The following is a 115,343-nucleotide window of genomic DNA, read 5'->3' as shown; positions in this document are numbered from 1 at the left end:
TTTCCCCAAACGCCCATCATTATTGGCAATCAGCGTGTTAGCCGCCTTCAGGATATTACTGGTGGAACGGTAATTTTGCTCCAGGCGCACGGTTTCCGCTGCCGGGAAATCTTTCAGGAAACGCTGAATATTTTCCACTTGCGCACCACGCCAGCCGTAGATTGATTGATCGTCATCGCCCACAATCATCACATTCGCTTTATCGCCTGCCAATAGACGGATCCAGGCATACTGAATACGGTTGGTATCCTGAAATTCGTCGACCAGAATATTGGTGAAGCGCTCGCGATAATGATTGAGAATATGTGGCTTGTTCAGCCAAAGCTCATGGGCGCGCAGCAATAACTCAGCAAAATCGACCAATCCCGCCCGGTCGCAGGCTTCCTGATAGGCCTGATAAATCCGCAACCAGGTGGCTTCTACCGGGTTGCCATAGCTTTCAATGTGCTGTGGCCGCAGGCCATCATCTTTCTTGCCGTTGATGTACCACATCGCTTGGCGGGGTGGCCATTGCTTTTCATCAATGTTCAGTGCTCGGACGATACGCTTGAGCAAACGCAGTTGATCTTCACTGTCGAGGATCTGGAAATCCTGCGGCAGGTTGGCATCCATATGGTGAGCACGAAGCAGGCGGTGCGCCAACCCGTGAAAGGTGCCGATCCACATTCCGCCCTGGCTGGTGCCAATCAGGTGCTCAATACGATGGCGCATTTCCGCTGCCGCTTTGTTGGTGAAAGTGACTGCCATGATTGAATAGGGCGAGCAGTTTTCTACCGCCAATAGCCAGGCAATACGATGCACCAGCACCCGGGTCTTTCCACTGCCTGCACCAGCCAGCACCAACAGGTTGCTGCGTGGCGCGGCCACGGCTTCACGTTGTTTATCATTCATGCTGTCGAGCAGATCGGAAACGTCCATAAGCACCATTAATTGGTAAAGGGAAAACCCGTCTTAAACGCGCTCTCCACTGTGAATTTATACAGATTTCTGGTGGGATTATAACAATGCTGTTAGCGATGCCAACTGCGAAATCTCAATATGTGGCAGCAAACGGCTATCGTCTGCCTGCATCAGACTACGTTGGCGATCATTGATCCAGCAGGCTTGCAGACCTGAACGCAATGCGCCGGCAACGTCGGTGGTCAGGTCATCTCCCACATGCAAGATATTTTCGGGCGCAACACCCAGCCGCTCCGCGGCCAACTGATACATATCACGATACGGCTTGGCACGGCCATCTGGCCCTGATCGCAGCACAAACTGAAAGTATTCTCCCAGGCCGCACTGGGCCGGATCAACATTACCATTAGTGATCGCGACCAGCGGGTAACGTTGCCTTAGCGCTTGCAATGTCTGATGGGTGGACTGGGGGATATTAATACGGCTGCGCCATAAGGCGAAGTTTTGCATTGCCGCATCAGCACCTGCAGAAGCCTCTGCATCACGTAATCCCTGGCGGCTTAACGCCAGATGAATCGCTCGCCAGCGCCATTGTGTAACATCGTGATAAATCTCGGGCTCCTGTTCACGCAGTTCCTGGCGCAAACGGTGAAAATCCGTTGATTGAAAGTGGCTCAACCCTGGATGATAGTTCTGCAAAAAAGCTACAGACTGCTGTTCAGTCTGTTTGATCACTGGACGATTGTCATACAACGTGTCGTCCAGATCGAAAGTCATCGCAGCCAAAGGGCGCAACGGACGATAAAAATGCATCAGGATTTCCCTCGTTTGGCACGCGGATGCGCAGCATCATACACGTTCGCCAGATGTTGAAAGTCGAGGTGGGTATAAATTTGCGTCGTTGTCAGGTTGGCATGGCCCAATAATTCCTGCACCGCCCGCAGATCGCCACTTGATTCCAACATATGTGTGGCAAAGGAATGGCGTAACTTGTGTGGGTGAATATGGCTGTTGACGCCCTGTTTGACCCCCCATTCGGCAAAACGTTTTTGCACATTGCGGGCCGAAATCCGCTTACCCTGATTGGAAAGAAACATCGCATCATCTGTTGGTGCAAACAACTCTCGCAATGCTAACCAATGCCCTAACCAGGTTACCGCCGTGCGCCCTACCGGTAGTTTACGTTCCTTACTGCCTTTACCCATTACCCAAATTTCACCGGCTGCCAGATCGACATGGCGACAATTCAAACCAACCAGTTCAGAAAGACGCAGCCCAGAACCGTACATCACCTCCAACATAGCGCGATCGCGTACGGCTAAAGGATCGTTGAGGTCGATATCCAGCAATTGGTTCATTTCATCAACGTCGATATTCTTGGGTAAATGGCGGCCACTACGTGGCGTACGAATACCTTTGGCAGGGTTTGCGCTCAGCACACCCTGGCTGACCAGCCAATTAAGAAAACTGCGTAGCGCTGAAAGACGCTGTGCCAAACTGGAGGCGTTCAGACCGGCACGTTTGCTGCGAGCCGCCAGCTGCCGCACTCTGGCCGCATCGAGTATCGACCATTCGCGAATGCCCAAATCGGTCGCCATGGCGATCAACGCCTGCAATTGACGCGAATAACTGATTTGAGTCAGCGGGCTGAGTTGACGTTCAACCTTCAAATAGCGCAAGAATGCGTCCACCGGCTGCTGCAGGTTGGCCGCGGAAGTCATCATACACGTTCTATCCAACGCTCAAGCAATTCAGGCAGTGAGCGCGTGAGTTGATCGAGCATTGCCGTGCCCATTCCCTGTTGGTAGCGTTGCGCGTCACGGCTGCTAAAAATCACCAGGCCAAGATCGCCCTGCTCTCCAAGCAATGACAGTGCTACGGACCCCACCTGCTTGGCCTCGGGTAACAACAACAGCAACTCCGAGCCGTTAAGACCACCGAGATAATGGTGCCGACTGCCCAGACGTTGAATGCGCAACGACTCAAATGACGATCGGGTCAGGCCAAGATGGGTAAAATCTGACGGCGCACCGATATTCCAACGATCGGTAAACAGGCGGATATTAGCTCCAGCCAGGCCTAATCCGCGTGCCCACTGTTGTAAACGACTCAGCATATCCTGCAAGCTGCTGGCAGTGGCAAGATCGGTCTGCAAATGCAACAGGCTGGAAAACAGCTTTTCATTCGCGCTGGCCTGTTCCATCAGAAGAGTGATCTCTTCTTCAAGCCGGCTAATATGGCTACGCTGACGTGCCAAATGCCATTCAACCAGCGATACCGATCCGCGAACCGGATGGGGAACACGCATCTGTTCAACCAAGCGCGCATTACGAATAAAAAAATCCGGATTCTGCTGCAGATAATCCACTATTGTAGGGTCATCAAGCTCAATATCTGCGGTTATTTGCTCTTCAAAACGCTTCATAGATGAATAAATCCGTCATAAACATGGGTTGCTGAGCCAGTCATAAACAACGGCTCCCCTGGCCCTTTCCAGCGTATATGTAGACTGCCACCAGGCAGCTCGACATGAACTTTTTCTGCCAGCAACTCTTGCTGGATCCCTACCGCCACGGCAGCGCAGGCACCGCTACCACAAGCCCGCGTCTCTCCAGCTCCACGCTCATAAACACGTAGTTTTATATGCTCACGGCTCACCACTTGCATAAAGCCGATGTTGGCACGTTCAGGGAAACGTTCATGCCCTTCGAGTACAGGCCCCAACAGTTCTACTTTGGCAGTTTTCACATCATCAACCTGTAAAACACAGTGCGGATTGCCCATGGAAACTACACCACACAACACGGTATGTTCCGCAGCACGCAAAATATAGGTTTTTTCCGCTTTGGTGGCACGGAACGGCACAATCTGTGGTTCGAAATTGGGTTCACCCATATTGACGCAAACCAGATCATCATCGGTAACGCTTAACACCATACGGCCAGTTTGGGTGCTGACCTTGATATCACGTTTGTTAGTCAGCCCTTTCAGCCGTACAAAGTTGGCAAAACAGCGGGCACCATTACCACATTGTGCCACTTCGCTGCCGTCAGCATTAAAAATGCGGTAATGGAAATCGAGCTCGGGGTCATAAGGGGGCTCTACCACCAACATCTGGTCAAAACCAACGCCCAAGTGACGATCGGCCAAACGACGGATCAGCTCAGGTGAAAAATAGACATTCTGTGTTACGGCATCGACCACCATAAAGTCATTACCCAGACCGTGCATTTTAGAGAACTGCATATCATACTCCGCTATCTGGACGCGCTATCCGTCTGACACCCTCGGTGACGCTGGCCACCAAAATCGGGCCGTTACTGGTTGCTCATCGACGTTTTTTGCTGGGAGCCAGTGGACTCTTGTTGGTTTTTACCTACATTGTCTGCATTTACCGTAGGTTGTTTTGCCGGTTTGTCATTCGGCGGGAAGTACAATGGGCCTTTCATGCCACAGCCCAAAAGCCCGGCAAGCGAAATAGCCATCAGCGCATAGCGTAGTTGTTTTTTCATTTGCATTAATGCCTGTCATTCATGCGTCCAAGGTCACTATAATCGCAGGTGGATCATGAAAAGCAATAGGAATCGAAATGAACGATAGCGAGTTTCACCAGTTGGCTGACCAACTCATGCTTAATATTGAAGCAACACTGGACAATTTCGAGGGTGATGCGGATATCGATTACGAAACCAATGGAGGGGTGATGACCCTCAGCTTCGAAAACGGGACCAAAATTGTTATCAACCGCCAAGAACCGTTGCATCAAGTATGGTTAGCCACTAAAGCAGGGGGTTATCACTTTAATTATCGTGAAAATACCTGGTGTTGCGATCGCAGCGGCCGTGCATTCTACGAAGTGCTGAGCGACGCAGTGAGTGAACAAGCTGGAGAAACCGTCAGTTTTAACTGACGTCTTACACAGCTGAGTCCCTTAATTGCACAAAAGCACCACCGGCAATCAAGGGACTCAGCCTAGACTTACTGCAGTTGAAATTGTTTATTTAGCGGCTGTACAACATTGCTTTCAGCCACGGTGACATAGATATTGGATAACGCATTGCTGCGGAACGGGATCACCTGGGTACAACCATCAAGCGGAACAATCTGGTAGAACTGCGGTAGGTTGAAGTTGATAAAGCTGGAACCGTACGTGAAACGATCATGCGATGAAGAGTAGAAACGGCTCACATCGCGCACTAACTCTTCTTTACTGCCTTCACAGTGGTGATAAACCTCAATCCGGTTAGATTCATCCAGAATGTAAATATTAAAGCCTTTCTCATCTTTGGTATCTTCGAAGAAGAACTGAATAATCCCCTCGCTGGCAAACCCATCAATGACCGGTGGCAAATGTACCTGATCGGCTTCAACTTTTACCGACAGACCGTGCAATTTATTGTGGGAAATCGCACCGTAGAACTCCACCGCATTTTCCAGCTTCTGCACCGATACGCTCAATCGTTCAAAAAATAGCCCCCAGGTCTGCCCGGCAACACGCACTGCTTTAAAACGCCCCGGTTCAAGACGCGTACTGGAAAGGCGCAATTCAATACACTCGGAAACCAACTGCTGAATACGGGTACGGATCAGGCCACGCAGGTGCTGGCTATAACAAAATACTTCTACTGACTCTGGTGGTGAAGCATCCTGATGCATTTTGCCCAGAATAGTTTTCAGTGCTTCAAGCACAGCCTGTTCACCATTAAAGTGTAGGGTGCGTACCTCGTTCCAAGAATTGCGGTAGAGCAGGTCGATACTGCCAACCAAGCATTGTTGCTGTTGGCCAAAACTGAAGACATCAAGCTTGCGAAAATCAAAGTGCACCACCTGATTGCGAAAAGCCGCGGTCGGATCGTTCTCTAAATTGACAATAATCGCCAAATGGCGAATTTCACACGGACTATAGAGTGCCTTAGGCGTCGGCGCAGCCGGGCGCAAGGGGAAATGATGCGATACATCATTCACCAACTCCTGCAATTTGGCGGTATCGCAAATATTACCGCTCTTGATATGCAGGCGAGTCTGCGGCGTCAGCAAACCATTAAAGTACGCCCAGGCCACCAGCTTGTTAAGATAGCGGTTATATTCCAGGGGTTGGTGGCTGACGATAGCACTCATTTCTGGCGCCTGATTGTACAGATACCAGCCCGTACGGTTGGCTCGACCAACCGGCACATGAATAAAAGTTAAGTCGTTTTCGGATAGGTCAGGCGAAATCTGCGGATTAACCAGTGTCACTTTACCCGGCAGCGCTTCAAATGCAGCGTAAAGCTTACGAGTCAGTACCCCAATATCCTGCGGACTGGCACTGACGCTGAGATTGTTGCGGCGAGCGAAGCGGATCAGGTTACGATAGCTTTGCATCATTGCGTCTAACAGTTCGTTATGTGCTTCGCGCACACGCGCTATTTTCCAGTTAGCCCGGTTATCCAACATCGCCAACCGTTCCTCGTTCCACCCCCAGTCGCTGACCAGTTGGCTGAGGATTTCACGGCGCCAAACGATACTGGCACTGTTGGACAGAGAGAGTTTTTCACAGACTTTCAGGTAGAAACAACGGCGCACAAGATCAAGACGAGCGGTATCATTGATTTCGATCAGATAGTGGGTAACTCGTTCCAACATCATGCAATAAGCATCAAGCCCAAAACTGACTATCTCACCCTGGTGCAGACGATGTTTGATATCCATCGCCAACAGCTGAGTATTGGGATATTCCCACGAATAGGCTTCAAGCAGCAGTGTTTTCAGCACCGCTTTGTAAGGCGAGTCAATACTCTTGTACAACTGCCACAGGCTGGCACCGAAATACTCTTCCGCAGAAAGCGTGCTCAACCCGCCGAGATCCAACCATTCATTGGGGGTTAACACACCTTGCGCGTATAGAGAAAGCACATATTCATCGTAATGAGCTTCTTCCTCGCCCGGTACCATATTCCACAATATGCGTTTACCTGCCAGACGTACAGCCGTGCGGTAGAACTCATCAAGTAGCAGGATGTGTTGGGTGGTACCGCAGTTCTCTCCGCCCAAACTACCGCTTTCGTTATGGCGGAAACGGTTCTCGTCGATCAGGAAGAAACTGACTTCTACTCCCATCGATGCCGCCCATTTCTCCAGCAGGGTACACTTTTGCTGCAGGCGGTTTTTTTCTTCGTTATCGAGCCAAGCTTGGTGGCATACCCAAATATCCAAATCCGAGGTACAGCTCTGGCCGATCGATGACGTGCTGCCCATGGAGTACAGACCGGTAATCGGCAATTCTCCGCTGGCCATCTCTTCGAGCGGACTACCCCATTTATCTTCTAAATCATTGAGATAGTCTTTTTGCGTTTCATCCGGCGTATAAAGGCAGATGCCATGGGGAACGTTACCGTTGAGGTAGCCCGGCATCAGTGGATGATGGTGGTGCAGTAAGGTAGGCAGCAGACTATAGACCCGTTGGAACGCGGGCTTCATAGCCGCCAAGGCACGATCGACACGTAGTTGATTGATCGCATCCAGCCTTTGTTTCAGTGTCTCGATATAGAGGTACAAGACGCCTCGCCTGATTATCCCGATGCTTGAAAAAAACCGTATTCCACAAGCGTCTTATGTTTATACTCACCAACCTTCAAGATACAGGGGGTATACTGCATTATACTCAGCCCATCAGGAGCCTGCTCCTGAAAAGCCGCTGTAAGCAGCATTCAAATCCGCTCGAGGCAAATCTGACATTCCCCCCAAATACTCACCGATGAAAGCCTGTCGGAATTAATAGTCTCATTGATGAGGCTCACCCGACGGGTCAATTGCCGGCATCTCGAAAAGACTTGGGTATAAAAAATTATTTGACGACTTATTGCTGGAAACGTGATCAATCTAACACCTTGCGCATTGACCGTAAAGCAGGTAAAGCGACACACTTAGCGTGCCATTTTTCTAAAAAATTTATCTGCGCTGTTTACTGCCACAAAATCCCCTCGAGCCCCATTGATTCTATTATCCTTTCTCCCCCGATATCTTCTTGCACTGACAGTTTTGGTACTCAGTGGTAGGATAGGCGGCGAATTATAAAACGGTAACAGACATGCTAGACAAAATCATTCGGATTGCCACACGTCAGAGCCCACTGGCCCTCTGGCAAGCACATTATGTGCAACAGTGCCTGATTACAAATCACCCGGGCCTGCAAGTAGAACTTGTGCCAATGGTAACGCGCGGTGACATTATCCTGGACACCCCACTCGCCAAGGTTGGTGGTAAAGGCCTGTTCGTGAAAGAACTGGAGCTGGCTCTGTTGGAAGACCGGGCAGATATCGCCGTGCACTCAATGAAAGACGTGCCTGTCGCTTTCCCCGAAGGCTTGGGGTTAGTGACCATCTGCGAGCGTGAAGATCCACGTGATGCTTTTGTTTCTAACCGTTTTAACTCCCTAGACCATTTACCACCAGGCAGCGTCGTCGGTACCTCAAGCCTACGTCGTCAATGCCAGTTACGAGAACGACGCCCAGACCTGCTCGTGCGCGATCTGCGTGGTAACGTCGGGACCCGATTAACCAAACTGGATAATGGCGATTACGACGCCATCATTCTGGCCGTAGCCGGTTTAAAGCGTTTGGGTCTCGAGCAGCGTATCCGTTGCCCACTGAGCGCTGAAGAGTCCTTACCGGCAGTCGGTCAAGGTGCCGTCGGTATCGAATGCCGCCTTGATGACAACGTCACACGCGCCTTACTGGCACCGCTCAACCATAGTGCTACAGAGTTCAGGGTTCGCGCCGAACGGGCAATGAACACCCGGCTTGAAGGAGGATGCCAGGTGCCAATCGGTAGCTATGCCGAGTTGGTAGGCGGCGAACTTTGGTTACGTGCGCTGGTTGGCGCTCCCGACGGTAAGCAAATGGTTCGCGGTGAACGCCGTGGGCCAGTTGCCATGGCGGAACAGATGGGCATAGAACTGGCTGATGAATTACTGGATGCGGGCGCTCGTGAAATCCTGCACGCTGTCTACCAGGGAAATACTCAGTTATGACTATTCTGGTCACCCGGCCCTCTCCCGCAGGAGAACAACTGGTGAGCCGCCTGCGCGCACTTGGCCGTGTCGCCTTTCATGCACCACTTATCGATTTTACCCCTGGTGCCGATCTACACCGGTTACCTCAGGCGTTAGCGCAGCTCAATGATGGTGACCTGGTGTTTGTGCTATCACAGCACGCAGTAAGCTATGCCAATTCCGTGATTAATCGTGCCGGGCTTCAGTGGCCAAGTCACCCGTCCTACTATGCCATAGGTCGCACTACCGCACTGGCGATGCACCGTATCTGCAGCCAACCCGTAGAATACCCGCGTGGGCGTGAAATCAGCGAAACACTGTTACTGATGCCTGCGCTACAACAACTTGCCGGTAGGCAGGCTTTAATCATGCGCGGCAATGGTGGCCGTGAACTGCTCGGTGATACCTTGGCTGAGCGGGGGGCAACAGTGAGCTATTATGAATGCTATCGGCGCAGTCCGGTGCATTATGATGGCGATGAGCAAAGTGCCTACTGGCAACGTGCCGGTGTTAATACTCTGGTGGTCACCAGCGGCGAAATGTTACAACAACTCTATACTTTGGTTCCTGATTACTATCGTTCTTCCTGGCTGCTGCGTTGCCGTCTGATAGTAGTGAGTGAACGCCTGGCTACCCTGGCCCTGGAGTTAGGCTGGGATAAAATTCGGGTAGCTGGTAATGCCGATAACGACGCGCTGATGCGCGCGCTACAATAACCTGACTATGGGATGTGTCACTATGACGGAACAAAACACTCCATCCGCCCCGGTTGAAGAGCCAACCCCAGCGGTCGAGAAAAGTGCCCAACAGCTAGACGTTGACAACCGGAAGGGTAAAAATTCCGGCCCGGTACTGGGTATGATTGCTATCGTGCTGGTTATCGCGCTGAGTGCTGGCGGTTATTATCACACGCATAGACAAGCGCAGGCGTTAATTGCCGCTAACCAGGCTTTACAGGTGCAGCTTGCGGATGTGAAGCAAAGCCAACAGCAGGAAAAACGTAAGCTGGAAGAGTTGTTGCAGCAACAGGGTAAAACGCTGGATGACACCGATCGCGAACAAGCCACTCTGGCCAAGCGACTGAATGAATTGCAGGACAAGATATCAACCATTTCCGGTAACGATGCCAAAACCTGGTTGTTGGCTCAAGCCGATTTCCTGGTGAAAATGGCTGGCCGCAAGTTGTGGAGCGATCAGGATGTCACCACCGCCGCTGCACTGTTGAAAAGTGCCGACGCAAGCCTGGCAGAAATGAACGATCCGAGTTTGATCGAGCTGCGCCGCACCATTACCGAAGATATCAGCTCACTTTCAGCGGTGGCTCAAGTGGATTTTGATGGCATCATTCTGAAGGTAAACCAACTTTCAAATCAAGTGGATAACCTACGTCTGGCAGATAACAACAATGATGGAACACCCATGGATCAGGATGACGGTGAGTTGTCTGCTTCCTTGAGTGAATGGCGCCAAAATCTGACTAAGAGCTGGCACAATTTTATGGCGGACTTCATCACTATCCGTCGCCGCGATACCGCTGCCGAACCTTTGTTAGCACCGAATCAGGATATCTATCTGCGCGAAAATATTCGGTCACGTTTGCTGATCGCCGCACAGGCTATTCCTCGCCACCAGAATGAAGTCTATAAACAATCACTGGAAACCGTTTCAACCTGGATACGCGCATACTTTGATACTACCGATCCTGTCACCAAGGCTTTCTTAGAAGAATTGGACAGTCTGAGTCAGCAACCGATCTCTATGGACGTACCGGCTCAATTGAAAAGCCAACCATTGCTGGAAAAGCTGATGCAAACCCGGGTACGTAATCTGTTAGCGCAGTCTCCAGCCACTCACCAGGAGGGGTAAAGCCATGTTACGCATGTTTTTGCTGTTTTTGGTGTTGATTGCCAGCGTGGTGGTAGGGCCAATGCTAGCCGGTCACCAAGGCTATGTGCTGATTCAGACAGACAGCTATAATATAGAAACCAGCGTCACCGGGCTGGTAATTATGGGTATTCTGCTGTTTCTATTGCTGCTTATTATTGAATGGATCCTACGCCGGATATCCCGCACCGGCGCTCGAACCCGTGGTTGGTTCGTTGGCCGCAAACGCAGCCGTGCACACAAACAGACCAAGGCGGCGTTGCTCAAACTCGCGGAAGGTGATTACAAGCAAGTCGAAAAACTGCTGACACGAAACGCCGAGCATGCCGAGCAACCGGTCGTGAACTATCTGCTTGCGGCAGAAGCCGCGCAACAGCGCGGTGATGATTTCCGTACCAAACAGTATCTGGAACGCGCAGCCGAAGCGGCTGATACCGATCAATTACCGGTCGACATTACCCGCGTGCGTATCCAACTGGCACAAGGCGAAGCACATGCTGCACGACATGGTGTTGATCTCCTGCTCAACCAAGCACCACGTCATCCTGAAGTATTGCGCCTGGCTGAACAGGCTTATCTGCAAACCGGTGCTTACAGTTCACTGCTGGAAATTTTGCCCTCAATGAGCAAAATCAGCCTGCATAGCGAAGAGGAAATTCAGTCTCTGCAACAACAAGCCTACATTGGTCTGATGAATCAGGCCATGGCAGATGAAGGCAGTGAAGGTCTGAAAGACTGGTGGAAAAATCAGAGCCGTAAAACGCGCCATGAAGTGCCACTACAGGTAGCGATGGTGGAGCATCTTATTGAATGTGATGACCATCAACTGGCGCAAGACATCGTGTTGAGCAGTCTAAAACGCCAGTACGATGAACGTTTGATCCTCTTGATCCCTCGTATCAAGTCTGGTGCCGCTGAACAGTTGGAAAAAGCATTACGCCAACAGATCAAACAACACGGTACAACACCGTTATTAAAAAGTACGCTGGGTCAGTTGCTGATGAAGCATGGTGAATGGCAGCAGGCAAGTGATGCATTCCGCGAAGCGTTACAACAACGTCCTGATGCGTATGATTACGCTTGGTTAGCGGACGCATTGGAAAAACTGCACCGTTTGGATGAAGCGGCCCAAATGCGTAGAGAAGGACTGATGATGACACTTAAACAAAACGGTGATTAATCACCCGCATCCGCGATTTTATCAGGGCGCTCGCCATCGGTAGCGCCCTTTTTTGATCTATTTTTAATGCACTACCCGAATCACCAACGGCGTGATAGTAGGCAAACGCTAAGTCGTCGTTTCAGATAACAATGGGCAAAAAAAAAAGCACTTACCACAAAGTAAGTGCATAAAAGAAGCAATCAGGTCTAGAACAACTGGGGTGGTGCCTCACTCAACGTTATGCCCGAAGTTTGATGAAGCAGTTGCAAGCAACCCTTTCATCGTTCTGGTGGACAATAGGCACCTTAAAATCGGCTCTGCATCATTCCCGGGTTTATGAGGCCTAAGGCGAACATAAGAAATGGAATGAGCATCTACAATAGAGATATTGCACTTCGCGTGCCAACATTGACTTGCTAAACAGAAAATCGATAAAAAATTTATATTTATTTGAATATAAAGGAATTTTAATTTTTTTGTATTCCTCGCTCAACGCCACCAATTGACTTGATACCTTTCAGTACCAAAACTGTTGTGTCGTCTTAAAACGACGAGATAGTAAGAGTTATTTTTTTATTAATATTATCATTGAGTTAAATGTCTCAAGCTAACGACAGTATTCTGTATCAATGTCGCTAAAAACGCCTTTATAGGCGAGTGATGCTCTAAGATCACGTAGTAGGTAGAAATAGGCAGAATAACGGTACCTTTGAGGAGACCGTAAAGCTATTTTCCGCATTATGCCTCCTGCGCTACCTCCTTACGAACCCAACGCTAACTGCTCGCCCTTAGGGTTGTAGCTAAATCAGCGAAAGGGAAGAATTGGCCGGCTGGCGGCAGCAAACATGCCCGCTATCAAGTCATTAGAGTGAAAGCAAAACACTAGGATCAAAGCGATAAACCGCAAACTGAAAGATTAGGCGAATTTTTATCAAATTTTTGATTTTAAGAACATAGTATTCAGTGAGTTAATCCGTAAATACCGTTCTAGTATCGAGCGCTTGATGCGCTAATGGCTCAAAGTTCCTAAATTAACTCAATGTCCATTGATTTCCCCACGCGCCAGCTTATCGACGTTGTTGCCGTTGGCATCAGTAGCGTACATATCGGCTCCTTTGGCCTTGAGTTCAGCCAATAGAGCATGCCGCTGGAATAACGAGGCATACATCGCTGCGGTTTGCCCGGCATTGTTGCGCGAATCCGGATTGCATTGGGTGGCAATCAACCGACGGGCGATTTTCACCTCTCCTTTGAAAATTGCTCCCATTAGCGCGGTATTGCCGCGCTTATCACGCAGGCAAGGGTCAGCGCCACCTTTTAGCAGGATTTCCACAACAGTATGATGGCCGTGGTAAGCTGCAAGGATCACCGCCGTATAGCCGTGCTCATCCTGCACGTTAAGATTGTATTGGGCGTTGATAAAACTGTTAATCACGCCGCTGTTGCCCACCCGTGCCGCATCCCACAGATAGGTGTTCAATTGTTGTTTGACCTGTTGCTCATCGACAACGTTAGGCTCCTGAGCGCCAAATACTGAGGTGGCCAACAGACAAAACAGTAGATAGAACGATTTCATCGCATTTCCTTATCAACATGCCAGAAAACCCGCACAGCTGTGCGGGTCCGTTCCGTTAAACTCAGTCGGAAAGCTGATCCGCCAATTTTTTTACCGTTGCCAAATCGCCTTTGGCGACACCGGTCAGGCGAGTGCCGTAGTCCTTATCTGCCTTGTAGAAATAGGAGAGCATAATGTTCTTACTTTCCGTATCGGTGCCAGCCAGCGAGGTACCCAAGCTGTTTACTAAATCGTCCTGCTCTTTCTTGCTATAAGCTCGGTACAGTTCGCCGGTCTGTTTAAAGTTCTGTTCGCGCTGGATTTTGGTTTGCTGCGTGGTGCCTTCCAACGACGTGTGACTATAACGGGCGGAAGCCATCTCTTCACGTGGGTAGATACGGCTCGGCTGGTAATTCACCCCCTTATCCTGCGAGTGGCCGCTATTAAGGTTACCGTCCTGGTTACCATTGTTAACCTGAGTATGTGGCCGGTTAATCGGTAGACTCAGTCCATTGGCCCCGATTCGATAGAGTTGCGTATCGGCATAGGCGAACAGACGCCCCTGTAGCAGTTTGTCTTCCGAAGGCTCAATCCCTGGCACGAGATTGGAAGGCGCCATCGCCACCTGTTCAGTTTCCTGGAACACGTTGTCTGGATTTTTATTCAACACCATCTGACCGATTTTGCGCTCTGGTACGTTTGGCCAAATCTTGGTAGCGTCCAGAGGATCAAAATCAAACTTCTTCAGTTCTTCCGGCTTCAGCACCTGAATATAGAGATCCCATTTAGGGTAATCACTACGGTTAATTGCCGCGACCAAATCGTAAGTCATGTGGCTATAGTCTTTGCCTTGTATCTGCTCAACTTGTTGTGGATCTAGGTTTTTTATCCCTTGCAGCGTCTTCCAACGAAATTTCACGTAATGTACTTCGCCCTTGGCGTTCACCAGTTTATAGGCATGGACGCTGTTGCCATCCATATTACGATATGACGCTGGAGTCCCTTCATTGGAGTAGAGCAGGGTTAGGGTTCGGATCGACTCCGGCACGTGTGAAAAAAAGTCGAAGCGACGAGCATCGTCATCTAGGTTGGTGCGAGGATCCGGTTTGAACGCATGCACCATGTCAGGAAACTTGATGGCATCGCGGATAAAGAAGGTGGGGAAGTTATTGCCGACCAAATCCCAATTGCCTTCGGTGGTGTAAAACTTGGTAGCAAACCCACGCGGATCGCGCAACGTTTCCGGCGAGTGGTTACCGTGCACCACGCTAGAGAAACGGACAAATACGGGGGTCTTGCTGCCAACGGTAAATACTTTCGCCATAGTAAGATCTGAAATATCCTCCGTGGCAGTAAACTCGCCGTGCGCCCCGGTACCACGTGCATGCACAACGCGCTCAGGGATACGCTCGCGATCAAAACGCTGTAATTTTTGCAGCAGTTGCACATCCTGCAACAGTACCGGACCGCCGGCACCGGCAGTTTGCGAATTCTGGTTATCGCCTACCGGGGCACCATTATCGCGGGTTAAGGTCTCTGCCGACGTCATTGGGCTGATGGCCAGCGAGGTTAATACCATCATCAGCATTTTCCGGGTGGTTAAGCCACCACTGGTACGGTTATCGTTCATAAAGCACCTCATCGGTTATAGGAGTAAAATAGATTCTCTAACGCCAGCAGTTTTTTTTTACAGCGCAAAAACCGTTAATACAGAAAACCGTGCATATCCCGTTTATTCAAGCTGCAGCGGAACGGTCTCAGCCACTGACTTGAGCAAACTCCTGGAGCCTCGTTCATCTGCCGCCTACCTCAGCTTGAGAAAACTTGGATATATAGGCACACGTGATTCGCTCTTTATCGGCTCAGTCTGCAAAAAATGCTAAAAGCCACCCTTGCACAGCAGTGACGTGGAATAGCTGCACAGATATTCGGAAATATTATTTCTTTATGTTGACGGTCTTATCGCTCGTTTCTCTTATTCGCCGCCTAGCCTTTTCTTGGGTGAGTATTACTGGCTATTTGCATATAATTAAGAACAATCTACACGGTATTATATTTATTGGTTAGCCATCATCCCCTATCGAATTAATAGCTTGAATGGGTAATGGCGCCAATGAAGTACTTTTCGATGAAGGCTACGATGGCTTTTACATGTAACTCGCTCTCCGTTTGGGAGAAGGTTAAGTCGATATGTGTGATGCGGGAACTGTATGTTAGCAACTCTTTCGATTAGAGGTGCCTTACTGTCCTAATCATTATCCCATTTCCATCCTGCTCTCCGAACCGGACGTAAACTCTTCAGCGGATCCGCTCTTCGTTTAAACGCTGAAGAATTCCAGTCACTTCATTTTCGAATTGGTCGTCAAGAAGGTCTCTTACATCTTCGATGTTCGCCCTTCGGGCCGTTGCGAAAGCAACGTTGTCTCGCTACGCTCGGCTCAAACCTCCTTCGGAGGTTATTTCGCGCATCCTGCGCTCCACCTTTAGGGCCAACGCTAACGCATTGTTCAAAACTGTTCCCGACAGTTTTGTCTCATCCTCTTTGAACCCCAGACGTAAAAAAACCTGCTTAAAAGCAGGTTTTTTTAAATTGGTCGGCGAGAGAGGATGACTCGCATCTTCGATGCTCGCCCTTCGGGCCGTTGCGAAAGCAACGTTGTCTCGCTACGCTCGGCTCAAACCTCCTTCGGAGGTTATTTCGCGCATCCTGCGCTCCACCTTTAGGGCCAACGCTAACGCGTTGTTCAAAACTGTTCCCGACAGCTTTGTCTCATCCTCTTTGAACTCCAGACGTAAAAAAACCTGCTTAAAAGCAGGTTTTTCTAAATTGGTCGGCGAGAGAGGATTCGAACCTCCGACCCACTGGTCCCAAACCAGTTGCGCTACCAAGCTGCGCTACTCGCCGATTTATTGTTACTGATGCTACTTAATTTTATAGCTTACGTCTATGTAAATATCAGACATTTTGTGTGGTGCGAAGAGAGGGACTTGAACCCTCACGTCCGTAAGAACACTAACACCTGAAGCTAGCGCGTCTACCAATTCCGCCACCTTCGCACGGTCACAAAACAGCTTTCAAATTTTTACTTTGCCCTGAGCAAAGTGGGGTGGCTAATGGGACTCGAACCCACGACAACTGGAATCACAATCCAGGGCTCTACCAACTGAGCTATAGCCACCATTACTTCAAACTACTTCACGCGGTAATCATACCACCGCAGCTCCTGCGCACAAAATTAATGGCGCGCCCGACAGGATTCGAACCTGAGACCTCTGCCTCCGGAGGGCAGCGCTCTATCCAGCTGAGCTACGGGCGCGTAGCGCCGTTGCGGGTGGGGATACTACGGTTTTAAACCCATCCTGTCTAGTGCTTTTTCACAGAAATGTTGTGTTTGATTACGCTTTGCTCACTCTTACACTATAAAGGCCAATTAAGGGCCATTTCTCTAATACCAGAGATAACTTTCCGTCCAATTTTCAGATTGATGTTCTTGGTTTATACAAAACGCAAAACACAACACACTCATTCCTATGCTGCATCACATTCTGCCGGTGTAGTAATAGCCAACGAATTTAAGCAACTTGAGCTGGCGCCGAATGCGGCTTGGCTGGCTGAGTAAGCGATACAACCACTCCAGGCCAAGATTCTGCCAGACCTTAGGGGCACGTTTCACATGGCCGGTAAAGACGTCGTAAGTACCGCCTACGCCCATATAAAGAGCCTGTGGATGTACTTTGCGGCAGTCACGCATCAGGATCTCCTGTTTTGGCGATCCCATTGCTACCGTTACAATGGCTGCACCACTGGCGCGGATCTGTTCAAACAGCGCTTCGCGCTGTTCCGTTGAAAAATATCCATCCTGGCTTCCCACGAGGTTCACATTCCACTGACTACGTAGTTTCTGCTCGGTTTCTGCTAATACTGCAGGTTTACCCCCCACTAGAAATACGGGGGTTCCTTCCTGCCCAGCACGCTGCATCAGCGCTTCCCACAGGTCGGCACCCGCAACGCGAGAAACATCAGCACCAGGATACTTTCGGCGAATCGAACGCACCATGCTGATGCCATCGGCGTACTTATACTCTGCCTCGACCAGAAGCGTATGCAAAGCGGGATCGGTTTCTGCGTTGAGGATTTTCTCTGCGTTCATCGCTACCAATGTACCCTGTTTTACCTGGCCTGCATCAAACAGAAAGTCCATGCACTGTGCCATGTCACGAAATCCCCACAGGCTGAAACCACGTAGTTCATATTGGGGAACTGAAATCTTTGCTTTCATTTATTGTGCTTACCTTTGCAGAGGGGTCTTGAGAGTAGGAACCTGAGCACACCGCACGTTGCGTACTTTGATCAGCCCGGCAACATCAAACATCCAGTACAATAATTTTGCCAAAATCAAACAGAGACCAAAAATGAGGCAGAAGAACACCACCCGTGAGACAAAAGAGTCCACACCTTCTCGTGCCAGCACGATGATATTGAACACAGCTCCGAAGCAGAATCCCTGTAAAATAGCTGCCTTATAGCGGTTCTGTTCACTTTTCCCCATTTCATACAGCCAGTCGAACCATTTGATAGTCAACCCAACTACGATAGCTCCCAACGGAATAAACAGCACTCCCCCCATGACGACCAGCGAGCCAATAAGTGTCGGTGAAATCGCCAGCCCAGAGTGGTTGTCGAGCACATCCCAGGTAAAGTAGTTCGCGGTATTGAGCACCAAATCCGGCCGCCCCGGCCATAGCCAGGTAGGTATAAACACGTAGAAATCGCGCGCAATCGGCGCGAGCCCTTGGAAATCGATCTTGTCGTAATTTTGCAGCAACAATGCCAGGTTTTCCCACGGCGAAAAGGTATCGCGTGTCAGATACAGGAAAGTGTAAAACGCTTCTGGGCCACTAACATCCAAGCTATAGCGTTTCAGAGCCAGCCAGAACATCCCTACGATACCAAACACGCCTGCGGCTACCAGCATCCACAAAGAAATCCAGCCACGTACAATCCCGATGAACAGGAACAACGAAAAAGCAATGATGATGTTGGCACGCGTGCCGCCCACAATCACATAAGTCAGAATGCCGAAAGTTACCGTCGCAGCCAAGAAGAACAACCAGCCGCGCACATCCTGTCGAAGAAAGTAAACCACTAGCATTGCCGGGATAAAAAAGTAGAAGAAACGTTTAAGCGCCACACCCGACACATCACTAGAGAAAATCTGGCTGTAGGAATTCAACTTGAACAGCAGGAAACCGTTTTGCATGAAGAAGATGCCCACGGTACCGATCGCCACCAATGCCAACAGCATCCAGGTCAAATGCGTTTCCACCCTATTCATGGTGAAAATCGCCTTATGGATTTGGTTGTGCCGTTTACGTAACCGTGTTTTGTAGCTGACATAGTAAATCGCGTAAAAACTGGTGGCAGAGAGAATGGCATACAACAGAAACTCTACGGGAACGACCTGTACATCGAACCGGAACACCAGCAGACAGGTCAGTGGGAAACCAAAATAAAATGTCAGCAGATACAGCAGAGAGAAGAAAACGTTAAAGTTAAAACGTACGCGACGAAACTCCTGATAGGTAAAGGTAAGTACAAACACCACACCAATCAGATAAACAACGAATAAACCGCCAAACTGTGCCAACGTCATGGATTTTCTCCCGCTGCCAGTGCCAACGCCTGCTCCCAACCAGCGACATAATTCGGGTTGAAAAAGGCAATTGACCGTTTATCCAGCGTAGCAAGTTGGCGTTGTGATTCACGGACCACAGCTTCATCCAAAGAGTCGCCATAGAACAATACCGGCAGATGCTGCTCAGCCAGATCTTGCCAGAATGGGTTCTTACGGCTGAGAACGAACGGCACGCCAAACTGGATTAACAAACAAAGCGTACCGACACCCTGCTGACGATCAAAAATAAAATAGCCGAGATCGCATTCACGCAGGATATTCAGATAGTCATCAAATGCCATCTGTTGGGTCAGCAATTGCAGCCGTTGCTCACCAAACAGTTTCAATCCCGCTTCGCGAACCTGTTCAATATAGGTTTCGTTATTGGCCGGGTAGCCCATGGGAATGATCACTCGCACATCGGGACCAAACTGCTGATGAATCGACTGCAGCGCTTCTATATGGCGGTTTGTCTTATCTCCAGAGTTCCCCAACAGGATCGTCATCGGCCCAGCCAGGTGCTTTTCTACCTCGAGGCCGGTTAATGCCGGATCCATCCGCGTCGGGAAATAGAGCAATGATGCCGGCACGCGAGCATGCCGCTGATTGTAATGGATCAAATCGCCACGCGTCGCAAACACGCGCCCTACCCGCCCTTGAGCAATGCGCCGCAGAATATAGAACAGACGGAACTTCCAACTGGTAGCATTTTCATACAGGTCGGCTCCCCAAATATGCCAGCTCACCTGTCGTGCTTTGATTTTACCACTCAGCAAGGCAAGCCACAGTACTGCGTTAAACTGGCCATGCAGGAAAAATCGGCTATCGCGGTTGGCCTGAGCACGGGCAATCACTGCCTCGGCCAAGCGTTTTTTGCCTGAAAAAGTCTCGATAGTCAGTTTGGGAAACTCGCCTAACGCCGCGACATCCTTGGATGCCACCATAAAGTGACACACTTGTTCAGAAGGCAGACGTTCTGCCAGCACATCATTAAAAAAGCGCAGCACCGTCTGATTATGATGCGGGATATCAGATCCCAGTACGTGGATCAGTATGTTCATACTCGTCTACGATAAAGAATGAATACGCAGCAACAAAGCGCGAAATACACGATGTAGGTTGCCATATAGGCCTGGGCAGCCCCCAATGCACCATGCAGCGGGATAAGCCAGTGCGAAAAGAGCGTCAGCAAAGTGAATTGGCTGACCTCTGTCAGAATATAAAAGCGCAGCGATGCTTTAGCGATCACCAGATAACCGAATACGTAAGCGCCAACCTTCAGCACATCCCCCACCAGCTGCCAGGCAAACAGATCACGCATAGCGACAAATTTTTCTGAGAATAACAGCCAAATGGCGAAATCACGCAGCAGCCAAACGGTAAAACTGGCCGCCGCCACTGCGGGCAGCACAAACTTCAGTGAGCGCACGATTTCCTGCGAAATAGCGCTTTTATCCTTCAGGCGCGACAGCGTTGGCAGCAGATAAACCGTGAAAGAAGCGGTAATAAATTGCAGATAGGCGTCGGAGATACTGCTCACGCCTTGCCAAATCCCCACCTCATCCCAACTGTAATGGGTCGCCAGCAGATTACGCATCATGATATAGGCGACTGGCAAGGTCACAGAGGTGATCAATGCCATAACTGTAAACTTGCCGAGATGGCTGGCCAAGGCTTTATCCCAAGCCAGTGCCAAGTAATTTAGTGGTAACACTTTTCGGCGCCACAGTAAGAAACCTGCCGGTAGCACCACCAATGCTGGGACCAATGCTAACCCGGCCAGTGAGCCTTCATAGCCGCCCAAGGTAAAGCACAGCGTGAAAGCGAGCACACCGATCAGGCTACCAAGGATCACTGCCAAGGCATTACCCATGGCGTCGCGGTAACCTTTGAGGATCGCCAGGAAGAGGTTGGCGTAGGCGATCCCCATTTGGATGAAAGCCACCGCGCGTACCACATTCACATATTCAGCATGACCAAACAGGCCGCGGCTGATTGGCTCTGCGGCAAACAAAAATACCAACGCAAGCAGGGTTGAAAACCCCAGGACAATAGTGGAGGACGTGCCCACGGCCATGCGTAAGCGCTGTGGATCCTGATGGTACTCAGCGACATACTTGGTAATGCCATTAAAAATCCCGGCCCCTGACAACACGCCCAGCACGGTAATCAGTTGGCGGAAGTTACCCGCCTGCCCAACACCGCTAGGGCCGAAAGCCACCGCCAACATTTTAACCACCAATAGCCCCACACCAATCTTAATCAGCGTGGAGCCTGCGGTCCAAATCGATGCTTTTGCCAGAGACATATCAGGCAAAGAAGCTCAAGATGGTATTGATCACCGAACGTTGATTGACATCAGACATGTTATAAAACAGCGGCAGACGAGCCAGACGTTCGCTTTCCTTGGTGGTGAAACGATCCTCACCGACAAAGCGGCCAAACCTCTCACCCGCAGGACAGGCATGCAGAGGAATGTAATGGAAGACCGACATGATCTCAGCGTCTTTCAGGTAGGTAATAAACTCGGTACGTTCCTGTATATCCTTCAGTTTTACGTAGAACATATGAGCGTTATGCACACAATCCGCCGGGATCATCGGCAAAGTGACTTGACCAGCATCAGACAACGGTTTAAATGCGTCATAATAGTTCTGCCACAACTCTAGACGGCGCTGGTTAATCTGTTCGGCTGCCTCTAATTGCGCCCACAGATAAGCGGCTTGCAGGTCTGACATCAAATAGCTGGAGCCGATATCACGCCAGGTGTATTTATCCACCTGACCACGGAAGAACTGGCTGCGGTTGGTGCCTTTCTCACGAATCACTTCAGCGCGGTCAATGAGTAACGGATCGTTAATCAACGTTGCACCACCTTCACCACCGGCAGTGTAGTTTTTAGTTTCGTGGAAACTGTAGCAACCTATGTGGCCAATCGTCCCCAGGGCTTTACCTTTGTAAGTCGACATCACGCCCTGTGCCGCATCTTCTACCACAAACAGGTTGTACTTCTTCGCCAACGCCATGATGGTGTCCATTTCGCAGGCAACGCCTGCGTAATGGACAGGCACAATCGCACGGGTTTTATCAGTGATGGCCGCTTCGATTTTGGTTTCGTCGATGTTCATGGTGTCTGGACGCACATCGACAAACACCACTACAGCACCACGCAGTACAAAAGCGTTAGCGGTAGACACGAAAGTGAAACTCGGCATGATGACTTCATCACCCGGCTGTATATCCAGTAGGATAGCGGCCATTTCCAGTGAGGCTGTACAGGACGGCGTCAGCAACACTTTCGGGCTACCAAAATGTTGCTCCATCCATTGCTGACAGCGATGGGTAAAACCACCATCACCGCACAACTTACCGCTGCCCATTGCAGCCTTCATATAATCGAGTTCTGTGCCAACAACCGGTGGTGCATTAAATGGAATCATGTAAACCTCTATAGAACCAATAAGCGGTGCTTTCTATGCTGGCACCATGTCGTTGATAGAGCCGTAACGCGGCAAGATTGCTTATCTGCGTCGCGATGCGCAGGCGCTGCAGCTGACGCTGCTGGCACCAGCTAATCGCAGCCGCCATCAACCGTGACCCCGTCCCTTTCCCTGGTGTTCCAGGGAGTGCCGCCAGCAGACCGATACGGGCCTCTTGTTGGTCAATATCGCGCAGGCTGACAAACCCTTCGGGCTTCCCGTCGCTTCCCAGTACCAACAGGCACTGATGATCAAAAGTACCCAACACCGCTTTTTCAATCCAGGTCGCGTAAAAGCGCCCACTGTCTTCCAAGCCATACCATGGCGCACGGAATCGGCTAACAGCAAAGACGCTGGCTGCAGCCGTGCGCAATAGCGGAATATCTTCAGATTGTGCGATGCGAACTACCGGCGATAATGAAGCACTTTCTGTGCCAATTACCAAGGCGAAATCAACTTCACCCTCTACCAGCCTAAATTGTAATCTCGCCAGTGCGTCGGCCAAGTCAACGCGGTGCGCTGGAATTTTTGCCTGAACCAGCGCAAAAGTATCCAGTTCCGTATCACTGACTAAGGGTGCCGCATAGTCAAACTGCAGTTTGGCGCTCTTAATATGAAAAAATTCACTTTCCCAGCCCAAAGGCTCAATATTGGCGTGGACGAACATGCAAGAGATCCAGTAAGTATTTGCCATAGCCGGTTTTAGCTAATGCCAGAGCAGCACGTTTCACACCATCATCATCCAGCCAACCGTTACGCCAGGCTATTTCCTCCAGACAGGCGACCTTAAAACCTTGCCGTTTTTCAACCGTTTGTACAAAAGTACTGGCTTCGATCAGGCTATCGTGAGTACCGGTATCGAGCCAGGCAAAGCCACGGCCCAGCAACTCAACCTTCAATTCGCCACGCTCAAGGTACATCTGATTGATGCTGGTAATTTCCAGTTCACCACGCGGAGAAGGTTTCACCTGTTTAGCAAAATCAACAACCTGATTGTCATAGAAGTAAAGACCAGTCACCGCCCAGTTAGACTTTGGTTTGGCCGGTTTTTCCTCTATCGAAAGCGCACGGAAATTATCGTCAAACTCCACCACACCAAATCGCTCTGGATCCATAACTTGGTAACCAAATACCGTTGCCCCTTGCGGACTTTCAACCACACTTTTCAATTTCGGGCTAAAGCCCTGGCCGAAGTAAATGTTATCACCGAGTACCAAGCAGCACGGCTCATTACCGATGAACTCTTCACCAATCAGGAACGCCTGCGCCAAACCATCCGGGCTAGGCTGTTCGGCATAACTGAGATTAATACCGAACTCTTGGCCACTACCGAGTAAACGGCGGAATGAAGGTAGGTCTTCGGGCGTAGAGATAATCAGAATGTCCTTGATCCCGGCCAACATCAGCACCGAGAGCGGATAATAAATCATCGGTTTATCATAGATAGGCAGCAACTGCTTGGAAACGCCACGAGTAATTGGGTGCAAACGCGTCCCAGAACCACCGGCAAGAACAATACCTTTCATTTTCACTCCTGGCTCACTTTAAATTACGCGAAAGTTTTTTCTGTCATAAGACAAAACAACCCTATCTACTGGGATCAAGCTACAGACAGGTGGCGAATACATAACCCCCTACAACTTGCCCATATAAGTCGTTGGGGGTTAACACAAATCTGTCGGGAACAGATTTAAACGTTGTGGACAGCAGACCCTGTACGGCAACCAACAGATGAAGGTTATTACTGACTAAGCCCCAAACGCTCGCCCGCATAAGACCCATCTTGCACACGGCGCCACCAGGTTTCATTGCTTAGATACCATGAAACTGTTTTGCGGATACCGCTTTCAAAGGTTTCCTGCGGACGCCAGCCAAGTTCACGCTCGATCTTGCCTGCATCAATGGCATAGCGCATGTCGTGACCAGGGCGATCCTTGACATAAGTGATCAGATCGCGATATTTCGCCACACCCTGCGGTTTATTCGGTGCCAGTTCTTCCAGCAGATCGCAGATGGTGTGAACAACTTCAATATTTTTGCGCTCATTATGACCACCAATGTTGTAGGTTTCACCCACCACACCTTCCGTCACTACCTGATATAACGCACGTGCATGATCTTCTACATACAACCAGTCGCGGACCTGTGCGCCATTGCCGTAGACCGGCAGCGGTTTACCGGCAATCGCGTTCAGGATCACCAAAGGGATCAGCTTCTCTGGAAAGTGATAAGGGCCATAGTTGTTGGAACAGTTTGTCACCAGGGCAGGGAAACCGTAGGTGCGCAGCCAGGCGCGGACCAGATGGTCGCTCGATGCCTTAGATGCGGAATATGGGCTGCTCGGCGCGTAAGGAGTGGTTTCTGTAAACAGATCGTCAGTACCGTGCAGGTCACCATACACTTCGTCGGTAGAGATGTGATGGAAACGAAAAGCCTGCCTCCTCTCTTCTGCCAGTGCCTGCCAGTAGTGACGGGCAGCTTCCAACATGGTGTAAGTGCCCACTATATTGGTTTCAATAAAGGCTGCCGGGCCGTCGATAGAGCGATCAACGTGGCTTTCTGCTGCCAGATGCATGACGAAATCCGGTTGATACTGAGCAAACACACGGTCCAGCTCGTTACGATTGCAAATATCTACCTGCTCGAAAGCATAACGCTCGCTACCAACGACACCATTCAGTGACTCAAGATTACCAGCGTAAGTCAGCTTGTCGACCACCACTACGCTGTCGGAAGTCGCGCTGATGATATGCCTTACCACGGCAGAGCCGATAAAACCAGCACCACCGGTAACCAGAATACGTTTCAACGCCAGACTCCTTTGGTGTCAACGATCCAAGGCTGCTTAATCTCTTGTGAGTTGATCGCTTTAAATTCTTTATGATCGACCAACATCACGATCACATCAGCCTGTTGCACTGCTTCAGCAATAGTTTTCAACGTGACTTTCCCCATCAATGACTTAGGCAAATGATCCACATTAGGCTCCACCGCTAAAGTCTCGCCAATGTGCCAGTCAGCAATAAGATGAACCACTTCAACCGCAGGGCTTTCACGCAAATCATCGATATTTGGTTTGAATGCCAGGCCGAAACAGGCAATTTTCACGTCGGCAGCACGTTTGTTAGTTGCCGCAAGGCAGTCCGCCACGGCGGCTTTAACACGATCGACCACCCATAGTGGTTTGCCGTCGTTAACCAGGCGTGCGGTATGGATCAGGCGAGCCTGCTGTGGATTTTGTGCCACGATGAACCAGGGATCAACGGCAATGCAGTGTCCACCCACGCCAGGACCAGGCTGCAGAATATTGACGCGCGGATGGCGGTTAGCCAAACGGATCAATTCCCATACGTTGATATTTTGCTCAGCACAGATCAGAGACAGTTCGTTAGCGAACGCGATGTTAACGTCTCGGAAGCTGTTTTCCGTCAGTTTGCACATTTCAGCGGTACGGGAGTTGGTAACAACGCACTCACCTTCCAGGAAAATTTTGTACAGCGAGCTCGCGCGCTCGGAGCATTTCGGCGTCATACCACCGATAACACGGTCATTACGGATCAGTTCGACCATCACTTGCCCTGGCAATACCCGCTCAGGACAATAAGCAATATTGACGTCAGCCTGTTCACCAGCATCCTGCGGAAAGCTCAGATCGCTGCGCGCCTGTGCCAGCCATTGAGCCATCTGCTCGGTTGCCCCCACCGGAGAGGTGGACTCAAGGATCACCAGATCGCCCTTTTTCAGCACCGGTGCCAATGACTTGGCTGCCGCTTCAACATAGGCCAAATCAGGTTCATGATCCCCTTTGAATGGCGTTGGTACAGCAATCAGAAAAGCGTCTGCCGCAATCGGTTTAGTCACCGCCTGCAGATATCCACCATCAACAGCTTCTTTCACCACCCTATCCAAGTCGGGTTCAACGATATGAATGGCACCACGATTGATGGTATCTACCGCATGCTGGTTAACATCTACGCCAACCACTTTCTTCTGGCGGGAAGCAAATGCCGCAGCCGTTGGCAAACCGATATAACCCAGACCAATAACTGAAATAGTGTTAAAACTCATGCTGTCACCTGATGATTCTTTAAAGCTTCAAGGATACGTTGGCAGGCATGCCCGTCACCGTAAGGGTTATGTGCCCGGCTCATGGCGTGATATTCGTTCTGGTCTGTCAGCAACCGGGTAACCGCGTCAACAATTTTAGCCACATCCGTTCCGACTAAGCGCACCGTACCGGCGTCTACCGCTTCCGGCCGTTCTGTCGTATCACGCATAACCAGAACCGGTTTGCCCAATGACGGTGCCTCTTCCTGAATACCGCCAGAATCGGTCAGGATCAGATAAGCATGTGCCATCAGATAAACAAAGGGCAGATAATCTTGTGGGTCGATCAGGATAATGTTATCAATTCCTTTCAGAATTCGGTTGACCGGTTCACTGACGTTAGGATTGAGGTGTACTGGATATACCACCTGGACTTCAGGGTGCTGAAGGGCAATCTCTGCCAACGCACTGCAGATACGTTCAAACCCTCCACCAAAGCTTTCCCGACGGTGACCGGTGACCAGGATCAATTTCTTACTGGCATCCAGGAAGGGATAACGCTGGTCAAGGCTGACACGCAGTGCCTCATCATTCATCACGCGATCGCGCACCCACAACAATGCATCAATGACAGTATTACCTGTGACGAAAATATGATCATCACGCAACGACTCCCGCAGCAGATTTTGACGCGAGTTCTCGGTCGGCGCAAAATGGTACATTGCCAAATGCCCCGTCAACTTACGGTTGGCCTCTTCCGGCCAGGGAGAATAAAGATTACCTGTGCGTAGGCCTGCTTCCACATGCCCCACAGGTATACGCTGATAAAACGCTGCCAGACTAGTTGCCATCGTCGTCGTTGTATCGCCGTGAACCAAAACGACATCAGGTTTGAAATCTTCCAAAACACGCTTCAACCCTTCCAGAATGCGGCAAGTGATCTCATTCAGCCCCTGACCGGGCTTCATGATATTCAGGTCGTAATCCGGCACAATTTCAAACAAAAGCAATACCTGATCCAACATCTCCCGATGCTGTGCCGTAACACAAACTCTTGACTCAAAAGCATCATCCTGAGCCAAAGCATGTACCAAAGGAGCCATTTTGATGGCCTCCGGTCTGGTACCAAAAACAGTCAACACTTTCACAGCGAATCTCTTTTGGTCGGTGAACCGCAGGCGAACCTGCAAAGTCGGGTACTCAGGTACCCATCAGCAAAATTATTACATTGTTAACTGTGAGGCCGACGCGTTAAGGCAACTCCAGCACCTACAAGCGCACCAATCGACCCCCACATGATTAGCCAGAACACCCGGCGTGGGCTATCTCGTTTTACCGGTTCTTCAGGGGTACGCAAATAACGATAAGCTTGGAATTTAGCGTCAAGCACCGGGCCAGTATTCAATGTTGACAGCATTGCTCGATTCTGGTCATAGCTCAGATCATAGGTTGGACCAGATGCATGTAACCCTTCCAACCGAGCCTGTAGCATCGGTTTGCCTAACAAGAACAAATCGGAGTCAGGCAACTGCTCAGCCGGTGTATCGGTCTGAGTACGGCTAATCCCCTGCTGCTCGGCAATTTTCAATGCATGTTGGACAGTGCGAAGCTCACGCTGGTAAATCGCATCTGCTACCGCCTCCTGCCGCTTTACCTGTGCTTTCATTGAGGTGGTACGTGCAGCCCAAGCACCTTGGATCTCCTCGTTCAAATGTTGTGCAGCACGATGGCTTGCAAAGGCAACATATTGACGCAGCAGACGATTGGAATCCGATGCGGTCTCTGCGGTGAGTCTGACACTGTCGTTAAGCACTTTTTTATCATCGCGCGGCGTGAACTGAATATTGTTAATCAATTCATCAAGCAACACCGCATCGACACGCGCATCACCTTCCTGACGCTGCTTGTAGTAATCGCTTTGCAGCCAGAAATCACGCCGCGTGTCATAAGCAGCCAACTGCATAATGAATTCATTATAGGCTTCATCGGCAATCCCTGGTTGTTCAGCGGAGACTGCAGGCATCGTACGTACATCAAGGTTACGTAGAAATTGCTGCTGAGAGTAATATCCACCCAATGAATTCACTGTTGGCCTGTCAGTAATCGCCGTCGCACTCCATTCCTGTTTCACCAGGTAGGAAACGACCAATGCGACAGCAGCAAACAGCACCGCAAAACCAATAATCCATTTTTTGCCACGCCAAAGCGTGCTGCACAAACCACGGATATCGAGTTCGGTATCGATCACCGGAGTATTCTTTTCAGACGTTGTTTCAGGAATCATCACTGCCCTAAAGCCTCAAGTTAAGGTACTTGCTTATTGTTCGTTGAATGCCGTATACGACGCTTGATACGTTTAATATAACGTGCAACGCGCCACGCACGTTTAATGCAATAGTCATAGAAAAAGAATGCAAGCAAAAATAATGCCAACATTAGCCATTCAGGGATAAAGTCCAACATTTCGCCAAGAACCCCTATTGCTGCCAAAATCGCAGCTGCCAATGTAATCAGCACAAACGCCTGGCGGGGTGTGAAACCTGCACGCATGATCAGATGGTGAATATGCTGGCGATCTGGAGAGAATGGACTCATCCCCTTACGCAATCGGCGATACATGATGGCGATCATATCCATCAGTGGAATAGCGATAATCCACAATGCAGTGACTGGCTTGAGAGGATGACTTGGCCCCTGAGAACTTTGCAGCAATAGCCAGATTGCAGTAAAACCAATCAACGTACTACCCGCATCCCCCATAAAGACTTTATAACGACGGCCCAGGATACCGAGGTTAAGCAGAATGTAGGGAACAATGGCCGCCAACATGGCAAAACACCAAAAGGAGAGATCGGGATGACCGCTTTGATATAACAGGATACCCATTGCGCCAAAAGAGACGCAGGAAAGTCCCCCAAGCAACCCATCAATGCCATCGACCATATTGAAAGCATTGATCGCAGCCCAAACGGCAAATAGCGTAACCAGATAACCAAATGGGCCTAACAGCATCTCCCAGTTACCAAATACATGGCCAAAACTGCGCAAATACAACCCAGCAAAGAGCATCATGGCAATCCCTACCAAGGCCTGAATTGTGGCACGTATCTTAACGCTGATATCGAAGCGATCGTCAAGAGCCCCAACGAGTACCAAGACGCCTGCGCAGGCTAGGTAGAGTTTGCCATGCTCAATTGTTTGGGCTGAGATCAAAAAAGCGAAGCAAATCCCTGCATAAACAGAAATTCCCCCCACCAGAGGGATCAACCCCTGATGGCGTTTACGATAATTCGGCTTATCAACCAAACCGATCTTTTTTGCTACCTTGCGCGCAACAAACAAAAAAGCCAGAGAAAACAGAAAAACAAAAAGAATTTCAGTACTCATAGTGAGTAAGTTCACGGTTAACAAATCTCTGAAGAAGATGAGGCAGCTTTACATAAGTAAAAACTGCACCATGTGGTGGCCAAAACGGCCTTCCAGTCATTTCCTTTGACAACAGACATTCACATTTATCTATGTCTATACTCGTCGTCCCTCAAGCTGCTTTAGTGTTAGCTGTGTTACCCGGCTCGTGCATAGACATAGCCATCAGAGCGCGTGACCGATCTGTTATAAATTAAAAGCATGTAATTTCTCATAGCAGATTTTTCACTCGCCCAAAAACTTGGTTTACCAAGCGCTTGCGAATAAACCTCATCCTACCGGCAACGTAAGCACTGCTCAAATCGATCCTTGACCGATTTGCCGCTCAGTTGCCATCCACCTGCAACCTCAAGTAACTTGGGTATAAGCCATTTTCTACTTCAACGTATCAACGCTAAAAACAGACGTAAGTGAGATAAACTCTCAATAAGCCATAAAAATAAACGGCTTTTCCTATACTGCTACTTATCGTATCTGCCAAAAGCAAAAAACGCCACGACTAGGCGTGGCGTTCTGAGAAATTTTTACCTGATTATGATCGTTTCATCATGTCAAAGAATTCATCGTTGGTTTTGGTCATGGCCAGCTTATTAATGAGGAACTCCATAGCATCGATCTCACCCATTGGGTGAATAATTTTGCGCAGGATCCACATTTTCTGCAATTCTTCAGATGTAGTGAGCAATTCTTCTTTACGCGTACCGGAACGGTTGTAGTCAATAGCAGGGAATACACGTTTCTCGGCGATTTTGCGCGCCAAGTGCAATTCCATGTTACCTGTACCTTTAAATTCTTCGTAAATGACTTCGTCCATTTTAGAACCGGTATCAACCAATGCGGTAGCGATGATAGTCAGACTACCCCCTTCCTCAACATTACGTGCCGCACCGAAGAAGCGCTTCGGACGATGCAGGGCGTTGGCATCCACACCACCGGTCAGTACTTTGCCTGAAGCAGGTACGACTGTGTTATAAGCACGAGCAAGACGGGTAATGGAGTCCAGAAGAATGATAACGTCCTTCTTGTGCTCAACCAGACGTTTGGCTTTCTCGATCACCATTTCTGCAACCTGTACGTGGCGCGAAGCTGGCTCATCAAAGGTAGAAGCAATCACTTCGCCTTTTACCAGACGCTGCATCTCGGTTACTTCTTCAGGACGTTCGTCGATCAGCAATACCATCAGTACGCAGTCAGGATGGTTGTAGGCGATGCTTTGGGCAATATTTTGCAGCAGCATGGTCTTACCGGCTTTTGGCGGTGCCACAATTAAGCCACGTTGGCCACGGCCGATAGGAGCGGCTAAATCCAGAACGCGAGCCGTCAGATCTTCAGTAGAGCCGTTACCACGCTCCATCCGCAAACGAGAGTTAGCATGCAACGGCGTCAAGTTTTCAAACAGGATTTTATTGCGGGCGTTTTCTGGCTTGTCGTAGTTGACTTCATTGACTTTCAGCAGGGCAAAATAGCGTTCACCTTCTTTTGGCGGACGAATCTTACCGGAAATGGTGTCACCTGTGCGGAGGTTGAAACGGCGGATTTGACTGGGAGAAACGTAGATATCATCGGGGCCTGCGAGGTATGAACTGTCTCCAGAACGAAGGAAACCAAATCCATCCTGCAATATCTCCAGCACACCGTCACCGAAGATATCTTCTCCACTTTTTGCATGTTGCTTGAGTATAGAGAAGATAATGTCCTGTTTGCGCAGGCGGGCAAGGTTTTCCAGCCCCATATTTTCGCCGAGAGTAATTAGCTCAGAAACCGGCGTATTCTTTAATTCGGTAAGATTCATAGTGGTGGGTTCTTAAACTCGGGGTATGTCTCGAACTAATATCGTGAATGGGTATGGCAGCGTTATTTCCACTGGTATTTCACACTGTGGCTATGTTGGACCTGTTACTCATACCCACAGTGAACCAAGTTCAGGGAGAGTTACCGATGCCATTTTGTCACACCTTGAAGTCAATGGAGTATTCGTGCCTGTCTACTAGGCATTCGATCGCCGTGTTGCTGAGCCGCTTCGGTAAGAAATGGTTTACCTTGGACATATGCGCTGGCGGTTTAAGATCGAAGATACCTTAAAAATGATTTTTTCAAAAACGTTTGATTGCTAAAACACGGATTGAAATCGAAAAAGACTTGAACACCGATGTTTCAACACAGAGTAAAACTTAGATTCAAATTAGGTTTAATACTCAAGGCAAGTTCTGTATCGCAGTATAGGTAAATCTAACACGCTTCTTAGCAGGCGTCTAGTGGTGAATGAATTCCCCCTCAAGACGCCCGTACAAGGCTTCGAACCCGATTATAGATTCGCGTTGAGGAAATCTTTGAGCTGACCTTTGGATAACGCACCTACCTTGGTTGCAGCCACTTCACCATTTTTGAACAACAACAGCGTTGGGATACCACGGATACCATACTTAGGTGCAGTGGTCGGGTTTTCATCGACATTCAGCTTGGTGATGGTCAGTTTGCCTTCAAATTCTTCAGCAATCTCATCCAGAATCGGAGCAATCATCTTGCACGGACCACACCATACAGCCCAGAAATCGACAAGGATTGGCCCTTCGGCTTTCAGCACATCGGTATCAAAGCTGTCGTCAGTCAGGTGAATAATTTTATTGCTCATGTTCTACTCCACAGGATTATGTCTACCTAGTTGGTGTATGCCCGTAGCTCTTCAAGCTACAATAATATTAGCAGCCTCACTCACCACAGTCACTTGGTTTACCAAGCTCAAATGGCTTCGCTCAGTTGCCGCCTAGCTGCAACTTGAAGTAACTTGGGATAGCATTAAACCAACCTAGGTAATTTTATTTCACCGTTTTTATTTCAACGGATATGCTTTCTTAAAGCAATAGTTAGCTGATATTCTACCACACTATGAGCAAAACACACTTGACCGAACAGAAGTTTTCCGACTTCGCCCTGCACCCGTTAGTCCTTGAAGCCCTTCAGAAAAAAGGGTTTTACCACTGCACGCCTATACAGGCTTTAGCATTGCCGCTGACGCTCGGTGGACGAGACGTTGCAGGTCAGGCGCAAACCGGTACCGGAAAGACTCTAGCGTTTTTAGCGTCTACTTTTCACTATTTGCTATCTCATCCGGCGAAAGAAGGTCGCCAGACCAACCAGCCGCGCGCCTTGATCATGGCGCCAACGCGTGAACTTGCCGTACAGATCCATTCCGATGCAGAAGCCCTGTCCCAAGCTACTGGATTGAAGCTGGGCTTGGCCTATGGTGGTGATGGCTATGATAAACAACTCAAAGTTCTGGAAAGCGGAGTGGATATTCTGGTCGGAACGACTGGCCGCTTAATCGATTATGCCAAACAGAACTATATCGATCTGGGTGCTATCCAAGTTGTGGTATTGGATGAAGCCGACAGGATGTACGATCTAGGCTTTATCAAAGATATTCGCTGGTTATTCCGCCGCATGCCTTCGGTCAATCAGCGCCTGAACATGCTATTCTCTGCCACTTTATCCTACCGCGTACGCGAGTTGGCCTTTGAGCAGATGAACAATGCAGAGTATGTAGAAGTCGAACCAGAACAGAAAACCGGCCACCGCATCCAGGAAGAGCTTTTTTACCCTTCAAACGAAGAAAAAATGCGCTTACTGCAGACACTGATCGAAGAAGAATGGCCCGACCGCTGTATCATCTTCGCCAATACTAAGCACCGCTGTGAAGAAATCTGGGGCCATCTGGCTGCCGATGGTCACCGCGTCGGCCTACTGACGGGCGATGTAGCACAGAAAAAACGCCTGCGTATTCTGGATGACTTCACCAAAGGTAATCTGGATATTCTGGTAGCGACCGACGTTGCGGCACGTGGTCTACATATTCCGCTAGTAACCCATGTTTTCAACTACGATCTGCCTGATGATTGTGAAGACTATGTTCACCGTATCGGTCGAACGGGCCGCGCTGGAGAAAGTGGTCATTCCATCAGCTTGGCCTGTGAAGAGTACGCTCTTAACCTGCCAGCGATCGAAACCTATACCGGCCACAGTATTCCCGTGAGTAAATACAACAGTGATGCATTACTAAACGATCTGCCCGCGCCTAAACGGCTGGTTCGTCCACGTGGCAACAACGGCCCACGCCGTAGCTCTGCGCCTCGCCGTAGTGGAGCTCCGCGGAGCCCCCGTAAACGCTCAGGCTGACGGAAAATTATGCTTGGTTCCAGCCCCCTTTATGCCGCCATCGATCTTGGCTCCAACAGCTTTCATATGTTGGTAGTACGCGAGATGGCTGGCAATATCCAGACTCTGGCGCGCATCAAGCGTAAAGTGCGCCTTGCTACGGGGCTGGATCAGCATAACCATCTTTCACAGGAAGCCATGCAGCGCGGTTGGCAATGCTTGCGGCTGTTTTCTGAACGCCTGCAGGATATTCCACGCGAACAGATGCGTGTGGTTGCAACCGCAACATTGCGCCTAGCAAACAACGCCAACCAATTCCTTCAAACTGCTGAAACGATCCTCGGTTGCCCTATACAGGTTATCAGCGGTGAGGAAGAGGCTCGTCTGATCTATCATGGCGTGGCCCATACCACCGGTGGCCCTGAGCAACGCCTAGTCGTTGATATTGGCGGTGGCAGTACGGAACTGGTTGTCGGTACCGGGGCGCAAGCCAACCAGCTTTACAGTCTTTCTATGGGCTGCGTCACCTGGCTTGAACGATTTTTCAGCGACCACAATCTAGAACGGGATAACTTTGAAGCTGCCGAACGTGCAGCTAGCGACATGGTACGTCCTGTCGCCAAACAACTTCGGCAATATGGCTGGCAGATTTGCGTTGGTGCCTCTGGCACCGTGCAGGCGCTTCAGGAAATCATGGTAGCGCAGGGCATGGACGAACGCATCACTTTGCCGAAACTCCGCCAACTGAAACAACGAGCCATTCAATGTGGCAAGCTTGAAGAATTGGAGATCGAAGGCCTGACGTTGGAACGAGCCTTGGTGTTTCCAAGCGGTCTGGCAATACTGCTGGCCATTTTCCAGGAGTTGGGCATCGAAAGTATGACACTGGCCGGTGGCGCACTGCGCGAAGGATTAGTGTATGGCATGCTGCATCTGCCGATTGAACAGGATATCCGTAGCCGGACACTGCGTAATCTCCAGCGCCGGTACCTGCTTGATACCGAACAGGCGGAACGAGTCAGCCAATTGGCAGCGAACTTCTGTTTACAGACAGCCAACGAATGGCAGCTGGATGCGCGATGTCGTGAACTTCTGCATGCAGCCTGCCTGGCGCACGAAATCGGCTTGAGTGTCGATTTTAAACACGCACCGCAGCATGCAGCTTATTTGATTCACCACCTTGACTTACCCGGCTTTACACCAGCGCAAAAGAAGCTGTTAGCCGCACTCCTGCAAAACCAGAGTAATACCCTCGATCTTTCATTACTAAGCCAACAAAATGCTATACCACCACGTATGGCACAGCGTTTGTGTCGTATCCTACGCCTAGCGATTATCTTTGCAAGCCGCCGTAATGACGATACTTTACCCACTGTACGTTTACGTGCCTATGACGAGGAATTACGCGTCATCTTGCCGCAGGGTTGGTTGGCAAAGCATCCGTTGCGTGCAGAACAGTTGGAACAAGAGAGTCGTTGGCAAAGCTATGCTCACTGCCCATTGTTCCTGGAAGAGCACGACTAGACTCTGGCCCTTAATTACCTATGGTGCGATCAAGGGCATTTGAGCAAATTGCTGCGTTGTTCGCGTGCAATTAAAGGTCAGTCTAAAAGCCGTTAGGGCTGTTTCACTCTTTACTTAACGTCTTTGGCCTTCGCCAACATCGCTTTCATGCTTGCCAAATGGTTCTGCCCTTTTTGCATCCGCTCTTGTGGACTAAGAACCTTGCGTTCCGTCTCCCAGAGTAAATCATCCTGTGGTAATTCCAGCAGGAAGCGACTCGGTTCGGGGCGTACCAGTTCACCGTATTGACGACGTTCACGGCATAACGTGAAAATCAGTTCTTTCCGAGCACGCGTGATCCCAACATAGGCTAAACGCCGCTCTTCATCGACATTATCTTCGTCAATACTGCTCTGATGGGGTAATAACCCCTCTTCCATCCCAACGAGGAAAACATAGGGGAACTCCAAGCCTTTTGAGGCATGAAGCGTCATCAACTGCACCTGATCCAGATCTTCGTCACTTTCACCACGTTCCATCATGTCACGTAGAGTAAAGCGTGTGACAACCTGCGCCAGCGTCATAGGTTCGTCCAACTCACTACCTTCTAGCATCTCGGTCATCCAACCAAACAGTGTATTGACGTTTTTCATGCGCATCTCAGCTGCTTTTGGACTAGGTGCGGTTTCAAACAACCAGCTTTCATAGTCAATAGCACGGATCAGGTCGCGTACTGCAACAATCGGTTCATGCTCCATCCGTTGAGCGATGCCTTCCATCCAGTAGGTGAAACGCTGTAATGACTCCAACCCCCGTCCGGTAAGGTTTTGCCCCAACCCCATGTCAAAACTGGCACGATACAGGCTTTTATTACGCTGGTTTGCCCATTCTCCCAGTTTTTGCAACGTGGCTGGGCCGATTTCACGCTTTGGCGTGTTGACGATACGCAGAAACGCACTATCGTCATCTGGGTTGGTCAATACTCGCAAATAAGCCAATAAATCTTTGATTTCCGGGCGAGAGAAAAATGAAGTACCACCAGAAATCTTGTACGGAATGCGGTTTTGCATCAGCATTTTTTCGAACAATCGCGACTGGTGGTTACCACGGTAGAGGATTGCATAATCCCGGTAGTTGGTTTTCTTCACAAAGTGATGCGCAATCAGCTCACCAACCACCCGTTCAGCTTCGTGATCTTCATTGTTCGCCGTCACCACTTTCAGTTCTTCGCCGTAACCCAGCTCAGAGAATAACCTTTTTTCAAATACATGTGGGTTATTGGCAATCAGGATATTAGCCGCTTTAAGGATGCGTTCACTGGAACGATAGTTTTGTTCCAGTTTGATAACTTGCAGATGAGGAAAATCTTCCTTCAACAATGCCAAATTTTGGGGGCGAGCGCCGCGCCATGAGTATATCGACTGATCGTCATCACCCACCACAGTAAACCGCGCCCGGTTTCCCACCAGTAATTTAACAAGTTCATACTGACTGGTGTTGGTATCCTGATATTCGTCCACCAACAGGTAACGGATACGGTTCTGCCAGCGCTCTCGCACTTCTTTATTACGCTGCAGCAATAGCGTCGGTAACAGGATAAGATCGTCAAAATCCAGTACGTTACACGCTTTCATATGCGCATCGTACAACCCGTAGCAATGCGCAAACAGCCTGTCTCTCTCGGAGCGCGCCAACCCCATCGCTTTAGATGGATCAATCAGATCATTCTTCCAATTGGAAATGGTGGAAACAAGCTGTGCTACCAGTGTCTTATCGCTTTCCAGCCACTTTCCCGTCAATTCTTTCAGCAAAGCAAGCTGGTCTTGGTCGTCGAACAATGAGAAGTTGGATTTCATCCCTAACGCAACATACTCACGTTTAATCACCTCCAGTCCCAACGTATGGAATGTCGAGACCATCAATCCACGCGCCTCTTTACGGCTTATGGTTTGTGCTACACGCTCTTTCATCTCACGTGCAGCCTTATTGGTAAAAGTTACGGCTGCAATATGCCGTGCCTGATAACCACATTGGTGAATTAGGTGGGCGATTTTATTTGTAATGACACGCGTTTTACCAGAACCGGCACCGGCCAATACCAGGCAAGGCCCAGTAACGAATTCGACAGCTTTTTGTTGGCTGGAGTTTAATCGCATGACGTTTTCTTGCTCAATATTTATTGCGAGGGGAGGAAGATTGTAGCAGAAAGCCTCTGCGAGATTTACCCCATCACCACTCAAACTGGCGGCCAATGAAGGAGCACAGCATGGTGAGAACAGTTACAATAGCGGTATTCTCAGTACAACCAAAACAACCAAACGGACAAAATGATGGCTAAACCGGCTTGTGCTTTGCACATCCTGGTCGATAACGAAACGTTAGCGAACGAACTGCTGGCGAAATTGAAACGAGGTGTCAGCTTCGATACGCTGGCGCGTAAATATTCAAACTGCCCGTCGAAACGTAACGGTGGTTCACTGGGTGAATTCAATAAGGGCACCATGGTGCCCGCATTCGATAAGGCAGTTTTCAGTATTCCATTACTGAAACCCTACGGCCCGGTAAAAACCCAGTTCGGTTACCACATCATTAAAGTGCTGTATAGAAATTAGGTAGTATGCAGAAAATGCTGCGTAGATCGTTTACTGTGCACTGGTTTCCGGAGCGGTGCTATCCGTCCGTTTCGCGTCCTCACTAACCACCGCAGGTGCAGGCGTCACGATAGCACTGTAAGTTGCCTGTAACTGCTTCATGTTCATTTCAGGTTCTCCTTTCGGCTGCATCAACACTAAGGTGGCATCCTGTGATAATTGCTGTTTCAACTCCTGATTCAATGATTCCAGCGTTAACGATGTCAGAAATGCATGCCGCAGCTTCTGGTATTGTTCTGGTGCGATGTCCACGACACCACTTTGCTGTGACCGCAAACGCTGGCTCATCAGCACATCAGTATCTGTATGAGCATAAGTTGCAAACAGTTTGCTGAGTTGGTCGGTTTTTTGTGCCAACAACGCGTCGAATTTATCTTGAGATAAGCCATTTTTACGCACATTGGCCAATTCCCGAGCGATAAAGGCCAGGGCAGTGTTCAGATTATCATTCGGCGTAACCAGATGGATCGCACATTGGGCACGTTGATAATGTACTCGACAGTCAAAACCCAATTGAAGATTTTTCTGCTCGTTCTTTTGCAACACCTGCTGGATATGCCAGAACAGCGCTTCACGGGCGATATCACTGCGCCAATAGCGGCTTAGGCTTTGTGAGTCGAGGATAGGATGCCAGGGCGTATCCCACATAATCGACAGCGTATCTTGCTTTACCTGTTCGCTCATCAGGCTCACCGGTTGCGGTGGCAATGGCGTCAAGGTTGGCATGGTCGCCGGCACCTCACGCTTGCCAGTCAGAGGTGAAAACGCCTTGTTAATCTGCTCACTCAGACTACGGGTGTCCACTTTACCCACGACATATAACGTCATGGCATCTGGTGTATACCACTGCTGATAAAATTTCTTGAGTTGCTCTATATCGACCGCTTGGTTTACAGGTTGGCCCGGATCGTGAGCCAGCAAGGTTGAGCCTTTTAGGCGGTAACGCCACCAGGAGTCTTTAGGGTCCGGTGGAAAAGTACCAATAGGGTCACGCTCGTTATTGATGACGGCATTCACTGTGTTCTCATCGATCGCCAGCTTACCTGTAGTATCCGCCAACCAAGTCAGCGCGCTTTTTAATAGTTCAGGACGATTATTCGGCACACTCAAGCTGTAGAGGGTAAAGTCATACGAGCTGATAGCAGGCGGCAATGGCCGGTCGCTGCTCACGCTCTGCTGCCATAGCGAGCGTAGCTGTGGCTCAGTAAAGCTTTCGCTGCGCGTCATCGCAATACGCGGTAAAAGATGCGCAAAACCAACCTGCTGTGAAGACTCTACTAGCGATCCGGTATTAACCATCAGCCGAAGTTCCACACGATCACTTGGGCGTTGTGGCGTATCAAGGATCTGCCAAGAAAACCCGTTATCCAGTTGTCCCTGCTGCCAAGCAGGATCAGGTTGTAGTGCTTCAGCCAGCACACTGCCGTTGGCCGCAGCCAACAGCAGCCCCCCCACTAAAAGACGAATTCTGGTGCCCTGCATGTGAACCCCTACTTAATGACTATCCAATTTTTCTATGCAAATACGGGTATTCCGTTCAATGGAATACAAAACTATGCCCAAAAGGGTACATAGCATAGCGAGAAGTAACACCCAAGTTTTACCGTAGGACGAAAAGCGCGAAGTGTACCACGCAGTTAGACCACGCCCCCTTACGGATGTCACTCAACAGAATGAAAAAAAATGCATAGTCGAGTTTAACTAAGGAAAACGCATGATAAATAAGGAGAAATTAAGCCGACTGTAGCAGCCGGCTTTTTAAATCTATCACACCTCAAGTTACAGCGCTATTACCACCTAGCTGCAACTTGAAGTGGCTTGAGTAGAGTAAGAAAAATCAGGCAGAAGGGAGAATTTTTTCCGCTTCAACCCCATCTGGTTTGCTATTCAGCTCATCTTTCAGCTGTTTCTCATCCAGTTGGTTGCACCATTTTGCTACGACTACCGTTGCAACACCGTTACCAATCAGGTTAGTCAGCGCACGAGCTTCTGACATAAAGCGGTCGATACCCAAGATTAAGGCCAGCCCGGCCAACGGCAAATGTCCTACCGCAGAAATCGTGGCCGCGAGAACGATAAAGCCACTGCCGGTTACTCCTGCCGCCCCCTTAGAAGACAGCAACAGCACGACAAGCAAGGTCACCTGATGCGTGATGTCCATATGGGTATTAGTAGCCTGGGCAATAAATACCGCAGCCATCGTCAGATAAATCGAGGTACCGTCAAGGTTGAATGAATAACCTGTGGGTATAACCAAGCCTACCACCGACTTCTTACACCCCAGTTTTTCCATTTTATCGAGCATGCGTGGTAATACTGACTCAGAAGATGAAGTCCCCAGAACGATCAACAGTTCTTCTTTAATATAACGAATGAATTTAAAGATGCTGAAGCCGTTGAAACGGGCAATTGAACCGAGAACTAAGACCACGAACAGCACACAGGTAATATAGAAACAGGCGATCAACTGCCCCAGTTGCACCAGAGTGCCAACTCCATATTTGCCAATAGTAAACGCCATAGCGCCAAATGCCCCTAACGGCGCAAGACGCATGATCATGTTGATGATACCGAAAATTACACCGGAGAAGCTGTCGATCACATTGAAGATCAACCGTCCCTTCTCACCCAAACGGTGCAGGGCAAAACCGAATAACACAGCAAACAGAAGCACTTGCAAAATGTTACCGCTGGCAAAAGCACCAATCACGCTGCCTGGGATAATGTCCAGCAGGAATGGCACTATACCCTGTTGTGAGGCCTGTTCAGCGTATACTGCTACCGCTTTAGCATCCAGCGTTCCAGGATCAACGTTCATCCCGGCGCCGGGTTGCACCACATTCACGATCAATAACCCGATCAGCAACGCGATGGTACTGACAATTTCAAAATAGAGCAGAGCGATCGCCCCGGTGCGACCAACTGCTTTCATACTTTCCATACCCGCGATACCGGTTACCACGGTACAGAAGATCACTGGTGCAATAATCATTTTGATTAATTTGACAAACCCATCACCTAGAGGCTTCATCTGAGCACCAAGTTCGGGGTAGAAATGGCCAAGCAGGACACCCAGCGTAATCGCCGTCAGCACCTGAAAATAGAGGCTCTTAAAAATAGTTGTTTTCATAAAACTTCCTTTGGGGGAGACAACGCGGCAGTTGGGCGTTCACTCGCCCATCCTGTTTTATCGCTTGCGCGGAAAATAACACCCACATAACAACATGGAAATAATTTGTTGTGCATACGGACACTCATTAATGCGAATTTAAGAGCTGAAACGCGTCAGCTTAACTGGATGGATGCAGATTTACGTCATCTTTTCTTTGCACCAACTCAAAATATAAGGGGAAGTCTTAGCCGTTTTGGAAAGAAGTGAGGTGCACAGAAGAACAACTGAACAAATAACGAACAGAATTAACTGCGAGGCGGGCAGTATTGCGCTTCGAACTCTTCAAGCGGTAATGGTATCGCCAATAGGGAGCCTTGACCATTGCGAATACCTTGTTGCAACAACCAGTCTCGCTGTGCTGCAGTTTCCACACCTTGTGCTATCACTGGCGAATTCAGTACTTCAGAGATTGAGATAATGATACGTGCCATTAGGTCGTCATTCGGCAAACCCGCAATAAAGCGCTTATCGATTTTAATCAAATCAAGCGGCAAGCATTTGAGCCGATTCATATAATTCAAGCCCGCATAACCTATGCCAAAATCATCCCACGCAACCGACAAACCCAAAACGCGTAATTGATGCAGTAAAGCGAATACATGATCAAGCTCACTGATGTGTAAGGTCCCGGTGATCTGCAGCAGCATTTTTCGTGGGTTAAACTTATGTGCTGCCAGTAACGCTTCCAACTGAGGGATAAAATCGTTGTGCTGAATATGTCTTGCAGAAATGCTGACCGACAGCGGTAACGTGATCCCTTTAGTTTGCCATTTGGCCAGAATATGACATGACGCTTCCAAAACCCACTGACTAAGCGGAATATTCACCGCCAACAGTTTCGCCAGTGAGATCGCATCGGCAGGCGTGGTTGAGCTACCGTCACACTGACACCTGCGTAGCAGGACTTCACCTCCTATCACCTGATGGGTCTGCATATCCAACTGAGCCTGAATAAACAGACTGAACTGACGTTGATCTATGCCAAGAAGGACATCGAGTTCCTGAATCGGCTTCTTGTCCTCTTGCACTACGTGAGGCTTATTGTGCAGGTTGACTTCGGTACGAGCCTGAACCAGCATTTGCTGGTTACGATTGTAATTGCGTACCAATAAACCGAGTTCGTCATCATGATGTCGAGCAGGCAACATCAGTTGGTGATAAGGGAGCTCATCCTGCGAAACATTTTCCAACTCGCGCGCTATGGCGCGTAATGGGTAAACCAATAACCGGTTCATGCACCAGGTAATGGCTATCGACAAAATCAGCGCCAGGAGCAGGTACGTTGATAATAGGGTGGATAACGTGCTGAGGATAAACTGATACATGCGGTAGGAATCAGCCTGGAGCACAAGATAAGCCAGCGGTTGAGGATTAGCAGAAACCCGTTCCAGAGAATAGAGGGGAACTGTAATTTGAACCGGCAAGTCAAAAATACGCACCACCAAAGTAGGCACCGGGCGTTCTGGAGGAAAATTAGCATGCAGAGCCTGAAACTCATTTGGCAGGACAATATCTGCACGCGTAAGTATCCCAATCGGCATCAATGCATTGAGTTCGCGTTTAGTTTCCGGTACATCCATACGCAGTATGGTTTGTGCCAGTGGTTGGCGCACAGAATGGGCAATGCTCTCTAGCTGTTTGACGTAATCATCCTTGCGCTGCTGCACAAAATGAAATAACTGAATTACGATAAAGATACAGATCGCCACCAGTGCCACACTCGACACAACTGCCATCTGCTTAATCGTTAATGAACGCCTTACCCGCAAAGCTGCTCTCCGCTATACACACTGAAAAGAAAAGACCGATGCCCCCGGCGCCGTTCAAACTGCAGCGGTATTGGCTGCATTACTGACCTCGTCCCTTCAGGATCGAATTCAAATCGGTTCCTGAACGGTTTGTTGTTCAGTTGCCGCCTGCTTACAACTTGAAGTCTCTTAGATCTATATCCAATAACTTTCAGGACACCGGCAGTCGCAAATAGGCCGGGTCACAAAACGCCAAGCCACTGTGGCAGCCAATGACGCTTTAATTTAAAAGAGAGGAAATAAAACCCGCCGTTCTCTCGAACACATCGTATTTTTACCTTACCAGCCACCCGGCTTGCAGGTTGAAAAGCTCAGGGTTAGGTATTTTCCTGACTGGAATGACCACAGGGTAACAAAACTGCTCTGTAGGCGACACTCCGAATGTATCCGATTTATACTCATTGTTATCCAGGCCACAGCCATATTGGCTACGTTACTCGCCCCTTTGGGGCCATAGACAGCCGTGTTCAAAATACTCCTGAGAACATAATCACTTAAGTCGGCCTGACCCTTTGAGGCCGGCACAATCGCTGTTCAAAAACGCTTTGCTTTTTTGTCCTACAACCTGAATAGATTCAGGTATACATCATTTAAATTCAGAATAAGGTGTCAATGGTTGTGGTGGTAAATCGAGATCGCCTTGCCAACCGCCAAGTGAGTAGCGCAAATACAATAACATATGGCTAGGGGTATAGTTTTTTGCCTGTTGAATATCAATGCTGGCTCCCATTGTCCAATGTGTACTGAGACGGCGTTCGGCAAGCGCTCGAAGTGTATAGCCAACACTTGAAGAAGAACTGCCACTTTCAATAGCATATTTATCAGGCAGGAGGTCAGGGACCATCGATGGAATTGGGTAACGTTTTTCATCATTGGTTTTGGTATGAGAGATAGATACCGATCCCCCAACCTCCCACGACCAGTTATCAGTACGCTGGCGATAATTCAGCGGTATTGCCAACGACACATACTGTTGTGGACTGTAATATCCCCCCTGTCCAAGGGAGTAACCGCTCAAATCTTTCTGATAGTGCCAAAACATGGTACTCAGCCCAACGGTAGCTCGGCGGTTATCTTCGTTAATCATTTTGTAGTAATAACCGGCCATCAAACGCTGACGCAAATTATCCTCAACATTCTGACCGGTTAGCTGATGGGCACTGAGGTTAGCCCAGACGCCATTGGCTTCGCCACGGTCATAGCTTGCACTCAGGCTAATACCGCTCGCTCGTACACCTCCCCAAGTGACCCCGGTGTTGGGATCGCGGGTTCCACCAAATGCAAGCAGTGAACTGGAAACGGGCCGACGCGAAGCACCTAACGTCCAGCCGATGTGGTTCCAGTCAACGCTGTACGCTACGCCACCGACCCAATCAACAACCTCAAAACCCATCGGCGTCGTGCCAATATCGGCTTGCCAGCGATCGTTGGCCCAACCAACAGCCACACTGGTTCCTGTGGTTTTCTGGCGCTCATCTCCGCTGCAACCTACCGTATTACAGGTGCCAAAGGTTTCGAAGTGCTGCCCACCATCGGTAGCAAAGGTGCCCGCATAAAGTTGAAACGTATCGGTACGGAAAAACGCGCGACCATCATAAAAGGGCACATCTACCTGCAACATGCTGTTATGCGCCTTAAAGTCGGAAACCCCACCGGTTCCGCTCGACCGCATATAATCGTGATCGAGGGTGACTGTCACATCCTGCTGGCGGTAAAGATCGGCCGCGTCGGAACGGATACCGCGTTTAAGCCAATCGTCAGCCATATTATTACGGGTCAAACGGGTGTAGCTGTCATTATCCAGTGGCAGCGTCGGTGCAATGCCGCTGGCCACCATCGCCTGGCGATAATCCTGTTCGGCCTGTTCCGGCCGCCTGCGTGCCTGTTCAAACCTGGCAGAATCACGGTACAACAATGCTTTGACCTGGCTTGGGGGTTCTTGCTGCGCTTTTGCTTTTAATTGAGTGAAAATATCTGCGGCTTTGTCCTGTTCACCAACCAAAGACCAGGCATTAGCAATCCGCCGCTGGCTGTTGGGTAACTCTTCTTTTTGGGGTACTGCTGTTTGCAGTTGTTGGTAAGCTTCCGTCAGTTTACCGACCGCCAGAAAGGCTTCAATCTCCCCCAACCGGGCATCCAGATTATTCGGTTCACGTGCGCGTACCCGTTGGTAATCGGCTAACGCTACGCCGTATTCTTCCCTCTCCAGCGCCCAATCCGCCAAGGTCAAATCGATAGCTGTATCAGGCGGTTGTTGATACAGATAAGCGATAGCTTCTGATTCATTACCGCCAGCACGAAGGCGCTCGGCATAATCGAGCGCTGCCTGCCGTTGCAAGCGTTGCGCCATATCGCGAATATCATCGTTCCACTGCCCTTTAGGCAGAGTATTGAGATGTGCCAATGCTTGACTCTCACGCTCGCTGGCAGACAGATACAAGGCATAGGCGTAAACCTGCTGCGGATCGGTAGGTTTTTTCTGCACAAGTTGACGGAATACGGCGTCCGCCCTCTGCGGCTTCCAGGCCTGACGCAGCGTTTGAGCATAGCGGTATGTCAGCCAGACATCTTCGGGATCTTTCAGGTGAGCTTGCCGGTACTTTTCTGCCGCCTGAGGCCACAGTTGCTGCTGCGCCAGCGCTTCAGCCTGCTGTTTAAGCATGTCCAGCTGCAGGCTGTCCAGCGTACTGCTCAACGGGTCTTGCATCCCACGTGGCAGACTGTTGAGATAGTCCAACGCCTTTTGCGGTGACTGCCGCTGGTAGATATTCACCAAACCACGTACCGCACTGCCGCTGCTCGGCTCCAGCCTCAGGGCCTGCCGATAATAACGTTCAGCAGTTGCATCATCTTTGCGAGCGACGGCAACGTCACCCAAACCAATCAACGCACTATTGTCACGATCGTCAAGTTGCCTTGCCCACTGATATTTTTTCTGCGCTAGCGCCAAATCATTGGCCTTTATTGCGCTATCCCCCTGCGCAATCGCCAACCAGTAACGCGTGCTCTTGATCAGACTCTGCCATTTGTTGCTATCAAAGTTATTCTTGTCCGTTTTCTGCGCCTGCTGGAACAAACTCAAAGCCTGTTCACGGTTCCCCGTTCTAGAATAAGCCAAACCCAGCGCGCCAAGCACTTCGGCATCATCAGGCGTACTCGATAACGCTTTTTTCAATTCAGGGATCGCAGTTCCTCCCTCCCCTTTTTCTACCCGCGCCAACCCGAGCATACGCGCCTGATAGACAGGATCAGCAAGCAAGGCCTTTTGTCGGGCTAATTCCTGCTGTGCACTCAGAACCTGATCGCCACTTTCAAACACCCCGAGAAAACGGTTCAAAGCCGCGACACTCTGAGGACTGACAGGCATCGCTTTAACCTTTTCCAGCCATAAATCCGCCGCATCATCGCGGCCCCCGGGATCGACTGCGACTTTCTGCAGTAAGTCATATGCCTGCTCAACACGATCCTGACTGAACAGCATCCTCACCAATGTCATACGCAGCGTGACATTGCCTGGATACTGCAGATCCAAAACCTGTAACTTCTTCACTACCTCAGGTTCCTGACCAGGTAGACGCGCCACTAACTTCCAGTATTCCACAGCCAGATTGGGTGTCGGCGGATCGCCTTGAAAGAGTTCATCGTACAGGGCTTTGGCTTCCTGCAAGCGGCCTGCGGTAGCCATCAGGCGCGCCTGTTGCAATTTCTGACGGGTTTCAGGCCGGGTCAATTGCATCGTCATTTCGGCCTGACGGAAAACCTCTGACTGCGGAGCGATCCCTTTGAGTTTGTCCAACTGCTGTTGTGCCAACGCCTGATTGCCCTGGCGTAGCGCCAAACGCATTCGTGCGGCAATCACATCCGGGTTATTCGGGGCAATCAGCTCAAGGCGATACAGAGATTGACGAACCAACTCATCCTGATTATTCGCCTCACCAATACGCATCTGCTCCAACAGCCACTGTTCAGGATCCACAGTTTCAGCCCCCGTCACCTGCGACAAGAGCACAAGGCTTAAAGGTAATAAGCTCAGCCAACCTAATCTGAAGTTACGCATTGACCGCCCCAAGAGGGTTGAAGTTCACCCTGGCGATTGAAACGATAACGTTGTTGATCCCAACCCTGACCAAATAGTAGTAGGGATGCGTTGAAATAAGCATTGTTAGTCAATGGATTATCTTTGATGCGTTGACGCTGCATCGCTAATGCGTCAACTTGCTCAGCCAAAAGTGGTAACAACGCGGCAGAGAAACCTACCGGGCCTTCTGCGGTGGCTTTGCCCGTCGCCGTATCCATTTTCTCTGGCGGAACACCTTGCTTTACCACGAAATTGACCATTGGCTGGAACTGTTTCACCAAGGCGGCTTTATGTGGGTCATCGTCTGCTAACATTCCAGCCCAAAGATAAACTCTGATGGCATCATAACTGCCAATGTTGGGTTTTACGCTATCCGCTAACCAGCCTTTAGTTGGCTGCCACGCCACCCAGTCCGGTGAGAAACCCTGTGGCGCCGTCTCTAACCAAAGGCGCTGACTGGTTTTCTGCACGGCTTTCCAAGATTCATGGATTGAGGAGAAACGAGTCAGCAATTGTAGGGGAAGATAGCTGGGATTAAGCCGCCACTGGTTATCTGCCACAAAACCAATCTTGCCCGGTAACAGCATTGTCCCTAAGCCAGGAATATCAACCACTTCTTCGTGCCCAATCCGTTGCAACAACAGTGTTCCCAACGTTTGATAGCGCTGGCTTTGCCATAACCGCCCCGCTTCTAGCAAGTCGTAAGCAATCCACAAGTCAGCATCAGAGGCGGAATTGCTGTCCAACACCTTCCAGTTTTTTTTATCGTCCTCTCCCCACAACCAAGCGGGCAGATGTACGCTCAAATCACCCGCAGCCAAATTGTTCTCTGTCCACGTCAGCAATTTATCGAAGGTGGGCCGATCATTGGCAACCAGTGCGAAGAACAACCCATAGCTTTGCCCTTCTGAAGTGGTAATACGTTGCGGGCTACTGGGATCAATCACCCGCCCTTCGTCGCTGATGTAAAACTGCTTGTACTGCTGCCAAGCAGGCCACTCACAAGACGCTGCTATCGGGAAAACACACAAGAGCAACAGGCACGGTAAGAAATGCTTCAAGAAGAGTCTAGCCATAGTCATCAATCTCGCTCTTCCGGTGACAAACGGCGGCGGCTAATGGCCTTCAGACCGTATCGCAGCAAAAGTGCCATGATCACAACCACGACTGCCGCCACCACGGCCAGCAGCACCGGGTGCGTTGAGAGAGCAAACCAGATGCGTTCCCACCATGGCAGATAACCAACATGATAAACATCTCCTACTCGCAGGCTATAAACACCCGATTCACGTATCACAGAGACGGATCCAAACACCGCCGCACGCTTGCCACTATCGAGCAGCGCGTTATTCAGCAGATCGTAGCCCTGAGGGCTATCTGCCAACAATGCCACAATGCTACGTTGATCATTGAACGGGGATTGCACCCCGACAATCGCCGCCATCGCCCCTTGCGAACTGATGGTCGTTTTGCCGTCAGCCGTAGTGTCATCCTGCTCCATGGCAAGACTCGGCAGTGGTAATTGTCGCATCGGTTGTTTGACCCAGCTTAACGTAGCCTCTACCAATAAATTCAGTCTGTTATCATCACGTAGCTCTGGCGGAATGGAACCGATAAGTAGAATATCGGCGTCTTTGTCTTTCGCCTGCGACCAGTCATCCGCCAGCGTGAAAGCCAGTGCGGGATAGCCGGTCTGTGCTCCCACATTACCCAAAGCGTTTAGCAACGCGCTGACCTGTGCCTGGTGCGGTTGTTTATTCACCAACACCAAGGTTTGCGACAAATCGGCCAATCGGCTGAATGGAAAGCCTGCATTGGCGAAAGATCGCAGGTCGGGCATAGCGATGAAATGCCGATAACCCGTAAAGTCGATGGTTGAGCTCCCATCAATCACCGCATGGTTGGCTATCAATGAATAAGTTTCACAACGACTTTCCGCATTGCTGGCTAACAGCGTTGTGTATTCGAAGTCAAAACGCAGCTGATTGGTTGCTCCCAATTTCAGTGCGGGAATATTGACCACGGTATCGGAATCGAACAGCCCCTGTAACAACGGCAAACGGAGCAGTTGAGTTCCTTTTTCATTTTCTGGTTCCAAAGCATAAGACTGCAAAAACTGATTGTTCAAACTGATGCTCAGGCGCGAACCATCTTGAATACGTGGCGAGGTATAACGGTATTTTAACTGCATATCAATGCCGGTACTGCGGAGCAGGAACAGATCCGGCGGCAGATTCATCGATATAATGATCGGCCCCGGCAAAACGCCATCAGTCTGGAGCTGCTCAGCATATTGCTGCAGTTCGTTAAACGTGACGGCGCGATCGGTGCGTACCCAGTTTGGCGCATCGTACGGCTGGCGCTCCGCCAGTTGTTCCACTTTATCTACGGTCAGGTTCTGCCCACGGAACAGGATATTACCTTGAGCAATGCCTTTCACCGCAGTAATCAGGTCGTTGTCATCGCGCCCCTCTATCAATAGCAATTTCACATAGGGATTATCCGGATGACTGATCATCTGCACCGTGGGGCCATTGACTGCTGGAGAGTCCTTCAAGAAGTCAGGGCGCTGTTTATTGGTGGCAAACACTATCGCGTGCTGCTCAGGTAGCTGATTAAACAATACTGGGAAGGACTGACCACGCCACTGCGCCTTGGTTCCGAACCAAGAAGCGAGAATACCGGCTGCATGCTGTTGTGCCAGATCAGGTTGTCCAGCAAACACCATTGGCAAAGTCAATCGGCGCTTGTCACGACTGTCAAAGAAGGGTTCAGGGAAGTGCGAAAGCTCATTCTTCAGTGGCAACATTTGAAAGCGCAAGTCCAGCGAGCTGGATTTGCTGACATCCAACCATAGCGTACTGCTCGTCGGGTTTTCACAGATACTCTGTAAATTACCCACGAACACCAACCTTAAGCGGTTAAAATCAGTGATATATCGCGGATCAATCGGCATTTGAATGCGGTTAGATCTGCCCAGCTGTTCTTTGGTCAGGGGGTGTACCCCCATCAGCTCGTCGTTAAGATATACCTTAAGTTGCGATTGTATCGGAGCTAGCGAAGGGGAAGGGGTAAACTCCAGATTAAGCATCGCCTGTGAAACCACTTCGTCGCTGCGTACACCAAACTCAACCTGCCCTTCAGGACGGGTACCTAACAGGCTAAAAGTACCCGGTGGCGGCGCTACCTCAGTGAAAGAGAGTTGCGCATCACGCACTGGTGGATTGGTGATTGTTGGTTCAGTGGTAACAACAGGTGTGATGGGCGACGTGTCTGCAGCCAGTATGGTTACTGATGGTTGCTCGATGGCCGTAGGGGTAATCGCCGTTTCCGCCTGAGAGAACGTACTGACGGCTAAAGCGAATGCAGTAAACCAGTTTATTTTTCTTGTCATCGTATAGTCATCACTGTTAATGCCGATTCTCCGGGAAAATACACGGGCGCTTGCAGCACGCAGCCTATGCCACAGTTTATTGCACAGTTGAAGTTCTCCCACCACCTACCCCGTGGGGAATGAATGACATGATCCACAGAGCCGACGTGGTAAAACCAATTAGAAGGCGGCGAATAACGGGAGGCGCGTAATCAGCCATGTGCTGATAACCATGAAGGCCCAGCATCAAAACGTCGCGCAGGCTGTCTACTGGTTTATCTTCAGGAAATCCATCCTGCCAGAGAGCCCAAGTATCGGCGCGCGCAAAGGTACACTGAATAAACTCAGTGTATTGACGTGTAGAGAGCCCAACAAGACGGATCCCTGCATGCAGGCCGTGTGTACGAGTCACAATACAAGGGAAACTGAACTCTTGCCGACCACGTTTTAGCAGCAATGCCACTCTATCATTCTCTTTCATCTTATCCAGCACACGCATCTTTATTCCCACTCCTCCATCCGAATAATCTTGCAGTGTGCAAGGGAATATATGCCCATCGGCCCGCGCTACTGCCGCAGGCATGGCGATTTCTACGCGGTGTGACTGACGTACCTGTTTGGCTTCTACGGCTACCGCCATAGCACCGCCAAGAATAGTCATGTTATAAGCAACCCAGACCAGACTAACGAATACCGTCATCGCTTCGGCCGCTGGGCCGAAGAACATACGCCATAGCCCAAATACCAGACCAGCAAGATTACATACCACCAGCAACAGATATGGGCGGCTAATAACCCAATCAACATGCTCTTCTTTTACCAGCCCACCTTTGGAAGTGACGTTGAATTTGCCTTTATGCGGGTTCAACAACGCAACAGTGGTTGGTCGGGCGATATACCAGGCGAGCACGGTTTCATAAATTTCACTCCAGAAAGAGTGGCGATATTTACCCTGAATACGTGAGTTAGTCAGGCTGGCGTGGATCATGTGTGGAAGAACATACAGCGCAATTGCCAACGCCGGAGCAAAAATGATATACGCATGCAACAGCAAGAAGGCCAACGGTGCCGTTAGGAAAATCAAACGTGGGATACCTGACAGGAAGTGCAACATGGCATTGGCATAACACAACCTCTGCGCTAGCTTCAATCCTTTCCCTAGTAGTGGGTTATCCAACCTGAAGATTTGCACCATGCCCCGTGCCCAGCGAATGCGTTGGCCAATGTGCGCAGATAAGCTTTCTGTTGCCAATCCGGCAGCCTGAGGTATCCGGATATAGGCCGAAGTATGTCCTCTGCGGTGAAGACGTAATGATGTATGGGCGTCTTCTGTCACGGTTTCCACCGCAATGCCTCCTATTTCGTCCAGTGCAGTGCGGCGCAGGATCGCACAGGAACCACAGAAGAAGGTGGCATCCCACATATCATTACCATCCTGAACCAACCCATAGAACAAGGTACCTTCATTCGGTGTCTGGCGAAAACGCCCCAGGTTGCGTTCAAACGGGTCGGGAGAGAAGAAATGGTGTGGTGTTTGCAACATCGCCAGTTTCTTATCTTTAAGGAACCAGCCTACGGTCAATTGCAGGTATGAACGGGTTGGCACGTGGTCACAATCGAAAATGGTCACCAACTCACTGGTCGCGTATTTCAGCGCATTATTGATATTTCCTGCTTTGGCATGCTCATGAGTTGGGCGGGCAATATATTTCACCCCCGCTTCTGCAGCAAAGGCTTTAAACTCAGGGCGATTGCCGTCATCAAGAATATAGATGGTAATTTTTTCTTTCGGCCAGTCGATACCCAATGCGGCATAGATGGTCGGTTTCACCACGCTCAGCTCTTCGTTGTAGGTCGGCACCATCAAGTCAACTGTCGGCCAGGCGTTAATGTCCGCAGGCATTGGTACTGGTTGGCGATTTAAAGGCCAGATAGTCTGGAAATACCCTAATACTAAGACTACCCAAGCATAGGTTTCAGCCATCAGCAACAGCAAGCCACAAACGAGGCTAACAGGATCGTCCCAATTGAGCGTAGCGGTATAGCGCCACCATAAATAGCGACAGGATACCGTCAGCGACAGCACAATCAGCATCAAGCAGGGTAACCGCCCTGGGATCCTGCGCACTGCCATAGCAATGCACCACAACAACAGCACGAACACAAACTGTGCTTGTAAATCAAATGGTTGAGAAATACACAACAGAGCCAATAGCCCGGCAAATACTGCGGCAAAAATAAATAACATCCGGCGCATACGCTGACTCAGCCGGTTAAGATACTGCACCGAACGCTCCTTCACGCCAGCTTCCTGCAGACGCTGCGGCAAACTGTGCAACCAATTGGTATAACGTAGTTGCAATTTGGACCAACCGGCAAAAGAGTAATGCCTCACTGAGACCGATTCACTGCGCGTTAACAACAGCCACACCCCCTGGAGCAAATAGCGTACAGCATCTGCGGGACGCGGGCGCCTGGACGAAATATGTGGGAACCAATAGTGGTGGCAAACAAACACTTTTTGCCAGCTGGGTGACTCAAATCGCAGGAATGTCCAGCTGATTGCCAGCATCAGGGTGGTGAGAAAAGCAGTAAATGCCGGTGCCCCGGCATGGCGATAGCCGCGATAGCGTTCCTGAATCCCCCGACTCGCAGGAGACACCAACAGCAAATGCAGCACCCACCTCATCGCGCCTCTTCCGACAGATTGAGCAGGCACCAATTAGCCAACGTCAGTATTTCGTCAGCGGCCAGACTCTCCGGGTTGTATTCCCCCACCGGTTGTTTTATCGCCAGTGCCTCCACCAAGGCTTCATCACGATGAATGACGAATGGCAACACGCCATTCAGTGTTTGCAGCCACAACTGATGCAAATCTTGTTGCAGCATACTGGATGAAGAGAATTGATTAATCAGGAAGCGGCAGCCCACTGGTGTTGGTTGTTGATGCAAGCGAGCATGGCAACTGGCATCGGGACTGAGCAATAGAAAGACGCCGTCAGCGAGAGCCAGTTGCTGTTCAATCAGAACGGTATTGCCTGCCGGAATATCCAGTAATATCCAACGATACTGACCGGAATCACACAACAGCGCCAGAAATTCTTGCCAGCGGCCAGGGGAATTAAGGTCTTGCTGGCTTATCTGCCGTTGTTCAGCCAAACTCAAACGACCGAACGGTAGGAAATCAAGTTTTTTGCCGTACCGCATTGCCCCTTGCTGCCACTTGGCACCGTCAAGATCGGCACGTGCCCAGCCCCGGTTCAGTTCGAAGGGCATATTAAAATGCAAACGCAACAGATTATCTGGCGAAAGGTCGATAGCGAGTACAGACTCACCCAACTGTTGTAAGGCCCAGGCGAGCGCCGCGGTCAATGACGTCACACCAATACCGCCCCGCAACCCTTGCAGCGCAATCACTGGCATAAATCAACGACTCCCCGTCTTTGTCGCCAATTCGGCCAACAGCGGCCATCTGATCATCATTTGCGTTAACCGCTCCTGACGTGAAATATCAACGTAACAAAGGTTGGGTAATGAAAAAGCCCGGCTTAATGCCGCTAAGTCATCCTCTATTTCCAACGATGCTTTAGAGTGAAAGCTCGCTAACTTACCATTATCCATGCTGTCGCCTTTAAAAATAGGCTAATGTTAAAATGACTATAGCAACGTTCAGATAAAACAGAAGTCAGTAACATGAATATAAAAGAGAATCATCGCCCAAAATTCTGAATTTGCTATGCTGTTCTCAACGTTACGATTTTAATGTGGCAATATCCTGTTCGTTTGCGACATTTTCGACGAAAGTAGATAATCTATGGCGCTATCTTTCTCACTCGGTATTCGGCGTATTTGGCATGAGCTGTCAGTCATGCAGGCCCCTGGATTTTATTGGGTTAATTTTGATCGTCAGGCAGATGCCGCTATGCTTTGCAAGCAAATTATTGCCGCTCAGACTGAAGACAGCCAATTAGCCCTGATTTATATGGGTGACCAACCTGATTTACTACTGAATAATAGTTTTTCTCCTGCGTTAAAGAAATTTCCTCTATTTTCTCTCCCAGAAAAAAAAACGGCGCTGTTAGGTCTTACCGACGATTTGATGCGGGCCTTAAAACCCCAAAACCGGCTACTGATCCTGTTGGCACCCGCCAGTTTATGGAAAACCTTCAATAGCGATGAGTTATGCGTATGGGCCAGCAATATCGCTAAATGGCTACACCAGCGGCAATCTACTCTGGTTATTCTTTGCCACGGTAGCGGCGTAAACAGACTCAAGGGACAACTCAGCACTGAGCATCGTACCCTCGATGGCCTAGCAAGCATGCAATGGCAGCAAGATAGCGCAAAGTATTTGGTAAACTGGTGGCTTACGGCAAATGACATTAACGCTAACCAGTTGTTTACTCTTCATCTCGATGCTCAGGGTTGGCAAGGGGTTGACAGCATTAACACTCCTTCCCCCATAGCAGAGCACAACGACGAAAACTTGTACCTGGCTGAACAACATATCTTGGAAGGCGCTCCGCCACTCTCAGCAAATTGGCAACTGTTTGAGAACAACACACAGCTCATGCAAAAAGGCATGCTGACGAAAACGGCAACGCTGATTTTCTCTTTACACCAGAATGATGAAATTGATGAGTTAGCACATCAGATCCATACTCTGCGACGCAGCCGAGGAGAGGGGTTGAAGATCATAGTACGCGATATGAGCGCCAGCGTACGTTACAGCGATGAGAGGCTGCTACTGGCCTGTGGTGCCAACTTGATTGTGCCGCATGTTGCCCCACTCTCTAGATTTTTAACTATGTTGGAGGGTATTCAAGGCCAACGGTTATCACGCCATATTCCCGAGGATATTAGCACTCTGATGGTAGGATTGCGGCCATTGCAGTCAAAGGGCTATTTGCCACTTGCAGACTTCTGCAGTACTGTCGTTTCATTAATGGAAAATACGCTTTTACCGGAGGATGGCAAAGGGGTGATGGTCGCCTTACGCCCTGCACCAGGGTTAAGTGCCCGCCAGTCGATGACGCTATGCCATCAACGGCGTTTTGGGGACATCATGACCGTCGCCCAAAACCGTTTGTTCTTGTTTCTTTCCACCTGTCGGATTAACGATTTGGATACTGCACTGAAGTTTATTTTTCGTTTGCCGGTAAGTGAAGCATTCAGTAACCGAATCGTGTGGCACCAGGATGTCGATATTACTGCCAAAATCAGACTATTGACTCAGGATATCGAATCATCACACCGGGAAACCAGCCTTGAGCCGCGTCCAGTCAAAACCGTCACCAAGGTAGCAGAAATGCTGATCGAACGTCATGAACCCGTCCCGTTTACACTTTTGAGTCATGAGCATGAGGAGCTAGAATGAGCGGCCTTGGTGATATTGTACAATTAGTGATTTTGTGTGCACTGATCTTCATTCCTTCTGGATACATGTTTCATCGTCATTTCCCAAACTGGCACCAGGCTTGGCAAAATTTGTTTCTGTCTCCGCGTTATTTAAAGTCGGAAGGACTATGGGTACGCGAAGGTTCTTTATCTCAGATTAAACGTAAAAAATAACAATGACTGAAAGAGAAACTACGCAACCCGAAAATACGTTATGGCACTATTGGCGTGGTCTTGGCGGCTGGAACTTCTACTTTTTAATCAAGTTCGGCCTGTTATGGTTTGGTTATCTGAATTTCCATGCACTGTACAATCTGGTGTTCATGGCATTTCTGCTGATGCCAATCCCACCTGCTCGTTGGCACCGTTGGCGGCATATTATCGCCATTCCTATCGGCATCGCTCTGTTCTACCACGATACTTGGTTGCCCGGAATTAATAGTATTCTCAGCCAAGGCCATTTGATTGCTGGTTTCAGCGCACAATATCTGCTTGAGCTGACCAACCGCTTTATCAACTGGCAAATGATAGGGGCGGCCTTCGTATTGCTGATCGCCTACCTGTTTGTTAGCGAATGGATAAGAGTAACGACCTTTACTGTGGCGGCAATGATATGGTTGAACATAGCCAATACCGCTGGCCCCGCGATGGCATTATTGCCAACGACCAACACAGCTGAAGTATCGGCACCAACGACGACCACTGTTCATAGTGGCAATCAGCCGGCCACTAACACCCCCCCCACTGATGCTAACCTTACCGCCTACTTGAATCAGTTTTATGAGCAGGAGAAAACGAGGGCCACCTCCTTCCCCGCCTCATTGCCCAGCGATGCGCAGCCGTTTGACCTATTGATTATCAATATCTGTTCACTGGCATGGTCCGATATGGAAGCCACCAATCTGCAAAACGACCCATTGTGGTCAAAGATGGATATCATGTTCACCCACTTCAACTCGGCAACTGCCTACAGTGGGCCTGCTGCGATCCGCCTACTGCGTGCCAGTTGCGGCCAGCCCTCTCATCTCGATCTCTATCAGCCGGTCAACCAACAGTGCTATCTATTGGATAATTTGGCAAAATTAGGTTTTAAGGAACAACTGATGCTAGACCACTCAGGTATATTTGGAAATTACCTGAAAGCCCTTCGTGAGCAAGGTGGCATACAGGCACCTTTGATGTCACAGGTCGGTATCGGTAATGAGTTGGCGTCATTTGACGGGGAACCGATCTACGATGACCTGCAATTACTCAATCGTTGGCTCGAGCAACGAAAAAAAGAAGGGGATGCACGCACAGCAACATTCTTTAATGTCATTCCATTGCATGACGGTAACCGTTTTGTTGGCGGCAACAAAGCTGCCGATTACCAGCCTCGTGCGCAAAAGCTGTTCGAGCAGTTGAATTCTTTTCTGGAAGAACTGCAAAAGTCCGGCCGCAAGGTGATGGTCGTGATCGTACCAGAACACGGTGCAGCGCTGGTGGGGGATAAGATGCAAATGTCAGGCCTTCGTGATATTCCAAGCCCAAGCATTACTCATATACCGGTGGGCATCAGACTGATCGGGATGCAGGCTCCGCATCAAGGCAACCCACAGGAGATTACTACGCCGAGCAGCTATCTGGCCTTGTCGGAACTGGTCTCCCGATTGGTTGACGGCAAAGTGTTCTCTGCACCGAGCATAGACTGGAAAACGCTGACTCAAGGCTTGCCGCAGACTGCCGTTATCTCAGAAAACGACAACGCCGTGGTGATGCAGTATCAAGGAAAGTTCTATATTCGTCTTAACGGCGGCGACTGGGTGCCTTACCCGCAATAACGGCAAAAGTTCGACCTCACTGAAGCAAGAGTCGCAGCCTTAATGCGACCATAAATGCGCTTGCGTTTGTGGGTGTTTCCCCTTGCTGAAGCAATCGGCAAAAGAACCATTGCCGCCCTCGCCTTACCCTTGACACTACCCTGAATGAACCCGTGATTTTACCCACGAGTAACCAACACCGCTCCAAGAAATATTCTAATTTTAAAATTATTCAGGGCTGGGGCAATCCTGTCGCAGAGCATTTATCTAGGGATTGTAGACTCATTGCGTTACTGATATTGTGCGTTTTTATATCAAAAAATTAACACACCATTCACTTTCACAACAAAGACGTTAATAGTACTAAGAGAAAGTGCGTATAAATGTATTTAAGGATAATGACATGCTCCCTGCCCTCAAACCTCGTGCTGGGGATAACAATCCTCTCTTTCGCTTTTCACCCATTTACTCCGCCGTTTCGCTAGCATTCTTGATGTTACCCGTACATGCTCAAACAGTCACATCAGTGGCCAATGGCCAATGGGATGCGACAGCAACCTGGAGTAATGGCCTAGCGCCCAGTGCATCTTTTGATTACGTGATCGGCAGTGGTAGCACGGTTAACAGCCCGCCGGCTAACTTTGGTACTTTCAGCTACGCTTTCGATGGTGGGTCGCTAACCGTTCAGGATGGAGGGACTCTATCTCTGCCCGGCAACAACAACAGCACGATCGGCAATGTAACTTACAGCATTCCCGGGCTCACCATCAACAGCGGTGGCACGCTGGCGTTGTCGATGCAAAGTGTTGGTAATACAGATCGCACGCTGACAACAGGGTTGACGCTTGCAGGCCCAGGCACCGTCTCAATCAGCCCGATTGGAGGCACCTACGCCAACGGTTTGACCCTGGCGCCCACCGCAGCACTGAGTGGTAGCGCTAACGTCAACATGACTATGCCCGTTGGCGGAGTTTTCAATAGAAAATATCTCCGCGTCAGCAGTGCCAATAATACTTACAGCGGCAATTGGAATATCACGTCGACGGGTACTCAGGCCACTGGTGACGCCAGGGGTGCACTGTACGCCAATGCCGCAAATGCACTGGGCACAGGTTCAGTAACGCTTTCTTCATCAATGCTGATCAATGAGGTGACTGACGGGCTGAATTCAATCAGTGGTGTGAACGTGGGCGTCAATTCGGTGGTTCTCGTCAATGCCGATTGGATTGCACCCACGGCCACTCTGGCACTGACGGCCCCCACGGCACAGGTCACGGTAGACGGTGCGAATACCGTGATGAACATTGGTAATCTCACCGGTGTGGCCGGTTCGTCGATCACCGGTACAGGCACGGGAGAGATTCTGGGCCTCAGCACTACCGCCGATTCGCTCTACGCGGGCACCATCGGTGGCACGCTTTCCCTGTTAAAGACCGGTGCGAACACGTTGACGCTCACTGGCAATAACACCTACAGCGGTTCAACCACAGTAAACGCCGGTACGCTGCAGATCGGTAACGGCACCACTGGCAGCATCACCACCGATATCACCAACAATGCAGCCTTGGTGTTCAATAACAACAGCGACTACACCTATAACAATGTACTGTCGGGTACCGGTAGCTTGACCAAGTTGGGTAGTGGGATGTTAACCTTCACTGGCGACCCTTCCAGCCAAGGAAGCGTAACCGTGTCGCAAGGTACTTTACAGCTGTTGCAGAATCAGCCCTTTACCATCGCTGGCGACTACACCACCGAGGCAGGTGCCACTACCAACATCGGCCAGATCAACTCCACGTTGAGAGTGGGTGGTGCCTTCGTACAAGCTGCTGGCTCTATACTTAACATCACCTTGGGTTCCTCACCTGACATTGTCGCGCAAAGTGCTATTCTTGGCGGTACGTTGTTGATTAGAGGGTTCAGCAACGATCTGGTTCCCGTTAAAGCCAGCGATGTTCTCAATGACAACGAATATACGATGCTACGCACCACAGATGGCATCACTGACAATCTCGAAAACACCCCACTGACGCCAAGCGGGTTGGACTATCTGCTGTATAACGGTCGCGTATCCGGTCTGGATTACAACCTGGGTTTCCAACTGGCCTGGAGCGAAGGGGGTGTGGCTGACGGTACCGGCACTTTCACCATGGCGACCAATACCGCGTTTGATATTGACGTTGCCTTGGGGGATCAGGTTGGTACATTCGACAGCGGTTGGGATGGCAAAAGCCTCACCAAGAAAGATGATGGTTTGCTGATACTGTCGGCTGCCAATACCTACACGGGCAGTACCACGATCGAGGACGGTACGCTGGCTTTAATCGGTGCTGCAGATATTTCCACAAGTTCATCGACCAATCTCACCCAGTCTGGAGCCACGCTGAGCATTGCAGAAGTCAGTGGTAACGGTGCAAGCGTGCAAAACCTGTCCGGTGTCAGCGGCAGCCAATTGTTGCTGGCTGGTAAGACTTTTACCGTCACCAACAGCGTTGACACCACGTTTGCGGGCGATATTGATGCAAGCAACGCTGGCCTTATCAAAAACGGCGAGGCCAGTTTGACTTTATCTGGTAAGACGGCCTATACCGGACAAACCCAGATCGATGGCGGCACCTTGGTGCTGGACGGCAGCACGGGTGGTGCGCAGTTAACCAGCAACGTGGTAGGCCAGAGTGGCACACAACTGAGCTTCGTCAACGGCGCCAGCCTCACGGGTTCGATTGACCCAACCGATGTTTCGATTGACACCACCAGCCAATGGAACATGACCGGTAACTCACTGGTAGATAATCTTTCTAACAGCGGTACAGTGACATTTATGGCACCGACGGCAGACGATTTTAAAACCCTGACGGTAGCGGGTAATTATCAAGGGAATAATGGTCTGCTGGTGTTGAATACCCGTCTGGGAAGTAATGCGTCGCTGACCGATAAACTGGTTGTCGAAGGGAACACCTCTGGCACTACGCTAGTGCAGATAAACAATGCTGGCGGCATTGGAGCGCAGGCGTTGCAGGGGATTGAGGTCATTACGGTCGGTGGTCAATCTGATGGCGAGTTTGTTCAGTCGGGACGTATTGCGGCTGGAGCCTATGATTATACGCTGAGCCGTGGCCTGAATGCTCTGACTGCTGCGAACTGGTATCTAATCAGTAACAATCTAGAACCTAATCAACTGACCGAACGCCCGGAAGGTGGTGCTTATAGTGCTAACCTGGCTGCGGCCAACAACATGTTTGTCACCAGTATACATGACCGCCTAGGTGAGACTCAGTACATTGACGTACTCACTGGAGAGCAGAAAGTCACCAGTATGTGGCTGCGTAACGAAGGTGGCCACAACCGTTCTCGTACTCAGAGTGGTCAAGCAAACACTCAAGCCAACCGTTATGTGGTGCAACTGGGTGGGGACATCGCCCAATGGAGCAATAATGGCCTGGATCGTTTCCATCTGGGGTTAATGGCCGGTTATGGTAACAGTAAGAGCAACACGGTTTCACGGTTATCGGGCTATGATGCCAAGGGATCGGTAAATGGTTATAGCGTGGGTACCTATGGCACTTGGTATGCCAATGCAGTTGACAAGTCAGGCTTGTATGTTGACGGCTGGGCACAATACAGCTGGTTCAACAACAACGTGAACGGCCAATCTCTGGTGAGCGAGGACTATAAGTCCAAAGGTATCACAGCCTCGGTTGAGAGCGGCTACACCTTTAAACTGGGTGAAAATGTCGCTAACAATATGAGCTACTTCATTCAACCGAAAGCACAGCTAACCTGGATGGGCGTGAAGGCCGATGACCATACCGAGACCAACGGGAGTAATATCTCTGGCGAAGGAGATGGTAACATCCAGACCCGTCTGGGGGTTAAAGCCTTTCTCAATGGTTACAACGATCAAGACAAAGGTAAAGACCGCGTCTTCCAACCGTTTGTGGAAACCAACTGGGTGCACAATAGCAAAGACTTCGGTGTCAATATGAATGGGGTCAGTGTAAATCAGGACGGAGCCGCGAACATTGCCGAACTGAAAGTCGGTGTGGAAGGCCAACTTAACAAACAGGTCAATCTGTGGGGTAATATTGGCCAGCAAGTGGGCAATAAGGGCTACAGTGATACGGCAGTAATGTTGGGCGGTAAGTATAATTTCTAAGCCTCAACAATAAACGTTCCCTGCTTATTTCCATAGGCAGGGAATATATTTCATGACGAATATAAAAACACACTGCTTTATTCATGATGAATGGGCACGGTTTTAACTATCAAGCTGTTCCTATGTAAGTAAAAACGCCGGTATCATTACCGGCGTTGAATAAACCCAGCGATCGTATCACCTTCAAGACACTACAGTTTCATCCTGTTAGCAACGGTTTGACAGCAACAAAAAAGCGTGTCATTGAAAGCAGCATCTCACTGCACCAGAATAATAAAGTTAAATTGACTCATCAGAGCCACACTCTACCTACGACGCAATCGGGGAGATAGAGTGAATTATCGTAGTACACGACACAAGCGCCAGCCTGCATTACTTCGATGATATTTCACGAACCAGTCTGAATCCCCACATATTCGAACGCATATAGAGCGAATAATAGGCACTTCTATAGGCAATACGCTGGTTTTGTGGCATGTAGTCCCACGCTCCTCCACGGAGAACCGGGAATTGCGATACCCCCTGTTGACGAGATTTTTCGGTGAATGGCCCTGTATCATATGAATCTTCCCAAGCGTCAGAGACCCATTCACGTACATTGCCGGTCATATCATACAGCCCCCAAGGATTAGGTCGGAAGCTACCAACCGTAGCAGTATAAGGTGTCGCATCATCACAATTAGCGACTTTAAAACGAAACCCCGTGACCCTGTCTGTAGACAAATCGTACATTGCCGCGAATTGGCAACCATCCTCTATATTGTTTCCCCAAAAGTATGGAGTAACAGTACCAGCCCGGGCTGCGTACTCCCATTCAGCCTCACTAGGTAACCGATATGTAGCCCCACTTTTTATTGAAAGCCATTTTGCATACGCTTCAGCATCACTTCGTGTAACACAGGTCACCGGAGATTGGTCAGTTTGAGAAAACCCTGGATTTTCCCATGACAGATCATGCTGATAAATGACATATTCGGGATTAGCCATTGCCGGATATCCGGGGAATCCCAGGCACCCCTTAGCAGTCATATGGCCTGTCTCATTGATAAATTTACGATAGTTATCTACGGTAACCTCAGTCTTGGCAATAGCGAAAGGACGGGTTATTTTTACGGTATGACGTGGGCTTTCCCAATCTGCTCGGTAATTGTCAACATTAAGGGCGATATGTTCCTCTTGTGTCCCACCCATCTGAAAGGTGCCTTCGGGAACCACAAGCATCTCAGTACAATAAGACTCTTTACAATCGACGAAGGTGTCAAAAGGTTCAAGGTCTGTTGCCGGATTACTGCTCGGACTGACACTAGGCAAAGTGAACGCTTCTCTTCCCTTACTCGTTAATATGTCAAGCTGTGCAATCCACAATGACATATCGGCCCGGAGATAACGATTTTGTAACTGCCCCCCCGCAAATTTATTGCTCTCAAAGTCAGGGCAAAGATACAGCATAGCGGCTGACTGCTGCGCTAATTGCTGTGCATGGTATGCGAGAAGATAATCACCGGCAAGACTGGCCGAATTATCAATCAGCGTTGACTGTTTTTTGATGTCTCCATATAGCGTTCCACAAAATCCTTTTGGCCAAGTGCCAATAGATTGGGCATTTTTTAACGTTTTCTTAAGATTCGCGACTTGTATTGCAACGGCTGGATCAATCATTACTTTCTGATCCAAAGTTTGATCGGCGTAGACAACTCCCGAAATTACCAATAATGTCGAGCAGACAACAATAGTCATATTGTTTATATTCATTATTTAGATCCTTTTCGCGTTTATTTTAAATTTATAAAATAATTTTTTATTTCACGCTGGCTATTAACGACTTGTTATTCCTTTCCATCTAATATCATGGTAACCAGGTAAAAATCATACTCCGATTTTTTACCGACTAATAACATAGCTATATTTAGACTACGTCGCTTAATTGCGCATAAACTACGCTAGCGGTCATTGTTACCAACAGTATAAATTTACTCATACTCAGTGACTAGTATGCTAATTTAGCTATCACTGTCCTGTTTATAGAACGACGATTACCCTCATGGAAGATTTGAACGACCTTTATTACTTTGTACAAATCGTAAACTATGGTGGTTTCGCACCCGCTAGTCGTGTATTAGGAATTCCCAAATCCAAGCTAAGTCGGCGCCTTGCCATGTTGGAGGAGCGGTTGCACGTTCGCCTGATTGAGCGTTCGACGCGCCATTTTACGGTGTCAGAAATCGGCAAAACCTACTATCAACATTGCTTGGCAATGTTGATCGAAGCACAAGCAGCACAAGCCGCCATTGAGGCAGCCAGAGCAGAGCCTCGCGGTAAGATCCGTATTACCTGCCCAGTGCTGATACTCCAGACCCATATTGGCGCTATGCTGGCTGACTTCATGGCACAATATCCACTGCTGACGATAGAACTGGAAGCAACCAGTCGGCAAGTGGATGTGATCAGTGAAGGGGTAGACTTGGCTATCTACGTACGTCCGCCACCGCTACAAGACAGTAATCTGGTTATGCGTATTTTAAGTGATTGCGGGCAATCTCTTGTTGCCAGCCCAACACTGCTCCAGCAGTACGGTAGGTTACCACTCTTGCCCAACGAACTTAATGGGTTACCAAGTATCAGTCGTCCGGGACCACAAGCCAGTTGCTGGGCACTTTACTGTCAGGATAATAGACAAGTTGTGGTCTACCATACGCCGCGCTTTGTCACTACGGACATGATAGCACTAAGAGAGGCGGCAATAGCCGGTGTGGGGGTTGTACAACTCCCCTTGATGGCACTGTATAAACAGCTTGAAGAAGGCTCCTTAATCAAGCTGTTGCCGGAATGGGCGCCTATGAGGGAGTTAATCCATGTCGTTTTTCCTTCAAGACGTGGGTTACTGCCTTCTATCCGCCTCTTGATCGACTATCTGGCCCAACGCTTCGCAAATCTAGAGACAACTTTATAAATTTGTTCACGCTATCCAATTTTTACCGACGGTGCGGAAAAAAGTATGTCGACTTACGTTGCGATCCATAAAGAAAATAAAAACTCGCCGTTTCATGTATGACAAACGAGCAAAAATTCTAATATCTCTTTTTATATAAATAAAAAACGCCGGTATCGCTACCGGCGTTGCATTAACCCTGCGGCAGTAATCACCTCAAGGCACTGCGGTTTCATCCTGATCGACAGCAAAACAAGCCACACTCTGATCACCATACTGCTTCAACTGCGGCTGCAATTGAGTACAAGTACCAAACGCACGGCGGCAACGAGCGTTGAACGCACAACCTGGCGGTGGATTCATCGGGCTTGGCAGCTCACCAGTCAGTTTAATACGCTCACGGCGCATATCCGGGTTCAGACGTGGCGTGGCGGAAAGCAATGCCTGAGTGTAAGGATGGCGTGGGTTATTGAAGATAGCGTCTTTACTCCCCTTCTCCACGCAGCGGCCCAGGTACATCACCATCACTTCATCAGCAATGTGTTCCACGACTGACAGATCGTGGGAGATAAACACGTAAGACAGCCCCAATTCCTGCTGTAGATCCATCATCAGATTCAGTACCTGTGCACGCACTGAAACATCCAACGCAGAAACCGGCTCATCGGCAATGACCACATCCGGGTTGAGCATTAATCCACGCGCGATAGCGATACGCTGGCGCTGTCCGCCGGAAAACATGTGCGGATAACGGTCGTAATGTTCCGTTTTCAAACCGACCTTCGCCATCATCGCCAATGCTTTTTCACGCCGTTCAGCATTGCTCAGCAGCGTATTGATCAGCAGTGGTTCCTCAAGGATCTGCCCAACCTTCTTGCGTGGGTTTAGCGACCCATAGGGATTCTGAAACACAATCTGGATCTTTTGGCGACGCAGCTTCTCAGCGGTAACATCTGGCTTGAGCAGATCCTGCCCCTGATAATACAGCTCACCGCTGGTCGGCACTTCAATCATGGTCAACAGGCGACCGAGCGTGGATTTGCCACAGCCTGATTCGCCTACCACTGCCAGCGTCTTACCACGTTCCAGGGTAAAGGACACACCGTCCAGTGCTTTCACCAGTTGTTCCGGGGCAAACATCCCCTTTTTGACTGGGTAATGCTTTCTCAGGTCGATAGCCTGCAATAACGGTTGCTTCTGGTTCATACGGTCGGCCTCCCCGCATCATCCAGCGGTGTGTGACATTTAACCTGGCGGCCAGGAATGCCACTCAGCTCAGGTTCTTCTTTACGGCAACGTTCCACAGCATACGGACAGCGGGGGTTAAGCAAACAGCCCTCTGGCCGATCATATTTACCCGGAACCACACCCGGCAACGACGCTAAGCGTGCTTTTTCTACAGCAAATTCCGGCAGGGCACGCAATAACGCCTGCGTATACGGATGGCGCGGCGCACGGAAAATTTCCGATGCTTTACCCGATTCCACCACCTGCCCAGCATACATCACAATGATGTGATGCGCCGCTTCAGCCACCAGCGCCAGATCGTGGGTAATCAGCACCAGCGCCATATTTTCGCGCTGTTGCAATTCAAGCAGCAGTTCAATAATTTGTGCCTGAATGGTCACATCGAGCGCTGTGGTAGGTTCATCGGCAATCAGCAGCTTGGGCCGGCAGGCAATGGCCATCGCGATCATCACCCGCTGGCTCATCCCACCAGAAAGCTGATGCGGATAGACATCCAAACGCGAAGCCGGATCGGGGATACCCACCAGCGTCAGCAAGTCGATCGCCCGGTTGCGACGGGTACTGCGGTTTCCGCCTTGGTGTACCTTCAACGCTTCCATAATCTGATAGCCCACGGTATAGCAGGGGTTCAGACTGGTCATTGGATCCTGGAAAATCATCGCTACTTCGGAACCCACCAACTGACGGCGCTCTTTTTCGGAGATTTTTCGCAGATCCTGTCCGTTGAATTCCAGTTTATCGGCCATGACTTTGCCGGGAAAATCAATCAGCCCCATGATCGCCAGCGAGCTGACGGATTTACCGGAACCAGATTCGCCGACGATGCCGACCACCTGCCCCTGTTCAACGCTGTAGCTGATTCGGTCTACCGCGCGGAAGGGTGCACCTTCGTCACCGAAGTGCACTGAAAGCTTGTCTACATTCAATAACGCCATGATCCGTTCCTCGTTACTGCTTGAGTTTGGGGTCGAGAGCATCACGCAGGCCGTCCCCCATCAGGTTAAATGCCAAAACCGTCAGCAGAATTGCTACCCCAGGGAAGGTCACCACCCACCAGGCGCTTTGCGCAAATTGCAGCACGTCGGAGAGCATGGTGCCCCATTCCGGCGTTGGTGGCTGAGCGCCCATACCCAGGAAGCCGAGAGCGGCCATATCCAGAATGGCGTTAGAGAAACCAAGAGAGGCCTGCACGATTAACGGTGCCAGGCAGTTTGGCAGAATGTTGACGAACATTTGGCGCAAGGCTCCCGCCCCGGCCACACTGGAAGCCGTAACATAATCACGGTTGACTTCCACTAATACCGCTGCGCGCGTCAGACGAACATAGTGCGGCAGGGCAACAAAAGTTATCGCCAGCGAGGCATTAACGATTGAAGGGCCAAATACCGCCACCAGCACCAGTGCCAACAGTAAACTTGGCAGAGCCAGCATAATATCGACAATGCGCATGATAATGGCGTCGACAACGCCACCAAAGTACCCGGCAAGCAGGCCGAAAACGACACCCAGGATCAGCGAGAGTACTACCACCAGACAGCCCACCAACAGCGAGAGCCTTGCGCCGTACATCAGACGTGATAGCACATCGCGCCCCACATCGTCCGTACCCAGCAGATACTGCCAACTACCGCCTTCCTGCCAGACCGGTGGTTTTAGCAGAGCATCGCGAAACTGTTCGGCGGGAGCATGAGGTGCCAGGAATCCAGCACCCAGTGCAACCACCAGCATGATAACGATATAAGCCAGGCCAACAACGGCCCCTTTATTGCGCTTGAAATAGTGCCAAAACTCCTGGAACGGGGTCATTGGCTTCGGCGCAGCTTTAACAACAGACTCAGTCACTTGAGACATTAGAGCGCCCCTTATTTCTTGTGGCGAATGCGCGGGTTAACAATGCCGTAGAGTACGTCTACCAGCAGGTTAACCAGAATAATCATACAGGCGACCAGCAATACACCGCCTTGAACAACCGGATAATCACGGCGTTGCAACGCGTCCATTAGCCAGCGCCCCAAGCCCGGCCAGGAAAAAATGGTTTCTGTCAGGATGGCCCCTGCCAGCAAGGTGCCGACCTGAAGACCAATCACCGTAACCACCGGCAACAACGCATTACGCAGCGCATGCACCACGATCACCCGCATGCGGCTAAGCCCCTTAGCACGCGCAGTGCGAATATAATCCTCACTGAGCACTTCCAGCATAGAGGAACGAGTCATGCGCACAATGACCGCCAATGGGATAGTGCCCAAGACGATAGCGGGTAGGATCATATGCATCACCGCATCTTTGAAATCGCCAGGCTCCCCCCAAAACAGGGTATCGAACAGCATGAAACCGGTCAGCGGCAGGCTGTCGTCCAGGAATACTGTATCGCTTATCCGCCCCGATACAGGGGTAAGATTGAGCTGTACCGATACCAGCATGATCAACATCATGCCCCACCAGAAAATCGGCATCGAATAGCCGGTCAGCGAGATCCCCACCGCAGTGTGGTCAAAGACCGAACCTCGCTTGACCGCTGCCAGCACCCCTACAGGAATACCGACCAACACGGCAAAAATCATCGCGCAAATGCCCAGTTCCAACGTAGCCTTGAAGCGTGGAACAAACTCTTCCCAGACGGAAATACGGCTTTTGAGGGACGTCCCCAAATCACCGTGCAGCACGTTGATGACGTAATTGAAATACTGTTGATAGAGCGGTTTATCCAGCCCCATCTCTGCCATGAGTTGAGCATGACGCTCTGCCGAGATCCCGCGCTCCCCGGCCATGATGGTCACCGGATCGCCGGGGATCATATGGACGAATGCAAAAGTCAGCAACGTTATGCCGATAAACGTTGGGATAACTAACCCCAAACGTCGGAGTATGAACTGCAACATATCCCGAACTCTCTGTATAAAATGCCCGACAGCTCATTGTCCGCCAGGCTTATTAAGGTTCACAGTCTTAACAACATTCTTCTGGGGACAGGAACTCAGGGGCGCAACGTATTGCGCCCCTGCCTATTAACTATACCTTATGGGTTCCAAGTTGCTGCCAGAAAGGCAACTAGCTTATGCCAGAAGCTGGCCTGGCATAAGTCTCAGCAGCAGATTGAAAAGTGGCAGGTATATTCCAGTCCTTTAACCAGCCTTACCGGGGCAGGACTAAGCCTTCCCCGCATCAGGCTTAGTCCATAGAAACGTTCTCAAAGTGGTGCAGGCTCAACGGATCCACAACATAGCCCTTCACTTCTTTACGAACAGGGATGTATACCGTGGAGTGGGCGACAATCAGCACCGGAGCCTGCTCATGCATCACTACCTGAGCCTGCTTGTAGAGTTCTACGCGTTTGTCGTGGTTGGATTCAGCACGCGCCGGTTGGATCAAATCTTCAAACGGCTTGTAACACCAGCGAGAGTAGTTAGAGCCATCTTTAGCCGCAGCACAGCTGAACAGCGTGGCGAAGAAGTTGTCCGGGTCCCCGTTATCACCACCCCAGCCCATCATCACCGCCTGGTGTTCACCGTCTTTGGCGCGTTTGAGGTATTCACCCCACTCGTAGGAAACAATCTTGGCGTTCACACCGATCTTCGCCCAGTCAGACTGGATCATTTCAGCCATGCGGCGCGCGTTAGGGTTATACGGGCGCTGAACCGGCATTGCCCACAGGTCGATGGAGAAACCATCTGGCAGGCCAGCTTCTTTCAGCAGTTCTTTGGCCTTGGCAGGATCGTAAGCATAGTCCTGCACCGCATCGTTGTAGCCCCACATGGTTGGTGGGATCAGGTTTTTGGCTGGCTGACCAGCTCCCTGGTAGACCGCTTCGATAATCGCCTGCTTGTTCACCGCCATGGTCAGCGCTTGACGCACTTTCACATTATCCAGCGGTTTCTTCTCAACGTTGAACGAAAGGTAACCCACGTTCAGACCTGGCTGCTCCATCAGATTGATGGATTTGTCCTGCTTCATTCGGGCAATGTCAGCCGGGTTCGGGTACGGCATGACCTGGCACTCGTTTTTCTGCAGCTTGGCATAACGCACAGAGGCATCTGGGGTAATGGAGAATACCAGGCGATCAATCTTAGGCTTGGTGCCCCAATAACCTTCAAAGGCTTTGTAGAGGATTTTGGAGTCTTTCTGATATTGCAGCAGTTGGAACGGGCCAGTACCCACTGGGTTGAGGTCCACTTTCTCTGGTGTACCGGCTTTCATCATATTGTCCGCATATTCTGCAGACAGGATGGAGGCGAAGCCCATACCCAGGTTGGCGAGGAACGGAGCCTCAGGACGGGTCAACTGGAAACGGACCGTATGGTCGTCTACTTTTTCAATTTTAGCGATCAGATCGCCCATACCCATCCCCTGGAAGTACTCATAGGTACCGCCAGAAACCTTGTGGAAAGGATGGTTTGCATCAAGCTGACGTTGGAAAGAGAACAACACATCGTCGGCATTGAAGTCTCGGGTAGGCTTGAAATCTTTGGTAGTTTGCCACTTCACGCCTTGGCGCAGGTGGAAAGTATAGGTTTTACCGTCTTCGCTGACGTCCCACTTTTCTGCCAGGCTTGGTTCCTGTTCAGTGGTGCCTAGCTTGAATTGAACCAAACCGTTATAAATAGTGACCTGACTGGCATCCAGAGTTGTGCCAGAAGTGAACAACTGCGGGTTAAACCCTTCAGGAGAGGCTTCAGAACAGTAAACCAGTGTTTTTGCCTGCACGCTGACCGCTACGGTCAACGCGATCAGCCCAAGGCCGAATTTCAGAATCCCTGATTTGCCCAAGGAACTTGTCATCGCTAGTGCTCCAGTATGTGATGTTGTATATGCATTATTACTGCCAGAACCTATATTTTTAATTACGCGGTCTGTGCAGGTGGAACCCAAAGGCAAGAGAAATAATAGCGCGAGGATGCCGGATGGAACGCGTCACGGCAGGGCGTTTGAGCGCGTGGAATTCACTTCTAGACCTCTTGGTTCCATCCCTGAGTTTACCAAATTGCCAACTGTTTTGGGTGCCGTCAATATAACCAGCAGGGATTTGCCTAGAGTGTGAGAAACAACAAATAAACACTAAAAACACATTTTATTAACATTTTCAGGATTTAAATTTGTATTTCCGGATTTTTTATAGCTCATTGAATCGTGAAACATAGTTTATTCAGTGTTAAATTTTGGTGTGAAACTAAAAAATTTTGTTACTGGATGATGGGTATCTAAGTATTTATTTTTTAAATAAAGCCAAAAAACAGGAATAAATTCCAGGAATACGTTCGGAGGAGTGGAGGTAGAGGTAGAGGTAGCAGTGCTTTTAGTCTTGAACTTCAGACGTAAAAAAACCTGCTTAAAAGCAGGTTTTTTAAATTTGGTCGGCGAGAGAGGATTCGAACCTCCGACCCACTGGTCCCAAACCAGTTGCGCTACCAAGCTGCGCTACTCGCCGATGCGGGGCGCATATTACTGCCGGGTGCTATAACCGTCAATCACTTTTTCAATCAAGCCGAACAAGTGGTGGTAAAAACAACAGAAAAGGCAGTATTAAGGCTAAATACGCGCCTTTCAGCCAGCCAGCTACAACGCTTTACTGGCCGCGTTACCTTGCTTAAGGTGGCACCAGTTGTTCTTGTCCACAATGCCACCGTCCGGTGAAGTAAAGCCAAGGCAACCAAGAATAGTATCAAACAGTTCGACATGGCGGCGAGTTTTATCCAAACCTTGCAGCGCCTTCAACTGCTCAAACGCTGCTAAATTCTGGCTGGCTTCCAGATACTTGTCGGACCCCCATACAATCATTGGGACATAGAACTGTTCTTGCGGGGCCATTTCACGTGGTGTGCCATGCAAATGTGAATTTTCACCAATGGATTCACCATGGTCGGCGGCATAAAACACAATCGCTTTCTTGTCTCGAACCTGGTCGATCACATTTTTGATAAAAGTATCGATGTAGAGCACCGAGTTGTCATATGCATTGATCAATCGTTCTTTGGAACAAAATTCATCAACCCCCATACATTCCGGTTGGTAACGTGCAAAACTACGCGGGTAACGTTGTGAATAAAGATAATGCGAACCTTTGGTATGAAGAACCACCAGATGTTTACCCTCTGGGTAACGCGCCAACGACTCTTTCAACTCATTCACCAACAGCATATCGTCAACTGACTTACCATCATTACGTTTCTCTGAGGCAATCATCTCACGGAAAGAATAGTTATCAGCATTGGCATTATTGTAGAACCACACTTCACTTTGCATAGCGAACAGTTCAGACGAGAAGCCCAACCCTTTCAACACGGCAAAAATATTCTGCTCTTTCAAAGTACGCTGTGGGTTATCCAAGGTTCCCCCTTCACGTACAAACATACATCTCAGAGAAAGCTTGGTTGAAGTGTCACAAGACTCCCCACGAAACGCGACCAGATTTTTCTCTTGCGATAACTTCGGCGTAGTTTCTCGCTGATAACCGAGAAGGCTCATGTGATCCCATCGGGTTGTCTCACCAATAATGAAGACAACGTAAGTGTCTTCAATGCCAGCAGGTGCGACATAAGTGAATTCTTTAACTGGATCGAACATGCTAGCCTTATCCTGACTTTCATCGTAGCGGGTATAAGCAAACAATCCTAACGCAGTCAACCAGTTAGATGGCAGATAAGAATGCGCAACAACACCACCGTAACTCGGCATATCAATATTGGTGATTCTTTCTTGCGTGCTCTGGGTTTTACCCAGCATACGTAGTGGAAACCACACTAGCATCACCACAGCTAACAGAACCAGTAACGGCTGCCAGCGCTGTCCTGGTGTTTTTAACTGTTCAATCAAGGTATCACGCAGGTTATTCTGCCAAATACACACCAACGGTAATGCGCTGACAATAATCATCCACAGAACGAAGTACAGACCGATGACTTCTTTGGAAAGATCGATATCGGTCGTCATCACCGAAACGATAATGCCATAACCAATTACCACGTTGAAGAAGGTCATGTAATAACTGGCAGCCACAGATATCAATACCAGTAAAGAGGCAATAATACGGTAGAACAGCCGACCGCCAAGCGATACTAAGCGCATGATAAAGAAAGTGAACAGCACAATAGCTACGACTTCAGTTATCGCTGAAACAACCTTAATCCCTTGCATTCCGTGCGCAAAGGAGTCAAAACGACGATAGAAAACGGAAAGATTTAAAAAAATGCCAATATAGATCGCTAAAAAGAACGATAAGTTTTGCTGTGATAGCGATTTAACTTTATTCATGCAACGTTGCAGCTCCAAGGCTTTCAAATTCTGACCCCCTCAGACATTAGGTATGGCCCTCAGGTTCAGCAAACGCACAGTAAGCCCTACTCTGCATCACGGAATCAAGACCATAGTCACTAAAAAGGCACTTTTACCCGCTTTGGTTCTCGTTTGTGTCGCTTAATGGCCGTTTAGTATTAAGACAGCGTCAGCTAAGATGCTGTTTTTTGATGTCGCCTGGCTCGAAAAACCTTCAATCGCCTGCGCTATCTCCTCAATGTTGTTACCACTGTGTTCCCTGGTATCTGACTTGTCCCGGTTATATCTGCCTGGTTAAAATGTCGTTTGCAAAAATTGACATAACAAAAGTGCGGTCAAACAGCCCTAGGCTGTATCCCTTAATTGCCCGAGGTACAGCCGCGCACCCAGTCACTTCAGCTAAAACAGAGTGACAAATCTATCTTGAACAGATTTGAACCCTGACCTTAGAAATACGGGGTAGAGGCACAAGTATGAGCTAGCCTGCCATCTCAATACTCGCATTGACCTCTTCGAATCCTCGTTCAGCAGGACGATAACTTTCTTGGCCGTAGCATTTCAAGCAAAATTGGGGGCGGAAAATCAAGTGTAAGGTGAGGATGGAGGAAACATGATTTCCCACTTAGCGTAGAGGTAGATTCGCGCTATAATCGCCGCTTACTTTCGACTTCCAAAGGAAGATCCTCGTCCCCGGTGGGGCGGCTGGACTTCAAATCCAGTTGGGGCCGCCAGCGGTCCTGGGCAGGTTCGACTCCTGTGATCTTCCGCCATTCGATGTATTCTGAACGCCACTAAAGTCAATAAATCCCTTATAATACCAGCAAGTTAAGCCACTTTTGCTCTCCTGGTTTCAACCTATGTCTACCCAAATCAAGGGTAGTCTGGGGGCACTATAGGGGGCACTGGCGATGCCCCTATTTTTGAGGTGCCCCCTATGAAGCTAACAGCCCGCACAAGTTGAAACTGCTAAACCGAAAGACAAGCCGTACAAGCTCTTCGATGGCGGAGGGCTTTACCTTGAAGTAAAAACCAGTGGTTCTCGTTACTGGAGATTGAAGTACCGTTACGGCGAAAAAGAGAAGCGCCTTGCCTTTAGCGTTTACCCCGATGTATCTCTGGCTGAAGCCCGTGACAAACGCGATTTAGTAGAGATTACCGTTACAGCGGCGACAGCCAGAACCTGACGGTGCAACTGAGCCGCGTTCTGCACCGCCGCGACAGCCAGAAAACCACCTTTACCTACGATATTCTGACGCGCGGCTCAAAGAACTATATCAATGACACTGAAATAGAAGTGCAGCGACGCCGCACGGCAGGCTGGCGCATGGGGCTGCAACACCGCCACTTCATCCAGCAGGCGACACTGGATGCGGGGATCAGCTATCAGCGCGGCACCCGCTGGTTCGGGGCATTGCCTGCCCCCGAAGAGTCATATGGGGATGCCACTGCACTGAGTAAGATTCTTCAGCTCTCCAGCCAGTTGAACGTGCCGTTTGCCCTGGGCAAACAGCAGTTGCGCTACAACCTGAGTTACCAGCGCCAGATGAGTAACACCCCACTGACGCCGCAGGATCAGTTTGCTATTGGCGGACGCTTTACGGTGCGGGGCTTTGATGGTGAGCGCACCTTGAACGCCAACGCGGGATGGACAGTACGTAATGAACTGACCTGGACCACGCCAGTGCCCGATCAGGAACTGTATCTGGGGGCAGACTACGGTCACGTCAGCGGTCGCGGCACCGAGGAACTGGTGGGCACCAATCTGGCCGGTAGCGTGCTCGGCGTGCGGGGCAGTGCCTTCAAGACCCGTTACGACCTCTTTGCTGGCATACCGCTTTCGAAACCGGACGGTTTCAAGACCAGCCCGGTTACGCTGGGTTTCACCCTGAACTGGGATTTTTGAGGCGCGAATGATGCAGATAGGTGCGTATGACGTGCATGCCCCGTTGATACTGGGGGGTGACCGCAATGAGGCCGAAGTTCTGGGGGCTTCTGTTTGGCTATGGATGCATTCGTCCCAGCATCGGGATCTGCCGCTGCACGCGCTGCCCACGGTGCTGCTACCGATTATCAAACACCAGCACTACATGCTGGTCAGCCGGGGGACGCAGCCGCTCTTTTTCATGAGCTGGATGTGGCTGGACGCGGAAGCAGAAGCGCGTTATCTCACGCAACCGGCCATTCTGGTGCAGGAAGCCGATTGGGCCTGCGGTTACCGACTGTGGATACGTGACTGGATCGCGCCGTTTGGTGACGTTCGGGCAATGCGCCGCTTGGTGTGCGAAGCACTGTTTCCTGACCGCTGTTTCCGTGCGCTTTACCACCGTGGTGCTGAAAAAGGCCAGAGGGTGATGAATTTCAAGGGGGACCAGATCGGTCACGCACAGGCTCGCGCCTGGCGCGCAGCTCACCCTTTATCGGTTTCTCTTCCTGAATTCCCAGCCTGAAGGGTGAACGTCAAACGTGATACCCAAACAGGCGTTACACAAAAAGAAAGTAAGAAGGATGGCACAATGAAAGCATTATGGATGACCTCTGCACTGGTCGCGGTTCTGGGATTCAGTACGCTAGCACAGGCTGAACAACACACGGTTTCGGTGGGGTACGCGCAGAGCAAGGTACAGAACCTGCACAACATCAACGGGGTGAATCTCAAGTACCGCTATGAGTGGGATTCCCCGGTCAGCGTGATCGGCTCATTTACTTATATGAGTGGCAAGGATGATTACTCTTATCTGCTTGCCAGAGACATCATTAGTAACAAGGTTGACATTAAATATTACTCACTGTCTGTGGGCCCGGCTTACCGCTTTAATGAATTTATCAGCGCCTATGGTCTGCTGGGTTTCAATCGCAACAAAGTCGATTACTCCTCTCAGTGGTACAACTACCAGGGTTCTTATGTGCAGGCTGGTAGCTGGTCTGGCAACGAAAACAAGACGTCCCTGATGTATGGTGTGGGTGTGCAGATCAACCCGATTGAGAATGTGGCCGTCGATATTGGTTACGAAGGTTCCAGACTGAACATCGCCGGACAGTCTCACGATATTAACGGTTTCAACATTGCTATCGGCTATCGCTTCTGATACCAGACATCCCGGTTTCGACCGGGATATTCCCTGATGACCTGAAGCGATGGGGGGATCGGTATTTAGTGATGGGCCAAATGTGGGAGCGCAACTCAGTTCCGGGTCTGGGGCATTCTTGGGGGGAGTTTTTGGGAAATATGTTCCTACTGTGGTTGATAAAATCATGGGTGATAACAAAGTTCCTAGTGTTGTTTATGATTATTGGGGAGGGGTAGCTTCTGAGTTTTCGTCAGGATTTATCAAAGAAGTAGCCAAACCAAAATCAGATACGGAAGGTAAGAAATGATCAAGGATATTTATAAATATATTGCATTGTTTTTATACAGTTTTTTTTCTTCTGTACTAATGCTTCTAGTGCTGGGTTTTGCTATTTCTTCTTTTTATTATTTCAAAGAAGGCTCTTTTAATTTTCCTGCATCGCAGATAAAACGAGCAATAGTATTCGGCTGTGTTGCTGGAAGTGCTATTACACTGTATGTGTTAGTCGTTAATGTGATAAACAAATTTAGCACTAAAGAATCCCCCCAAAGATCCTAAGTAAGCGAAATCATCCCCGGCCAAAACTGGCCGGGAATAAGTGGCTTCTAGCCCTTTATTCCTGACGCTACAATTGAACATTCACGATGTAACGGTAAGTGTCTACTGTCCCTAGGACGATAGGTGGGGAAATGGTTTAGTTGGTGCCGCGTTAAGTGGGGTATTTACCGATGATGAATTGCAGGACATCAAAAATGAACAATAAGAAGGTAGACGTAAGAGTTTTTGCCTTTCTAGTCGTATCTTTCATTTTGGCGATGATATTCCTGTTTTTTTCGTTAAATTTGGTGTTTAGTGTTGTTCATTTTTTCAAGAAAGGATTTTTTAGCTTTACCTGGGAGACGGTAATGGATTGTTTTATATTGGGACTTATAACTGGACCTATCGCAGCATTAGGAGTCTGGTTGATGCTGAGATTCAGGATGCGATAATAAGAATCCCAACCGCTGTTTTGACTTCTATGTCCTTTTTACCGCCGTTGTAACCGGAGCACACCGGGCGCAGCGGTCACTTCCAGTTGTTCAGCGCTGGCAATGCCGGACTCGGTGAGCCAGTCGCCGCCGATAATCACTTCGCCGTTTTCACTCTCCCTAGTCCTGCCGCTGTTGGTTGGCCTCGCAGAGTTGTTCTCACGTGTATACCTGAATATTGAATAGGGCGTGTACATAAAACCATTACTATAAATGTCACTATGTACACCGGTATATACACGGTAATGACGCTCTTTCTTGCTTCTTTATGCTAGCTCGTGACAACAAAAAAGCCCGCTGTTTGGCGGGCTGTCTGGTTTTTTGCGGCTTATTGATTCTTCCTGAATAGTTACTCGATATTCTGGATCTGCTCGCGCATCTGCTCAATCAACACCTTCAACTCAATAGCTGAGGTCGTCACATCGGCATTGATCGATTTAGAAGCCAGCGTATTCGATTCGCGATTGAATTCCTGCATCATAAAGTCGAGGCGACGGCCAACGGCTTCTTGCTTTTTCAGGATGTTGTGCGTTTCTTTTACATGTGCTTCAAGGCGATCAAGCTCCTCAGCCACGTCGATGCGTTGCGCCATTAGCACCAATTCTTGCTCTAAGCGGGTGTTTTCCAATTGCACCTGCGCTTCTTCCAGCTTGCTCACCAAGCGTTCGCGCTGCCACTGCAGAATATTTGGCATCTGTGCGCGCACTTTTGCCACTTCTGTATTCACACCCTCGAGACGTTGCTCAATCATGGCTTTCAGCGCAGTGCCTTCGCTTTCACGGGCAACAATGAAATCGTCCAGCGCACTTTCCAGTGCTTGCATCAACTCCGCGCTAATCGCATCCAGATCCTGCTCCTGGGCGGACATAACACCAGGCCAACGCAATACGTCGATCGGGTTGATTTCACCTTCGTCGCTTTGCATTTTGATCCAGTTCGCCGCTTCCACCAACTGTTTGGCCAGCTTCTCGTTGAGGATCATTGAACTTTGAGCACTTGGATCAAGTTCGAAACGCAGATTGCATTCCACTTTGCCGCGCGTCAGGCGGCCACGAATACGTTCACGGATCACCGGCTCAAGGCTACGAAACTGTTCTGGCAGGCGGATGTAGGTTTCTAAGTAACGCTGGTTAACGGAACGCAGCTCCCAAGCTGCGCTACCCCATTCACCCTTGATTTCACGCCGGGCGTAGGCGGTCATGCTGCGGATCATTGATGCGTACCCGTAATAGGAAAAGATGAATCGATTATAGCGTTGCACCTGCGGGTAGGATAGGCATAACATCACGAAGCCCGTATAATGAGCGGCCAAACATAAATTAGCAGCCGGAGAGAGACTATGCGTCCTGCAGGCAGAGCACCACAACAAGTTCGCCCCCTGACATTGACCCGTCACTACACGAAACACGCTGAAGGTTCAGTGCTGGTTGAGTTTGGCGATACCAAAGTTTTGTGCACAGCCACGGTAGAAGAGGGCGTTCCGCGCTTCCTGAAAGGCCAGGGACAAGGTTGGATCACTGCTGAGTATGGTATGTTACCGAGATCAACCCACAGCCGTAATGCGCGCGAAGCGGCTAAAGGCAAACAGGGCGGGCGTACGTTGGAAATCCAGCGTCTGATCGCTCGTTCACTGCGTGCGGCAGTGGATCTTAAAAAACTCGGCGAGTTCACTATTACCCTAGATTGTGACGTTTTACAGGCAGATGGTGGCACGCGCACCGCGTCTATCACCGGCGCCTGTGTGGCACTGGCTGACGCACTTAACGCTTTGGTCACTTCAGGAAAATTGAAAGCCAACCCAATGAAAGGACTGGTTGCTGCAGTTTCTGTAGGGATCGTTAATGGTGAGGCACTGTGCGATCTGGAATACGTTGAGGATTCTGCAGCGGAAACCGATATGAATGTGGTAATGATGGAAGATGGCCGCATGATAGAGGTACAGGGTACTGCTGAAGGTGAGCCATTCAGCCACGATGAGTTATTAGCGTTACTTGCGCTAGCCCGAGGGGGCATCGAAACTATTTTCCAGGCTCAGAAGGCGGCATTGGAAGCATAGTTACTCAAGGCAACAGGCGACTGAGAAGTCGCCTTTTTTAACGTTTATCAAATTGAAATAAAAGGATTTATTTTAATTCACGTCCACATAGTGACCACATCGACAACTAGCCCCGTTAATAGGGGCTTTTTTACGCGGCGATTAGCTAAATGATATCTGATAGCTGGCGGTTATAACGGATAACACACGATCCTTTTTGTGCAAGACATTGCAAACGTGTTGCTTGCTGCAAATCCGGCTACAACCCGCACCATGCCTAGCCAGGATAACAATCCCTGCCTTCTATACAAACCACCCTGCCCACCTGAGAAGATCCACGCGGAAAGTAAAGAGATCCTTTTAAAAACAATATGTTAACCAAATGGTTAGCTTTTTTATCTGTGCGGTTTTTTGCACAACGTTGCAATTCATTGCACAAATTGCAAAACCATTCAAACTCCAGAACCCTAGACAGGGAGCGGGTAGCAGGCTGATTTGCGCGTAAATTCTTTTGCAAAATTTTTAAGATCCAAATTGTGCAGGCGGGTGCGGTGTAGCGCCGTTTACGTCTAGCATGTGCTTACGTGCCCTGTTTTTTGCTTTCCTGCCGTTGGTGGTGAGGGCAATTAATTAACAGCATGCTATGGCATACTTTAATAATTGAATGGTGTGTGATTTGATACAAGAGGTATTACCGGCGTGTCTCTGCTGTTAAAGCCAGCATATTCTCTGGGCTGTATGCCGTACCCCTTATGGTAACTAACCCTTGAGTCCAACCCGAAAAAACACGCAAAAACGCCACTTGTAGCAGTCATTGGTAACTGAGATATGTGAGATATTTATCTGGGGGTTCTTTAAGTGGGTGCTTTACTGCGGCTATCGCTGAAAGCGATAGGTTTGGTGAGTCGTCTCGCATAAGACGGTTACTTCCAGAACGAAAAATTGGTAGCTCCTAATTCCGGCTAACGAACCACCGTTGGTAGCGGTGGCTTTTTTGTTTACAGGGCTTGAGATTACGCTCGGATAAAAAAGGATATCTGCATCGGGCTTATTGGTTAGCATATAAACGTCGATATATCTGCACAAACACCCCCTTTTGAGAGAGCATATTACCGACCGTAACTTCATCATTGGTAGCTCTACTTTTCCAACACTCTGCTTCAACATCACAAGATGCCTGAAGTTCATACCCTTCTGATTTTAGGTAGTTCCTGATACTCTGAGTTTCAGCGACACCATAAAATTTCACGGTAAAGACGTTAGCTTCTGTACCTGTAATTCGTCCAAATTCAAATTCATAATTATCTGATATTCTTGGTATTTTTTTTAGAATTTCTGGGGTGTAATACTCATACGCTCGTTTATCTTGCTCGGTATAATATGCGCTGTTGGCAAACTCCATCTTCACATACGGCCAGCCAACAACCAGTGCAATACCAGCGACGATAACCACAACAATCAGGGCGACGATAGCCCTCCTCATAATCCCATCCTGCCGTTGTTGGCACCCAGTATCACAAACGTCCCGTCATGCCGCGGTAGAATAACGTTCCCAGACAGAAAATCGTTGTAGGGAACAACCGTCCGCATGAACGACGGCAAAAAACCTTTACGCGGTCGTGGGTTCGGAAATTTTTCAGGATCAGGGAACAGCAAAGGCTCAAACGTCTCGTTTTTCCAGCTACCAAGCTTGCCGTAGTAGTCCCAGCGTTTTAGGGCTTCGTCCTTGCTGACTGGTCGGAGCATCTCAAAAGGGTTTTGAACTGATACCACACGGTAAAAACCCAACAGGTCTGAAACCAGATCCTCACCGCTGAAACCGCTGTCAGTCACTAAGTTATTGGGAAAAGAACCCTGAAAAGCTTCAAACTTGCGCGCCATCATCATCATCATCGCCAGCGCGATGCTTTTCTGTTCCCAGTAAGGGCGCCCACGCCGAATACGCCAGGTCATTACTTTACCTGACCGGAGCAACTTAAATGGTGAAGTCATTCCCTGTGCATACCTGACATCATAAAATTCCTTTCCCGATGATTCACCCTGTGACATTAATCTCAAAATGTCTCTAATGTCTGTCCCCTGGGCATGCCCCAAATCCACCCAGCCAAGTACTTCCGTATAAACTATCCCGTACTTGGCAGTGCTTGCATCTCTACCATCAATAATTTCTGATCGCTTACTCATCCAGAAAATCCCTTTTTGTGTTGAATGACTTCACTCTAATTTACCATAACCCCCGCTCACAGCACCTCTAATGTAGAGGCGAAGCTGTAATGCCATTCTTTGCAGACGAGTGTGTATGTGCGCAGTTTTATGAGGCGTTTTCTTTGTCGTCCGTTCCGATTTTTAAGAGTTCTAATTTTTGAGAAATTGCCGTGTCAATCAAATGAGGTAACTCGAACAGGATGCCACCATATTTTTCGCGTTTAATCTTGCCGATGCCAAGCGGGCTATGCATTGTCATTTTGACCAAAGAATTAAGGTTTTTCCTAATTTCATGCGCTTGTTCGAATGTTGCAGTTTTTAGTTCTCTGTGCGCTTCAACCAGGACTTCAGCTAGCCATGGCATGCTGTCTCGCGAAAAACCGGCTAATAAGAGCAGGGACACATCGGTTCTGCTTGAAAGGCTCATCACATGTAGCATTTCATTCATCTGATCCGGGTGGATACCCCGATCACGCATTTTGCCGTAATGCATTTCCTTTTCCATTGTTTCAGGATCAAATTCGCGCATCTGCGCCCCAAGGCCGCGAACCTGTGAAACAAGCTCCTCTAGAATCTCGGTTTGTGGACGCTCGTGTTTTTCTGATACCCCTTTGCTTGGGATATTATTAAGGTTATTTTCCAGATCCTTCCAAAGAACAGAAACGAGTTTCTGAATGGTGTTCTCGGCAGCCTTGTTATCGGCAACAGCGTTAATGCCTTTTATGACTTTCATCATACCCTGTTGGTCAATCTTCAATGCTTGGAATTGAGCCAAAGGCCCACTCAAGTCGCTCAATTCAAGTCCAAAGAGTAAAGGAATAACTTTCGAGTCCTGCATGGATTTCGAGAGAGCATGCGCTCAAAATCCCAGCTGACACAGACACTCACATCTGTATTTTGTGCCTGCGCTTCTCGTATCACCAACTAGCACCACTTAGCGCTAGATAGCGGCGATTGCGAGGTTCTATTTAACGATGAAATAGGCGATCTGCGATATCATGTCAATAAGCCAATCTGAAAAGTTAAAGCTAATTAGAGATTCAGAACGTTTAAAATCAAAGGAAGTTGCTGATTTAATAGGACTAAATTATTCAACTTATCATGGCTATGAGGTTGGAAAGGCTAAAATGTCAATGGAGGCAGGGATGTTGTTCTTTAAACACCCTCGATTCAGGAAATACCGGGACTGGTTTATGTTTGATGAAACTAACCCAGCCACCGGCCAGATAGCGCCGGCTCTCTCTCTTAGTGAGCTAGACGGCACAACGTCTACCCAATTCGACCTAAAGAATGGCTAACTATTTATTTTATATACGCATTATCCATTTGTTGCCAAGATGAGATTTTTATCAGAGGGCTGTCTTATGTCAATTAAGAAGCTCGATGATGGTCGTTATGAAGTGGACATTAGGCCGCTGGGTTCAGAGGGAAAACGAATTCGGCGCAAGTTTGATAGTAAGGGCGAAGCCCAAATTTACGAACGCCATATTATTGTGAATTATCACAACAAGGAATGGCTTGCAAAACCCGCAGATAGACGAAAACTAACCGACCTTCTGGAATTGTGGTGGGTTTATCATGGTAAGAGTCATAACCGTGGGGTTAAGGAACGAAGTAGATTAACAACCATAATCGCCAAGCTTGCCGAAATGGGGGTAAGCAGGGCTGACCAGCTAACGAAGAAGGCTATCATGGATTATCGTGTTGTCATGTTAAACGAGGGTTTGAAGCCGTCTAGTATCAATCGCCTCCATGCGATTTTAAGCGGCATGTTTACAAAGCTCATTAATGCCGATGAATACCACTCCCCGCACCCATTCAAAGATATAAAGCAATTTAAAGAGGCTCAATCTGATATGGCCTTTCTGTCAAAGGATGAGATCGCTACTCTGCTTGAATTGTTGACCGGTGATGATCGCAAGGCGGTACTGGTTTGCCTGGCAACGGGGGGCGATGGGGTGAAGTGTCAACGCTGAAAGGTGAGCACATAATCAACAACATGGTAACTTTCATGAAAACCAAGAACGGGAAGCGGCGCACCGTTCCCATTTCGCCAGAACTCGTAAGTATGGTTAAACAGAAACCTAGCGGCCCACTGCACCAGCCGAACTACGCGACGGTGCGATCTATCTTGAAGGAAATGAAGCCAGATTTACCCGATGGACAAGCTGTCCATGTATTCCGGCATACTTTCGCCACTCATTTTATGATGAATGGCGGGAACATTATTACCTTGCAGCGTATCCTAGGCCACTCCACACTACAGCAAACTATGACGTATGCGCATTTTGCGCCAGATTTTTTACAGGATGCTATAGCACTTAATCCGCTAAAAGGAATGTCCATAAAGTGCCCATAAACTAGCACTACTTGGCACTAAATGAGACCATGCAAATTAATTAAGATATTGTTTTAAATGAAGTTCCCCCGTTGTGTCGGGGGCCATCAGGCCACTGAGAAGTCGCCTTTTTTACGCTCGGTGATCGAGCGCTAGTTTTAGAGCAGATGAGGAGATACAGTTAATGAAAGCCTATCAGCGCCAGTTTATTGAGTTCGCGCTAAACAAACAGGTATTGAAATTCGGCAAGTTTACGCTGAAATCAGGCCGAATCAGCCCCTATTTCTTCAATGCTGGCCTGTTTAATACCGGGCGCGACCTTGCGTTGTTAGGCCGTTTCTATGCTGAGGCATTGGTGGATTCAGGTATTGATTTTGACCTGTTGTTCGGCCCAGCTTACAAGGGTATCCCGATCGCCACGACTACAGCAGTTGCACTGGCCGAGCATCATGAACGTGACGTTCCTTATTGCTTTAATCGCAAAGAAGCCAAAGATCATGGCGAGGGTGGGACATTGGTCGGTAGTCCACTTCAGGGCCGCGTAATGCTGGTAGATGATGTGATTACCGCTGGTACGGCAATTCGTGAATCAATGGAAATCATCAGTGCTAACAGTGCAAACCTGGCTGGCGTGCTGATTTCTCTTGATCGGCAGGAGCGTGGCAGTAAGGATATCTCTGCAATTCAGGAAGTGGAGCGGGATTATCATTGCAAAGTGATCGCCATTATTACCCTCGAAGATTTAATTGCGTATCTGGAAGAGAAACCTGAAATGGCAAACCACCTGGTTGCAGTAAGGACGTATCGCGAGCAGTACGGCGTTTAAAATCGGTTCGCCGGGCGCAGATATGCTCGCCACACTTCAAGTTACAGGCGCGTTTGCTGACTCACGCGCCCCAGTCAACTACCTGAGCTCTTGGACATTCACCGTGTTGCCGCGTCTGCCGGCCCAAATCTGGGCCTCGCCGCTGCGGGGCCAGCACAAGAGCTGTTCAAAAGCGCATTGCGTTTTATCGTGCAACTCGAAGTATTTAGCGCATTTACCTCTCATCATCGCTCTTTATTGCAGCTGAACGGCCAGCAACGGCCAACGTGCATCAAAATCCTGCGTTGGACGGTAGCGGAATTCAGAACGAATATAACGTGAAAGCATTCCCTCACAGAAGGCCAAAAGCTGGCTGGCCAGTAGTGTTTCATCTGTGGTAAAGCCTCTGCCTTCGCGCAATTTACGCTCCTTAAGCACCTGACGTAATTGCGCTTCGATACGCTCGAAAAGCTGGTTGATTCTGCCCTGAAGACGGTCTTGTTCAAACATCAGTGCATGCCCAGTCATGATACGCGTCAACCCTGGATTGCGCTCTGCAAATCCAAGCACCAGCAACATAATCAGACGCAGACGATTCAATGTGTCTTTTTCATCCTGGAGGATCAGGTTGATACGCGTGATCAAACTATCTTCAATAAACTCGATCAGGCTGTCAAACATCCGTGTCTTGCTGGGAAAGTGCCGGTACAGGGCAGCCTCGGAGACACCAACGTTAGCGGCAAGCTTTGCTGTGGTAATACGTTGACTACCATCGCTGGATTCCAGCATCTGGGCTAACGCCTGCAAAATCTCCTCGCGCCGGTTCCTTTTCGTATTTTCTTTCTCTGCCATGTTTGATTAGACCCTTGCTAATACAGCTTATACCTTCGTTTTCTAAGCAATAATTGCTTTGAGACGCTCAGGTATTCATTCAAGTTGCCGTGGTGTTTCAGTCCTTGGCCTCGCCCTTTCAAAGCCGCTGCCAGCAGCGTTCAAATCGGCTCTAATCGATTTGTCACCCTGTTGCCGCCTACCTACAACTTGAAATAACCCAGGTGTAGATTTTCGAAAACCCATGCACCGCCCGCGCCCGTTGTAGAACTGATTCTGTACGGCTTACATGATCAATCTTGTACGGTGTTTGAGCCGATGGTTTCTCAGACCATTATTCTCCGCGCTACCTGGTGTCGTTGCCGAGTAAGCCTTGCCATATACCCTTTATTTTCCCAATGCAAAAACTGTCCGACAGATTGTTAATTCACACCAATGATTTACCTGGGTAAAGATCGAAGGGTGATAAGGTTTTCTGCAAGCTGTAACGTGAAATCCATAAGGTAGTGTACCTCCGATTAGGAGTGGCAAAGCTTTGGACAGCATACCCTGTTGGCTACCCTAAAACGGGGTAAAAACTAGTGGCGACCAGAGTGACCGAAACCACCAGCACCGCGTTCGCTGCTGTCAAATTCAGTCACCAGATTAAATTCCGCCTGTACCACCGGCACAAATACCATCTGTGCAATGCGCTCGCCAGGTTCAATAGTGAAAGATTTCTGTCCACGGTTCCACACAGAAACCATTAATTGACCTTGGTAGTCGGAGTCGATCAGGCCAACCAGATTACCCAACACAACACCATGCTTATGGCCTAAACCCGAGCGCGGCAAGATCACAGCCGCTAAACCCGTATCGGCAATATGAATTGCTAAGCCAGTAGGCAGCAATGTAGTTTCACCCGCTGCAAGTTCAATTGCACTATCCAAACAGGCCCGCAGATCAAGACCGGCAGAACCTGGAGTAGCATAGGTGGGTAATGGGAAATCCTGACCGATACGCGGGTCAAGGATCTTAACGTCGATTTTTTTCATCATAACGGCTGACTATCTCGTCAATTAAACGTTGGCCAAGGAGTGCCTTATCGCTATGCGGAAGGCGTTTTTCTCCATCCTGCCAAAAAAGATGCAGGGCATTGGTATCACTATTAAAACCGTGCTCTGCAAGCGATACATCGTTAGCGCAGATTAAATCCAGTTTCTTGCGCGCCAGTTTTTGTCGCGCGTATTCTTCCACATTCTGGGTTTCGGCAGCAAACCCGACGACAAAAGGGCGATTTTTGTTCATCGCTGCAACACTAGCGACAATATCAGGGTTTTTTACCATCTTGAGGATGATTTCATCACCCTGCTTTTTGATTTTTTCATCTGCGATCTGCTCTGGCCGATAGTCAGCTACGGCAGCACAGGAAATGAAAATATTCTGCTGCCCCGCATGTTGCTGTACCACCTTCTCCATTTCCAATGCGCTGACAACGTCTATTCTGGTCACCCAAGGCGGAGTGTCTTGGGTGACCGGCCCAGCAACAAGTATCACCTGTGCACCGCGTGCGGCGGCTGCACGCGCGATGGCAAAGCCCATTTTACCGGAACTGTGATTACTGATGAAGCGCACCGGGTCCAATGCTTCACACGTAGGCCCGGCAGTAATCATGATCTTTAAATGCTTAAGGTTCTGTGGAACTAAAAAATAGCTGTTGGCTAATTCAACAATGTCCAGTGGGTCTAACATCCGTCCTGGTCCAACGTCACCGCAAGCCTGGCTACCGCTGTCTGGCCCCCATAACAATAAGCCGCGTTCCTGTAGGGTTTGCAAATTGGTTTGAGTGGCGGCAGCACGGTACATCTGTTGGTTCATTGCGGGTGCTGCAGCGATAGGGGCATCTGTGGCCAGGCAGACGGTGGACAGCAGGTCATTAGCCATGCCTGCGGCAACACGGGCCAGCAGATCGGCCGTTGCCGGTGCCAGGATAACCAGATCCGCCCATTTGCCCAACTCAATATGCCCCATAGCCGCTTCAGCTGCAGGATCCAGCAGATCGTCTGAAACCGGATGGCCGGAAACGGCCTGCAACGTCAGTGGGGTAATGAATGCTTTAGCGGCGTTGGTCATGACCACTCTGACCTCTGCCCCCCTGTCGCGCAAGCGGCGAACCAGCTCTGGACATTTGTAAGCAGCAATGCCACCACTGATGCCAAGCACAATATGTTTGCCGGAAAGTCCAGTCATCATGATTGTCCGATTGAAAACCGAAATAGGGAGTATTTTAGCATAATCGCTAACGTGGGAGTGATTATACTGTGTATGCAGCCAGTTACATTACATTTTTCGTAACACTTCACAACGTTATCAATCACCTGTAGAGGTACTCAGTACCGATTGGCATACTCTGATGCTCGCAAGGAGGTATCAATGAGTATTCAGGATATGTCGCTATGGCCTGGGGCCTTGGCCCCACGAGAGAAATTAATGCGCGATGGGGCTGCATCGCTATCAGATATGGAACTTCTGGCAATTTTTTTGCGAACCGGCTTACCGGGAGTCCACGTTTCGCAACGTGCTGAACAATTGTTGACACATTTTGGTTCGCTGTACCATCTGGTTTCGGCCGATTACTCACAATTTTGTAGCCAAAAAGGCTTGGGGATTGCCATTTATGCCCAGTTACAGGCAATTTCTGAGATGGCTTTCCGACTGTTTTCTGGTCCACACTTACTGGAAAATGCACTTCTGAATCCTAGAGTGACCCAGCATTATATTCACAACCTGCTGGCTCATCATGAGCGGGAAGTGTTTTTAGTGCTGTTTTTGGATAATCAACACCGGGTTATTCATCACCAGGAAATGTTTGCTGGCACTATCAGCAGCGTCGTTGTGCATCCGAGAGAAATTGTGCGTGAAGCGTTGAAGGCTAATGCAGCGGCCCTCATTTTGGCGCATAATCATCCTTCGGGTAAGGCTGAGCCCAGCCACGCCGACCGAATGATAACCGAGCAAGTAGTCAATGCATGCCGGTTATTAGAGATCCGAGTGCTCGACCATTTGGTTATAGGCCGGGGTGAATGTGTCTCTTTTGCTGAGCGCGGGTGGCTTTAAGTGATTTTTTCGCGATCCTTACGGGATCTTTAGCTGTTCGGGACTTGAGCACTTACGCTTCAGAGCGTATACTACGCCACCTTTGAGAATCTTGGGTTTGGCGTTAAGAGCCTATCTCAGCAGGTTTCTAGCCTGGTGTATAGTTTCTGACCTGATGACGGGAGTCTCCTCAGTATGAAGTTTGCTGAGATGGGCTCTAAAAGCCTGACGAGGCGGCCATACCCCCTTGAGCTCGAGCTGATTTGATTTTTGGAGAATAGACATGTCCCGAGTCTGCCAAGTTACTGGCAAGCGCCCGGTGAGTGGTAACAACCGCTCCCACGCAATGAACGCGACCAAACGCCGTTTTCTGCCTAACCTGCATTCACACCGTTTTTGGGTTGAGGCTGAGAAGCGCTTTGTAACTCTGCGTGTATCTGCTAAAGGTATGCGTGTTATCGATAAGAAGGGTATTGAGACGGTTTTGGCCGATCTCCGTGCCCGTGGTGAGAAGTATTAAGGAACTGAATCATGGCTAAAGGTGTTCGCGAGAAGATCAAGCTGGTTTCTTCTGCTGGTACTGGTCACTTCTATACCACTACGAAGAACAAGCGTACTAAGCCGGAAAAATTGGAGCTGAAGAAATTCGATCCAGTTGTCCGTCAACACGTGATCTATAAAGAAGCTAAGATTAAATAATTTTAGTGGATTAATGAAAACCCGGCTTCGGCCGGGTTTTTTCGTTATAACGGGTCTATCCCAAATTCATTCAAGTTTCAAATAAGCTGCAATTGAGCAACAAATCTGTCGGGAAGCGATTTAAATGCCGTAACGCAGCAATACCCCTGCATTCTGAAGGGCAGCGGGTATAGATAGCTAAAAGGGAATGTGACATGCCTGAATTACCTGAAGTCGAAACCAGCCGGCGCGGCATTGAGCCTTATCTTGTCGGCCACAACATTCAGCACGCGCTTGTACGTAATGCGCGTCTGCGTTGGCCGGTCTCGGAACAAATCTTATCGCTAAGCGATCGCCCGGTACGCAGCGTACAGCGTCGTGCAAAATATCTGCTGATCGAACTGGACCAAGGTTGGATTATCGTGCACTTAGGGATGTCTGGCAGCTTGCGTATGCTGGCAGAGGAAACACCTGCGGGTAAACACGACCATGTTGATCTCGTCATGAGTAATGGCATGACCCTGCGTTATACCGACCCACGGCGCTTTGGTGCTTGGTTGTGGTGCGAAGACCCTGCGACCAGTCCTGTATTGGCCCATCTTGGCCCAGAACCGTTGAGTGAAGCCTTTAATGGCAGCTACCTGTACGAGAAATCCCGCAACAAACGCACATTAATTAAGCCCTGGCTGATGGATAACAAACTGGTCGTTGGGGTAGGAAATATCTATGCCAGCGAATCACTATTTACCGCAGGGATCATGCCGGATCGTCAGGCTGGCTCATTGAATAAAATGCAGGCGGAACTGCTGGTAGAAACGATCAAGGCAGTTCTGCAACGTTCAATCGAACAAGGGGGCACAACATTACGGGATTTTCTGCAGTCAGACGGTAAACCGGGGTATTTTGCGCAAGAACTACAGGTCTATGGCCGCGCTGGGGAACCCTGCCGCATGTGCGGCACGCCAATTGAGAGCACAAAGCATGGGCAGCGCAGCACGTTCTTTTGTCGCCGCTGCCAAGGCTAAGGCTGTTCCCCCTAATTATTGCTCGGCCAGTTTTTTCAGCAATGCTTTAGTGACGACATCTGGCAGGAACGGTGCGATATCACCGTCATGGCGTGCCACTTCTTTTACCAAGGAAGAGGAGATAAACGACCACTCTTCCGAAGGCATCAGAAATACGCTTTCAAGCGTTGGCATCAGATGGCGGTTCATGTTCGCCAGCTGCAATTCATATTCGAAATCCGACACGGCACGCAGGCCCCTCACCAGAATATTGGCATTCTGGTGGGCGGCAAAGTGCGCCATCAGTTCGCTGAAACCGTGTACCTCAACGTTATCCAGATGAGTAGTCACCTGCTTAGCCAAAGCAACACGTTCTTCCAGAGTAAACAACGGTTTTTTACTTGAACTGGCAGCAATAGCCAGAATGACGTGATCAAACATCTTTGACGCACGGGTGACTAAATCTAGATGGCCGTTAGTCATCGGATCGAACGTACCTGGGTAAATGGCTTTGCTACTCATGGTTCACATCTCTGAATATACCCATAATCCTTCAAGTACGGTGATGTTGGCTTCCTTCTTTCACACAAAGTCACCAAGTTCTTTAGGATCGAGTGGATTGCCGTAGACCCGCATCTCGAAGGCCTATTGGGTCGCATTACGACCCAATGCCCACAGTGCGGCGTATTTATTGAAAGTATATTGCGCATTGATCATGGCCAACAACAAACCCTGTTTACCGTCAAGAAAACCGGCACGTAGCAACCAGGTTTTACAAAAAGCGCCCAACGTGTGAGTGAAGATAGGCAGATAACCGCAGCGTTTACCCGCTTGATGGCGTTGAGCCGCCCATTGTTCTGCATAGTGCAGCTGTTTACGCTGGAAAGTAAAAAAATCACGACAGGTCAGGTGCAAGAGATCGCCTTGCAACATAACGATTTTTGCCGCGTTGGTATTGAGAGACTCATGCACCAGATCATCGTTGTAGCAATAACGTGCTTTAGCATACAGCCGATTGACTCGATCGGGATACCAGCCACTGTGGCGCATAAACCGGCCCAGGAAAAGATTACGGCGACCAAGGCTATAGACAACGTCATCATTTGCCGTTGCCAGAACATGCTCTATGGATTGGCGAAGCTCTGGGGTAACACGCTCATCTGCATCGATCATCAGAATATAATCCTGAGAGGCATAACTCTGAGCCTTCTGACGCTGCTTGCCAAACCCCTGCCAATCAGTGTGCGTAAATACTTTAGCACCCAGGCTTTCTCCCAAGACAACGGAACCGTCGGTGCTGCCAGAGTCGAGTACAATAATCTCATCTGCCCAGGCAACTGACTGTATACACTCTGCCAACAAATCGGCCTCATTTTTAACAATCATCACGACTGACAGGCTTCTGCGGTTACTCATCTAGTGGCTCCGTGGTGGCAAATGTGGCTCCAGCAAGTGAAGCAGGCGCTGTAGTGCACCCTGATTCTGATACAGAACTTCAACCGCATGACGTCCGTAGTAGCGGCGATAGTCTTCATCGGTCAGTAGTGTTTCCACTTCTTTCACCAGTTGCTCCACATCGGTGACGGTAATAAGCCCACCAGCCTCAGAAAGCTTGGCGCAGATATCTTTGAAATTGAAAGTGTGTGGACCCATTAACACTGGGATGGCGTGAGCCGCTGCTTCAAGCGGGTTATGTCCACCACGTTCGACCAGACTGCCCCCCACAAATGCCAAATCAGCAATACCGTACAAAAGCATTAACTCACCCATGGTATCGCCAATCACCACTTGCGTACTACCCGACGGGACTGCGCCGCTGCTACGCGTGGTATAGCTGAAGCCCGCCTTCTGCGTCATTTCTTTAGCGGTCGAAAAACGTTCAGGGTGACGCGGCACCAGTATGAGTAATAAATCAGGGTGTTTCGCCAATAACTTACGGTGCGCTTCCAGTAAAATAGCTTCCTCACCTTCATGAGTACTGGTGGCAATCCATACCGGGCGTCGCGGTGCCCATTGGCGACGCAACGTAACGGCTCGTGCAGCCAGTTCCGGGGTGACAGAGATATCAAATTTTAGGCTTCCGGTGACGGTCAGCTGCGAACGCTTAAGGCCCAACTCGATAAACCGATCGCCATCTTCCTGATTCTGAGCAGCGATCAACGTTATGCGGCCCAAGATATCGCGGATAAAACCACCTATCTTCGTATAGCCCGCCGCTGAGCGGGCAGAAAGGCGGGCATTGGCGATAATCAACGGGATCTTGCGTCGATACAGGGCATTAATCAGGTTTGGCCAGATCTCGGTCTCCATGATAATAACCAGCTTGGGGTTAACCTGATTGAGGAAGCGGTGCATAGATCCCGGCAGATCGTAAGGCAGGTAGACATGATGCACGCCTTTACCGAAAGCGGATTGCACACGTTCAGAACCCGTAGGCGTCATGGTCGTGACTGTAATCGGCAAGTGGGGGTAACGGTGACGCAGTGCGCGAACCAATGGGATCGCTGCCAATGTTTCACCAACAGAAACGGAATGCAGCATAATACCATTGGGTAATACTTTCCCGGCGCAGAAACCATAACGTTCTGCCCAACGTTTACGGTAGGCTGGTGCTTTACGGCTACGCAACAATAAACGAAGCCAAATCAGGGGTTGTATAAGGTAGAGTAATACCTGATATAAACGGAGCAACATTCTATCAATTTCATTTATATGGGTTACTGAGAATAGTACCATAACCAGAAGAGAAAGGCGCTAATTGGGGGTTGTGTATTCAATGGGTTAATTTCAATTCAAACGTAATCCTCACGCATAATAAAAGTGCCAATGACCCTGTATTTATTTCTGATGACGTTGATTAACGCTGAGTTTTGCGTGCAAGTCATTTCAAGTACCGTTTTAGCCACGTTCACTTGATGGGACAAAACTCGCTCAAACGGATGACTGTCTTACATCAGCAGGATATGGACAACGACAGCAAACGCCCAGCGGTTCAAAGGGCGACAGATACAAACAGAATGTGTTATTTCATTCCAAGAGTAGCCTCTGGTAGAAATCGACCAATTGCCTGGATAAGTGTGCTGGAGTATGGGGCAAAATACGAAGTCTCGCGGCTTCCCCCATACTCGACCCAAGTGCTTGATGAGGCAGCGCGCAAATAGCCTCAACGAGGGCATCCACATTCAGGGAATCGCTGACAAAACCATTTATTCCCTGTGTAATAAACTCTGCACCGCCGCAGGTAGTGCTGGTGATCACCGGAAGCCCACATGACATTGCCTCCAGGATCGCATTGGGAAAGGGGTCATACAGCGTCGGCAGTAATAGCGCGTCTGCTGCCTGATAAAACGGCAGTATTTGTTTCTGATCCCCCATGAATCTGACTCGTTCACCACAGCCTAACGATTGCACGAGTGCTCGGTAGCGTTTCTCTGCTTTATCCTTGCCGACAACCAAAAGATAACTGCCGGTTGCGGCCACGGCGCGGATCGCTGCCGCCAGACCTTTTCGCTCAAAGCCTGAACCAACAAAGATCAAGCAGTGCGCCTGTTGGGAGATCTGGTAGTTTACCCGCAGTTGTTGACGCAGTTGCTCGTTTACCGGTAAAAATTTCTGGTTATCGATAGCGTTGTAGGTCACGGTAATTTTATCCGCGGGAATACCGAAACCCTCAATGATTTCCTGCTTGATCATCTCTGCGTTACAGATCACTGCTTTCAGCTCTGGCGCGCAGTACATGGCGTGTTCAGCACACATCACATAGCGGTGGTAGCGGTTGGAAAACAGCCACTTACGCCGCCACTCAGGGAGCATGAGGGCACGCTGCAACAACCAGCGGCGGTGAACACCATCACCTGCGCGATAAATATTACAACCAGGAATGCGCTCATGGCTTTGCACCAGATCGAATTTTTCTTTCTGCCACAATGCTCTGGCCGAGTCAGCAAAACCACGCTCACGACTAATGCGCTCGAATTTCATTGGGTTGCACGGATGGAGGTGCCAATTCGGGTTGCGACTACCCTGCCATTCGCGGGTAATAACATTCAGCTCCAGATATTTATGCTCCAGCGCTTCCAGAGCGCGGGAAACAAAACGTTCTGCTCCGCCATCCGAGCGATACTTTTGGCGAACAATCGCCAAACGAAATACTTTCATGCGAGCGTGCTCCACGCGGCTGCAATTACTACGGCGGTTAGTAATAAGGTCAAGGTAACGTTCGTATTGATGGTCGCGGGTGCAGGCAGGTGGCTACACTCTTCGGCCCGATAAGCTTGCCAATACCCATACCTGATTCTAAAAGACCGGACCCTATGTGCCTACCATTACGCGATTTTCGTTAGGTAACCAGAAGATAGCACGTTTTTATAAGGGCCTTCTGGATGCTGGGATTATCCTCTGCGTATCATGCATTCGCGTTTGTTGCCGGTTAACACCTTATCGGCTCGCCAAAATGATTGAAAACCTATATAGGTCCTGCTCACCTATTGGGTATTACAGTGATCCTGCTCGACTACAGGTTTCAAAGCTTCTGTAGCAAAGCGAATACCTCGTTGGCTGAAATTGAAGCCATACAGTGGTCAGATGATGTTATAGCGTGTTGATTCTGCCCATAGCCCCCAATCAAACCAGGATCGGTTGGGCCAAACAAGGTAATGTTCGGGCGATCCAGCGCAGCAGCCAGGTGACTAAGCCCGGTATCAACCGAAACCACTGTTTTTGCTCCTGCCAGCACTTCTGCCACCTGTTGCAAACTCAGCTTCGCCAGCACTTCAACATGCGGAAAGCCTTCTGCCAATCTCAAGGCGCGCTGGTGTTCATGCGCGGCACCCCAAGGCAGCTTGATCCTCATTCCGGTGGGGGCGATCAGTTGGATAAGCTCGCGCCAATTTTTCTCCGGCCAGTGTTTTTCATCACGCGTGGTAGCGTGTAGAAAAACCAGATATTGCCCGGCGTCAGTAGGAGGATGGCTGAGGAAATGGGTGGCAATCGCGTAGTCACCTTTATTCTGCGGTTTTTCAAAACCCAGGCTTTTAGCAAACAGTTCGCGAATGCGTTCTACAGCATGTTGTTGCTTATCAATCTTGTGGCGATGATTGTAGAACCAACTGGCAAATGGCTCACGTGCGCTTTTACAATCAAGGCCGTGCTTGCTGCCACGAGCAATACGCGTCACCAAGGCTGCACTCTTCATCAAGCCCTGAGCGTCGATCACGATATCATAGCTGCGCTCTTGCACTTTGCGCTTGAAATCGCAGCGCTGCTGACGTGCTTCTGGACCAAACCAGTTTTTACGCCAGCGGCGAATAGCTACCGGAATGACCCGGTCAACGGCAGGATGCCAACTAGGAATTTGGCTGAACCCCTCCTCTACCACCCAATCAAAACGGATACCGGGAATAGCACGCATAGCATCGGTCAACGCGGGTAGCGCATGCAGTACATCCCCCATCGAAGAGGTTTTCACGATCAGGACCTGCATGGTTATTCCTCGCTGGCAGCAATTAGTGGCGTCAGCGCGTCTAACACCTGTCGCGGTTGGATATCAATCAGACTTTGGTGATAGCCCTGGTCGGCATCACCTTTTCGGACTTTGTGATAGCCACTGACCAAGCGGATCACTTTAGCTTGCTTAGACAATGGCGGAGTGAAATCTGGACTGCTTGGGCCATACAACGCTATCAGCGGTTTACTCAATGCCGCGGCAACGTGCATTAACCCAGAATCATTACTTACCACGGCCCGGCAAGAGGCCAATAAGATCACGGCCTGTTCAAGTTGGGTTTCCCCTGCCAGATTGACACAAAAATCACGGACGCTTTCAGCCAAAGCCGAACGGATTTGTTCACTGCCTTCGTTATCTTTAGCCGAGCCAAAGAGAACGATTTGGTAGCCTGCCTCGATCAACATTTGCGCCAGCGTCGCGTAGTGGTAATGCGGCCAGCGCTTAGCAGGGCCAAACTCGGCGCCAGGGCAAAAGCCGATAATTGGCCGGTGATCGGTGAGGTTAAACGCCGAAGTGGTTTCTGCAATCTCTTCATCGCTGACCTGCAATTGGGGCCACAACAGCGGTTGGGGCAGATCTTCAGCACGCTGTATACGCTGTTTATCGTAGGCCAACGCGACATAACGTTGCACCATCAGCGGAAAAGCCGCTTTATCCAGCAAACGCAAGTCATTAAGCAGACCGTAACGCATTTCACCGCGCCATCCGGTACGCTGTGGTATGTTGGCGAAGAATGGTACCAAGGCAGATTTAAAAGAGTTGGGCAATACATAGGCGCGACTATAACCGTTCGCACGCAGTGTATGACCCAAACGACGGCGTTCGCCCAAAGCTAGGGCTCCGTGGCCCAATGGCATGGCCAATGCCTGGTTGACTTCGGGCATACGCGCCAGCAAAGGACGGCACCAAGCGGGTGCCATCACGTCAATTTCCGCTGATGGATACTCGGCCTTCAGGGTACGGTAGAGACTTTGCGACATCATCATGTCGCCAACCCACGAAGGGCCAATAACCAGTATTTTCATACCGTTAACAGTTTCCTTCAGCTTAAGCGGTGCGGTTTAACCAGGCCATATATTCTTTAACACCTTCAGCGACGGTTTTAAAGGGCGCATCATAACCGGCAGCACGTAGCTTAGTCAGGTCGGCCTGGGTATACGCCTGATAGCGGCCTTTCAACTTTTCTGGGAACTCAATGTGTTCCACCGCGCCCGACTGATGGTATTCCACTACGGCATCGGCAACCGCTTGGAAGGTTTCCGCACGGCCAGTACCGCAGTTGAAGATACCGGATACACCGCTCTTCCAAAACCACAGATTAACCGCTGCTACGTCGCCAACGTAGATAAAGTCGCGCTTGAAGTTTTCACTGCCGGCGAACAGTTTTGGTGCCTCACCACGGTTAATCTGGTTGTTTAGGTGGAATGCCACACTGGCCATGCTGCCTTTATGGCCTTCACGCGGGCCGTAAACGTTGAAGTAACGGAAACCACATACCTGCGACTCTGCTTCTGGCAGAATTTCACGCACATACTGGTCAAACAGGAACTTGGAATAACCGTAGACGTTCAATGGTTGTTCGTACTGACGCTCTTCGACAAAATTATTGGTACGGCCACCGTAAGTGGCAGCAGAGGAGGCATACAGGAACGGGATTTGGCGATCCAGGCAGAAATGCAAAATGTCTTTAGAATATTGATAGTTGTTGTCCATCATATACTTGCCATCCCACTCGGTGGTGGAAGAACAGGCGCCCTGATGGAAAATAGCGTCGATGTCGCCGAGATCGTCACCGGCCATAATGCTGGCGATGAAATCCTCTTTGTCCATATAGTCAGCAATATCAAGGTCGACCAGATTGACAAATTTGGTACCGTCTTTCAGGTTATCCACTACAAGAATATCACGATACCCTATATCATTCAGTGCCTTAATGATATTACTGCCAATCATGCCCGCACCGCCAGTGACGATAATCATTGGGTTTGCCCCTGTATTCTGCCCGGTAGCGCACAATGCCCCACCCATATGTCCCCATAATAGCATTTCGTATCATTGTGAACATCTCGATGGTTATTAATATCCTGCGCTACTGGCATATGCCATATTTTGCCGTGATATATTCTGCAATTATCATATTCTTTACTTTGCATTATCGTCTGTTTGCCAACAAATCAGTAAAATATGTCGAAATGTCCCTATTTTGGAGATTACCGAATGTCCGCGTCCTTTTATCAGCAACTGGAACAACAACTTACTACTACTCGAACTGAAGGGTTGTTCAAAGAAGAACGGGTTATCACCTCCGCGCAACGGGCTGATATTGCCGTTGCTGATGGCCGTAACGTCATTAATTTCTGCGCCAATAACTATCTCGGGCTAGCCAATCATCCCTCACTGATTGCGGCTGCAAAGGCAGGAATGGATAGTCATGGTTTCGGTATGGCGTCGGTACGATTTATCTGTGGCACACAGGACAGCCACAAGCAACTGGAGCAAAAGCTGGCCGATTTTCTGGGAATGGAAGACGCCATTCTCTATTCCTCTTGTTTTGATGCTAACGGTGGGCTGTTTGAAACCTTGCTCGGCCCGGAAGATGCCATTATTTCAGATGCCTTAAATCATGCTTCGATCATCGACGGTGTTCGCCTTTGTAAGGCAAAACGCTATCGTTATGCCAATAATGATATGAGACAACTGGCTGAACAGCTTAAGCAGGCCAAGGCCGACGGTGCGCGTCACATCATGATCGCCACAGATGGCGTTTTTTCTATGGATGGTGTAATCGCCAATCTGAAAGGCGTTTGCGATCTGGCGGACGAATACGACGCTCTAGTCATGGTCGATGACTCGCATGCAGTAGGTTTTGTCGGCGCGAATGGGCGTGGAACGCATGAATACTGCGAAGTGATGGACCGCGTCGATATCATTACCGGTACGTTAGGTAAAGCGTTAGGCGGCGCATCCGGTGGCTACACGGCAGCGAAGAAAGAAGTCGTGGAGTGGCTACGTCAGCGTTCACGTCCTTATCTGTTCTCCAACTCGCTGGCCCCAGCAATTGTGGCGGCGTCTATCAAGGTATTGGAACTGCTGGAAGAAGGAGATGACCTGCGTGAGCGCCTGTGGGTAAATGCCCGTCTGTTCCGTGAAAAAATGACCGCAGCAGGCTTTACCCTTGCAGGGGCCGATCATGCCATCATTCCGGTGATGTTAGGAGAGGCCAAACTGGCACAGGACTTTGCCAATGCACTGCTTAAGGAAGGCATCTATGTCACAGGGTTCTTCTACCCAGTAGTGCCAAAAGGTCAGGCGCGTATCCGTACCCAGATGTCCGCCGACCACTCACCGGAACAGATTGAACGTGCCATTGAGGCGTTTATCCGAGTTGGTAAAACGCTTGGCGTCATTGCATAAGGTATCCTAATGAAAGCATTGTCTAAATTGAAAGCGGAAGAAGGTATCTGGATGACCGATGTGCCCGAGCCAGAACTGGGGCATAACGATGTCATGATCAAGATCCGTAAAACTGCAATCTGCGGTACTGATGTGCACATCTATAACTGGGACGATTGGTCCCAAAAAACCATTCCAGTCCCCATGGTGGTAGGTCATGAGTATGTGGGAGAAGTGGTAGCGATTGGCCAGGAAGTCAAAGGTTTCAATATCGGTGACCGCGTTTCTGGGGAAGGGCATATCACCTGCGGGCACTGCCGTAACTGCCGTGGTGGCCGCACGCATCTGTGCCGTAATACCACTGGCGTGGGCGTTAACCGCCCTGGGGCATTCGCTGAGTACCTGGTGATCCCGGCGTTTAATGCCTTCAAAATCCCGGATAATATCTCGGATGAATTGGCTTCGATTTTCGATCCGTTTGGTAATGCGGTGCACACTGCATTGTCTTTCGATCTGGTTGGGGAGGATGTGCTGGTTTCTGGTGCAGGCCCGATAGGCATCATGGCGGCAGCAGTGTGCAAACACGTCGGCGCGCGCTATGTGGTGATCACCGATGTGAATGAATATCGACTGGAACTGGCGCGTAAAATGGGCGTTACCCGTGCGGTGAATGTCAGCAAAGAAAGCCTGAACGATGTGATGGCTGAACTTGGCATGACGGAAGGGTTTGACGTCGGTCTGGAGATGTCTGGTGCGCCACCGGCATTCCGTACTTTGCTGAATGCCATGAACCACGGTGGCCGGATCGCAATGTTAGGTATTCCACCATCAGATATGTCTATCGACTGGAATCAGGTCATTTTCAAGGGGCTATTTATCAAGGGGATTTATGGCCGTGAAATGTTTGAAACCTGGTACAAGATGGCAGCATTGATCCAATCGGGTTTGGATCTGACGCCAATCATTACCCACCGCTTCTCGATTGACGAGTTCCAGCAGGGCTTTGATGTCATGCGCTCGGGTCAGTCCGGGAAAGTTGTTTTGAGCTGGGATTAATGTAACAGGCGGAACTCAGGTTCCGCTAATTCCCCTATTTTATAGCTTGGTTTGCGCAGAACCTATCCAGTTTTGCCAAAGGTTCTTGATGACTACAGCGACTGGCGATTGCACCAGACTCTCTCCGATTAAGCTCAGTACCTGGCTCGCATTCACACCTTCTTTTGGCAATGTGATCTTGCATTGCTTGATTGCGCCGGTAAACGGATTTTTTGGCTTCGTCTTGTTCGGCTTCGGTAGCTGAGCATGGTCACCACCGTGTCGTTGCGGTTCATTAAGCAATGAACTGGGTTTCACCAGCATAATATCGCCGGGTAACGTCGCCAACATTTGTTGCAGTACCTTGACCGTCGCGGGTCGCGGGTGGCCAATAGCGATGGCTGAGCCGTGGCGGCGGGCTAAATCAACGGCACGGTTAAACTGACGGCGTATATCGTCCGGGTTAGCGGTATCGTCAAGAAACACCTTACGTTTGATCACCCGCACGCCTGTGCCTACTGCTGCGGGTGTTGCCTGACTGTTACCGATGGTCATACTGTCGAGAAAATAAAGATGGTAGCCTTCAAGTGCCTGCATCACTTTCTGCATACCCGACAGGTTTGAGGTCATGGCGCTGCCCATGTGGTTGTTCATTCCTACCGCATAAGGCACATTATTCACCGCGTTACGGATAATACGCTGTATCTCTTCACTGCTCATAGTAGGTTGCAATGTGTCGCGCTCAAGCGACTGTTTACTGAGCGGAGCCATTGGCATATGGATCAAAACTTCACGTCCCTGGCTATGAGCTTTGCTAGCCATCAGGCGAGCATGTGGTGCATTGGGCAACACGGCCACAGAGATTGCCACAGGCATTTGCAGTACCGCATTCTCTTCATGTGGTCGATAACCCACGTCATCGATCACAATCGAAAGCTTTCCTGCTTGCGCAGCGCTAGCCAGCAATAAAGCCCACAACAGCAGAACAATGTGCGTTTTGGTATAGTGCAAACCTACCTTCCCAACCACGGTTGTGGGTTAACCGCCTGACCCTGGCGACGGATTTCGAAATAGAGCGACGGCGTTCCTTGGCCACCACTGGTACCAACGAGAGCGATAGGCTGACCGGCACGCACCTGCGCACCAACATTGACCAGTGCGCTCTGGTTGTAACCATACAGACTCATATCCCCCTTACCGTGTTCAACCACCACCACCAGGCCATAGCCTTGCAACCAGTCGGCAAGCAGAACGCGCCCATCAGCGATCGCTTTCACTTCACTACCTTCTCTTGCTTCAATCACCATACCTTTCCAGCGTAATTCACCTTGCAATTGTTCGCCAAAGCGGTGCTCAACCCGGCCACGTACCGGCCATACGGCTTGCCCTTCAGGCCTGCCCAGACCACCGGTTCGCGCCATCAATGAACGTTCACCTTCGCTGGGTTTATAGCTGGTGCCGGTTTTCTTCGCCTGCTGCTCCTTAGCCTTGACCTGCTCGCGTACTTTTGCTGCCTCACGTGCTTCACGTTCTGCACGGGCTTTGGCTTCACGCTCAGCACGGGCAATTTGATCGCGCAAACGGGCTTCGTTTTGACGCAGTTCAACTAGCCGCCGCTGATCTTTTTCCAGTGAGGCTTCCAGCGCCGTCAGGGTCTTTTTACGCGCACTGCGTGCTTGTTCCAGCTTTTTTTGCTGGATCTGCTGCTCGTTGAGTAGTGATTTCTGTTGGCTCTGTTTAGTGACCAGCAAACTCTTCTGTTTCGACAACTGACTTCGGGTTTGCTTCAGTTGCTCAATAGATTGCTGACGTGCTTCATTTAGATAACCAAAATAGGCCAAAATGCGCTCGCTGCGTTGACTCTCTTCGCCACTGAGTATCAGTTGCAATGCGCTGTGCTGCCCCTGACGGAAAGCCGCATCAAGTTGTTTAGCGAGGATCTCTTGCTGGATGGATTGCTCTTTTTGCAATTTGGCAATTGAAGTATTCAAGCCCGTAATATCTTTACCCAGTTCAGTCAGCGAACCCTGGGTGTCATGCAGCACACGGCTAGCTTGTGCGATAGTCTTTTCCTGCAGCTTGAGCTGATCCTGCAGGGAATTACGCTGCTGCTGCTGCTGCTTAACCGCTTTTTCTTTTTCAGCAATGCTCTGTTGAATGTCTTTGAGTTGGGACTTGTTGTCTTCCGCAGCGCTACTGTTGAGCGGCAACAACAACACGCCAGCGAAAAAAAAGCTGGCGCAGACGGCGGCTAACTTCTGTGGCACAGAGCGTTCAGGCAACGATTGGCTGCCTGAGTGTGCGCTTAGAGTCACCTTTAATAGTGCAAAATTCGTCTTCTCCCTCATGAAAAAGGATTATTCCACGATGAACAGCGGCTTACCAGTCATCTCTTGCGGTATCTCCATGCCCATCAGTGCCAGCATGGTTGGTGCAATATCCGATAGTTTGCCACCTTCAACTGCTTTAGCAGATTTGCCGACATAGATAAGGGGTACAGGCAGACTGGTATGTGCGGTATGTGGTTGGCCCGTTGCCGGATCGCGCATTTGCTCGGCATTACCGTGATCGGCAGTGATCAACAACTGACCGTCAACGGCTTTCACCGCATCAACCACCTGTGCGATGCACTTATCCAGCGTTTCGACCGCTTTAACCGCTGCGTCATAGATACCCGTATGGCCGACCATATCACCGTTCGGATAGTTACAGATGATGGCGTCATATTTACCACTGTCGATAGCCTTCAGCAGTTTTTCGGTCAACTCGGCAGAACTCATCTCCGGTTGCAGGTCGTAAGTGGCCACTTTCGGTGAATTGATCAAGATGCGTTCTTCACCTTTGAATGGCTCTTCAACACCACCGTTGTAGAAGAAGGTAACATGAGCGTATTTTTCGGTTTCGGAGATACGCAACTGTGTTTTGTCATGTTTCATCAACCATTCACCCAAAGTGTTGGTCAGTGATGCGGGGGGATAAGCGCAGGCAGTCTGAATGTCGGCAGCGTATTCGGTTAACATAACGAAATCGCAGAATTTGACGACTTTACCGCGAGGAAAACCATCAAAATCCGGATTAATGAAGGCGCGAGTGATCTGGCGCGCACGATCGGCACGGAAGTTCATAAAGATCAGCGCATCGCCGTCGTTCATCTCGGCAGTAGCGTCACCTGCTGCCTGAATCACGGTTGGTTTGACGAATTCGTCGTTTTCGTCACGGGTATAGGTATAGGCAGCCTGCAGTGCGGCAACGGCGTTGTTGGCAGTGTAATCGCCTTTCGCCTGAGTCATCAGGTCGTAAGCCTGTTGCACTCGATCCCAACGATTATCACGATCCATGGCATAATAACGACCAATGACCGAAGCAATACGCCCTGCACCTAGTGCGGCAAATTCATCACTGAAACGTTTCAGTGAATTTTCAGCACTACGTGGTGGTGTATCGCGTCCATCCAGGAAGGCATGCAGATAAATCGCTTTAGCGCCACGCTTTGCTGCCAACTGGATCATCGCCAGAATGTGGTCTTCATGGCTGTGAACACCACCAGGAGAAAGCAGCCCCATGATATGCACCGCTTTATCCGCTTTTACAGCTTTGTCTACAGCGGCTATTAGGATGGAGTTGGTGAAGAAGTCGCCGTCTTTAATTTCTTTATCCAGACGAGTCAGATCCTGATACACGATTCGGCCAGCCCCCAGATTCACATGGCCAACCTCAGAGTTGCCCATTTGCCCATCAGGCAGGCCGACATCTAAACCTGAAGCCGCTATCAGGGTATGTGGCTGTTGTTGCCACAGATAGTCCATGACTGGCGTTTTCGCGTTCAGAATTGCGTTATCCTGTTGATCTTCGCGATGGCCGTAGCCATCCAAAATCACCAGAACCATGGGCTTTTTCTTGCTCGACATTGCAGTAACCTCTTTAATAATCGCTTAAGAACCTATCCCGTTATGACCTGTTTCACTAACCGTTTTGGCCTGGGTAGCGCCATGATGAGCATACACTGCGAGTTATCCAGCCAATAACGCCTATCGGGATAGACTCCAAGTTGTGAATAGCCATCAGCCTGTTACCATTGGAATGATGGCTATTCACTCTCCAAAACCGGACAATTCTACAATGAAACCGGCTCGAAATAGCCCTGAAAGATCAAAGTTGAGTGTGCAGTGAAGACTTTACAGACACAGTTGCGGTAATTTTCCAGTAACGTGCGCAGTTTCTAAATTCGCGCTTGCTTACTGGCTGTATTTGGCGCTTTCGGCAGGTATACTCTGAAACCTTGACTTATTTTTCCCTTAACTGACGGGAGTTGTTACACCCCATGCTGCAAGAAATTATGCAATTTGTCAGCCGACACCCCATACTGAGTCTTGCTTGGGTTGTTCTTCTGGTTGCCGTGATCGTTATGACCTTCAAGAACCGTTTCTCCAAGGTTAAAGAGATAACCCGTGGTGAAGCTACCCTCTTGATTAACAAAGAAGATGCTGTGATAGTTGATACCCGTAGCCGAGACGATTTTCGCAGAGGTCATATCACTAACGCTATCAACCTAACAGCGAGTGAACTAAAAGGTGGCAGCTATGGTGAATTGGAAAAACACAAGGCACAGCCGATCATCGTGGTTTGTGCTAACGGTATGACATCACGCGAACCGGCAGAGCACCTGAGTACAGCGGGTTTTGAAAAAGTTTATACCCTGAAAGACGGCATTGCCGGCTGGAGTGGTGAAAACCTGCCATTGGCCCGTGGTAAATAATTTTTACTATTGTTGAGGGGGTTTTCATGGCTAATATTGAGATCTACACCAAGGCAACCTGTCCATTCTGCCATCGCGCTAAAGCGTTGCTGAACAGCAAGGGCGCTGCGTTCAACGAGATCGCCATTGACGGTGATAACGCGAAACGTGAAGTAATGGTCGCGCGTAGTGGGCGAACCACAGTACCTCAGATTTTCATCAACAACCAACACATTGGCGGTTGTGATGATTTACATGCACTCGATGCTCGCGGTGGATTGGATCCGCTGCTTTAAGTGGGCAGTATACCCAGCCCTTCTATTTTTGGGGTAGAGTATTCCGGTTGCTGAGTGTCAATAAGGATATTTAACCAAAGGTATCAGACAAATGTCAGAACAAAACACCACAGAAATGGCTTTCCAGATCCAACGTATCTACACCAAAGATATTTCATTCGAAGCGCCAAAAGCGCCACAGATATTCCAGCAAGAATGGCAACCAGAAATTAAACTTGATTTGGATACGGCTTCCAGCCAATTGGCTGATGGCGTGTATGAAGTTGTAATGCGCGTAACCGTAACGGCAAGTCTGGGCGAAGAAACCGCGTTCCTGTGTGAGGCTCAACAGGCGGGTATTTTCTCTATCACCGGTATCGAAGGTGCACAACTGGCACATTGCCTCGGAGCATACTGCCCGAATATTTTGTTCCCGTACGCACGTGAGTGCATCACCAGTATGGTTTCACGCGGTACATTCCCGCAGTTGAACTTAGCACCGGTAAACTTTGACGCGCTGTTCATGAACTATCTGCAGCAACAGCAGCAGCAGGCGGAAAGCGAAGGTGCTGCACCACATCAGGATGCCTGATGGATACCAGCAATGCTTCAATGACTGTAATCGGTGCCGGTTCTTACGGCACCGCCTTGGCCATTACGCTGGCGCGTAATGGCCACAAGGTCGTGCTATGGGGGCATAACCCCAAACAGATTCAACTCATGCAGCGCGAACGCTGTAATCAGGCGTTTCTTCCTAACGTTATCTTCCCTGATTCGTTACGACTCGAAGCTGATTTGGCCAGTGCGTTGGCTGCCAGCAACGATGTCCTGGTCGTGGTACCGAGCCACGTCTTTAGCGACGTATTACGTCAGTTAAAACCTCATCTACGCGCAAATGCCCGCATTGTCTGGGCTACTAAAGGCCTAGAAGCAGAAACAGGGCGCCTGTTGCAAGATGTCGCTCGTGAAGCACTGGGGGATGCTATCCCATTGGCAGTGATATCAGGGCCAACGTTCGCCAAAGAGTTGGCTGCCGGGTTGCCAACGGCAATTGCCCTGGCGGCAACCGACGAGAAATTTTCTCAGGATCTCCAGCAACTGTTGCACTGTGGTAAAAGCTTTCGTGTTTACAGCAATCCGGATTTCATTGGGGTGCAGTTGGGTGGGGCAGTAAAAAACGTGATTGCTATCGGTGCAGGTATGTCAGATGGCATCGGCTTTGGTGCAAACGCCCGTACCGCATTGATCACCAGAGGCCTTGCGGAAATGAGCCGTCTTGGCTCCGCTCTGGGTGCTGACCCCTCAACCTTCATGGGGATGGCGGGGTTAGGCGATCTGGTTCTGACCTGCACAGACAATCAATCGCGCAACCGGCGTTTCGGTATTATGCTGGGGCAAGGCTTGGGCGTACAGGAAGCGCAAGACAGTATTGGCCAAGTGGTTGAGGGTTACCGCAATACCAAAGAGGTATTAGCGCTGGCGCAACGCCATGGTGTAGAAATGCCGATTACCGAGCAGATCTATCAGGTGCTGTACTGTGCAAAAAACGCCCGTGAAGCCGCATTAAGCCTGCTTGGCCGAACCAGGAAAGACGAAAAACACAGCACTTGACCTTATTAGCCGTTTTTATGCCAAGCCAGTAAGCACATAGGTATTGTGCCCCAACGAGTAGATAGGCTTAAGCCACTTTGCCGTAACTGTGGCGCGTGGCCTGTTTTGTGGTGCAGGGAGGAAGGTGATGTCTTTAGAAGAGTTAGAACAAGTTTGGAGCTGCGTTAAATCAGAAGCAAGAGCACTGGCTGATTGTGAACCGATGCTGGCTAGCTTTTTCCATGCAACTTTACTCAAGCATGAAAACCTGGGTAGTGCTCTCAGCTATATTCTAGCAAACAAACTGGCTAATCCGATCATGCCAGCCATTGCAGTGCGTGAAGTTGTTGAGGATGCTTACCGCTCCGACAATCAAATGATTGTCTCTGCAGCCCGCGATATTTTGGCGGTACGGTTGCGTGACCCTGCCGTAGATAAATACTCCACACCGTTGCTGTATTTGAAAGGCTTTCATGCCTTACAGGCTTACCGTATTGGACATTGGTTATGGATACAAGGTCGTCAGGCCTTAGCGGTTTACCTGCAAAACCAAATCTCCGTCGCTTTTGGAGTGGATATCCACCCCGCAGCCAATATTGGCTGCGGCATTATGCTCGACCATGCTACAGGTATTGTGATTGGTGAAACCGCCGTGGTGGAGAATAACGTTTCCATTCTACAATCGGTGACTTTGGGAGGAACAGGTAAAACCAGCGGTGATCGCCATCCAAAAATTCGTGAGGGCGTGATGATTGGTGCCGGAGCAAAAATCCTAGGCAATATTGAAGTGGGTAAGGGAGCCAAAATCGGTGCTGGCTCGGTGGTGCTGCAACACGTGCCCCCGCATACCACGGCAGCGGGTGTGCCCGCCCGTATTGTCGGTCGACCTGAAAGTGATACCCCATCAATGGATATGGATCAGTATTTCAACGGGGTTAATCAAGGGTTTGAGTATGGTGATGGTATCTGAACAGCCTATCTGTAGTTATCTTTAAATATCTATTAAATCCCCAAAACCCTTGATAGCCGGTGTATGTAGTGAAATTCATATATCGGTTTATATCTGTATTCCTTGTTATTACTCTTTCATTTTGGGACTATGCTAGGGACTATCGTTAATGTAGCCCCAAAGGTGTAGTCCCATGCCAGCAAAAACCAAGCCACTAACCAACACAGAGATTCGCAGCGCTAAGGCCACCAGCAAAGACCTGTCTTTGTATGATGGTGATGGGCTTATCCTGTATGTAAAGCTGTCGGGATCGAAGGTGTGGAGATTTAGGTACTACAAACCGATCACCGGCAAGCGCCAGACAATGACTATTGGCGCATACCCTGAAATATCGTTAGCGGATGCGCGTCAGCAACGAGAGGATGCCAGGGCATTGCTTGCCAAAGGCATAGATCCGCAGGAGCACAAGCGGGGGATCATAGCTGATGCGTACGAGGCGAAAGTTAACACGTTGGCAAAGGTTGCCGCCGAGTGGCTGGTGGTGAAGCTATCGCAAGACCTCAGCGAGAGTACAATCACTCAGATCAATAGAATGCTCAACGTGTACCTACTACCTTCTATGGGTACGGTGCCAATAACCATGGTTACCCCGCGCCGAGTGATTGAGGCGATGGAACCGCTAAAAGTGGCGGGAAGGCTTGAAACAATACACCGAGCCATTCAGCGCCTACGTGAAATCATGGACTACGCCGCTAACTCTGGTTATATCAACGCCAACCCCATATCACGGATCTCTACCGCATTCAGCCAGCCAGTGAGAACCAATAATCCAACAATCAGGCCGGAGGGATTGCCAAAGCTCTTGCAACTGGTTGCCGTTTCACGCTTAGAGCTGCAAACCCGCTTACTCATCGAGTGGCAATTACTCACAATGACCAGGCCGCGTGAGGCTTCAGAAACTGAATGGAATGAGATAGACATTGAGTCAAAGATTTGGGTTATACCCGCTGATAGGATGAAAATGAAGCGTGAGCACGTCATTCCCCTTTGTCAGCAAGCCCTAGACGTCATTCAAGCTATGCAGGCTATTAGCGGTAATCGCGTGCATGTTTTCCCTTCATTCAAAAACCCACAAAAGCCAATGAGCAGCCAGACGGTAAACATGGCGCTCAAGCGCATGGGGTACAAAGGCGAATTGGTATCTCATGGACTGCGTGCTATTGCCAGCACCGCATTAAACGAAGAAGGGTTTAACCCTGACGTAATTGAGGCGGCACTTGCTCACAGGGGGAAGGATGCTATCAGGAACGCATACAACCGTAGCACCTACCTGGAGCAACGGCGCGTAATGATGGACTTTTGGGGTAACTATGTGGAACAGGCAGCATCCGGGCAGGTTATGGCATCGGGTGGGCTTAAGGGGCTAAGGGTTGTTGCAAGCTGACGAATGTACCGACACATATTGATCTGTGAAATAAACAGACCGTCAGATATGCCATAATTTATGACTTATCCACTGCTGTGAGTAACTATATCTATATTTTACAGATGGTTGACTTGTTTTCTTAATTAAAAACCTCAGTTTATCCACCTTTTTGAAAGGAGCTTTGCGGGTGGATATGTATACAGTGCCAAGCTAAGATAGCATCTATAAACAGATAGTCACCAACGCACGCCAGCAACTACGCCTATGACGCTGGGAGGGATATGATTAATCAAGTTGGTAATGATTGCTATATCGATGCCTGGACATTAATTAAAGATATGTCTGTAAAGTATTCATGTTCTACCGAAGAAGCCGCCGCGCTGTTATTGCGAATGGATGCCTCTACAGGTGTTTCGCTGGATGCAGAATGTGCTGATGAGAGCAACGATATAGAAGCGGACGAAGTTAGCGATAAAGAATCAGAACCAGCTAACGAATTCACCAATGACGCCATCATCACAGAGCATCGACCAAACCGTTCAGCGGGTGTGATTTTTTATGAGTATGATATTGCTGGTGGGTTAAACCGAAATCCAGATTGCAAACATGACGGAATGACCACAGATTACGAGATTGTGAGCGATAAGAAGTCATTTGACGATATTTTATTAGAGGCGATGGAGAGAACTTCCAACAGCTTTCAGTTTAGGTGCTTTACCGTTCTTGAGGCTATCTCAAGAGGTGTTTTCATTAATCCGGTCACTGGAATGGAAACAAACTTGCAAAAAGTAATCCGTTCTAGTGGTGGCGGTTTATGTATGCCATTTGGCTTCAGTCTAAATGAAATATCTAGTCTATTTGAGTCATTGGGTTATGAGCTACCAAAATGCTTAATTGTTTCTAAGCCACCAAAAAGAGAATCAAAAAAACCGGTTTATGTCATTAAGCACCTTCTATCAACTCACCCGGAATACAAGGACATAGCTGATAAGCCCTATGCCATTGCTAAAAAGATGGGTGGGCAGATTGGCACTCATTCCCCTACTGGTCAAACACTCACGGATTGGTTACAAAACGCGGGCTAAACCTAAATTAGCGAATTATCCTTATCTTAGGCTTACAGCCCGTACTTCATCGAACAATATATCTGTATCCACCGGTAAGCCGGTTATTACCAAGGAGTATAGATATATGTCCCTGCTAGATCGCAAAATACTACTCAAGAAAGAAGTTAAAGCCATTCTGCGTATATCGGCAGATAGCGCCTTTGATGAAATGTGGAAAACTCACGACTTCCCTAAACCGATCCGCATTGGCATTCGCCGTACTGGCTGGTATGCCGACGAGGTGGAAGGGTGGTTAAAGGCTCGTGATACCGAGCGCACCGTGAGGGCCGCGTAATGCAAAAGAAAACCCGCACAGAGGCGGGAATTATCGGACAGGTTAGCGCCTACGATAATACCGCTATCCCAACTATCAAGCCAGCACCGAAGAAGCACCGCGCACGTGTCTATATGCTGAAAACCGGTATTAATGGCTGTACTGAGAATGAGATTCTCAGGTATTGCCGCCTATCTTCAGGAAGGAATTATTTTTCAGAGCTAGAAAGGCGTCTTGATATTTGCCTGGAACGACTGGAAGAGAAGAACCCGGACGGTATCGGGAGTCATTTCCGCTATCGCTTTACCTGCCGCGCTGACGTTCTGCGCGTGATCCAGTTGGTAAACCATAACGCCAGCGTGGGTGGTTATTGTGGCCTGTCACAGCACGAAGTTAACGACATTTTGACGCTATACCCGGAATATACCGCCGCTTAATCGGAGCCTGAAATTATGACAATGAAAAATACGGCCAACACTGGCCGGGGCCAAACTCACCCCAAAGAAAGCTACAGCGATATTAACGGTAATGACTTTGCCGCCCTGGTGCCTGTTATTTCCGGTCAGATTGGCGGGCGTGAAAGCAATATCGTAAGCGCCAAGGCATTGCATAAAACGCTTGGTGTGGGGCGTGACCTTTCCACTTGGTTCAATGAACGCATTCGGGAATATGGCTTTGTCCGTGGTGTGGATTACTTTACCGACGATGACCAAAGCGCTGCATGGTTGATTAATGAACAATATTCCCCCGTTTCGGGGAATATTAAAAAGCGTGGCCGTCCTGAGAAAGATTACTACCCCACCTTAGCAACAGCGAAAGAGCTGGCAATGGTAGAGCGCAACGAGCAGGGCCGCGCCGTTCGCCGTTACTTCATCCAATGCGAAGAAGCACTACAGCGCAGTGTTCCAGAGATAGCCGCACGTTTGCGCCGCCAGCTTAAAGCCCGTATCGGTGCTGCTAACCAGTTCAAACCGATGTGCGCCGCGCTTGATGCTGCCCGTGCCGAACAGGGTAAGCAGACCCTACAGCACCACTACAACAACGAGAGCAACATGATTGCCCGGATTGTCCTTGGTGGCCTGACGGCGAAGCAGTGGGCCCAGGTAAACAGCTTAGCTGGCGATCCACGCGACAACATGAACGCGGAGCAACTGGAGCACCTCACCTACCTAGAAAGCACCAACATAACGTTGATCGATATGGGCATGGCCTACGACCAGCGCAAAGCCGAACTATGCCGCCTATCTCAACGTTGGATGGCTAAGCGCCTTGGGGGTAACCATGAATAAGCCCACCAGCAAGCCGCAGCCTAACCAGCGCTACAAAGACGCACACGGCCACCGGGTGACAGTGACCCATGCCGATCACCAGCGTGTGACGTTCTACCGCGACGGATACGAGCATCCATGTGTTCAGCCGTTGGAGCGTTTCAGTAAGGATTATCAGTTGATCGCAGGGGGTGAGGATGAATAGCGCAACCTGCCAGAAAGAAGCTTTTCCCCTGGCTGGCCTGTTATCAATTGTTATGGTGGATTCCGCCAGTTTGTTGTCAAAACTTGACATTGGTAACGCTCAGAACATGTTGACTAATGTTGACATCGAAAGCGCCATAAACCTGTCAAAACCTGACATCGGGGCCGAGGTGGTGTTAGCAATTGTTAGTATCTGGAACCTAATAAAACCTAACATTCTCAGCCCTATAGCTGGTGGCGAAATCCTAAGTAATCCTAAGTTTTTCAGCGCTGCCGAAAAGGTGATTTTTCTCACCTTTATCGATGGTGTGGAAGGTTTTTCTGATGTCACTACACGAGAGGGGAAGGAGTTTTCGGAGTCCATAAAAAAGGGCAGCATTTCAAATGCCACCCTTTGGAACGGTGATCTGCCAGATCGGGACTTTTGCAGAATGCAAAAAAGCATTCTGGAACAGAATCAATCAATTACTAACTCTGGTTTTCTGACAGAAATCAGAGAAATCAAAGAATTGGCGGTAACTACGATATTTTCGCAGTTCGGTACCAGGCGCGTATTTAGCAAGGAGCTAAAAAGCACCTTGGAGCAAAATCAGAATATCGCAGCGGCGCAGGTTAACAGAGTAACTATCAATTACTCTGTTCAGCCCTCTGGCGCTTCCTTGGCCTTCTTGCGCTGGCGACGTTTGATTTCGCCCTGCAAGGCGGAAACAACAAATTGCCCCGTTGTTTCACCTTCTTCTTTTAATTCGTCAATAGCATTCGCCACCTCATGCGGTACCCGCGCGGCTATAGTTTGCGATTTTGCATTAACAGATTTTGTTGCCATGCCTGAGTTACTCCGTAATAGGTGTTCAACAGTATGGCAGAAAGAAAAAGAATGTAAACGCTTGACGTGTTCAACACCTTATCCTAATCTGGTGTTCAACACCTTATCCACAGGTAAGGCACAAGAAGCACAAAAAATAACGAAGCCCGCAGGTGCTACCAACACCAACGGGCCTCTAACTACCACCGTTAAGTACAGTAACGAGGCAGCTATGCAAAATCATACCACACCCTTAACCGGGCGGAATTCACTCACCCAGAATAAGTTCACCTGGCGCTTTCTGGCGATCTCTCGTACTGACCGCAGCGCCAAGCCATGCAGCCTATCTGTAGTGGCATCAAACGAGCGGGAAGCCCGTAAAGTCCTGGCCCCTCACTTCATCCTGTCATTGTCCGCACGGTTGCCCGTTCAGGGGTTTAACCATGTGTAACCTTAAAGCCTTCAACGAATTTAGCCAGCGCCTTAATGCCGTGATAGCCATCGCCAAGGTAATCGAGGGTGACGCGCCAGCAGTGAGGACACACAACCGCATCATGCGCATTCAAGCTATATCAGGACACATTATCAGCGATGTTCTACCCAATATCGCAGACGTTGCCGCACGTAATGCCGTTTATATGTGGCTGGATGCTATCAACGCGATCACCCAAATTGAAGAACACGAAGCGCAGGGGGTAAATCATGGCTAAGTGTGACGTTAAGCAGACACAGGAAAACCACGGCATGAACAAGCTGGAACTGATTGATGCTCGTTGCCGTGTGGAGCAGGCGCAGGCCGTTTTAAGCGTTCTATTGGAAGAAAGAAGCTCCAATGACAGAGAGGTGGCGCTGATAGGAGCGGTTATGTCTTTGCTGGAGTTAGTGCCGGAGGCAATGGAAGAAACGGAATGCGAGTTAGCTGACTACGTTATGCGTAACCACCTGGAGGGCAAATCATGAGCCAAGAAATCACCTTAGAACAGGCAGCGGAAAGGGCGCACCAAGCCGAAATCGTATGTCTCATGATGAAGCATTACCCTGGCAGTTTGGTTGATAGCGAGGTTACCGCGATTGCCGCGTTATTGGCCCGGCTAACCGGTGACGTAGCGGCGTGGTTGATTGAAGAAGAAGCGCAGAGGGAAGGGGGGGGAAATGAGCAGCATGACTAACGCTATAAAACCGGGAAATCCCGGTATTTCCCACATAGAGGCCACGCCTGACGGTATCACCTTTAAAGCACTGAACAATGAAGGCGCTCCCCTGCCAACGCGACTGTTGGGGTATTCCTCTGTTATTCGCCAGCTTGAGCAGGGCGAGTTTGATACAGCGCTACATGATGGGCTGTTTGTAGTCGCTGAAATTTGCACGGCCAGTGTGAATGGATGGCTCAGCCTCTCCAGTGAGCAAATGGTAATTGTTTGGCGTTGGCTGGTGGCATGCCTGTTCATCTGCGAAGAGCGTGATAAAAACGGCGAAGTTAACGTTGAAGACGAGGATAGCGGTACTGACCGGGCGGTTTTCTATGTGGGTGAGTATGGTGCTATTGACATCTATCCGGCCACTGAGCGTTTTTCACTGGCTACCCATATCGAGGGGTTAGCTATTGAAAAGTACGGCGTAGAGGAAGGGTTATCGCTTGCTATCCAGATGTACCAAGACATGACAGAGGTAAATCCTGACGGGGGACAACTGCGTTTGTCACAGATGGGGCGCGGATGGCTGGAAATGCTTCACGATGGATATATAGAAATCATCAATACCGAAGGGGTGCCAGCCGCACCCATGGCGCACTAAGGGGAAGTGATGAAAATTGATTACCTCGACACTGGCGCAATAGCCAAGTTAACCACTACAGGCTTAATTCTCGAATACCGCAGGCATAACCGGGTGCTTGATGCCGTGTTGCTGTCTGCGGATGTTACAGCATCCAGGCGCATTGGTTTGATGATGAAAAGCACAATTACGGGGAAAACACCTGCAGTAATGAGGGCGTACAAAGCAGCGCTAAGGGAGCT

101 protein-coding genes, 6 tRNA genes, 2 other RNA genes and 3 pseudogenes (2 of these 112 only partly in view) are annotated in these 115,343 nt (G+C 49.6%); 46 read left to right on the top strand and 66 right to left on the bottom strand.

All coding sequences use genetic code 11. The features are described 5' to 3' along the window. From uvrD to lptM, 6 genes are all read right to left on the bottom strand, one after another. Positions 1-918: the start of a DNA helicase II gene (gene uvrD / locus OK023_RS18500; RefSeq protein ID WP_317694101.1), read on the bottom strand. It extends 1,245 nt beyond the left edge of the window; the window shows 918 of its 2,163 coding nt (coding positions 1-918); it begins with the start codon at positions 916-918; its stop codon lies off the left edge, out of view. Positions 919-996: 78 nt separating this feature from the next. After that, complete coding sequence (yigB, locus tag OK023_RS18495) at positions 997-1,713, bottom strand: 5-amino-6-(5-phospho-D-ribitylamino)uracil phosphatase YigB (RefSeq protein WP_317694100.1); 717 nt, start codon at positions 1,711-1,713, stop codon at positions 997-999. Next, positions 1,713-2,621: a tyrosine recombinase XerC gene (gene xerC, locus OK023_RS18490; RefSeq protein WP_317697825.1), complete on the bottom strand. Its 909-nt coding sequence runs from the start codon at positions 2,619-2,621 to the stop codon at positions 1,713-1,715. Before xerC ends, yigB begins: the two co-directional genes overlap by 1 nt. Next, on the bottom strand, positions 2,621-3,325 hold the full coding sequence (locus OK023_RS18485) for a DUF484 domain-containing protein (RefSeq protein ID WP_317694098.1): 705 nt from the start codon (positions 3,323-3,325) through the stop codon (positions 2,621-2,623). Before OK023_RS18485 ends, xerC begins: the two co-directional genes overlap by 1 nt. Continuing rightward, positions 3,322-4,146, bottom strand: coding sequence for a diaminopimelate epimerase (gene dapF / locus OK023_RS18480; RefSeq protein WP_317694097.1), 825 nt, complete (start codon positions 4,144-4,146; stop codon positions 3,322-3,324). The genes OK023_RS18485 and dapF overlap by 4 nt, the downstream gene beginning before the upstream one ends. 71 nt (positions 4,147-4,217) lie before the next feature. Next, entirely contained in the window at positions 4,218-4,412 is a 195-nt protein-coding gene (lptM, locus tag OK023_RS18475) for an LPS translocon maturation chaperone LptM (RefSeq protein ID WP_317694096.1), read from the bottom strand. Between the two features lie 77 nt (positions 4,413-4,489). Between lptM and cyaY the strand changes: the two genes are divergently transcribed. Next, positions 4,490-4,810 (top strand): iron donor protein CyaY, encoded by a 321-nt coding sequence (cyaY, locus tag OK023_RS18470; protein WP_317694094.1) that lies wholly within the window; start codon positions 4,490-4,492, stop codon positions 4,808-4,810. A 68-nt stretch (positions 4,811-4,878) separates the two neighbouring features. Here the strand turns inward: cyaY and OK023_RS18465 are convergent, their stop codons facing one another. Further along, the gene (locus tag OK023_RS18465) at positions 4,879-7,437 is read right to left on the bottom strand and encodes a class I adenylate cyclase (RefSeq protein ID WP_317694093.1); all 2,559 of its coding nucleotides are present in this window, start codon (positions 7,435-7,437) and stop codon (positions 4,879-4,881) included. 532 nt (positions 7,438-7,969) lie between these two features. Here OK023_RS18465 and hemC point away from each other — a divergent pair. The 4 genes from hemC to hemY are packed head-to-tail and all read left to right on the top strand — an operon-like array spanning position 7,970 to position 11,996. Beyond that, positions 7,970-8,911, top strand: a complete 942-nt coding sequence (gene hemC, locus OK023_RS18460; RefSeq protein ID WP_317694092.1) for a hydroxymethylbilane synthase — start codon at positions 7,970-7,972, stop codon at positions 8,909-8,911. Next, positions 8,908-9,648: a uroporphyrinogen-III synthase gene (gene hemD, locus OK023_RS18455; protein WP_317694091.1), complete on the top strand. Its 741-nt coding sequence runs from the start codon at positions 8,908-8,910 to the stop codon at positions 9,646-9,648. The genes hemC and hemD overlap by 4 nt, the downstream gene beginning before the upstream one ends. 22 nt (positions 9,649-9,670) lie before the next feature. Then, positions 9,671-10,798 carry a uroporphyrinogen-III C-methyltransferase gene (gene hemX / locus OK023_RS18450; RefSeq protein ID WP_317694090.1) on the top strand — a complete coding sequence of 376 codons (1,128 nt, stop codon included), beginning with the start codon at positions 9,671-9,673 and terminating at the stop codon, positions 10,796-10,798. 4 nt (positions 10,799-10,802) lie between these two features. Beyond that, on the top strand, positions 10,803-11,996 hold the full coding sequence (gene hemY / locus OK023_RS18445) for a protoheme IX biogenesis protein HemY (RefSeq protein ID WP_317694089.1): 1,194 nt from the start codon (positions 10,803-10,805) through the stop codon (positions 11,994-11,996). 1,018 nt (positions 11,997-13,014) lie between these two features. Here hemY and OK023_RS18440 read toward each other — a convergent pair. The 22 genes from OK023_RS18440 to trxA form a co-directional block, all read right to left on the bottom strand. Continuing rightward, positions 13,015-13,554 carry an ankyrin repeat domain-containing protein gene (locus tag OK023_RS18440; RefSeq protein WP_317694088.1) on the bottom strand — a complete coding sequence of 180 codons (540 nt, stop codon included), beginning with the start codon at positions 13,552-13,554 and terminating at the stop codon, positions 13,015-13,017. A gap of 61 nt (positions 13,555-13,615) precedes the next feature. Next, on the bottom strand, positions 13,616-15,121 hold the full coding sequence (gene katB, locus OK023_RS18435) for a catalase KatB (protein WP_411569427.1): 1,506 nt from the start codon (positions 15,119-15,121) through the stop codon (positions 13,616-13,618). 768 nt (positions 15,122-15,889) lie between these two features. Beyond that, positions 15,890-16,019: non-coding RNA, RtT sRNA (locus OK023_RS18430), on the bottom strand. Between the two features lie 105 nt (positions 16,020-16,124). Next, positions 16,125-16,260, bottom strand: a non-coding RNA gene (locus tag OK023_RS18425) — RtT sRNA. A gap of 101 nt (positions 16,261-16,361) precedes the next feature. After that, a tRNA-Pro gene (locus OK023_RS18420) sits at positions 16,362-16,438 on the bottom strand. A gap of 65 nt (positions 16,439-16,503) precedes the next feature. Next, a tRNA-Leu gene (locus OK023_RS18415) sits at positions 16,504-16,590 on the bottom strand. A 46-nt stretch (positions 16,591-16,636) separates the two neighbouring features. Then, positions 16,637-16,712: transfer RNA gene (locus tag OK023_RS18410), tRNA-His, on the bottom strand. Between the two features lie 61 nt (positions 16,713-16,773). Further along, a tRNA-Arg gene (locus OK023_RS18405) sits at positions 16,774-16,850 on the bottom strand. A gap of 222 nt (positions 16,851-17,072) precedes the next feature. Further along, positions 17,073-17,813 carry a lipopolysaccharide N-acetylmannosaminouronosyltransferase gene (wecG, locus tag OK023_RS18400; protein WP_317694087.1) on the bottom strand — a complete coding sequence of 247 codons (741 nt, stop codon included), beginning with the start codon at positions 17,811-17,813 and terminating at the stop codon, positions 17,073-17,075. Between the two features lie 9 nt (positions 17,814-17,822). Then, on the bottom strand, positions 17,823-19,187 hold the full coding sequence (gene wzyE, locus OK023_RS18395) for an ECA oligosaccharide polymerase (RefSeq protein WP_317694086.1): 1,365 nt from the start codon (positions 19,185-19,187) through the stop codon (positions 17,823-17,825). Further along, the gene (locus tag OK023_RS18390; RefSeq protein ID WP_317694085.1) at positions 19,184-20,269 is read right to left on the bottom strand and encodes a TDP-N-acetylfucosamine:lipid II N-acetylfucosaminyltransferase; all 1,086 of its coding nucleotides are present in this window, start codon (positions 20,267-20,269) and stop codon (positions 19,184-19,186) included. The genes wzyE and OK023_RS18390 overlap by 4 nt, the downstream gene beginning before the upstream one ends. Further along, positions 20,266-21,516, bottom strand: a complete 1,251-nt coding sequence (wzxE, locus tag OK023_RS18385; RefSeq protein WP_317697820.1) for a lipid III flippase WzxE — start codon at positions 21,514-21,516, stop codon at positions 20,266-20,268. Before wzxE ends, OK023_RS18390 begins: the two co-directional genes overlap by 4 nt. A 1-nt stretch (position 21,517) precedes the next feature. Beyond that, entirely contained in the window at positions 21,518-22,648 is a 1,131-nt protein-coding gene (gene rffA, locus OK023_RS18380; protein WP_317694084.1) for a dTDP-4-amino-4,6-dideoxygalactose transaminase, read from the bottom strand. Next, on the bottom strand, positions 22,635-23,354 hold the full coding sequence (rffC, locus tag OK023_RS18375; protein ID WP_317694083.1) for a dTDP-4-amino-4,6-dideoxy-D-galactose acyltransferase: 720 nt from the start codon (positions 23,352-23,354) through the stop codon (positions 22,635-22,637). Before rffC ends, rffA begins: the two co-directional genes overlap by 14 nt. Continuing rightward, positions 23,332-24,213 (bottom strand): glucose-1-phosphate thymidylyltransferase RfbA, encoded by an 882-nt coding sequence (rfbA, locus tag OK023_RS18370; RefSeq protein ID WP_317694082.1) that lies wholly within the window; start codon positions 24,211-24,213, stop codon positions 23,332-23,334. The genes rffC and rfbA overlap by 23 nt, the downstream gene beginning before the upstream one ends. Positions 24,214-24,428: 215 nt before the next feature. Further along, the gene (gene rffG, locus OK023_RS18365) at positions 24,429-25,496 is read right to left on the bottom strand and encodes a dTDP-glucose 4,6-dehydratase (RefSeq protein ID WP_317694081.1); all 1,068 of its coding nucleotides are present in this window, start codon (positions 25,494-25,496) and stop codon (positions 24,429-24,431) included. Further along, complete coding sequence (gene wecC / locus OK023_RS18360) at positions 25,493-26,755, bottom strand: UDP-N-acetyl-D-mannosamine dehydrogenase (RefSeq protein ID WP_317694080.1); 1,263 nt, start codon at positions 26,753-26,755, stop codon at positions 25,493-25,495. Before wecC ends, rffG begins: the two co-directional genes overlap by 4 nt. Then, the gene (gene wecB / locus OK023_RS18355) at positions 26,752-27,882 is read right to left on the bottom strand and encodes a non-hydrolyzing UDP-N-acetylglucosamine 2-epimerase (protein ID WP_317694079.1); all 1,131 of its coding nucleotides are present in this window, start codon (positions 27,880-27,882) and stop codon (positions 26,752-26,754) included. The genes wecC and wecB overlap by 4 nt, the downstream gene beginning before the upstream one ends. Before the next feature lie 83 nt (positions 27,883-27,965). Next, positions 27,966-29,018, bottom strand: a complete 1,053-nt coding sequence (wzzE, locus tag OK023_RS18350; protein WP_317697818.1) for an ECA polysaccharide chain length modulation protein — start codon at positions 29,016-29,018, stop codon at positions 27,966-27,968. A gap of 20 nt (positions 29,019-29,038) precedes the next feature. Further along, positions 29,039-30,136 carry a UDP-N-acetylglucosamine--undecaprenyl-phosphate N-acetylglucosaminephosphotransferase gene (gene wecA / locus OK023_RS18345; RefSeq protein ID WP_317694078.1) on the bottom strand — a complete coding sequence of 366 codons (1,098 nt, stop codon included), beginning with the start codon at positions 30,134-30,136 and terminating at the stop codon, positions 29,039-29,041. Positions 30,137-30,692: 556 nt separating this feature from the next. Beyond that, positions 30,693-31,952, bottom strand: a complete 1,260-nt coding sequence (gene rho / locus OK023_RS18340; RefSeq protein ID WP_021181558.1) for a transcription termination factor Rho — start codon at positions 31,950-31,952, stop codon at positions 30,693-30,695. Positions 31,953-32,465: 513 nt separating this feature from the next. Then, positions 32,466-32,792 carry a thioredoxin TrxA gene (trxA, locus tag OK023_RS18335; protein WP_317694075.1) on the bottom strand — a complete coding sequence of 109 codons (327 nt, stop codon included), beginning with the start codon at positions 32,790-32,792 and terminating at the stop codon, positions 32,466-32,468. 254 nt (positions 32,793-33,046) lie between these two features. On the opposite strand from trxA, the gene rhlB reads away from it, so the two are divergent. Both rhlB and ppx read left to right on the top strand, forming a co-directional pair. Then, a complete protein-coding gene (rhlB, locus tag OK023_RS18330; protein ID WP_317694073.1) occupies positions 33,047-34,333 on the top strand; it encodes an ATP-dependent RNA helicase RhlB in 1,287 nt (428 codons plus the stop codon). Positions 34,334-34,342: 9 nt separating this feature from the next. Beyond that, a complete protein-coding gene (gene ppx, locus OK023_RS18325; protein WP_317694071.1) occupies positions 34,343-35,836 on the top strand; it encodes an exopolyphosphatase in 1,494 nt (497 codons plus the stop codon). Between the two features lie 110 nt (positions 35,837-35,946). On the opposite strand, the gene rep is transcribed toward ppx, so the two are convergent. After that, a complete protein-coding gene (gene rep, locus OK023_RS18320) occupies positions 35,947-37,971 on the bottom strand; it encodes a DNA helicase Rep (protein WP_317694070.1) in 2,025 nt (674 codons plus the stop codon). A 174-nt stretch (positions 37,972-38,145) separates the two neighbouring features. On the opposite strand from rep, the gene ppiC reads away from it, so the two are divergent. Further along, the gene (ppiC, locus tag OK023_RS18315) at positions 38,146-38,427 is read left to right on the top strand and encodes a peptidylprolyl isomerase PpiC (RefSeq protein ID WP_317697816.1); all 282 of its coding nucleotides are present in this window, start codon (positions 38,146-38,148) and stop codon (positions 38,425-38,427) included. 30 nt (positions 38,428-38,457) lie between these two features. On the opposite strand, the gene OK023_RS18310 is transcribed toward ppiC, so the two are convergent. From OK023_RS18310 to bcsR, 9 genes are all read right to left on the bottom strand, one after another. Continuing rightward, positions 38,458-39,948 (bottom strand): pitrilysin family protein, encoded by a 1,491-nt coding sequence (locus OK023_RS18310; protein WP_317694069.1) that lies wholly within the window; start codon positions 39,946-39,948, stop codon positions 38,458-38,460. A 355-nt stretch (positions 39,949-40,303) separates the two neighbouring features. Further along, complete coding sequence (locus OK023_RS18305; protein WP_317694068.1) at positions 40,304-41,596, bottom strand: dicarboxylate/amino acid:cation symporter; 1,293 nt, start codon at positions 41,594-41,596, stop codon at positions 40,304-40,306. A gap of 287 nt (positions 41,597-41,883) precedes the next feature. Beyond that, entirely contained in the window at positions 41,884-43,407 is a 1,524-nt protein-coding gene (locus OK023_RS18300) for an EAL domain-containing protein (RefSeq protein ID WP_317694067.1), read from the bottom strand. A 625-nt stretch (positions 43,408-44,032) separates the two neighbouring features. Further along, complete coding sequence (bcsC, locus tag OK023_RS18295) at positions 44,033-47,503, bottom strand: cellulose synthase complex outer membrane protein BcsC (protein WP_317694066.1); 3,471 nt, start codon at positions 47,501-47,503, stop codon at positions 44,033-44,035. After that, positions 47,485-48,600 (bottom strand): cellulose synthase complex periplasmic endoglucanase BcsZ, encoded by a 1,116-nt coding sequence (gene bcsZ, locus OK023_RS18290; RefSeq protein ID WP_317694065.1) that lies wholly within the window; start codon positions 48,598-48,600, stop codon positions 47,485-47,487. The genes bcsC and bcsZ overlap by 19 nt, the downstream gene beginning before the upstream one ends. A gap of 5 nt (positions 48,601-48,605) precedes the next feature. Beyond that, positions 48,606-50,918 carry a cellulose biosynthesis cyclic di-GMP-binding regulatory protein BcsB gene (gene bcsB / locus OK023_RS18285; RefSeq protein WP_317694064.1) on the bottom strand — a complete coding sequence of 771 codons (2,313 nt, stop codon included), beginning with the start codon at positions 50,916-50,918 and terminating at the stop codon, positions 48,606-48,608. A gap of 76 nt (positions 50,919-50,994) precedes the next feature. Next, positions 50,995-53,586 carry a UDP-forming cellulose synthase catalytic subunit gene (gene bcsA, locus OK023_RS18280; protein WP_317694063.1) on the bottom strand — a complete coding sequence of 864 codons (2,592 nt, stop codon included), beginning with the start codon at positions 53,584-53,586 and terminating at the stop codon, positions 50,995-50,997. Beyond that, complete coding sequence (gene bcsQ / locus OK023_RS18275; protein ID WP_317694061.1) at positions 53,583-54,320, bottom strand: cellulose biosynthesis protein BcsQ; 738 nt, start codon at positions 54,318-54,320, stop codon at positions 53,583-53,585. The genes bcsA and bcsQ overlap by 4 nt, the downstream gene beginning before the upstream one ends. A 3-nt stretch (positions 54,321-54,323) precedes the next feature. After that, positions 54,324-54,518: a cellulose biosynthesis protein BcsR gene (gene bcsR / locus OK023_RS18270; protein WP_317694059.1), complete on the bottom strand. Its 195-nt coding sequence runs from the start codon at positions 54,516-54,518 to the stop codon at positions 54,324-54,326. A gap of 193 nt (positions 54,519-54,711) precedes the next feature. Here bcsR and bcsE point away from each other — a divergent pair, with 193 nt between their 5' ends. From bcsE to OK023_RS18250, 4 genes are all read left to right on the top strand, one after another. Then, positions 54,712-56,274, top strand: coding sequence for a cellulose biosynthesis protein BcsE (bcsE, locus tag OK023_RS18265; protein WP_317694058.1), 1,563 nt, complete (start codon positions 54,712-54,714; stop codon positions 56,272-56,274). Continuing rightward, positions 56,271-56,468: a cellulose biosynthesis protein BcsF gene (gene bcsF, locus OK023_RS18260; RefSeq protein ID WP_317694057.1), complete on the top strand. Its 198-nt coding sequence runs from the start codon at positions 56,271-56,273 to the stop codon at positions 56,466-56,468. Before bcsE ends, bcsF begins: the two co-directional genes overlap by 4 nt. A 2-nt stretch (positions 56,469-56,470) precedes the next feature. Further along, positions 56,471-58,114, top strand: a complete 1,644-nt coding sequence (gene bcsG, locus OK023_RS18255) for a cellulose biosynthesis protein BcsG (protein ID WP_317694056.1) — start codon at positions 56,471-56,473, stop codon at positions 58,112-58,114. 382 nt (positions 58,115-58,496) lie between these two features. Continuing rightward, positions 58,497-62,249, top strand: coding sequence for an autotransporter outer membrane beta-barrel domain-containing protein (locus OK023_RS18250; protein ID WP_317694054.1), 3,753 nt, complete (start codon positions 58,497-58,499; stop codon positions 62,247-62,249). A gap of 372 nt (positions 62,250-62,621) precedes the next feature. Here OK023_RS18250 and OK023_RS18245 read toward each other — a convergent pair whose 3' ends face one another. Beyond that, a complete protein-coding gene (locus OK023_RS18245; protein WP_317694052.1) occupies positions 62,622-64,001 on the bottom strand; it encodes a formylglycine-generating enzyme family protein in 1,380 nt (459 codons plus the stop codon). A 289-nt stretch (positions 64,002-64,290) separates the two neighbouring features. Here OK023_RS18245 and OK023_RS18240 point away from each other — a divergent pair, with 289 nt between their 5' ends. After that, positions 64,291-65,199 carry a LysR family transcriptional regulator gene (locus OK023_RS18240; protein WP_317694051.1) on the top strand — a complete coding sequence of 303 codons (909 nt, stop codon included), beginning with the start codon at positions 64,291-64,293 and terminating at the stop codon, positions 65,197-65,199. A 195-nt stretch (positions 65,200-65,394) separates the two neighbouring features. Here the strand turns inward: OK023_RS18240 and dppF are convergent, their stop codons facing one another. From dppF to eptB, 7 genes are all read right to left on the bottom strand, one after another. Then, positions 65,395-66,384 (bottom strand): dipeptide ABC transporter ATP-binding subunit DppF, encoded by a 990-nt coding sequence (gene dppF, locus OK023_RS18235; RefSeq protein WP_317694049.1) that lies wholly within the window; start codon positions 66,382-66,384, stop codon positions 65,395-65,397. After that, positions 66,381-67,361 carry a dipeptide ABC transporter ATP-binding protein gene (gene dppD / locus OK023_RS18230; protein ID WP_317694047.1) on the bottom strand — a complete coding sequence of 327 codons (981 nt, stop codon included), beginning with the start codon at positions 67,359-67,361 and terminating at the stop codon, positions 66,381-66,383. Before dppD ends, dppF begins: the two co-directional genes overlap by 4 nt. Positions 67,362-67,374: 13 nt before the next feature. Continuing rightward, complete coding sequence (dppC, locus tag OK023_RS18225) at positions 67,375-68,277, bottom strand: dipeptide ABC transporter permease DppC (protein WP_317694046.1); 903 nt, start codon at positions 68,275-68,277, stop codon at positions 67,375-67,377. Between the two features lie 11 nt (positions 68,278-68,288). Beyond that, positions 68,289-69,308 (bottom strand): dipeptide ABC transporter permease DppB, encoded by a 1,020-nt coding sequence (gene dppB, locus OK023_RS18220; protein ID WP_317694044.1) that lies wholly within the window; start codon positions 69,306-69,308, stop codon positions 68,289-68,291. Positions 69,309-69,597: 289 nt separating this feature from the next. Next, positions 69,598-71,205: a dipeptide ABC transporter periplasmic-binding protein DppA gene (gene dppA / locus OK023_RS18215; protein ID WP_317694042.1), complete on the bottom strand. Its 1,608-nt coding sequence runs from the start codon at positions 71,203-71,205 to the stop codon at positions 69,598-69,600. 569 nt (positions 71,206-71,774) lie between these two features. After that, positions 71,775-71,851, bottom strand: a tRNA-Pro gene (locus OK023_RS18210). 128 nt (positions 71,852-71,979) lie between these two features. Next, the gene (eptB, locus tag OK023_RS18205; RefSeq protein WP_317694040.1) at positions 71,980-73,674 is read right to left on the bottom strand and encodes a kdo(2)-lipid A phosphoethanolamine 7''-transferase; all 1,695 of its coding nucleotides are present in this window, start codon (positions 73,672-73,674) and stop codon (positions 71,980-71,982) included. A 696-nt stretch (positions 73,675-74,370) separates the two neighbouring features. Between eptB and OK023_RS18200 the strand changes: the two genes are divergently transcribed. The 6 genes and pseudogenes from OK023_RS18200 (at position 74,371) to OK023_RS18175 (ending at position 77,070) form a co-directional block, all read left to right on the top strand. Continuing rightward, positions 74,371-74,465: transfer RNA gene (locus tag OK023_RS18200), tRNA-Sec, on the top strand. Positions 74,466-74,629: 164 nt separating this feature from the next. Further along, positions 74,630-74,861: pseudogene (locus OK023_RS18195) on the top strand (Arm DNA-binding domain-containing protein); the annotation flags it as partial. Beyond that, a pseudogene (locus tag OK023_RS18190) lies at positions 74,840-75,598 on the top strand (ShlB/FhaC/HecB family hemolysin secretion/activation protein); the annotation flags it as partial. The pseudogenes OK023_RS18195 and OK023_RS18190, both read left to right, overlap by 22 nt. A 10-nt stretch (positions 75,599-75,608) precedes the next feature. Further along, positions 75,609-76,142, top strand: coding sequence for a toxin-activating lysine-acyltransferase (locus OK023_RS18185; RefSeq protein WP_317697814.1), 534 nt, complete (start codon positions 75,609-75,611; stop codon positions 76,140-76,142). A 66-nt stretch (positions 76,143-76,208) separates the two neighbouring features. Then, complete coding sequence (locus OK023_RS18180; RefSeq protein ID WP_317694039.1) at positions 76,209-76,781, top strand: Ail/Lom family outer membrane beta-barrel protein; 573 nt, start codon at positions 76,209-76,211, stop codon at positions 76,779-76,781. 118 nt (positions 76,782-76,899) lie between these two features. Then, positions 76,900-77,070, top strand: a complete 171-nt coding sequence (locus tag OK023_RS18175; RefSeq protein WP_317694038.1) for a hypothetical protein — start codon at positions 76,900-76,902, stop codon at positions 77,068-77,070. Between the two features lie 720 nt (positions 77,071-77,790). Here OK023_RS18175 and OK023_RS18170 read toward each other — a convergent pair. Both OK023_RS18170 and OK023_RS18165 read right to left on the bottom strand, forming a co-directional pair. Next, complete coding sequence (locus OK023_RS18170) at positions 77,791-77,988, bottom strand: hypothetical protein (RefSeq protein WP_317697849.1); 198 nt, start codon at positions 77,986-77,988, stop codon at positions 77,791-77,793. 152 nt (positions 77,989-78,140) lie between these two features. After that, the gene (locus tag OK023_RS18165; protein WP_317694037.1) at positions 78,141-79,004 is read right to left on the bottom strand and encodes a YicC/YloC family endoribonuclease; all 864 of its coding nucleotides are present in this window, start codon (positions 79,002-79,004) and stop codon (positions 78,141-78,143) included. Positions 79,005-79,130: 126 nt separating this feature from the next. On the opposite strand from OK023_RS18165, the gene rph reads away from it, so the two are divergent. Then, complete coding sequence (gene rph, locus OK023_RS18160; protein ID WP_317694035.1) at positions 79,131-79,847, top strand: ribonuclease PH; 717 nt, start codon at positions 79,131-79,133, stop codon at positions 79,845-79,847. A gap of 1,027 nt (positions 79,848-80,874) precedes the next feature. Here the strand turns inward: rph and OK023_RS18155 are convergent. The 3 genes from OK023_RS18155 to OK023_RS18145 form a co-directional block, all read right to left on the bottom strand. Continuing rightward, positions 80,875-81,309 carry a hypothetical protein gene (locus OK023_RS18155; RefSeq protein ID WP_317694033.1) on the bottom strand — a complete coding sequence of 145 codons (435 nt, stop codon included), beginning with the start codon at positions 81,307-81,309 and terminating at the stop codon, positions 80,875-80,877. Next, positions 81,306-82,010: a hypothetical protein gene (locus tag OK023_RS18150; protein WP_317694031.1), complete on the bottom strand. Its 705-nt coding sequence runs from the start codon at positions 82,008-82,010 to the stop codon at positions 81,306-81,308. Before OK023_RS18150 ends, OK023_RS18155 begins: the two co-directional genes overlap by 4 nt. 127 nt (positions 82,011-82,137) lie before the next feature. Next, on the bottom strand, positions 82,138-82,869 hold the full coding sequence (locus OK023_RS18145) for a hypothetical protein (protein ID WP_317694030.1): 732 nt from the start codon (positions 82,867-82,869) through the stop codon (positions 82,138-82,140). A 160-nt stretch (positions 82,870-83,029) separates the two neighbouring features. Between OK023_RS18145 and OK023_RS18140 the strand changes: the two genes are divergently transcribed. The 3 genes and pseudogenes from OK023_RS18140 to pyrE all read left to right on the top strand — a co-directional run bounded on the left by OK023_RS18140 (position 83,030) and on the right by pyrE (position 85,195). Further along, positions 83,030-83,329 (top strand): helix-turn-helix transcriptional regulator, encoded by a 300-nt coding sequence (locus tag OK023_RS18140; RefSeq protein WP_317694029.1) that lies wholly within the window; start codon positions 83,030-83,032, stop codon positions 83,327-83,329. 66 nt (positions 83,330-83,395) lie between these two features. Next, positions 83,396-84,390 (top strand): annotated as a pseudogene (locus tag OK023_RS18135) (tyrosine-type recombinase/integrase). A 163-nt stretch (positions 84,391-84,553) separates the two neighbouring features. Continuing rightward, positions 84,554-85,195 carry an orotate phosphoribosyltransferase gene (gene pyrE / locus OK023_RS18130; protein ID WP_317694027.1) on the top strand — a complete coding sequence of 214 codons (642 nt, stop codon included), beginning with the start codon at positions 84,554-84,556 and terminating at the stop codon, positions 85,193-85,195. A gap of 234 nt (positions 85,196-85,429) precedes the next feature. On the opposite strand, the gene slmA is transcribed toward pyrE, so the two are convergent. The 3 genes from slmA to coaBC form a co-directional block, all read right to left on the bottom strand. Next, positions 85,430-86,026 (bottom strand): nucleoid occlusion factor SlmA, encoded by a 597-nt coding sequence (slmA, locus tag OK023_RS18125; protein WP_317694025.1) that lies wholly within the window; start codon positions 86,024-86,026, stop codon positions 85,430-85,432. 557 nt (positions 86,027-86,583) lie between these two features. After that, positions 86,584-87,042, bottom strand: a complete 459-nt coding sequence (gene dut, locus OK023_RS18120; protein WP_317694023.1) for a dUTP diphosphatase — start codon at positions 87,040-87,042, stop codon at positions 86,584-86,586. Beyond that, complete coding sequence (gene coaBC / locus OK023_RS18115) at positions 87,020-88,237, bottom strand: bifunctional phosphopantothenoylcysteine decarboxylase/phosphopantothenate--cysteine ligase CoaBC (RefSeq protein ID WP_317694021.1); 1,218 nt, start codon at positions 88,235-88,237, stop codon at positions 87,020-87,022. Before coaBC ends, dut begins: the two co-directional genes overlap by 23 nt. Positions 88,238-88,432: 195 nt before the next feature. On the opposite strand from coaBC, the gene radC reads away from it, so the two are divergent. The 4 genes from radC to mutM all read left to right on the top strand — a co-directional run bounded on the left by radC (position 88,433) and on the right by mutM (position 90,783). After that, a complete protein-coding gene (radC, locus tag OK023_RS18110) occupies positions 88,433-89,101 on the top strand; it encodes a RadC family protein (protein WP_317697812.1) in 669 nt (222 codons plus the stop codon). 262 nt (positions 89,102-89,363) lie between these two features. Next, positions 89,364-89,600, top strand: a complete 237-nt coding sequence (gene rpmB / locus OK023_RS18105; protein ID WP_004931195.1) for a 50S ribosomal protein L28 — start codon at positions 89,364-89,366, stop codon at positions 89,598-89,600. An 11-nt stretch (positions 89,601-89,611) separates the two neighbouring features. Next, positions 89,612-89,779, top strand: a complete 168-nt coding sequence (rpmG, locus tag OK023_RS18100) for a 50S ribosomal protein L33 (RefSeq protein ID WP_004392084.1) — start codon at positions 89,612-89,614, stop codon at positions 89,777-89,779. A 194-nt stretch (positions 89,780-89,973) separates the two neighbouring features. Further along, positions 89,974-90,783 carry a bifunctional DNA-formamidopyrimidine glycosylase/DNA-(apurinic or apyrimidinic site) lyase gene (gene mutM / locus OK023_RS18095; RefSeq protein WP_317694011.1) on the top strand — a complete coding sequence of 270 codons (810 nt, stop codon included), beginning with the start codon at positions 89,974-89,976 and terminating at the stop codon, positions 90,781-90,783. Positions 90,784-90,798: 15 nt separating this feature from the next. On the opposite strand, the gene coaD is transcribed toward mutM, so the two are convergent. The 7 genes from coaD to rfaD all read right to left on the bottom strand — a co-directional run bounded on the left by coaD (position 90,799) and on the right by rfaD (position 98,248). Continuing rightward, positions 90,799-91,284 (bottom strand): pantetheine-phosphate adenylyltransferase, encoded by a 486-nt coding sequence (gene coaD, locus OK023_RS18090; RefSeq protein ID WP_317694010.1) that lies wholly within the window; start codon positions 91,282-91,284, stop codon positions 90,799-90,801. Positions 91,285-91,407: 123 nt separating this feature from the next. Then, the gene (locus tag OK023_RS18085; protein ID WP_317694009.1) at positions 91,408-92,178 is read right to left on the bottom strand and encodes a glycosyltransferase family 2 protein; all 771 of its coding nucleotides are present in this window, start codon (positions 92,176-92,178) and stop codon (positions 91,408-91,410) included. Further along, positions 92,179-93,456, bottom strand: coding sequence for a lipid IV(A) 3-deoxy-D-manno-octulosonic acid transferase (gene waaA / locus OK023_RS18080; protein WP_317694008.1), 1,278 nt, complete (start codon positions 93,454-93,456; stop codon positions 92,179-92,181). Positions 93,457-93,789: 333 nt separating this feature from the next. Beyond that, positions 93,790-94,920 (bottom strand): glycosyltransferase family 4 protein, encoded by a 1,131-nt coding sequence (locus tag OK023_RS18075; RefSeq protein WP_317694007.1) that lies wholly within the window; start codon positions 94,918-94,920, stop codon positions 93,790-93,792. Positions 94,921-95,284: 364 nt separating this feature from the next. Further along, positions 95,285-96,244, bottom strand: a complete 960-nt coding sequence (rfaC, locus tag OK023_RS18070) for a lipopolysaccharide heptosyltransferase RfaC (RefSeq protein ID WP_317694006.1) — start codon at positions 96,242-96,244, stop codon at positions 95,285-95,287. A gap of 2 nt (positions 96,245-96,246) precedes the next feature. Then, entirely contained in the window at positions 96,247-97,293 is a 1,047-nt protein-coding gene (rfaF, locus tag OK023_RS18065; RefSeq protein ID WP_317694005.1) for an ADP-heptose--LPS heptosyltransferase RfaF, read from the bottom strand. 22 nt (positions 97,294-97,315) lie between these two features. Next, positions 97,316-98,248: an ADP-glyceromanno-heptose 6-epimerase gene (rfaD, locus tag OK023_RS18060; protein ID WP_317694004.1), complete on the bottom strand. Its 933-nt coding sequence runs from the start codon at positions 98,246-98,248 to the stop codon at positions 97,316-97,318. A gap of 237 nt (positions 98,249-98,485) precedes the next feature. Between rfaD and kbl the strand changes: the two genes are divergently transcribed. Continuing rightward, a complete protein-coding gene (kbl, locus tag OK023_RS18055) occupies positions 98,486-99,682 on the top strand; it encodes a glycine C-acetyltransferase (protein ID WP_317694003.1) in 1,197 nt (398 codons plus the stop codon). 9 nt (positions 99,683-99,691) lie between these two features. Further along, positions 99,692-100,717: an L-threonine 3-dehydrogenase gene (tdh, locus tag OK023_RS18050; RefSeq protein WP_317694002.1), complete on the top strand. Its 1,026-nt coding sequence runs from the start codon at positions 99,692-99,694 to the stop codon at positions 100,715-100,717. Positions 100,718-100,756: 39 nt separating this feature from the next. Here tdh and OK023_RS18045 read toward each other — a convergent pair whose 3' ends face one another. Genes OK023_RS18045 through gpmM form a run of 3 tightly spaced genes read right to left on the bottom strand, consistent with a single transcriptional unit; the run spans position 100,757 to position 104,604 of the window. Beyond that, positions 100,757-101,707, bottom strand: a complete 951-nt coding sequence (locus tag OK023_RS18045) for a divergent polysaccharide deacetylase family protein (protein WP_317694001.1) — start codon at positions 101,705-101,707, stop codon at positions 100,757-100,759. Between the two features lie 2 nt (positions 101,708-101,709). Then, entirely contained in the window at positions 101,710-103,044 is a 1,335-nt protein-coding gene (gene envC, locus OK023_RS18040; RefSeq protein ID WP_317694000.1) for a murein hydrolase activator EnvC, read from the bottom strand. Positions 103,045-103,053: 9 nt separating this feature from the next. Continuing rightward, positions 103,054-104,604 carry a 2,3-bisphosphoglycerate-independent phosphoglycerate mutase gene (gene gpmM, locus OK023_RS18035; protein ID WP_317693999.1) on the bottom strand — a complete coding sequence of 517 codons (1,551 nt, stop codon included), beginning with the start codon at positions 104,602-104,604 and terminating at the stop codon, positions 103,054-103,056. Positions 104,605-105,017: 413 nt separating this feature from the next. On the opposite strand from gpmM, the gene OK023_RS18030 reads away from it, so the two are divergent. The 11 genes from OK023_RS18030 to OK023_RS17980 all read left to right on the top strand — a co-directional run bounded on the left by OK023_RS18030 (position 105,018) and on the right by OK023_RS17980 (position 112,524). Next, complete coding sequence (locus tag OK023_RS18030; protein ID WP_317693998.1) at positions 105,018-105,452, top strand: rhodanese-like domain-containing protein; 435 nt, start codon at positions 105,018-105,020, stop codon at positions 105,450-105,452. A gap of 26 nt (positions 105,453-105,478) precedes the next feature. Beyond that, complete coding sequence (gene grxC / locus OK023_RS18025; RefSeq protein WP_317693997.1) at positions 105,479-105,727, top strand: glutaredoxin 3; 249 nt, start codon at positions 105,479-105,481, stop codon at positions 105,725-105,727. 91 nt (positions 105,728-105,818) lie between these two features. Further along, complete coding sequence (secB, locus tag OK023_RS18020) at positions 105,819-106,298, top strand: protein-export chaperone SecB (protein WP_317693996.1); 480 nt, start codon at positions 105,819-105,821, stop codon at positions 106,296-106,298. Next, positions 106,298-107,317, top strand: coding sequence for an NAD(P)H-dependent glycerol-3-phosphate dehydrogenase (gene gpsA / locus OK023_RS18015; RefSeq protein ID WP_317693995.1), 1,020 nt, complete (start codon positions 106,298-106,300; stop codon positions 107,315-107,317). Before secB ends, gpsA begins: the two co-directional genes overlap by 1 nt. 127 nt (positions 107,318-107,444) lie before the next feature. Continuing rightward, positions 107,445-108,266 carry a serine O-acetyltransferase gene (gene cysE / locus OK023_RS18010; protein WP_317693994.1) on the top strand — a complete coding sequence of 274 codons (822 nt, stop codon included), beginning with the start codon at positions 107,445-107,447 and terminating at the stop codon, positions 108,264-108,266. Between the two features lie 172 nt (positions 108,267-108,438). Further along, complete coding sequence (locus OK023_RS18005) at positions 108,439-109,689, top strand: integrase domain-containing protein (RefSeq protein ID WP_317693993.1); 1,251 nt, start codon at positions 108,439-108,441, stop codon at positions 109,687-109,689. 263 nt (positions 109,690-109,952) lie between these two features. Next, positions 109,953-110,756, top strand: a complete 804-nt coding sequence (locus OK023_RS18000) for a hypothetical protein (protein ID WP_317693992.1) — start codon at positions 109,953-109,955, stop codon at positions 110,754-110,756. Positions 110,757-110,862: 106 nt separating this feature from the next. Beyond that, complete coding sequence (locus OK023_RS17995) at positions 110,863-111,072, top strand: helix-turn-helix transcriptional regulator (protein WP_037400253.1); 210 nt, start codon at positions 110,863-110,865, stop codon at positions 111,070-111,072. Then, positions 111,072-111,488 (top strand): hypothetical protein, encoded by a 417-nt coding sequence (locus OK023_RS17990; protein WP_317693991.1) that lies wholly within the window; start codon positions 111,072-111,074, stop codon positions 111,486-111,488. The genes OK023_RS17995 and OK023_RS17990 overlap by 1 nt, the downstream gene beginning before the upstream one ends. A 15-nt stretch (positions 111,489-111,503) precedes the next feature. Then, positions 111,504-112,340, top strand: a complete 837-nt coding sequence (locus OK023_RS17985; RefSeq protein ID WP_411569368.1) for an antA/AntB antirepressor family protein — start codon at positions 111,504-111,506, stop codon at positions 112,338-112,340. Beyond that, on the top strand, positions 112,333-112,524 hold the full coding sequence (locus OK023_RS17980; RefSeq protein WP_317693990.1) for a DUF4222 domain-containing protein: 192 nt from the start codon (positions 112,333-112,335) through the stop codon (positions 112,522-112,524). Before OK023_RS17985 ends, OK023_RS17980 begins: the two co-directional genes overlap by 8 nt. 639 nt (positions 112,525-113,163) lie before the next feature. Here the strand turns inward: OK023_RS17980 and OK023_RS17975 are convergent. Beyond that, the gene (locus OK023_RS17975) at positions 113,164-113,349 is read right to left on the bottom strand and encodes a YlcI/YnfO family protein (RefSeq protein ID WP_317693989.1); all 186 of its coding nucleotides are present in this window, start codon (positions 113,347-113,349) and stop codon (positions 113,164-113,166) included. Here OK023_RS17975 and OK023_RS17970 point away from each other — a divergent pair. The 6 genes in view from OK023_RS17970 to OK023_RS17945 are tightly spaced (at most 9 nt apart) and all read left to right on the top strand, a layout consistent with a single transcriptional unit that may run on beyond the window. Beyond that, entirely contained in the window at positions 113,348-113,779 is a 432-nt protein-coding gene (locus OK023_RS17970; protein WP_317693988.1) for a host cell division inhibitor Icd-like protein, read from the top strand. The two genes, OK023_RS17975 and OK023_RS17970, sit on opposite strands and share 2 nt — an antisense overlap. After that, on the top strand, positions 113,772-114,038 hold the full coding sequence (locus OK023_RS17965; RefSeq protein ID WP_317693987.1) for a hypothetical protein: 267 nt from the start codon (positions 113,772-113,774) through the stop codon (positions 114,036-114,038). Before OK023_RS17970 ends, OK023_RS17965 begins: the two co-directional genes overlap by 8 nt. Continuing rightward, complete coding sequence (locus tag OK023_RS17960) at positions 114,031-114,288, top strand: hypothetical protein (RefSeq protein ID WP_317693986.1); 258 nt, start codon at positions 114,031-114,033, stop codon at positions 114,286-114,288. Before OK023_RS17965 ends, OK023_RS17960 begins: the two co-directional genes overlap by 8 nt. Then, complete coding sequence (locus OK023_RS17955; protein ID WP_317693985.1) at positions 114,285-114,497, top strand: hypothetical protein; 213 nt, start codon at positions 114,285-114,287, stop codon at positions 114,495-114,497. Before OK023_RS17960 ends, OK023_RS17955 begins: the two co-directional genes overlap by 4 nt. Then, positions 114,481-115,122 (top strand): hypothetical protein, encoded by a 642-nt coding sequence (locus OK023_RS17950; protein WP_317693984.1) that lies wholly within the window; start codon positions 114,481-114,483, stop codon positions 115,120-115,122. Before OK023_RS17955 ends, OK023_RS17950 begins: the two co-directional genes overlap by 17 nt. Positions 115,123-115,131: 9 nt before the next feature. Then, positions 115,132-115,343, top strand: the 5' portion of a protein-coding gene (locus tag OK023_RS17945) for a hypothetical protein (RefSeq protein WP_317693983.1). The gene runs 10 nt beyond the window's last position; 212 of the gene's 222 nt are visible here — the first part of the coding sequence; the start codon lies at positions 115,132-115,134; its stop codon lies off the right edge, out of view.

It is taken from the genome of Serratia sp. UGAL515B_01, assembly GCF_033095805.1.
GTDB lineage: Bacteria > Pseudomonadota > Gammaproteobacteria > Enterobacterales > Enterobacteriaceae > Chania.
Note: the sequence above shows the minus strand (reverse complement) of the source record. Positions and strands in the feature narration are given on the sequence as shown.

Coding starts and splice junctions, on each gene's coding strand:
- OK023_RS18250 (WP_317694054.1), top strand. CDS start 58,497: ATGCTCCCTGCCCTCAAACCTCGTGCTGGGGATAACAATCCTCTCTTT.
- OK023_RS18310 (WP_317694069.1), bottom strand. CDS start 39,948: ATGCAGGGCACCAGAATTCGTCTTTTAGTGGGGGGGCTGCTGTTGGCT.
- lptM (WP_317694096.1), bottom strand. CDS start 4,412: ATGAAAAAACAACTACGCTATGCGCTGATGGCTATTTCGCTTGCCGGG.
- OK023_RS18145 (WP_317694030.1), bottom strand. CDS start 82,869: ATGCAGGACTCGAAAGTTATTCCTTTACTCTTTGGACTTGAATTGAGC.
- bcsF (WP_317694057.1), top strand. CDS start 56,271: ATGAGCGGCCTTGGTGATATTGTACAATTAGTGATTTTGTGTGCACTG.
- OK023_RS18085 (WP_317694009.1), bottom strand. CDS start 92,178: ATGAGTAACCGCAGAAGCCTGTCAGTCGTGATGATTGTTAAAAATGAG.
- dppC (WP_317694046.1), bottom strand. CDS start 68,277: ATGTCTCAAGTGACTGAGTCTGTTGTTAAAGCTGCGCCGAAGCCAATG.
- hemD (WP_317694091.1), top strand. CDS start 8,908: ATGACTATTCTGGTCACCCGGCCCTCTCCCGCAGGAGAACAACTGGTG.
- rfaD (WP_317694004.1), bottom strand. CDS start 98,248: ATGATTATCGTCACTGGCGGTGCGGGCATGATTGGCAGTAATATCATT.
- rffC (WP_317694083.1), bottom strand. CDS start 23,354: ATGTTCGTCCACGCCAATATTGAGCCTTTGGGCTGGGAAAGTGAATTT.
- tdh (WP_317694002.1), top strand. CDS start 99,692: ATGAAAGCATTGTCTAAATTGAAAGCGGAAGAAGGTATCTGGATGACC.
- slmA (WP_317694025.1), bottom strand. CDS start 86,026: ATGGCAGAGAAAGAAAATACGAAAAGGAACCGGCGCGAGGAGATTTTG.
- OK023_RS18170 (WP_317697849.1), bottom strand. CDS start 77,988: ATGTACACGCCCTATTCAATATTCAGGTATACACGTGAGAACAACTCT.
- OK023_RS18245 (WP_317694052.1), bottom strand. CDS start 64,001: ATGAATATAAACAATATGACTATTGTTGTCTGCTCGACATTATTGGTA.
- coaD (WP_317694010.1), bottom strand. CDS start 91,284: ATGAGTAGCAAAGCCATTTACCCAGGTACGTTCGATCCGATGACTAAC.
- yigB (WP_317694100.1), bottom strand. CDS start 1,713: ATGCATTTTTATCGTCCGTTGCGCCCTTTGGCTGCGATGACTTTCGAT.
- bcsG (WP_317694056.1), top strand. CDS start 56,471: ATGACTGAAAGAGAAACTACGCAACCCGAAAATACGTTATGGCACTAT.
- ppx (WP_317694071.1), top strand. CDS start 34,343: ATGCTTGGTTCCAGCCCCCTTTATGCCGCCATCGATCTTGGCTCCAAC.
- rph (WP_317694035.1), top strand. CDS start 79,131: ATGCGTCCTGCAGGCAGAGCACCACAACAAGTTCGCCCCCTGACATTG.
- ppiC (WP_317697816.1), top strand. CDS start 38,146: ATGGCTAAACCGGCTTGTGCTTTGCACATCCTGGTCGATAACGAAACG.
- OK023_RS18075 (WP_317694007.1), bottom strand. CDS start 94,920: ATGAAAGTATTTCGTTTGGCGATTGTTCGCCAAAAGTATCGCTCGGAT.
- OK023_RS18150 (WP_317694031.1), bottom strand. CDS start 82,010: ATGAGTAAGCGATCAGAAATTATTGATGGTAGAGATGCAAGCACTGCC.
- OK023_RS18140 (WP_317694029.1), top strand. CDS start 83,030: ATGTCAATAAGCCAATCTGAAAAGTTAAAGCTAATTAGAGATTCAGAA.
- coaBC (WP_317694021.1), bottom strand. CDS start 88,237: ATGATGACTGGACTTTCCGGCAAACATATTGTGCTTGGCATCAGTGGT.
- OK023_RS17970 (WP_317693988.1), top strand. CDS start 113,348: ATGCCTGAGTTACTCCGTAATAGGTGTTCAACAGTATGGCAGAAAGAA.
- bcsA (WP_317694063.1), bottom strand. CDS start 53,586: ATGAGGTGGGTGCTGCATTTGCTGTTGGTGTCTCCTGCGAGTCGGGGG.
- OK023_RS17955 (WP_317693985.1), top strand. CDS start 114,285: ATGAGCCAAGAAATCACCTTAGAACAGGCAGCGGAAAGGGCGCACCAA.
- wecG (WP_317694087.1), bottom strand. CDS start 17,813: ATGAAAGCAAAGATTTCAGTTCCCCAATATGAACTACGTGGTTTCAGC.
- rho (WP_021181558.1), bottom strand. CDS start 31,952: ATGAATCTTACCGAATTAAAGAATACGCCGGTTTCTGAGCTAATTACT.
- hemC (WP_317694092.1), top strand. CDS start 7,970: ATGCTAGACAAAATCATTCGGATTGCCACACGTCAGAGCCCACTGGCC.
- OK023_RS17975 (WP_317693989.1), bottom strand. CDS start 113,349: ATGGCAACAAAATCTGTTAATGCAAAATCGCAAACTATAGCCGCGCGG.
- OK023_RS18440 (WP_317694088.1), bottom strand. CDS start 13,554: ATGAAATCGTTCTATCTACTGTTTTGTCTGTTGGCCACCTCAGTATTT.
- wzyE (WP_317694086.1), bottom strand. CDS start 19,187: ATGACGTTGGCACAGTTTGGCGGTTTATTCGTTGTTTATCTGATTGGT.
- mutM (WP_317694011.1), top strand. CDS start 89,974: ATGCCTGAATTACCTGAAGTCGAAACCAGCCGGCGCGGCATTGAGCCT.
- OK023_RS17990 (WP_317693991.1), top strand. CDS start 111,072: ATGCAAAAGAAAACCCGCACAGAGGCGGGAATTATCGGACAGGTTAGC.
- dut (WP_317694023.1), bottom strand. CDS start 87,042: ATGATGAAAAAAATCGACGTTAAGATCCTTGACCCGCGTATCGGTCAG.
- OK023_RS18000 (WP_317693992.1), top strand. CDS start 109,953: ATGATTAATCAAGTTGGTAATGATTGCTATATCGATGCCTGGACATTA.
- OK023_RS18155 (WP_317694033.1), bottom strand. CDS start 81,309: ATGAGGAGGGCTATCGTCGCCCTGATTGTTGTGGTTATCGTCGCTGGT.
- secB (WP_317693996.1), top strand. CDS start 105,819: ATGTCAGAACAAAACACCACAGAAATGGCTTTCCAGATCCAACGTATC.
- gpmM (WP_317693999.1), bottom strand. CDS start 104,604: ATGTCGAGCAAGAAAAAGCCCATGGTTCTGGTGATTTTGGATGGCTAC.
- bcsE (WP_317694058.1), top strand. CDS start 54,712: ATGGCGCTATCTTTCTCACTCGGTATTCGGCGTATTTGGCATGAGCTG.
- OK023_RS18185 (WP_317697814.1), top strand. CDS start 75,609: ATGCAGATAGGTGCGTATGACGTGCATGCCCCGTTGATACTGGGGGGT.
- OK023_RS17965 (WP_317693987.1), top strand. CDS start 113,772: ATGTGTAACCTTAAAGCCTTCAACGAATTTAGCCAGCGCCTTAATGCC.
- OK023_RS18390 (WP_317694085.1), bottom strand. CDS start 20,269: ATGAACATACTGATCCACGTACTGGGATCTGATATCCCGCATCATAAT.
- pyrE (WP_317694027.1), top strand. CDS start 84,554: ATGAAAGCCTATCAGCGCCAGTTTATTGAGTTCGCGCTAAACAAACAG.
- OK023_RS17985 (WP_411569368.1), top strand. CDS start 111,504: ATGACAATGAAAAATACGGCCAACACTGGCCGGGGCCAAACTCACCCC.
- wzzE (WP_317697818.1), bottom strand. CDS start 29,018: ATGATTCCTGAAACAACGTCTGAAAAGAATACTCCGGTGATCGATACC.
- rffA (WP_317694084.1), bottom strand. CDS start 22,648: ATGATTCCATTTAATGCACCACCGGTTGTTGGCACAGAACTCGATTAT.
- bcsQ (WP_317694061.1), bottom strand. CDS start 54,320: ATGCCAGTGATTGCGCTGCAAGGGTTGCGGGGCGGTATTGGTGTGACG.
- OK023_RS18485 (WP_317694098.1), bottom strand. CDS start 3,325: ATGAAGCGTTTTGAAGAGCAAATAACCGCAGATATTGAGCTTGATGAC.
- rfaF (WP_317694005.1), bottom strand. CDS start 97,293: ATGAAAATACTGGTTATTGGCCCTTCGTGGGTTGGCGACATGATGATG.
- rfbA (WP_317694082.1), bottom strand. CDS start 24,213: ATGAAAGGTATTGTTCTTGCCGGTGGTTCTGGGACGCGTTTGCACCCA.
- OK023_RS17950 (WP_317693984.1), top strand. CDS start 114,481: ATGAGCAGCATGACTAACGCTATAAAACCGGGAAATCCCGGTATTTCC.
- OK023_RS18005 (WP_317693993.1), top strand. CDS start 108,439: ATGCCAGCAAAAACCAAGCCACTAACCAACACAGAGATTCGCAGCGCT.
- rpmG (WP_004392084.1), top strand. CDS start 89,612: ATGGCTAAAGGTGTTCGCGAGAAGATCAAGCTGGTTTCTTCTGCTGGT.
- wecC (WP_317694080.1), bottom strand. CDS start 26,755: ATGAGTTTTAACACTATTTCAGTTATTGGTCTGGGTTATATCGGTTTG.
- grxC (WP_317693997.1), top strand. CDS start 105,479: ATGGCTAATATTGAGATCTACACCAAGGCAACCTGTCCATTCTGCCAT.
- dppB (WP_317694044.1), bottom strand. CDS start 69,308: ATGTTGCAGTTCATACTCCGACGTTTGGGGTTAGTTATCCCAACGTTT.
- trxA (WP_317694075.1), bottom strand. CDS start 32,792: ATGAGCAATAAAATTATTCACCTGACTGACGACAGCTTTGATACCGAT.
- waaA (WP_317694008.1), bottom strand. CDS start 93,456: ATGTTGCTCCGTTTATATCAGGTATTACTCTACCTTATACAACCCCTG.
- OK023_RS18180 (WP_317694039.1), top strand. CDS start 76,209: ATGAAAGCATTATGGATGACCTCTGCACTGGTCGCGGTTCTGGGATTC.
- katB (WP_411569427.1), bottom strand. CDS start 15,121: ATGCTGATGATGGTATTAACCTCGCTGGCCATCAGCCCAATGACGTCG.
- eptB (WP_317694040.1), bottom strand. CDS start 73,674: ATGAATAAAGTTAAATCGCTATCACAGCAAAACTTATCGTTCTTTTTA.
- OK023_RS18305 (WP_317694068.1), bottom strand. CDS start 41,596: ATGAAAACAACTATTTTTAAGAGCCTCTATTTTCAGGTGCTGACGGCG.
- OK023_RS17995 (WP_037400253.1), top strand. CDS start 110,863: ATGTCCCTGCTAGATCGCAAAATACTACTCAAGAAAGAAGTTAAAGCC.
- bcsC (WP_317694066.1), bottom strand. CDS start 47,503: ATGCGTAACTTCAGATTAGGTTGGCTGAGCTTATTACCTTTAAGCCTT.
- xerC (WP_317697825.1), bottom strand. CDS start 2,621: ATGACTTCCGCGGCCAACCTGCAGCAGCCGGTGGACGCATTCTTGCGC.
- hemY (WP_317694089.1), top strand. CDS start 10,803: ATGTTACGCATGTTTTTGCTGTTTTTGGTGTTGATTGCCAGCGTGGTG.
- dppF (WP_317694049.1), bottom strand. CDS start 66,384: ATGAACCAGAAGCAACCGTTATTGCAGGCTATCGACCTGAGAAAGCAT.
- kbl (WP_317694003.1), top strand. CDS start 98,486: ATGTCCGCGTCCTTTTATCAGCAACTGGAACAACAACTTACTACTACT.
- rep (WP_317694070.1), bottom strand. CDS start 37,971: ATGCGATTAAACTCCAGCCAACAAAAAGCTGTCGAATTCGTTACTGGG.
- hemX (WP_317694090.1), top strand. CDS start 9,671: ATGACGGAACAAAACACTCCATCCGCCCCGGTTGAAGAGCCAACCCCA.
- OK023_RS17960 (WP_317693986.1), top strand. CDS start 114,031: ATGGCTAAGTGTGACGTTAAGCAGACACAGGAAAACCACGGCATGAAC.
- bcsB (WP_317694064.1), bottom strand. CDS start 50,918: ATGACAAGAAAAATAAACTGGTTTACTGCATTCGCTTTAGCCGTCAGT.
- radC (WP_317697812.1), top strand. CDS start 88,433: ATGTCGCTATGGCCTGGGGCCTTGGCCCCACGAGAGAAATTAATGCGC.
- bcsR (WP_317694059.1), bottom strand. CDS start 54,518: ATGGATAATGGTAAGTTAGCGAGCTTTCACTCTAAAGCATCGTTGGAA.
- dppD (WP_317694047.1), bottom strand. CDS start 67,361: ATGGCGTTATTGAATGTAGACAAGCTTTCAGTGCACTTCGGTGACGAA.
- wzxE (WP_317697820.1), bottom strand. CDS start 21,516: ATGTCTCTGGCAAAAGCATCGATTTGGACCGCAGGCTCCACGCTGATT.
- rfaC (WP_317694006.1), bottom strand. CDS start 96,244: ATGCAGGTCCTGATCGTGAAAACCTCTTCGATGGGGGATGTACTGCAT.
- OK023_RS18165 (WP_317694037.1), bottom strand. CDS start 79,004: ATGATCCGCAGCATGACCGCCTACGCCCGGCGTGAAATCAAGGGTGAA.
- cysE (WP_317693994.1), top strand. CDS start 107,445: ATGTCTTTAGAAGAGTTAGAACAAGTTTGGAGCTGCGTTAAATCAGAA.
- cyaY (WP_317694094.1), top strand. CDS start 4,490: ATGAACGATAGCGAGTTTCACCAGTTGGCTGACCAACTCATGCTTAAT.
- OK023_RS18030 (WP_317693998.1), top strand. CDS start 105,018: ATGCTGCAAGAAATTATGCAATTTGTCAGCCGACACCCCATACTGAGT.
- rhlB (WP_317694073.1), top strand. CDS start 33,047: ATGAGCAAAACACACTTGACCGAACAGAAGTTTTCCGACTTCGCCCTG.
- rpmB (WP_004931195.1), top strand. CDS start 89,364: ATGTCCCGAGTCTGCCAAGTTACTGGCAAGCGCCCGGTGAGTGGTAAC.
- gpsA (WP_317693995.1), top strand. CDS start 106,298: ATGGATACCAGCAATGCTTCAATGACTGTAATCGGTGCCGGTTCTTAC.
- envC (WP_317694000.1), bottom strand. CDS start 103,044: ATGAGGGAGAAGACGAATTTTGCACTATTAAAGGTGACTCTAAGCGCA.
- dppA (WP_317694042.1), bottom strand. CDS start 71,205: ATGACAAGTTCCTTGGGCAAATCAGGGATTCTGAAATTCGGCCTTGGG.
- OK023_RS17980 (WP_317693990.1), top strand. CDS start 112,333: ATGAATAAGCCCACCAGCAAGCCGCAGCCTAACCAGCGCTACAAAGAC.
- bcsZ (WP_317694065.1), bottom strand. CDS start 48,600: ATGGCTAGACTCTTCTTGAAGCATTTCTTACCGTGCCTGTTGCTCTTG.
- dapF (WP_317694097.1), bottom strand. CDS start 4,146: ATGCAGTTCTCTAAAATGCACGGTCTGGGTAATGACTTTATGGTGGTC.
- OK023_RS18240 (WP_317694051.1), top strand. CDS start 64,291: ATGGAAGATTTGAACGACCTTTATTACTTTGTACAAATCGTAAACTAT.